The organism is Deltaproteobacteria bacterium, from assembly GCA_015233135.1.
Lineage (GTDB): Bacteria > UBA10199 > UBA10199 > JADFYH01 > JADFYH01 > JADFYH01.
Genome location: JADFYH010000003.1, coordinates 1 through 110,848, shown reverse-complemented (window position 1 = coordinate 110,848; position 110,848 = coordinate 1). Strand labels below are relative to the sequence as shown.

At 44.3% G+C, this 110,848-nt stretch carries 98 protein-coding genes and 4 tRNA genes; 33 read left to right on the top strand and 69 right to left on the bottom strand.

Annotated features, from left to right (window positions below; all coding sequences use genetic code 11):
• Window positions 1–709: 709 nt before the first annotated feature.
• The gene (locus tag HQM15_01845; GenBank protein MBF0491507.1) at window positions 710–1,972 is read right to left on the bottom strand and encodes an NAD(P)/FAD-dependent oxidoreductase; all 1,263 of its coding nucleotides are present in this window, start codon (window positions 1,970–1,972) and stop codon (window positions 710–712) included.
• Window positions 1,973–2,016: 44 nt separating this feature from the next.
• Between HQM15_01845 and HQM15_01840 the strand changes: the two genes are divergently transcribed.
• Window positions 2,017–3,606: an FMN-binding glutamate synthase family protein gene (locus tag HQM15_01840; GenBank protein ID MBF0491506.1), complete on the top strand. Its 1,590-nt coding sequence runs from the start codon at window positions 2,017–2,019 to the stop codon at window positions 3,604–3,606.
• Between the two features lie 87 nt (window positions 3,607–3,693).
• Here HQM15_01840 and HQM15_01835 read toward each other — a convergent pair whose 3' ends face one another.
• On the bottom strand, window positions 3,694–5,256 hold the full coding sequence (locus HQM15_01835; protein ID MBF0491505.1) for a hypothetical protein: 1,563 nt from the start codon (window positions 5,254–5,256) through the stop codon (window positions 3,694–3,696).
• Between the two features lie 100 nt (window positions 5,257–5,356).
• Between HQM15_01835 and HQM15_01830 the strand changes: the two genes are divergently transcribed.
• Both HQM15_01830 and HQM15_01825 read left to right on the top strand, forming a co-directional pair.
• The gene (locus HQM15_01830) at window positions 5,357–6,346 is read left to right on the top strand and encodes a 2-hydroxyacid dehydrogenase (GenBank protein ID MBF0491504.1); all 990 of its coding nucleotides are present in this window, start codon (window positions 5,357–5,359) and stop codon (window positions 6,344–6,346) included.
• A 164-nt stretch (window positions 6,347–6,510) separates the two neighbouring features.
• Window positions 6,511–8,025 carry a S8 family serine peptidase gene (locus HQM15_01825; GenBank protein MBF0491503.1) on the top strand — a complete coding sequence of 505 codons (1,515 nt, stop codon included), beginning with the start codon at window positions 6,511–6,513 and terminating at the stop codon, window positions 8,023–8,025.
• A 114-nt stretch (window positions 8,026–8,139) separates the two neighbouring features.
• Here the strand turns inward: HQM15_01825 and HQM15_01820 are convergent, their stop codons facing one another.
• Genes HQM15_01820 through mutL form a run of 3 tightly spaced genes read right to left on the bottom strand, consistent with a single transcriptional unit; the run spans window position 8,140 to window position 13,695 of the window.
• Window positions 8,140–10,884 (bottom strand): hypothetical protein, encoded by a 2,745-nt coding sequence (locus HQM15_01820; GenBank protein MBF0491502.1) that lies wholly within the window; start codon window positions 10,882–10,884, stop codon window positions 8,140–8,142.
• A 12-nt stretch (window positions 10,885–10,896) separates the two neighbouring features.
• Window positions 10,897–11,829, bottom strand: a complete 933-nt coding sequence (miaA, locus tag HQM15_01815; protein ID MBF0491501.1) for a tRNA (adenosine(37)-N6)-dimethylallyltransferase MiaA — start codon at window positions 11,827–11,829, stop codon at window positions 10,897–10,899.
• Window positions 11,830–11,883: 54 nt separating this feature from the next.
• Window positions 11,884–13,695: a DNA mismatch repair endonuclease MutL gene (gene mutL / locus HQM15_01810; GenBank protein MBF0491500.1), complete on the bottom strand. Its 1,812-nt coding sequence runs from the start codon at window positions 13,693–13,695 to the stop codon at window positions 11,884–11,886.
• 199 nt (window positions 13,696–13,894) lie between these two features.
• Here mutL and HQM15_01805 point away from each other — a divergent pair, with 199 nt between their 5' ends.
• The gene (locus tag HQM15_01805) at window positions 13,895–14,674 is read left to right on the top strand and encodes a phosphatase PAP2 family protein (protein MBF0491499.1); all 780 of its coding nucleotides are present in this window, start codon (window positions 13,895–13,897) and stop codon (window positions 14,672–14,674) included.
• Window positions 14,640–15,233 (top strand): hypothetical protein, encoded by a 594-nt coding sequence (locus tag HQM15_01800; GenBank protein ID MBF0491498.1) that lies wholly within the window; start codon window positions 14,640–14,642, stop codon window positions 15,231–15,233. The genes HQM15_01805 and HQM15_01800 overlap by 35 nt, the downstream gene beginning before the upstream one ends.
• On the opposite strand, the gene HQM15_01795 is transcribed toward HQM15_01800, so the two are convergent.
• Together HQM15_01795 and HQM15_01790 are read right to left on the bottom strand one after the other, a co-directional pair.
• Window positions 15,221–15,547: a hypothetical protein gene (locus HQM15_01795; GenBank protein MBF0491497.1), complete on the bottom strand. Its 327-nt coding sequence runs from the start codon at window positions 15,545–15,547 to the stop codon at window positions 15,221–15,223. The two genes, HQM15_01800 and HQM15_01795, sit on opposite strands and share 13 nt — an antisense overlap.
• Before the next feature lie 12 nt (window positions 15,548–15,559).
• Window positions 15,560–15,916: a hypothetical protein gene (locus HQM15_01790; protein ID MBF0491496.1), complete on the bottom strand. Its 357-nt coding sequence runs from the start codon at window positions 15,914–15,916 to the stop codon at window positions 15,560–15,562.
• Window positions 15,917–16,101: 185 nt separating this feature from the next.
• Between HQM15_01790 and HQM15_01785 the strand changes: the two genes are divergently transcribed.
• The 3 genes from HQM15_01785 to tatC are packed head-to-tail and all read left to right on the top strand — an operon-like array spanning window position 16,102 to window position 20,123.
• On the top strand, window positions 16,102–18,939 hold the full coding sequence (locus HQM15_01785) for a transglycosylase domain-containing protein (GenBank protein MBF0491495.1): 2,838 nt from the start codon (window positions 16,102–16,104) through the stop codon (window positions 18,937–18,939).
• A gap of 58 nt (window positions 18,940–18,997) precedes the next feature.
• The gene (gene tatB / locus HQM15_01780) at window positions 18,998–19,336 is read left to right on the top strand and encodes a twin-arginine translocase subunit TatB (GenBank protein ID MBF0491494.1); all 339 of its coding nucleotides are present in this window, start codon (window positions 18,998–19,000) and stop codon (window positions 19,334–19,336) included.
• A gap of 28 nt (window positions 19,337–19,364) precedes the next feature.
• On the top strand, window positions 19,365–20,123 hold the full coding sequence (tatC, locus tag HQM15_01775) for a twin-arginine translocase subunit TatC (GenBank protein MBF0491493.1): 759 nt from the start codon (window positions 19,365–19,367) through the stop codon (window positions 20,121–20,123).
• 8 nt (window positions 20,124–20,131) lie between these two features.
• Here the strand turns inward: tatC and HQM15_01770 are convergent, their stop codons facing one another.
• The 4 genes from HQM15_01770 to efp all read right to left on the bottom strand — a co-directional run bounded on the left by HQM15_01770 (window position 20,132) and on the right by efp (window position 29,722).
• Window positions 20,132–26,746 carry an FAD-dependent oxidoreductase gene (locus tag HQM15_01770; protein ID MBF0491492.1) on the bottom strand — a complete coding sequence of 2,205 codons (6,615 nt, stop codon included), beginning with the start codon at window positions 26,744–26,746 and terminating at the stop codon, window positions 20,132–20,134.
• 114 nt (window positions 26,747–26,860) lie between these two features.
• Complete coding sequence (locus HQM15_01765; protein MBF0491491.1) at window positions 26,861–28,171, bottom strand: hypothetical protein; 1,311 nt, start codon at window positions 28,169–28,171, stop codon at window positions 26,861–26,863.
• A 4-nt stretch (window positions 28,172–28,175) separates the two neighbouring features.
• A complete protein-coding gene (locus tag HQM15_01760) occupies window positions 28,176–29,159 on the bottom strand; it encodes a DnaJ domain-containing protein (protein ID MBF0491490.1) in 984 nt (327 codons plus the stop codon).
• Window positions 29,159–29,722, bottom strand: coding sequence for an elongation factor P (gene efp / locus HQM15_01755; protein ID MBF0491489.1), 564 nt, complete (start codon window positions 29,720–29,722; stop codon window positions 29,159–29,161). The genes HQM15_01760 and efp overlap by 1 nt, the downstream gene beginning before the upstream one ends.
• Before the next feature lie 60 nt (window positions 29,723–29,782).
• Here efp and mtgA point away from each other — a divergent pair, with 60 nt between their 5' ends.
• Both mtgA and HQM15_01745 read left to right on the top strand, forming a co-directional pair.
• Window positions 29,783–30,511: a monofunctional biosynthetic peptidoglycan transglycosylase gene (mtgA, locus tag HQM15_01750; protein MBF0491488.1), complete on the top strand. Its 729-nt coding sequence runs from the start codon at window positions 29,783–29,785 to the stop codon at window positions 30,509–30,511.
• Between the two features lie 237 nt (window positions 30,512–30,748).
• Window positions 30,749–30,934, top strand: a complete 186-nt coding sequence (locus HQM15_01745; GenBank protein ID MBF0491487.1) for a DUF559 domain-containing protein — start codon at window positions 30,749–30,751, stop codon at window positions 30,932–30,934.
• Between the two features lie 341 nt (window positions 30,935–31,275).
• Here the strand turns inward: HQM15_01745 and HQM15_01740 are convergent, their stop codons facing one another.
• From HQM15_01740 to HQM15_01725, 4 genes are read right to left on the bottom strand one after another with little or no spacing between them, the layout of a single operon-like run.
• Window positions 31,276–32,313 carry a class I SAM-dependent methyltransferase gene (locus tag HQM15_01740; protein MBF0491486.1) on the bottom strand — a complete coding sequence of 346 codons (1,038 nt, stop codon included), beginning with the start codon at window positions 32,311–32,313 and terminating at the stop codon, window positions 31,276–31,278.
• Window positions 32,314–33,822, bottom strand: coding sequence for a uroporphyrinogen-III C-methyltransferase (gene cobA / locus HQM15_01735; protein ID MBF0491485.1), 1,509 nt, complete (start codon window positions 33,820–33,822; stop codon window positions 32,314–32,316).
• A complete protein-coding gene (gene hemC / locus HQM15_01730; GenBank protein ID MBF0491484.1) occupies window positions 33,819–34,724 on the bottom strand; it encodes a hydroxymethylbilane synthase in 906 nt (301 codons plus the stop codon). Before hemC ends, cobA begins: the two co-directional genes overlap by 4 nt.
• Window positions 34,703–35,539, bottom strand: a complete 837-nt coding sequence (locus HQM15_01725; GenBank protein ID MBF0491483.1) for a purine-nucleoside phosphorylase — start codon at window positions 35,537–35,539, stop codon at window positions 34,703–34,705. Before HQM15_01725 ends, hemC begins: the two co-directional genes overlap by 22 nt.
• Window positions 35,540–35,584: 45 nt before the next feature.
• Here HQM15_01725 and HQM15_01720 point away from each other — a divergent pair, with 45 nt between their 5' ends.
• Window positions 35,585–36,742 carry a class I SAM-dependent rRNA methyltransferase gene (locus HQM15_01720; GenBank protein ID MBF0491482.1) on the top strand — a complete coding sequence of 386 codons (1,158 nt, stop codon included), beginning with the start codon at window positions 35,585–35,587 and terminating at the stop codon, window positions 36,740–36,742.
• A 77-nt stretch (window positions 36,743–36,819) separates the two neighbouring features.
• On the opposite strand, the gene HQM15_01715 is transcribed toward HQM15_01720, so the two are convergent.
• The 5 genes from HQM15_01715 to HQM15_01695 form a co-directional block, all read right to left on the bottom strand.
• On the bottom strand, window positions 36,820–37,281 hold the full coding sequence (locus HQM15_01715; protein MBF0491481.1) for a peroxiredoxin: 462 nt from the start codon (window positions 37,279–37,281) through the stop codon (window positions 36,820–36,822).
• Window positions 37,250–39,094: a penicillin-binding protein 2 gene (gene mrdA, locus HQM15_01710; protein ID MBF0491480.1), complete on the bottom strand. Its 1,845-nt coding sequence runs from the start codon at window positions 39,092–39,094 to the stop codon at window positions 37,250–37,252. The genes HQM15_01715 and mrdA overlap by 32 nt, the downstream gene beginning before the upstream one ends.
• The gene (locus HQM15_01705) at window positions 39,084–39,644 is read right to left on the bottom strand and encodes a hypothetical protein (protein MBF0491479.1); all 561 of its coding nucleotides are present in this window, start codon (window positions 39,642–39,644) and stop codon (window positions 39,084–39,086) included. Before HQM15_01705 ends, mrdA begins: the two co-directional genes overlap by 11 nt.
• A gap of 233 nt (window positions 39,645–39,877) precedes the next feature.
• Entirely contained in the window at window positions 39,878–40,660 is a 783-nt protein-coding gene (mreC, locus tag HQM15_01700; GenBank protein ID MBF0491478.1) for a rod shape-determining protein MreC, read from the bottom strand.
• Between the two features lie 116 nt (window positions 40,661–40,776).
• Complete coding sequence (locus HQM15_01695) at window positions 40,777–41,796, bottom strand: rod shape-determining protein (protein ID MBF0491477.1); 1,020 nt, start codon at window positions 41,794–41,796, stop codon at window positions 40,777–40,779.
• A gap of 203 nt (window positions 41,797–41,999) precedes the next feature.
• On the opposite strand from HQM15_01695, the gene HQM15_01690 reads away from it, so the two are divergent.
• The 4 genes from HQM15_01690 to HQM15_01675 are packed head-to-tail and all read left to right on the top strand — an operon-like array spanning window position 42,000 to window position 45,475.
• Window positions 42,000–43,109 (top strand): SurA N-terminal domain-containing protein, encoded by a 1,110-nt coding sequence (locus HQM15_01690; protein ID MBF0491476.1) that lies wholly within the window; start codon window positions 42,000–42,002, stop codon window positions 43,107–43,109.
• Window positions 43,110–44,351: a CCA tRNA nucleotidyltransferase gene (locus HQM15_01685; protein MBF0491475.1), complete on the top strand. Its 1,242-nt coding sequence runs from the start codon at window positions 43,110–43,112 to the stop codon at window positions 44,349–44,351.
• A gap of 18 nt (window positions 44,352–44,369) precedes the next feature.
• A complete protein-coding gene (locus tag HQM15_01680) occupies window positions 44,370–44,879 on the top strand; it encodes a hypothetical protein (GenBank protein ID MBF0491474.1) in 510 nt (169 codons plus the stop codon).
• Window positions 44,876–45,475, top strand: coding sequence for a dephospho-CoA kinase (locus tag HQM15_01675; GenBank protein ID MBF0491473.1), 600 nt, complete (start codon window positions 44,876–44,878; stop codon window positions 45,473–45,475). Before HQM15_01680 ends, HQM15_01675 begins: the two co-directional genes overlap by 4 nt.
• Before the next feature lie 17 nt (window positions 45,476–45,492).
• Here HQM15_01675 and HQM15_01670 read toward each other — a convergent pair whose 3' ends face one another.
• Window positions 45,493–49,455 carry an amino acid adenylation domain-containing protein gene (locus HQM15_01670; protein ID MBF0491472.1) on the bottom strand — a complete coding sequence of 1,321 codons (3,963 nt, stop codon included), beginning with the start codon at window positions 49,453–49,455 and terminating at the stop codon, window positions 45,493–45,495.
• A 188-nt stretch (window positions 49,456–49,643) separates the two neighbouring features.
• On the opposite strand from HQM15_01670, the gene HQM15_01665 reads away from it, so the two are divergent.
• Both HQM15_01665 and HQM15_01660 read left to right on the top strand, forming a co-directional pair.
• Window positions 49,644–51,158, top strand: a complete 1,515-nt coding sequence (locus HQM15_01665) for an ABC-F family ATP-binding cassette domain-containing protein (GenBank protein ID MBF0491471.1) — start codon at window positions 49,644–49,646, stop codon at window positions 51,156–51,158.
• Window positions 51,155–52,057, top strand: a complete 903-nt coding sequence (locus tag HQM15_01660; GenBank protein ID MBF0491470.1) for an RNA pseudouridine synthase — start codon at window positions 51,155–51,157, stop codon at window positions 52,055–52,057. Before HQM15_01665 ends, HQM15_01660 begins: the two co-directional genes overlap by 4 nt.
• Window positions 52,058–52,145: 88 nt before the next feature.
• Here HQM15_01660 and HQM15_01655 read toward each other — a convergent pair whose 3' ends face one another.
• Together HQM15_01655 and pheA are read right to left on the bottom strand one after the other, a co-directional pair.
• A complete protein-coding gene (locus HQM15_01655) occupies window positions 52,146–52,478 on the bottom strand; it encodes an endonuclease domain-containing protein (protein MBF0491469.1) in 333 nt (110 codons plus the stop codon).
• A 127-nt stretch (window positions 52,479–52,605) separates the two neighbouring features.
• Window positions 52,606–53,682 (bottom strand): prephenate dehydratase, encoded by a 1,077-nt coding sequence (pheA, locus tag HQM15_01650; protein MBF0491468.1) that lies wholly within the window; start codon window positions 53,680–53,682, stop codon window positions 52,606–52,608.
• A 77-nt stretch (window positions 53,683–53,759) separates the two neighbouring features.
• On the opposite strand from pheA, the gene HQM15_01645 reads away from it, so the two are divergent.
• Entirely contained in the window at window positions 53,760–54,968 is a 1,209-nt protein-coding gene (locus HQM15_01645; GenBank protein MBF0491467.1) for a thioredoxin domain-containing protein, read from the top strand.
• 24 nt (window positions 54,969–54,992) lie between these two features.
• Here the strand turns inward: HQM15_01645 and HQM15_01640 are convergent, their stop codons facing one another.
• From HQM15_01640 to rpsO, 4 genes are all read right to left on the bottom strand, one after another.
• Window positions 54,993–55,871: a fumarate hydratase gene (locus HQM15_01640; protein ID MBF0491466.1), complete on the bottom strand. Its 879-nt coding sequence runs from the start codon at window positions 55,869–55,871 to the stop codon at window positions 54,993–54,995.
• A 60-nt stretch (window positions 55,872–55,931) separates the two neighbouring features.
• Window positions 55,932–56,381, bottom strand: coding sequence for a dUTP diphosphatase (gene dut / locus HQM15_01635; protein MBF0491465.1), 450 nt, complete (start codon window positions 56,379–56,381; stop codon window positions 55,932–55,934).
• Window positions 56,382–56,509: 128 nt separating this feature from the next.
• Complete coding sequence (gene pnp / locus HQM15_01630; protein MBF0491464.1) at window positions 56,510–58,636, bottom strand: polyribonucleotide nucleotidyltransferase; 2,127 nt, start codon at window positions 58,634–58,636, stop codon at window positions 56,510–56,512.
• 162 nt (window positions 58,637–58,798) lie between these two features.
• On the bottom strand, window positions 58,799–59,065 hold the full coding sequence (gene rpsO / locus HQM15_01625) for a 30S ribosomal protein S15 (protein MBF0491463.1): 267 nt from the start codon (window positions 59,063–59,065) through the stop codon (window positions 58,799–58,801).
• 182 nt (window positions 59,066–59,247) lie between these two features.
• Between rpsO and HQM15_01620 the strand changes: the two genes are divergently transcribed.
• Window positions 59,248–60,480 carry a patatin-like phospholipase family protein gene (locus HQM15_01620; protein ID MBF0491462.1) on the top strand — a complete coding sequence of 411 codons (1,233 nt, stop codon included), beginning with the start codon at window positions 59,248–59,250 and terminating at the stop codon, window positions 60,478–60,480.
• Between the two features lie 54 nt (window positions 60,481–60,534).
• Window positions 60,535–62,139, top strand: coding sequence for an L-aspartate oxidase (gene nadB / locus HQM15_01615; GenBank protein MBF0491461.1), 1,605 nt, complete (start codon window positions 60,535–60,537; stop codon window positions 62,137–62,139).
• On the opposite strand, the gene HQM15_01610 is transcribed toward nadB, so the two are convergent.
• The 7 genes from HQM15_01610 to HQM15_01580 all read right to left on the bottom strand — a co-directional run bounded on the left by HQM15_01610 (window position 62,122) and on the right by HQM15_01580 (window position 71,149).
• A complete protein-coding gene (locus HQM15_01610) occupies window positions 62,122–62,679 on the bottom strand; it encodes a hypothetical protein (GenBank protein MBF0491460.1) in 558 nt (185 codons plus the stop codon). The two genes, nadB and HQM15_01610, sit on opposite strands and share 18 nt — an antisense overlap.
• Before the next feature lie 4 nt (window positions 62,680–62,683).
• Window positions 62,684–63,229: an orotate phosphoribosyltransferase gene (pyrE, locus tag HQM15_01605; protein ID MBF0491459.1), complete on the bottom strand. Its 546-nt coding sequence runs from the start codon at window positions 63,227–63,229 to the stop codon at window positions 62,684–62,686.
• Entirely contained in the window at window positions 63,226–63,972 is a 747-nt protein-coding gene (locus HQM15_01600; protein ID MBF0491458.1) for a tetratricopeptide repeat protein, read from the bottom strand. Before HQM15_01600 ends, pyrE begins: the two co-directional genes overlap by 4 nt.
• Before the next feature lie 4 nt (window positions 63,973–63,976).
• A complete protein-coding gene (locus HQM15_01595) occupies window positions 63,977–65,818 on the bottom strand; it encodes a protein BatD (GenBank protein ID MBF0491457.1) in 1,842 nt (613 codons plus the stop codon).
• 7 nt (window positions 65,819–65,825) lie between these two features.
• Window positions 65,826–67,619: a VWA domain-containing protein gene (locus tag HQM15_01590; GenBank protein ID MBF0491456.1), complete on the bottom strand. Its 1,794-nt coding sequence runs from the start codon at window positions 67,617–67,619 to the stop codon at window positions 65,826–65,828.
• Between the two features lie 150 nt (window positions 67,620–67,769).
• Window positions 67,770–70,118 carry a type II secretion system secretin GspD gene (gspD, locus tag HQM15_01585; GenBank protein ID MBF0491455.1) on the bottom strand — a complete coding sequence of 783 codons (2,349 nt, stop codon included), beginning with the start codon at window positions 70,116–70,118 and terminating at the stop codon, window positions 67,770–67,772.
• Window positions 70,119–70,216: 98 nt separating this feature from the next.
• Window positions 70,217–71,149: a hypothetical protein gene (locus HQM15_01580; GenBank protein MBF0491454.1), complete on the bottom strand. Its 933-nt coding sequence runs from the start codon at window positions 71,147–71,149 to the stop codon at window positions 70,217–70,219.
• A 172-nt stretch (window positions 71,150–71,321) separates the two neighbouring features.
• On the opposite strand from HQM15_01580, the gene HQM15_01575 reads away from it, so the two are divergent.
• From HQM15_01575 to HQM15_01565, 3 genes are all read left to right on the top strand, one after another.
• On the top strand, window positions 71,322–72,575 hold the full coding sequence (locus HQM15_01575; protein ID MBF0491453.1) for a hypothetical protein: 1,254 nt from the start codon (window positions 71,322–71,324) through the stop codon (window positions 72,573–72,575).
• Window positions 72,576–72,586: 11 nt separating this feature from the next.
• Window positions 72,587–73,489: a zinc ABC transporter substrate-binding protein gene (locus HQM15_01570; GenBank protein ID MBF0491452.1), complete on the top strand. Its 903-nt coding sequence runs from the start codon at window positions 72,587–72,589 to the stop codon at window positions 73,487–73,489.
• 119 nt (window positions 73,490–73,608) lie between these two features.
• Window positions 73,609–74,424: a metal ABC transporter permease gene (locus HQM15_01565; protein MBF0491451.1), complete on the top strand. Its 816-nt coding sequence runs from the start codon at window positions 73,609–73,611 to the stop codon at window positions 74,422–74,424.
• On the opposite strand, the gene HQM15_01560 is transcribed toward HQM15_01565, so the two are convergent.
• The 6 genes from HQM15_01560 to queG all read right to left on the bottom strand — a co-directional run bounded on the left by HQM15_01560 (window position 74,421) and on the right by queG (window position 78,430).
• Complete coding sequence (locus HQM15_01560) at window positions 74,421–74,786, bottom strand: response regulator (protein ID MBF0491450.1); 366 nt, start codon at window positions 74,784–74,786, stop codon at window positions 74,421–74,423. The genes HQM15_01565 and HQM15_01560 overlap by 4 nt on opposite strands.
• Window positions 74,787–74,818: 32 nt before the next feature.
• Entirely contained in the window at window positions 74,819–75,235 is a 417-nt protein-coding gene (locus tag HQM15_01555; protein MBF0491449.1) for a type II toxin-antitoxin system VapC family toxin, read from the bottom strand.
• Window positions 75,219–75,443, bottom strand: a complete 225-nt coding sequence (locus tag HQM15_01550; GenBank protein ID MBF0491448.1) for a CopG family transcriptional regulator — start codon at window positions 75,441–75,443, stop codon at window positions 75,219–75,221. Before HQM15_01550 ends, HQM15_01555 begins: the two co-directional genes overlap by 17 nt.
• Window positions 75,444–75,488: 45 nt before the next feature.
• A complete protein-coding gene (mqnE, locus tag HQM15_01545; protein MBF0491447.1) occupies window positions 75,489–76,571 on the bottom strand; it encodes an aminofutalosine synthase MqnE in 1,083 nt (360 codons plus the stop codon).
• 216 nt (window positions 76,572–76,787) lie between these two features.
• A complete protein-coding gene (gene folE / locus HQM15_01540) occupies window positions 76,788–77,363 on the bottom strand; it encodes a GTP cyclohydrolase I FolE (GenBank protein MBF0491446.1) in 576 nt (191 codons plus the stop codon).
• Entirely contained in the window at window positions 77,324–78,430 is a 1,107-nt protein-coding gene (gene queG / locus HQM15_01535) for a tRNA epoxyqueuosine(34) reductase QueG (GenBank protein MBF0491445.1), read from the bottom strand. Before queG ends, folE begins: the two co-directional genes overlap by 40 nt.
• Before the next feature lie 67 nt (window positions 78,431–78,497).
• Here queG and HQM15_01530 point away from each other — a divergent pair, with 67 nt between their 5' ends.
• Complete coding sequence (locus tag HQM15_01530; GenBank protein MBF0491444.1) at window positions 78,498–78,971, top strand: hypothetical protein; 474 nt, start codon at window positions 78,498–78,500, stop codon at window positions 78,969–78,971.
• Here the strand turns inward: HQM15_01530 and HQM15_01525 are convergent.
• The 11 genes from HQM15_01525 to HQM15_01475 form a co-directional block, all read right to left on the bottom strand.
• Window positions 78,968–79,198: a ferredoxin gene (locus tag HQM15_01525; protein ID MBF0491443.1), complete on the bottom strand. Its 231-nt coding sequence runs from the start codon at window positions 79,196–79,198 to the stop codon at window positions 78,968–78,970. The two genes, HQM15_01530 and HQM15_01525, sit on opposite strands and share 4 nt — an antisense overlap.
• A 101-nt stretch (window positions 79,199–79,299) precedes the next feature.
• A complete protein-coding gene (locus HQM15_01520) occupies window positions 79,300–80,151 on the bottom strand; it encodes an ABC transporter substrate-binding protein (protein ID MBF0491442.1) in 852 nt (283 codons plus the stop codon).
• Window positions 80,152–80,219: 68 nt separating this feature from the next.
• Complete coding sequence (clpS, locus tag HQM15_01515) at window positions 80,220–80,573, bottom strand: ATP-dependent Clp protease adapter ClpS (GenBank protein MBF0491441.1); 354 nt, start codon at window positions 80,571–80,573, stop codon at window positions 80,220–80,222.
• A gap of 45 nt (window positions 80,574–80,618) precedes the next feature.
• Entirely contained in the window at window positions 80,619–80,891 is a 273-nt protein-coding gene (locus HQM15_01510; GenBank protein ID MBF0491440.1) for a hypothetical protein, read from the bottom strand.
• Window positions 80,892–80,905: 14 nt separating this feature from the next.
• A complete protein-coding gene (gene hemH / locus HQM15_01505) occupies window positions 80,906–81,886 on the bottom strand; it encodes a ferrochelatase (protein MBF0491439.1) in 981 nt (326 codons plus the stop codon).
• Between the two features lies 1 nt (window position 81,887).
• Window positions 81,888–83,270: an oxygen-independent coproporphyrinogen III oxidase gene (gene hemN, locus HQM15_01500; GenBank protein ID MBF0491438.1), complete on the bottom strand. Its 1,383-nt coding sequence runs from the start codon at window positions 83,268–83,270 to the stop codon at window positions 81,888–81,890.
• Between the two features lie 42 nt (window positions 83,271–83,312).
• Window positions 83,313–83,987, bottom strand: coding sequence for a hypothetical protein (locus tag HQM15_01495; GenBank protein ID MBF0491437.1), 675 nt, complete (start codon window positions 83,985–83,987; stop codon window positions 83,313–83,315).
• 85 nt (window positions 83,988–84,072) lie between these two features.
• The gene (locus tag HQM15_01490; GenBank protein MBF0491436.1) at window positions 84,073–85,185 is read right to left on the bottom strand and encodes a uroporphyrinogen decarboxylase; all 1,113 of its coding nucleotides are present in this window, start codon (window positions 85,183–85,185) and stop codon (window positions 84,073–84,075) included.
• Window positions 85,182–85,928 (bottom strand): hypothetical protein, encoded by a 747-nt coding sequence (locus HQM15_01485; protein ID MBF0491435.1) that lies wholly within the window; start codon window positions 85,926–85,928, stop codon window positions 85,182–85,184. Before HQM15_01485 ends, HQM15_01490 begins: the two co-directional genes overlap by 4 nt.
• A 65-nt stretch (window positions 85,929–85,993) precedes the next feature.
• Window positions 85,994–87,580, bottom strand: a complete 1,587-nt coding sequence (locus tag HQM15_01480) for a hypothetical protein (GenBank protein MBF0491434.1) — start codon at window positions 87,578–87,580, stop codon at window positions 85,994–85,996.
• 81 nt (window positions 87,581–87,661) lie between these two features.
• Complete coding sequence (locus HQM15_01475; protein MBF0491433.1) at window positions 87,662–89,680, bottom strand: APC family permease; 2,019 nt, start codon at window positions 89,678–89,680, stop codon at window positions 87,662–87,664.
• 60 nt (window positions 89,681–89,740) lie between these two features.
• On the opposite strand from HQM15_01475, the gene HQM15_01470 reads away from it, so the two are divergent.
• Together HQM15_01470 and radA are read left to right on the top strand one after the other, a co-directional pair.
• Window positions 89,741–89,974 (top strand): Smr/MutS family protein, encoded by a 234-nt coding sequence (locus tag HQM15_01470; protein MBF0491432.1) that lies wholly within the window; start codon window positions 89,741–89,743, stop codon window positions 89,972–89,974.
• A gap of 6 nt (window positions 89,975–89,980) precedes the next feature.
• The gene (gene radA / locus HQM15_01465) at window positions 89,981–91,348 is read left to right on the top strand and encodes a DNA repair protein RadA (protein MBF0491431.1); all 1,368 of its coding nucleotides are present in this window, start codon (window positions 89,981–89,983) and stop codon (window positions 91,346–91,348) included.
• Window positions 91,349–91,371: 23 nt separating this feature from the next.
• Here radA and nadE read toward each other — a convergent pair whose 3' ends face one another.
• Complete coding sequence (gene nadE, locus HQM15_01460) at window positions 91,372–93,321, bottom strand: NAD(+) synthase (protein ID MBF0491430.1); 1,950 nt, start codon at window positions 93,319–93,321, stop codon at window positions 91,372–91,374.
• A gap of 94 nt (window positions 93,322–93,415) precedes the next feature.
• On the opposite strand from nadE, the gene ubiE reads away from it, so the two are divergent.
• The 3 genes from ubiE to HQM15_01445 are packed head-to-tail and all read left to right on the top strand — an operon-like array spanning window position 93,416 to window position 95,509.
• Window positions 93,416–94,114 (top strand): bifunctional demethylmenaquinone methyltransferase/2-methoxy-6-polyprenyl-1,4-benzoquinol methylase UbiE, encoded by a 699-nt coding sequence (ubiE, locus tag HQM15_01455; protein MBF0491429.1) that lies wholly within the window; start codon window positions 93,416–93,418, stop codon window positions 94,112–94,114.
• Window positions 94,111–94,680, top strand: coding sequence for a UbiX family flavin prenyltransferase (locus tag HQM15_01450; GenBank protein ID MBF0491428.1), 570 nt, complete (start codon window positions 94,111–94,113; stop codon window positions 94,678–94,680). The genes ubiE and HQM15_01450 overlap by 4 nt, the downstream gene beginning before the upstream one ends.
• On the top strand, window positions 94,661–95,509 hold the full coding sequence (locus HQM15_01445) for a UbiA family prenyltransferase (GenBank protein ID MBF0491427.1): 849 nt from the start codon (window positions 94,661–94,663) through the stop codon (window positions 95,507–95,509). The genes HQM15_01450 and HQM15_01445 overlap by 20 nt, the downstream gene beginning before the upstream one ends.
• On the opposite strand, the gene HQM15_01440 is transcribed toward HQM15_01445, so the two are convergent.
• The 3 genes from HQM15_01440 to hpt all read right to left on the bottom strand — a co-directional run bounded on the left by HQM15_01440 (window position 95,506) and on the right by hpt (window position 97,191).
• Window positions 95,506–96,186 (bottom strand): RES family NAD+ phosphorylase, encoded by a 681-nt coding sequence (locus HQM15_01440; protein MBF0491426.1) that lies wholly within the window; start codon window positions 96,184–96,186, stop codon window positions 95,506–95,508. The two genes, HQM15_01445 and HQM15_01440, sit on opposite strands and share 4 nt — an antisense overlap.
• Window position 96,187: 1 nt before the next feature.
• A complete protein-coding gene (locus HQM15_01435; protein ID MBF0491425.1) occupies window positions 96,188–96,580 on the bottom strand; it encodes a DUF2384 domain-containing protein in 393 nt (130 codons plus the stop codon).
• Window positions 96,581–96,660: 80 nt separating this feature from the next.
• Window positions 96,661–97,191: a hypoxanthine phosphoribosyltransferase gene (hpt, locus tag HQM15_01430; GenBank protein MBF0491424.1), complete on the bottom strand. Its 531-nt coding sequence runs from the start codon at window positions 97,189–97,191 to the stop codon at window positions 96,661–96,663.
• Between the two features lie 275 nt (window positions 97,192–97,466).
• Between hpt and HQM15_01425 the strand changes: the two genes are divergently transcribed.
• Together HQM15_01425 and HQM15_01420 are read left to right on the top strand one after the other, a co-directional pair.
• Window positions 97,467–97,538: transfer RNA gene (locus HQM15_01425), tRNA-Cys, on the top strand.
• A gap of 28 nt (window positions 97,539–97,566) precedes the next feature.
• A tRNA-Leu gene (locus HQM15_01420) sits at window positions 97,567–97,652 on the top strand.
• A gap of 65 nt (window positions 97,653–97,717) precedes the next feature.
• On the opposite strand, the gene HQM15_01415 is transcribed toward HQM15_01420, so the two are convergent.
• From HQM15_01415 to HQM15_01355, 13 genes are all read right to left on the bottom strand, one after another.
• Window positions 97,718–97,791 (bottom strand) — tRNA-Pro (locus HQM15_01415).
• Window positions 97,792–98,122: 331 nt separating this feature from the next.
• Entirely contained in the window at window positions 98,123–98,734 is a 612-nt protein-coding gene (gene rdgB, locus HQM15_01410; protein MBF0491423.1) for an RdgB/HAM1 family non-canonical purine NTP pyrophosphatase, read from the bottom strand.
• Window positions 98,727–100,088 carry a replicative DNA helicase gene (dnaB, locus tag HQM15_01405; GenBank protein MBF0491422.1) on the bottom strand — a complete coding sequence of 454 codons (1,362 nt, stop codon included), beginning with the start codon at window positions 100,086–100,088 and terminating at the stop codon, window positions 98,727–98,729. The genes rdgB and dnaB overlap by 8 nt, the downstream gene beginning before the upstream one ends.
• A gap of 19 nt (window positions 100,089–100,107) precedes the next feature.
• Complete coding sequence (locus tag HQM15_01400) at window positions 100,108–100,551, bottom strand: 50S ribosomal protein L9 (GenBank protein ID MBF0491421.1); 444 nt, start codon at window positions 100,549–100,551, stop codon at window positions 100,108–100,110.
• A gap of 38 nt (window positions 100,552–100,589) precedes the next feature.
• Entirely contained in the window at window positions 100,590–101,618 is a 1,029-nt protein-coding gene (locus tag HQM15_01395) for a DUF2232 domain-containing protein (GenBank protein MBF0491420.1), read from the bottom strand.
• A gap of 14 nt (window positions 101,619–101,632) precedes the next feature.
• A complete protein-coding gene (locus HQM15_01390) occupies window positions 101,633–101,938 on the bottom strand; it encodes a 30S ribosomal protein S18 (protein ID MBF0491419.1) in 306 nt (101 codons plus the stop codon).
• A gap of 18 nt (window positions 101,939–101,956) precedes the next feature.
• Window positions 101,957–102,325, bottom strand: a complete 369-nt coding sequence (gene rpsF, locus HQM15_01385) for a 30S ribosomal protein S6 (GenBank protein MBF0491418.1) — start codon at window positions 102,323–102,325, stop codon at window positions 101,957–101,959.
• A 53-nt stretch (window positions 102,326–102,378) separates the two neighbouring features.
• Window positions 102,379–102,939 (bottom strand): aminoacyl-tRNA hydrolase, encoded by a 561-nt coding sequence (locus HQM15_01380; protein ID MBF0491417.1) that lies wholly within the window; start codon window positions 102,937–102,939, stop codon window positions 102,379–102,381.
• Between the two features lie 5 nt (window positions 102,940–102,944).
• Entirely contained in the window at window positions 102,945–103,664 is a 720-nt protein-coding gene (locus HQM15_01375) for a 50S ribosomal protein L25 (protein ID MBF0491416.1), read from the bottom strand.
• A gap of 10 nt (window positions 103,665–103,674) precedes the next feature.
• Window positions 103,675–104,625: a ribose-phosphate pyrophosphokinase gene (locus tag HQM15_01370; GenBank protein MBF0491415.1), complete on the bottom strand. Its 951-nt coding sequence runs from the start codon at window positions 104,623–104,625 to the stop codon at window positions 103,675–103,677.
• Between the two features lie 49 nt (window positions 104,626–104,674).
• Window positions 104,675–104,746, bottom strand: a tRNA-Gln gene (locus HQM15_01365).
• 311 nt (window positions 104,747–105,057) lie between these two features.
• Window positions 105,058–105,438 carry a septation regulator SpoVG gene (spoVG, locus tag HQM15_01360; GenBank protein ID MBF0491414.1) on the bottom strand — a complete coding sequence of 127 codons (381 nt, stop codon included), beginning with the start codon at window positions 105,436–105,438 and terminating at the stop codon, window positions 105,058–105,060.
• Between the two features lie 35 nt (window positions 105,439–105,473).
• Entirely contained in the window at window positions 105,474–106,337 is an 864-nt protein-coding gene (locus HQM15_01355; GenBank protein MBF0491413.1) for a 4-(cytidine 5'-diphospho)-2-C-methyl-D-erythritol kinase, read from the bottom strand.
• Between the two features lie 191 nt (window positions 106,338–106,528).
• Between HQM15_01355 and HQM15_01350 the strand changes: the two genes are divergently transcribed.
• Together HQM15_01350 and ettA are read left to right on the top strand one after the other, a co-directional pair.
• Window positions 106,529–107,449: an alpha/beta hydrolase gene (locus HQM15_01350; GenBank protein ID MBF0491412.1), complete on the top strand. Its 921-nt coding sequence runs from the start codon at window positions 106,529–106,531 to the stop codon at window positions 107,447–107,449.
• Between the two features lie 92 nt (window positions 107,450–107,541).
• The gene (gene ettA / locus HQM15_01345) at window positions 107,542–109,233 is read left to right on the top strand and encodes an energy-dependent translational throttle protein EttA (protein MBF0491411.1); all 1,692 of its coding nucleotides are present in this window, start codon (window positions 107,542–107,544) and stop codon (window positions 109,231–109,233) included.
• Here the strand turns inward: ettA and HQM15_01340 are convergent.
• On the bottom strand, window positions 109,220–110,638 hold the full coding sequence (locus tag HQM15_01340) for a hypothetical protein (GenBank protein MBF0491410.1): 1,419 nt from the start codon (window positions 110,636–110,638) through the stop codon (window positions 109,220–109,222). The genes ettA and HQM15_01340 overlap by 14 nt on opposite strands.
• Window positions 110,639–110,848 lie beyond the last annotated feature (210 nt).

The following is a 110,848-nucleotide window of genomic DNA, read 5'->3' as shown; positions in this document are numbered from 1 at the left end:
GAGAGCAAGAGTTGAACAAGAGCTACGATTTTAAGAAATCAAAATTAGAGAAGAATATGTTTCGAGAGAATACATTCGAGCAAGAAATGAAAGAATCGATACGAGAGTATTTGTGTTAAAAGAAATGATTTCAACGGCAAAGTATTGCTACGACTCACTTTAAATAGCTGATTCAGATATAACAGGGGGAAAGTCACTTGTCCCCTCACCCTGCCCTCTCCCTCAAGGGGAGAGGGTAAATACAGTTCAAAATAATATTTTTAAACAAGAAGCGATTGACTTTAGAAAAGAAGAAGGCAAAGGGAAAAAAATAGAAATCAAGAAACTTCTCGCCTTATCAAAAAAAACTACCCCCAGTAATTAAATGCATCTTTGTGTTTTTTTCTATCTCATTGAGGTTCATTGGAAATCCCCTCTCCCTTGAGGGGCATAGGTATCTACACAAGTGTTCTGATATAGATCTGGACTTGATTTGGAAGCTTCCTCCCCCCTGGAGGGGGAGGATTGAGGAGAGGGGGTATAATAGAAAAGTACATTAAAATCCTTTGTTTTTTAGGGAGTATACCTTTCTATTTATCCCCCTCTCCCTGCCCTCTCCCTCCGGGGGAGAGGGTGAAAATGTTGATCTACGCTGTATTACAGAAGATGTGTAAGATACCTATGCCCTTGAGAGGAAAGGGTGATCTTGGATTCAAATTGAAAACCACTATCACACCCCCTGCCCAGCCACCCATGCGGAGGCCCAGGCCCAATGAAAATTATAGCCCCCTAGCCAACCGGTGACATCAACGACTTCACCAATAAAATAAAGGCCTGGGACTTTTTTACACTCCATCGTCTTGGAAGAAAGTTCGTCGGTGGAAACACCCCCTTTGGTCACCTCGGCCTTGTGGTAACCGACGGTAGAGAGGGGTTTGAGTTTCCAGTGGTGGAAGGCGTAGGCAAGATTTTGGATGTCTTTTGTGGAAAGTGAATCAATTGTTTTAGCGTGAAGATTCTGGCCGGAGTTTACCCCGGACACCGATCCGGGGCCAGAATGACAGAAACGATACTCTACAAATCGCTTTGGTAAAAATTGGGAAAGAAAATTATCCAGCTGCTGTTTGTTCTTTGTTTTGATCTCATTCAAAAGCATTTCTTTAATATTTATTTCAGGCAAAAGATTGATTTCTATTTCCTCTCCGGGGTTCCAATACAAAGAACCTTGCAGCGCTGCAGGGCCACTCAGCCCGGCGTGGGTAATCAGGAGCTTTTCCCTGAAAGATTTTTTCCCTGCAGTTAAAATCACATCCAGCGAAATTCCAGACAGTTTCTGGAGGGCAGAATCTTTCAGCACAAAGCCATCCAGGGCAGCTTTAGGGGCTACGATTTTCAACCCAAATTGTTTGGCGATCTGATAGCCAAAATTAGTGGCACCCATTTTGGGGAGCGAAAGGCCGCCAGTGGCGATAACGAGGGAGTGCGAGTGGAAGGCCCTCCCTTCACCCTGACCCTCTCCCCCAGGAGAGGGGAAAACCGAAACATTAAAAATGCCATTCTTTTTTTTCAGCTCTAAAACCTGTAGCCCTAGCAAAATTTTCACCCCATACTTTTCACATTCAACTTCCAACATCTTCACAATATTCTGTGCCGAATTTTTACAAAAAAGCTGGCCCAAGGTCTTTTCATAATATTCAATCTCGTGTTGTTCGAGGAGCTGGATGAAATCCTGGGGACTAAAACGAGCCAGTGCTGACTTTACAAAATGGGGATTTTCGCTCACATAACATTCAGGCTTCACGCTCAGATTGGTAAAATTACAGCGTCCTCCGCCCGATATTATAATTTTAGATCCTACTTTCTTTTGATGTTCCAGAATACAAACCGAACGTCCGCGCTTTGCCGCTAGGGCCGCACAAAAAAGCCCTGCGGCACCCGCACCAATAATGATCACATCAAAATGAGTTTCAATTTTCGCTTTGGATAAATTCATTTTATAGTTACAATTTACGTTCAACTCATCGAAAGGACTATTTCATGACTGAGATCTGGTCGCGACAGATTTTTTTAAGCCTCTTTCTGATTCTTTTTGGCCTTACAGCCCTGGAAGGATATTATCATCCTCTTTTCTACTCCGCTCTTTTTTTACTCGTCCCCACTTTCCTGCTAGGGCTTTACGACATGCTGCAAAAAGGCCATGCAGTCCTGAGAAATTATCCCCTGTTGGGGCACTTTCGTTACATCCTCGAATCGGTACGCCCGGAAATTCGACAATATTTTATCGATTCCGACACGGATGAAAATCCCTTTAGTCGGGAAATGCGCTCTCTGGTTTATCAACGGGCAAAAGGCCAGCGAGACACCGTCCCTTTTGGAACTCAACTGGATGTCAATGCGCTGGGTTATGAATGGATAGGGCATTCCTTGAATCCAAAAAAAGTGGAGCTGAAAAACGCACGAGTCGTAATCGGCGAATCGAGATGCTCCAAACCGTACTCTGCTTCGTTGTTCAATATCTCAGCCATGAGTTATGGATCACTCAGCCGAAATGCAGTCCTGGCCTTGAATAGCGGCGCAAAGATAGGCGACTTTTATCACAATACCGGCGAAGGAGGTTTAACCCCTTATCATCTGCGCTACAAAGCCGATCTTGTTTGGGAAATTGGAACCAGTTATTTCGGTTGCCGAACCAAAGAGGGGAAATTCTCTCCAGATTTTTTCAAAGAAAAGGCCGCCAAAGAAGAAATCAAAATGATTGAAATCAAACTTTCCCAAGGGGCCAAACCGGGTCATGGAGGGCTGCTTCCCAAAGCCAAACTGACCCAGGAAATTGCGGAGATTAGAGGCGTAGAAATGGGACACGACGTCCATTCTCCTGCGGCACATTCAGCCTTTGCTTCTCCGATCGGCTTACTGGAATTTGTCACCCAACTTCGCGAACTCTCCGGAGGAAAACCTGTGGGTTTCAAATTGTGCCTGGGACATCCCCAAGAATGGTTTGCCATTGTAAAGGCCATGCTTCAAACAAAGCTCGTTCCCGATTTTATTACCGTCGATGGTGGTGAAGGGGGAACTGGCGCTGCTCCGCTGGAGTTTTCCAACTATGTCGGAATGCCTTCCACCGAAGGCCTGGTGCTGGTGCATCAGACTCTTAGAGGGGTGGGCTTAAGAAAAAAAATCAAGATCAACACCTCTTCCAAAGTAGTAACTGCTTTTCACCTGCTTCAAAAACTGGCCTTAGGTGCCGACTTTACTTGTTCAGCCCGGGCCATGATGTTTGCCCTGGGATGTATTCAAGCCTTGAGATGCAATACCAACAATTGCCCCACCGGAGTGGCCTCTCAAAATCCAAAACTCTACGGAGGCCTGGTGATAGACGACAAGGCCAGGCGCGTAGCCAATTTTCACCGTAAAACCATCGAAGGGGTTCTGGAACTTTTGGGGGCAGCGGGATTTTCTTCCCCCTCCGAATTGGGCCCCCAACATATCTTTAGAAGAACCGCCGTGGGAAAGGTACAAAGCCTGGCAGAGATTTATCCCCGGATTGAAGAAAATGCATTTTTGGAAAATGAAATTCCGGCGCAGTGGCAAAAGTTTTGGAAAGAGGCGAGTGCGGAGAGGTTTTGAAATACCTCACCCTGACCCTCTCCTACTTTAGGAGAGGGAAATATGATGCACTCTTCTTTCTTCTCCCTCTCCTAAAGTAGGAGAGGGTCAGGGTGAGGTATTACAATTCTTCTCAATCCACGCCAAGGCCGCTCGCATGCCATCCACCGCAGAGCTGGTAATTCCTCCGGCATATCCTGAGCCCTCGCCGCAAGGATACAGCCCCTTTGTATTCACGCTCTCCAAGGTATTTTCATCTCGAGGAATTCGAATGGGAGAAGAGGTTCGCGATTCCACGGCGTGCAACAAGGCCTCTGGACTGTAAAAGCTACGGCGTTGTTTTTCAAAAGTCAAAAAACCCTCGCGCAGGTAATCGTTCACAAAAGAAGGCAGCAATTGAGAAAGATCAGCGGCCACCACCCCCGAAGGGCAACTGGATTTCTGGTTCAGCCTTCCCAGTTTCCCCTTCAAAAAATCTTCCAGACGTTGCGCGGGGATCTGTCTTCCATTTCCATTTTCTAAAGAGGCCTGATAGGCCTTAGCCTCAATCTCACGTTGAAATCGCAGCATTTTAAAAGGATCTTCACCCTCAATTTTCTCGGTGTTGATGCTGCAGACGATAGCCGAATTGGCCCAGGGAGAATTGCGGTGGGAGTTGCTCATCCCATTTACCACCAAGGTTTCCGCATCGGTCGTACTGGAAAGCACGTAGCCTCCGGGGCACATGCAGAAACTGTAGACACCCACTTTCTCCTGATCCCAATAATGACTCAGTTTGTATTGCGCACTCTCCAGTTCCAGGGCCTCTGCCGATTGACCATATTGCCAACGATTGATTTCTTTTTGCAGATGCTCAATGCGCAATCCCAAGGCAAAGGATTTGGCCTCTATTTTTACCCCTTGATCCCGCAAAGTTTCAAAAAATGCAGTGGCACTGTGACCACAGGCCAGCACGACACCTGCCCCCTTCACTTTTTCTTTGTTGGATAAATGTAAGCCCTGCACTTCCTGATGATGCAGGTCGAGGGCTTCCACACGCGTATTGAAGCGGAGTTGAGCCCCGCGAGCGATCAGATCCTCACACATATTTCGGATGACTTCGCGAATGAGGTTAGAACCCACGTGGGGATTATAGACATACTCGATCTCTGGCGGCGCACCATAAGAAACCAGGGTGCTCATAATGCGAGGAATGAGCGGATTTTTGATTCGCGTGATGAGCTTGCCATCGCTGAAGGTGCCTGCCCCCCCTTCGCCATGACAGACATTGCTGTCGGGGTCCAGAACCCCTTGGCGCCAATAGCGGCTGATCTTGAGCATTCGGGCGTGAGTGCGTTCACCGCGTTCAAACAAGATGGGTTTGATGCCGTGTTCCAAAAAAGTGAAGGCCGCAAATAAACCTGCAGGACCTGATCCTATAATAAGGGGAGGTTCACCCTGGTAATCTAATTTTGGAAAAGGTTCAAAACCGCCTCGGACCTTCTCCCCCTTAAAATAAACTTGCAGGCTAAAAACCCAATAAAGACGCGGTTTAGCGCGAGCATCCAGAGAACGTTTTAAAATACGAATTTCTGAAATGTCTGCTTCAGACACGCTAAAGTGTGCCGCCAGCATGCGTTTTAAGTCCGGATTTTTTTGATAGGGAAGGCGAAGGTTTTGAATCAGCTTCATAAAATCGTATTAGACCTTGAACATTTTTTTGTTCTATATCAAAGCAAAATCATCAATGAGAAGAAATGATTTTCATTGATTTCACGCTGGGAGGGTAAAAATGAAAATCCTCGTTTATGACATCCATAAATTTGAGCGAGCTCTCTTAGAACAAACCTTGGGCAAAAATCACCCAGTTGAGTATGTCGAACTAAAGTTGAACGAACACAGCGTAAATCTTGCCAGAAATTTTCAAGCGGTGATCGTCTTTATTCACGATACGGTAAGCGCCCCTGTGCTTGAGTCTTTAAAACAAAATGGCATTCGCTTTCTGATCACAAGGTCTGCAGGTTTTAATCACATCGATTTGGAAGCCGCAAAACGTTCAGAAATACGCATAGCTAATGTCCCCCACTATTCTCCTTATGCCGTGGCCGAGCATACCCTGGCCTTGATGCTGGCACTCAACCGCAAAATCATTCGTGCCCATCATCGACTCATGGACCTTAATTTTTCCTTAAATGGCCTGGTGGGATTTGACATGCACGGCAAAACCGTCGGTATTGTCGGTCTGGGAAAGATAGGCAAAGTCGTCGCAAAAATTTTGTCCGGTTTTGGATGTAAACTTTTAACTTATGATATCAAACCCGATGAAAACTTTAATAAAACCTATGACATCCTTTTCACTCCTCTCGATGAAATTTACAAACAGGCGGATATTCTCACACTGCATGTCCCCCTGAATTTGCAAACCCGTTACCTCATCAATCAGGAAAGCCTGGTAAAAATGAAAAAAGGGGTCATGCTCATCAACACCAGTCGGGGGGCCTTGATCAACACTCGCGATGCAATCACTGCCCTGAAATCAGGGCAGATCGGATATTTGGGTTTGGATGTGTACGAAGAAGAAAACGAACTTTTCTTTGAAGACCATTCCGAAGATATTCTTCAAGATGATAAAATTGCTCGTCTCATGAGCTTTCCTAATGTTCTCATCACCAGCCATCAAGCCTTTCTCACTCAAGAGGCTCTCGAAAATATTGCAAAAACGACAGCAGAAAATCTGGATTGCTTCGAGAAAAACAAGAAGTGTGAAAATGAATTAACCTGACTTTGCAAATCGGATCCGATCCGCTGCAAAACTTGCTTAAATCTGTTAATACCTGTCCTGTTCACCCACGGCAAAGCTCCTATTTTCTTCGTTTTCCAGCATTCTACTCTTTAAAACAAAGTCCTCTTCGTGTTACTCTTAAAAACGCAAAACAGGAGTTTCACATGAAAAGAATTCTCTCTTTAATTTTAGGCTTTTTTAGCCTTCTTTTTATTCCCGGCAATCTTCAAGCTCAAAGCACTCCACAGAAACAACTGCTCATTCAATTTAATCCAGACCTAGTCCATACTCGTGAAGCCGGAGTTAATGCCTTAAAAATGCTTGCCACTGCAGCCCGGATCAACACTTCGAATATTCAATACATCGACTTCATTCAATACCACCTGCTGACTCTCACCGATCCAGAGGTGAATGCTGCAGAGGCATTGCTGCAACTAAAGCGAGCAGACACCTCGCATCTGATTTTAAACAGCGAAGTAAATGCCGCCGTACAAGCCCATCTCAGTCCTAATGATCCTGGGTTTAGCAGCCAGTGGGCACTTGCGGGCGGCTCTGCCAATATTGGGGCCCTGGCCGCCTGGGATATTAATCACTCTGCCAAAAATGTTCCCATCGCCATTATCGATTCGGGAATTGACCCAAGCAATACAGATGAAATTAGAGACAATCTTACCTATTACTACGATTTTATTTCCAACAGCCCAGTCGAGGTCGATGGTTATACCCATGGCACCAAAGTGTTTGGGATTATCGCCGCAGCAGGCAACAACCAGCATGGCATTGCAGGCCTGGCTTGGGAGGCGCAAGTGATGTCGCTTCGAGTTTTAGATAACGACGGCAATTCTACTATTGCCATCACTTTACCGGCGATTGACGCTGCCATTCAACACCATGCCAAAATCATTAACATCAGCTGGGGTGCCAGTACGGCAGCTCCCTCTAGCGCCTTGGAGCAGGCGTTAAGACAGGCTAGAGATGCGGGAATTCTCGTGGTCTGCAGCGCAGGCAACCTGGGGGGAGACAATGATTTGGACAACAGAAATTATCCCTCCAGTTATAATCTAGACAATATCATTGCCGTTGCCGCCAGTGATAATAGCGATAGCCTTGCCTCATTTGGTAGTTATGGTAGCAATTACGGAGCCCACACGGTCCACCTTGCCGCACCGGGAAAGCACATCTACAGCCTCTCTCGAGGAAGCTATGAATATGGAGATGGAACTTCTTTTGCAGCTCCCTATGTAACCGCTACTGCAGCACTCCTCTGGGGCCTCAAACCCGATTTGACTTATCAGCAAGTCAAGCAGCTCATTTTAGATAACGTGGATGTGATCGCTGCTTTTCAGGGAAAAACCACTACTGGCGGCAGACTAAATGTACAAAAGGCTTTGCAAGCAGCTCGAGGGGTAGCTCCAGCAGCTCCAACCTCATCCCCTACCGTCACCCCCCCTACAAGTACAACGGGGGATGGGCAAAGCCCAGTGGTAGATGGAGCGCAGGTCACCCCTACAAGCGCCCCTCCAGCACCCACTCCAGAACCTGGCTCCAGTGGAGGATCTGGCGGGGGATGCAGTTTGGAGGCAACAGGATCTCATGCAAACAATGTTTATTATCTGATAGGGCTTGTGATTTTTATTTTCATTCAGAGCATTCCCCTCTCCCCTTGCGGGAGAGGGTAGGGTGAGGGGTGTCTCTGATTTCACTCAATATCACCCTCCCTCTAACTCCCTCCCCTCAAGGGAGGGAGGACTTTGATGGAGTTCTCATTCTTAAAATCTGCAGAACTCAAGACTTCATTTAGGCTTTCGCCAAACTGTAATCGCGTTCCCTCGCGGATAGGCCCATTGTTCGGATAAAGTTCCAAGAATGGGAGCAACATTATCCGAAAAGAAGACCTTGTTGAAACCAAGATCCTCCCGGTTGACAGGAAAAGGATAAAACTCCACAAACACCCCGCCCGATTTGAGCAAGGTTCTGAGAGAAGTATGATCTTCACCCTTCTGTGGTGTCATGTTCAAATAATCGATACGATCTATTGCGGCTTCAAATCTTCTGGCACTTTCAGCATTTCTGATATCCATCGATTCAAAACGAATAGTCACCTTGTTTTGCCCAGAAATTCTTTCCAACTCCCTTTGATAGAGCGCATAAATTCTTTTGATATTTTCAGAATAATCGATCAATAGCAAATCGTAGCGGCCTAAGCGGGCATAACGTTCTATGGTTTTCAAATCTTGCCCAACACCCACCAGCATCAAAAGTGGCTTTTGGTTACTGGCAACCTGAGTTTCTCTTGGAATCTTTCGCTCCAATTCTTCTAAACTCACACTCAGGGAGGGACGTCTCAAATTTGCAACGCAGGCCTCGCCAAAATCCCTTTCGACCTGCCTTGGAAACTGCGGAAATAATTGTCGGGCAAAAAAAGTAAAAAATTTATGATAAAGCACAGAGGTAGGCCCCACAAAAAAATCTCCCTCAATTTTTTTGTAGCAATCCCTTTCAAGCAATATTCGCCAATAGCTGCCTTCTATCCTGTCTTGTAGAAGAGGTGCTGCTTCCGCAGCTGGGGCTAATCTGTCCGCCACACCAAACTCTTTTTTTAATTGGCCAATTTTTTGATGCAGAGCCGCTATTTCACTCCACAATATTTCTTTCTCTCCGGGCTCGAAGGCTTTGTAATCGTTTTGAAAATTTTCCTCGTAAGATTCTGCTAAAAAATAAATCACTCGTTCTCTAAACACTCTTAAATGATGTTCCTCGGCCGCCACATCCCCGATCGGATGCGTAAAAATCACATAAGCCATATATTGAGCCATATTTCTCGAGGCCTTTTCCAAGGCTTCAAAATATTCCTTTTCACTATTTCTATATTCTTCAAAAACACTTTCCAGTGCAGCTTCCTCTAAATGCTGCAAACTGCGTTCTGCAAAACCCATTTCTGCCAGCGCACGCAACTCCAGATAATTCACCCACGCCATGCATTCCAGTTCTCCTAGACCTAGCCTTTGAGCTAAAGAATATCCCTGTATCAATAAGAGCAATCGTTTGGGATGGCGCTGATAAAGAGATCCAGGATTCGCACCGCGAGGATAAATATTTTTCAATTCACTCAAGCCCTCATATTGAGACCAATAGACCAGTGGATCTTCTTGCGATAAACCTCTTTGAATGAGTTCAAGCTGTTCGTCTAAAGAAAGGGAATGCGAAACAGCTTGCGCACCTAGTTCCTGTAAATCTTTTAAAGTTTCTCCTACAACATACTCTACCCTGCTTCCAGCGCCCACCCAGACAGGGTTTCCCTTTGCGTGATTTGCAGCTGCCATAAAGCGATGATCGTCCTCACCGCTAAAGTCTTGCCCCACCACTTTTGAAAGTTCTAACGGGAGGACAGTGTCATTCGCCGCCATTTGAACAGGATCTAAAAATAAGGGCATCGCATTATCATTGGCCACTTCAGGGTTTTCAAAAATGTCGTTCCAGGAATTGTTGTGTTGAGAAGTTTCAATTTGTAGATTGATGCGATGCACTCCGTGTCCCCAAAAATCGCCCCCTACTTCGCCTAAGGCATTATTGAGCAAACCCAAGCCTACTAATCCAAAACCTTGTACTTCCAGCCTAAGCATTCTCTTGCACAAAGAGAGTGAGTTGACGAAATATTCCATCGCTACATCAGATGAAAATTTAGTAAAGGCCCAAAGACCTCGCCATAAAAGAGGGGAAGTGGCACGCAAGATTCCAGTAGCCTCCAAATTTGCAGCCCCATAAGCCAATACACTGCAAGCGGTAGAGGCAAGCAAGGCCTCGCCGATTTCTCCGGCCAGTTCTCGTTTAGACAAATGTTGCCCCAAATAAAATTCGTGGCCCAATTGCATGCCCACCTGAAAAAGCGCGTTGGCCGCGCCTCCCAGCACAGCGCCCCAGATTCCATAACGAAGACCCAAACTCGTCGCGCTTAAAGATCCAAAAGTTCCCGCCAGAGAGGCTCCTGCATTAATCAGGGGAAAAGCAAGCTCCCAGCCACTTCGCGCAAACAGAGGAATATTCTGACGTAAAGTTCCCTCTGTTTCATTGAGGGCAGAGGCATATTCGAGTTGTTCTAAAAGGCGTTGGGCCCGGAAATGATAACGGGGATCTTGTGCCAGACTATTGGCCATTTGCCTAATCATCGAAAGGCTAGCATTTGTATTTTGAATTTTTCTAAAGCCCCGAGCTTGCCAATCTTCAGTTCCAAAACTTCGAAGGTGTTGAAGGCTTTGCGATAGGCCCAAACGCAAGCAGGCAAAAGATTCTTGAAAACACTGCATTTGAAAGCCTCCTGTAAAACAATGGAGACCTTCGACGAATAAACTTTTAAGCGAATCCCCCCAGCGAGTTTCTTGATGGAGAAAAACTTCCGCACGCTGAAGCGCTTCTTCTGGATTTTGCCCAAGATTCCTATTCGCTTGAGCTGGGGCTAAACGAGGGCTCGTATGAAGATAAGCGCCCTCTCCCAAAGACCAGCCTCTAGAAGACAAATGGGTTTGTAGGGATAAAACCATAGTGAAACTAACCTATCGACGGCTTTCAAGAAATGTTGCTAAGAAAAAATTAATTTTCTCTAAAATTTCACCCACCGCCTGAGGATGAAACCAGACAATTTCAGGATCAGCCCTAAACCAGGTCATTTGCCGCTTGGCGTAGTGGCGGGTTTCTTTTTGAATTTGCTTAATCGCCTGCTCCAAAGAAATTTTCCCCTCTAAATGCAGGGCTAAAGTTTTATAACCCAAGGCTTGGGTTTTGGAATACAGAAGATCGTAACCTTTAGTTAATAGCCCTTGCACCTCGGTCAACCAACCCGCCTCCAACATTTTTATCACCCGCGCATTGATACGGGCATAAAGCTCTTCCAAAGGCAGACGCAGTCCTATTTTTAAGGTCTCATAGCGCTTCTCTCTGAACTGATGGGCGCTGGAAAGCGCACTGGGCTTCTGTCCGCTCAGATGATGCAACTCCAGGGCGCGAATAATACGCAGGGCATCGTGGGGATGAATTTGCGCTGCACGAAAGGCGTCGATCGTTTGCAATTCCTGATATAAATTTTGCAGTCCTTCTTGTTCTATTCTTTCTTCCAGCGCTTTTCGAAAGCCCACATCCCGCTTGGGGGCCTCCATCAATCCATAAACCAGGGCCTTTAAATACAAACCACTGCCACCACAGATCAGTGGAATCTTATTTTTTGAACGCACCGCTGCAATGGCCTCATCTGCCAGTTTTACGAAAGAAACGGCATCAAACACTTCATTGAAACAAACGACATCCAACAGATGATGGGGAACCCGCTCCTGTTCTTCGGACGAGGGTTTTGCAGTACCAATGTTAAAATCTTTCAACACTGTTTGAGAATCGGCCCCAATAATTTCGGCACCCATTTTTTCAGCGACTTCGAGAGAGAGCGCGGTTTTACCGATGCCGGTAGGACCACAGAGGATGAGGAGTTTTTGCATATTTTAACCTTTACCCCCAGAATTTCTCCCCCTTATTAAGGGGGGTTGGGGGGATTACAGCACCCTCTTAAACCACTTCTCAATCTCCGCATAAGACACCTGCACCATCAGCGGACGCCCGTGGGGACAGTGATAGAGCACCGCTTCGGCATCGAGTTGAGAAATCAGGGCCTGCATTTCTTCCCTCGCCAGCTTATCCCCTGCCCGCACCTGCCGGTGACAGGCCATGGTTGCAAAGAGATGATCCAGCTTTTCTTCCAGCCTTCGACTTTGAGGAAAATTTTTCAGATCTTCCAAAATATTTTCAATCAACTTTTTAACCTCCAGCTTTCCCAAAATTTCTGGCACGGCCTTCACGAGCAGGCAATCTCTACCAAATTCTTCAACCCTCAAACCCAGCTCTTCAAATTTTTCCTGATAAGGGCGAATCAGCTCCAGCTCAGATTCTTTCAGGTTTAGCTGTTCGGGCACCAGAAGATTCTGGCTTTTGAGCTCTCGTTTTTCGTAAGATTTTTTGATCTGTTCATACCCCAAACGCTCGTGGGCGGCGTGTTGATCAATGAGGACGAGATGATGTTCGGACTCGCATAAAATGTAGGTGAGCTTGAGTTGGCCGATGATTTTGAGCGAGGCGAAGGGGAGCACGCCGGCTTTTGCTACTTGCTCCCCCACTCCCCGTCCCAGTCCCCTCTCCCCTTGGGGGAGAGGGTTAGGGTGAGGGGTCAAACACTCGAGTTCACTTTGTGCTTTTCGTTGGGAAGAAAGAGAATCGAAATTTTCTTTTTTCCAATTGGAAACACCCCCCCACCCCCCCTTATTAAGGGGGGATTCAGGGGGGATAAAGGAATCTACTGGCAACTGCTTCTCCACCCACGGCGCCTTCACCAACTCCGCGTGAATTGCCTCCGAAATAAAATGGTGCACAAACTGCGTCTTCACAAAACGCACTTCGCGTTTGGTAGGATGCACATTCACATCCACCTCGGAAGCAGGCAGATTCAGAAATAAAACCACCAGCGGATACTGATGTTGCATCAGTAAATTGCGATAGCCGGTCGATACCGCATGATTCAGTAAACGGTCTTTTACCCAACGCCCATTCACAAACACATACAGGCCGCGCGCCTGTGATTTGGAAAGATTGGGATGCGCAATGTAGCCTTGCAGACTGTAATCGCCCTGTTCCTGCAACAAGGGATAAAATCCGCTAAAAACCTCTTTCCCCCACACCTCGAGCATTCGATCTTGCAGCCCTTTTTGAACATATCGAATTTTTTCTTTATCCTGATGACGTACCACCCATTGCACTTCGGGATGAGCCAAGGCCATCGCGGTGATGAATTCTTCGATATGGTTCCATTCTGTTTCACTCGATTTGAGAAATTTCAGTCGTGCCGGGGTGTTATAAAAAAGTTCGCTGATTTCTATCGTGGTCCCAAAAGGATGCCCCACTTCGCGTTCGTGAATCGATTTACCCCCTTCCAGATAAAGCTCGTAGGCAAAAGAGTTTTCTTCTCGAGAGCGGCTTTGTAAGCAGAATTTTGAGATGGCCGCCAGGGAAGGCAGGGCCTCTCCCCGAAAACCCAGGGTAGAAATAGCAAAAAGATCTTCAAGACTTTTTACTTTGGAGGTTGCATGCCTTTGCAAGGCCAGCCGCATTTCGCTGGGATTCATACCCATGCCATCGTCCTGAACCCGGATGAGCTTCTTCCCCCCCTCTTCCAGAAAAACCTCAATTCGCGTGGCCCCGGCGTCTACACTATTTTCGACCAGTTCTTTGACGACTGACAAAGGCCGCTCGACCACTTCGCCCGCCGCAATTTTTTCGGCTATCTCGGGAGGGAGCTGTATAATTTTGGAAGACATTGGGAATTACTCCACATTCTGTGAACTACTCGTTGTGATAACCCTATCTCCTATTCGCGGACTTCGGCTTGTCTTTTTTCAGATGAAAAAAAAACACGCAATCTTTCTTTTTTAAACTTCTTTTCTAAAGAGTAATGAATCTAACAGTAGTAAAATTATTACTTGTGAAAAGAATTTGGGATGATATCTGTGCGCGCCTATGAAAAAAATTATTTATTTATTCATTGGAATTTTCTCACTCCAACAATTCTTCCCTTGCTTGTTGAAGGCGGAAGAAAGTCAAGATCAAGCTTATGCAGAGCGATCTCAATCAGGCTCCCGTTTCTTTTTTTCGGACCTGCCCAAGCATTTGGCTTATGACATGAAAGAAAGTTTTTGGGGATGGGGAGGATTGGCATTTCTTTTGGGAACGGGCCTTTCGGTGGGCTTGACCAAGACCGATCATAATCTTCAATCCAAATTTCAACCCAATGATTTATTAGGCTCCAAGGCCAATACGGTCCTCAGCACTGCAGGTTCACCCTACGTTTGGGGTGGGGCAAGTTTGGTTGTGACCGCTGTGGGCGCTGGAATTCATGATGAAAAACTTCTCACTACAGGAGAAAGTCTGCTTGAAACTTTTTTTTGGACTCAAAGTTTGAGCCTGGGTTTAAAATACGCGGTGGGAAGGGACAGACCCAATGGGGATTCCCGGGGTTTTCCTTCTGCACATACGAGCGCAAGTTTTGGTTCGGCCGCTGTCTTACAATCAATGTATGGGTATAAGGCGGGGATCCCCGCCTATCTATTTTCAAGTTTGGTGGCAGTCTCTCGCGTAGACTCTTATCATCACTTTTTGTCGGATGTATTAATGGGAGCAACGCTGGGAACCGTCATCGGATATGGAACTGCGAAGTATCATAAAAAACTTCACAACTTCAGCTTAACCCCTCAAATTTCTCCCAATGAATATGGAATGCTCTTCCAAAGCAGTTTTTAAGAAAGAGTTTTTCCGAAAACTTCTTCATCTCCCTGCGCTGTTTTTTCTTCTCTTAGGAAACTTCTATCTCAAGACCTCTGTGGTTTTACTGCTACTGCTTCTCTTGATTTATTCGGCCGAATATCTGATGAGAAGGATTTTTCAAAAGGAAACCCCATTTTTGACGGATCTCATCACAAGACTTCGTCGATCTCCCCAGTTTGATTTTGGCCCCTTTTTTTTGGCCCTCAGCCTTATTTTGCTGCTTCTTTTTCTCCCGATGATTTCGGCCCTGTGTGGAACCCTGCTGATCGTAGTCAGTGATGCCGCGGCCGCGTGGGCGGGCCTGAGCTTTGGAACACATAAGATTTTTTATTCCCAAAAGAAATCTTATGTGGGCTCGTTTACCTTTTTCGTTTCGGCCTTTCTCTGCCTGATTTTTCTCATCGGCTTCTACCCAGCCCTCGCACTTTCTCTCTTTGGATGCCTTCTGGAATCTCTGCCTGTTGGACAGCTTGACAACTTATTGGTCCCCTTAGGGGTGGCCTTATTCCATTGTTTATTATTCTACCAGGCTTGAGGCGCATTTTTTAATCGTTCATAGATGCTCAACGTGGTGGAACTTGTAGGCTTGGCCAGACTGGACTCCGGCAAAGACTCCGCCTGGCTTTCTGCAGGGAGCGAAGCGGGCCGCGTATCAGGAACTGTGGTCGGAAGAGAAGGAAGCTTACTCAAATCGATGGAAGCCGAGGTGGGAGGAAGCACTAAAGGCACAGGTCTATAGGCCTGCTGCTCGGACATTTGTTTTTGATCCGAGCAGTGAATTAAAAAAAAGGCCAAACACAACGCTATGTAAACAAGAGTTTGTTTTGTTTTATATTTTTTACAGTTCATAGAAAAAAATCGTTATGGAGTTGCCGGATGGGGTGGAGTGGGTGTGGTCAGGGTCGGGATAGCTGCCGGGGGAGGAGGAGGGGGTGGGGGTGAAATGTTTGAAGGAACTGAAGAAGGCATGGAACCCGGCACAGCTGGCGTACTGGGGGGCATATTTAAACCAGAAGGAGGGGGCGGTGGAATAACAGGGGCTGCCGGGACAACACTTCCTTGAATTTTAGGAAAATCTTGGGAAACAGGCGCCTTGGTGGGAGCGACAGCTCCTTCAGAATTAATTCCTTCCTCGGGAACCTCTTTCTTTTTACAGGCAGGACTTGTGAATGCGAGGATAGCGCCAAGAGTAAACACAGCAAGAGTCTTTTTAAACATTCAAGCTCTCCTTATCCAGAGGTTGCTTACAAAAAACGGAGTCAAGGCTATCGTTTAAAAAAAATAAGAGTCAAGATTTTTCCTTTTTTTTATCCTTACGCTGCACAAGAGCGCTTGATCTTCCAAAGACACTGTGACAGAGACTTCCACTCTCTTAAAAACAAGGAAAGGATTTTTGTAAATTTATGACGTCTGAAAAACAAAAGCCAAAAAGATCTTTTTTTGTTCGTCTCTCACTTTTTTTCTTCAAGTTTTTTCTACTCCTTTTTATTCTGGGTGTAACCTTCGCCATTGGAGCCTATCAGTTTTTCTCTCGCGATCTTCCTAAAATGGATAGGATTGAAGATTACAATCCTCCCTTGGTCTCTGAAGTATTTGATTCGGAGGGATTTAAAATTGGTGAATTCTGGAGCGAATGCCGTTTTCTCACTCCCATCAAGGAAGTTCCCGACCGCGTGATCAAGGGGTTTTTAGCCAGTGAAGATGAACGTTTTTTTGAACACCATGGATTAGATCCCATGGGAATACTACGTGCGTTCATCACCAACCTTAAGGCAGGTCATGTAGTTCAGGGAGGGTCCACCATTACCCAACAGGTGACCAAGGCCTTGGTTCTCTCACCGGAGAGAACTTATGACCGAAAAATAAAAGAGGCCATTCTGGCCACAAAGATTGAAAGCAAATTTTCGAAGGATCAAATACTGTTCTTATACCTCAACCAGATCTTTTTAGGAAATCGCGCCTATGGAATTGCTGCTGCCGCCCGCAATTATTTTCACAAAACTTTAAAGGAACTCAATGTCGCTGAAGTAGCCATGATTGCAGGGCTCTCAAAATCTCCTTCGGGATTCAATCCGCTGGTAAACCCGGAGCGAGCAAAAACCCGCCAATGGTATGTCATCGACCGCATGCTGGAATTGGGCTTTATTTCCAAGCAGGAGGCCGCGGAGGCAAAAAACTATAAATTGAACCTGTACCGCGCGGGAACTGACAAAGATTTCAATCTGCAATACGCCCCCTATTTTGTAGAACATGTCCGCCGCGCACTGACCGACAAATATGGCAATGATGCCCTCTACAAAAGTGGATGGAAAATCTATACCACAACCAACTTAGACATGCAGAGGGCTGCGCAAAATGCGGTGGATCGTGGGGTGAGAGAAGTCGATCATCGTCACGGATTCCGCGGCGCCTCACAGCACTTGGGAAATGATCTTGAAGCGATCAACCAGTTCAATGAAGCAAACCATATTAAGTTAGTAGAAGCAGCAGGCTTGGGAGATCAGCAAACTCGAAAAAGAGATCAACTGCTTCAACTCAAAACCCCCATTGAAGCAGGAAAATATTACGATGCGGTGATTCTCTCTGGATCCAGGACAAAAGGTTTTGAAGTGATGGTGGGCAATGAAAAAGGAAACATTGTCTCCGAAGGCACAAACTGGGCGGGGGCTGCCGATCAACTCAAGCCAGGGGATGTGGTGCAGGTAAAATTGTACAATAAGCCCGAAGTAAAAAACAAAGACGATCAAAAAGTAAAAGCTGCAAAAAAAGGTGAAGCAAAAAAAGAAATGGTTAAAAGCGAAACCAGAAGCAGTGAAGAAGTTTCCAGCGCCCTTCTTTTTTCTCTCGACCAGGAACCCGATCTGGAAGGCGCACTTTTTTCTTATGAGCCCTACAGCGGCGAAATTAAGGCCATTGTCGGCGGGGTAAGTTATTTAAAGAGTGAATTCAATCGTGCCACCCAGGCCGTTCGTCAACCGGGTTCCTCGGTGAAGCCCCTTATCTATTCTGCCGCATTGGACAAGGGATATACACCCAATACGGTCATCCAGGATTCCCCTTTGATGTTCGAAGAATCCCCCGGAAAATTTTGGACTCCCAAGAATTATGGAGGAGGATATTCGGGGGCCACCACCTTCCGTTCCGCTTTGGTGCATTCCAAGAACGTGGTGACTGTACGTATCACCATGGACATTGGCACCCACTATATCACAGCCTATATGCGTAAATTGGGACTCAGTACTCCCGTTTTCAAATATTACTCGATGGCCTTGGGTGCGAACGATGTTTATCTTTCCGAGATGGCACGGGCTTACGGCACTTTTGCTACCGGTGGCATTTTACCCGACTTGTATTTTGTAAGAAAAATTGTGGACCCAAAAAATAAAATTATCGAAGAGCATAAAGATCCTGGAAAAAAATATATTATTACCTGGGATGAAAGCAAACAGCAGAACGCTGGTGCCGCGCTTTCTACCGTTGATTCTCATTCTGCCAAGGGAGAAGAGGGGCAGGGAAAAGCAAGCATCCCTGAGTCTCAACCTGAAACCCAAACCGCTGAGTCTCAAGCCGAATCGGCCCCGGAATCTCAAAGCAAAGCCAAGACTGCAAAGGCAGAATCAAAATCTAAAACAGAGGATAATAAAATTCCCTGGGACGAAATGCAGTTCAGAGACGATTTGGTAAAAAGCGGGGAAGAAGCCATTAGCAAAGATCAGCTGACTTTAAGTGAGTATGAAAAGAAGATTTTGTATGGTAGTTATATTCCCAAAGATCATGTCATCAGTCCCATCACGGCGGTTACCATGGTCTCCATCATGCAGGATATCGTCAAATCCGGTACGGGTACGGCCGTGCTTCCCTTGGGAAAACCTGCCGCCGGGAAAACCGGGACCACCAATGGTTCCACCGATGCCTGGTTCATTGGCTATACACCCACTTTGGTAGCGGGAGTTTGGGTGGGACACGATGAAAAGATCAAATCGATTGGCCATGGAGAAACGGGAGGCCATGTCTCGGCGCCCATTTGGCTCTATTACATGCAAGAGGCTAGCAAAAAATATCCTACTAAAGATTTCAAGGTCCCCTCCTGGATAGATCTTTCTCAGTATCAAAAACCCTTGGAGGCCGTACAGGGGGATGCTGAATCCGCAGATTTTATGGGAACGGTGCCTGGTGGGGTGAACAGCGGGGCAAAATCTTCCAAAGGGAGTGGCGCAGATTTCTTTTCGAATGACCTTTAAAAAGCAGTTATTGAAGAAGATGACCAATAACTATCAACTATTAAACTGAGAACTACTTATGTTTGGAATGGGCTTTGGTGAAATTTTAGTTGTCTTACTCGTTGCCTTGATCTTCTTGGGGCCGGAGAAAATCCCGGAGACGGCAAGTACTTTGGGGAAGTGGTTCTATGAACTCAGGCGATCTTTGGAAGACGTGAAGAATGCATTCGAAAAAGATTTTAAGGACAAGCCCGCAGAAGATAAAAAAGAGCCTCCTAAAAATGCAAATGTAAATAATGAAAACACTCCCGTCGTCCAACTTAAGCAAATAAATCAGGTAAATGAAGAAAACAAAAAATCTGAGAAAGTCCCCTCTCCCTCGAAAGGAGAGGGTCAGGGAGAGGGTGATAACCTTTGACTCACGCTATGAGTAGTTATCAAACATTATGACAAAGCCTCTTCCGCTAAGCCCCCTTGTTCAACATCTGGCTGAGCTTCGTAAAACGCTCATGCGTGCGGCGGTTTCCATTTTAATTGGAACCTCCATCACCCTTTATTTTTCAAAGGAACTTTTTCATTTTTTAACTCTGCCTCTCGAAAAAGTCTTGCCTCAAAACAGTCATTTTATTGCCACCACCCCTTTTGAATCTTACATGGTCTATCTAAAGACCGCCTTTCTGGCGGGAGTGCTCCTTTCGGCCCCCGTTCTGTTTTTTGAAATCTGGCGTTTCATTTCCCCTGCCCTGCACAAGCATGAAAAAAAATTCATCATTCCCCTCGCCCTGCTTTCTGCCTTCTTCTTTGTAGGAGGGGCCTTGTTTGGATATTTTGTCGTTTTTCCCACGGGGTTTCAGTTTGTGGTTGATATCCTGCAAGACACCCCCGTGCTCTTCATGCCCAAAATCAGCGATTACTTTTCATTCAGCTCCATGTTCCTGCTGGCCTTTGGGCTTACTTTTGAACTGCCTATTTTTATTTTATTACTGGGACGCATAGGACTCATCCAATACAGACATCTTCATAAATTTAGAAAGTATGCGGTCATTTTAATTTTTTTAATTGCCGGAATCCTCACCCCCGGCCCGGACATCCTCTCTCAGTTTATGATGGCAGTTCCTCTTTTGATTCTCTATGAATTGGGGGGGCTTTTTATCTTTTTGTTTGGAAAAAAGAAAAAAACCGAAGAAGAAGAACGGACTCCTTAATTTTTCATCTAACTCAAATGCCATAATCTCCTCGCTACATCCGGAATTGTAAAACCCTCTTCCTCAATTCTCTTCACAAAGGATCGCAGAGAAAATTTTTGCCTCTTACTTTTTGCATTAGTCTCCCCAGACCTCCGCTGAAAAAATAATTGTTCGGCAGGAATCACAAAACGAAAGTGACTCCCTTGATCCACGACACTTTTTACCACCAAGGGGCTCCAACCCATTTGCTGCAACACCGTCATTACAGAACTTAAACCATGGCCGTTAGATCCTTCTACCCTCTGCCTCTCTTCACGAAAAGAATGCTCACCCAATCGATGAAGATTCGCCGCTTCAATACCAATTCCCTGATCACTCACAGTCAGCTGCAAGCCTTCGCCTTCTATCCATTGATTATAGATTTCGGCATCGGAACTTCCTCCGTAACGGCCAACATTGGTTAGAAGATTGGTCAACACGTCGGTCAAGAAGCGAAAAGGAGCCTTCCCTTTTTTAAAGGCAAAACTGGAAAGGCTTACAGTGTCTGACAGATGTATCATCGTAACATCCTGCTGCGACGCATAAACAGAATTGGAAAGCGCACAGGAAAGATCTGTAGACCCTCCTTGTCTTAGGGCCTCCAACACTTGACGGGACTCCTGATCCGCACGAGACACCAAAAGCGCATCGATCACATCCCTCAACTCGCTGATCTTCCTATAAATCTTCAAAGAGCTGTGTGAGGTGCAATGAGCCGTTTTCTCTTGGCCTGCCATCGATAGAAACCAGGCAAGAAAATTATTTTTTTGTCTGTATCGTTCTATGTCTTTCTCACAAATTCGTTTAAAATGTAGCAGTTGCTCTTCTTGAGTTCGAGTCAATTCCAGCCCCTTTTCCAGACCTTCCTGAATTTTAAGCAACTGCCCAATACGGGCTCGATTTGACTTTAACACCTGATCAACTTGCTGGTGAAAATCATCCAGCACCCTTAGATAGAGATCTGGAGGCAAATGAAATTGAAGATCCATTCCTAAGTTGGCCTCCCAAAAATCTCCATCCCAGTCGGGACGCTGCCTTCGAATTTGAGTCTCCACGAGCTGTAGAAATTCCTCAACACTTTGATGGGGGCCCCAGGTAAAATGCTCTTGCAAGGGGCTCCTCTCCTGCCCATCTTCCATAAGTCCTTGTCTGAGCAGTTGTTCATAACGAGCTCTGCTAATTCCAAAAAACTGAGGGGGAGTAAAGGGCAAACTGGCGGTCTCTTTAATTCCCAAGGCAACCAAACACTGTTCGGCCATATTTATACCGGACTGCGCCGCATGATGGGTGCGCAAACCCAGTCCCAGCACATGATTGGCAAAAAAGATTCTTCCCGAATTATACATCCCCAGCGTCAAACGCAGAGCCAATTTGACTATCCCCAAGGCATGCCCTGGCTGAGGGGGGGTGCTAAAAGCATGAGCCACACCTTCTCTGGAAACACTTCCATCCCAGGCCCTGTCTGAAACTTTTATCTGTTCCGTTGGATGTCCGTAAACCAGGCGCTGCAACTCGGCTGCAGAAAGTGTTTGATCACCCTCCAATCCATGAAAGATACTAATTTGCTCCCCCTGATTCGCTTTCCAAAAAGCCCAATGTGCGGAGGCTTCTCCGGATTTTGTGCCAAGATTTTCTGTTGTCTGAAGAGTTGCCTTATGCAGGACGGCCGGCCTTAATCCCGAAAGACGCTCCCAGGGAGCTTCTGTTCCAGCAATCTTGAGGGAGGGCCTTTGATTCTGGTCAGGCTGAAAATGCTCCGGTGCAACAGCAACAATCACGGCATCTAGCATTCGTTTTGCTTGACCCGCTACTTCTACTCTCACTTGATTCCCCTCGTGAACAATTTCACGAACCTTGCTATTCAGAACAAAATGCACTCCCCGCTCCTCGAGAAAAGTTTTCAAGCCTTCTACCAGAGCACTAACGCCTCCCCTCACTTCAAAGCGTCTTTTTAAGCCACGATTTTTTGAAAGATTAAAACACAAGGAAAGTGCCGAAATATTACCAGCGCCCTCTTTGATTCTCAAATGCCCAAGCAGGGCCTCTTTCTGATCTTCGCTCAAAGAAAAAAGAGCACTCACCCATTCCTCCGGCGTTTTTCGATCCAGCGTGTCAAAAGATTCATTTTCCAAACTCCGAGCAGCTTCCTCTCTTAGAGTGGTTAAGGCGCTATAAAAAGTGTCTGCATCCAGAGTACGCCCATCCGAAAGCAAATAGGGAACACGGTCATAATCGTCTGCTTCAATCAATTCGATGCGATGTGCCCGCGCAAAATCCAGCAAGGGATTGGCCTCCACATCATCCAGCAATTGCGCCCCTTCGTTTCGACTTGCAGCCTTCCCCCCCCATTCCTGAGCTTGTGCCTCCAGAATAGTGATGTCTACTGCTTCAGCGCCCTGCTCTACCAAATGCAAAGCCGCAAACAAACCTGCCATTCCACCGCCGAGAATGGCCACCTTCTTTTCGGGTGAAGGTCGGGGTTTTTTCTGAGCAGTCACGAACAAGGCCAGGGCCCCACAGCCAAGGGTGAGCAGAATTTGATGCCATGAAAAATGAGCAACCTCATTGAAATGGATTCCACTCAAAAAACTGAATGGAAGAAGAAACGAACAACGTATCGCTGCTCTCCGTTGAGTCGTATCAGGATCAAGAAAAGAAAGCAGTTCTTGGGCTCTTTTCAAACATGCAATTCCATCTTTTCGATTTTCTAATGGATGAAGTTTATTAATTTGTTTTCGAAGGGTTTCTAAATCGATTCTTAAATCTTTAAAAGAGGCCACACCCTTTTCTTGAACATAGGCAAAGGACCTTTCTATAAAAAGGGCATAACAACTCAAAAAATAATTTCTGTGCCCTTCCGTTTGATTCTTTTTAAGTATCAAGGTTAAAAGCTCAGGAGAAATCATTGAAAAAAATGGAAGAGATAATCCTTTCAAAAAATTGGCATAAAGGGACCTGATGTTTTCCAGATCTTCTTCATTTTTCGTACTTTCCAATAAACAAAAAAACTCATCACAAAGGATTGGATATACAAGCTCATTTATCCCAGTCAGCGAAAACTCGTGATAGTTTTGAAAGATTTCTGCAAATAAAACATGCAAAGACAAAAAACCGACCGAACTAGTAGAGCCCTTACCATGATGATGATAGACATATTCATCCTCTTGTACTTGTTTCAAAAGTTCCATGCATAATTCTGACCGATCGGAAATGGCAGGGAAAAGCTCTGGATAATTTCTTAAAATTTCCTTCCTCAAGCGAGGGAAATCCTGGGGATGCCTTAAAACAAAGGCTAATAAAGTGGGATAAATATCCTCGGCGCGTGAGCGAGTTCTAAGTGTTAAAAACAGGTCGCTGAGCGCTTCAGGTAGATCCTCAGAAAGTTCTTCTACAACTGGAGAAGATTCTGAAGTAAGGGGGGCTGAAGTTTCGGAAACCTGGGAATCGTTTAATAATTGTAGATCTCGGTTGTGACGACTCATTCTTCTTCTGCGTAAAAACGAAACCCCCGCTGCAAGCGCTACTGACACACCCGAGACAGCAATTAAAACTCCTCCCAACAATGGAGAGGAATGGACTTGCTCCAAGAGAGGCTTTGCTTCCGCAAGATTTGTAAAGGTCAATAGCAAACCGATAACAGTAAAAAATGTAAACACTGGGACGTTTTCACAGGCAGGAGATAGCCGGGCTATGGTCAGGGCCAGATTTTTTGCAGCAGCAACGCCCCTGCCACGCAAACCTTCTTCTTCCAACAACTCTTCAAAGCTGCCAAGAACCTTGTGATAAAGATATTTCATCACTCTGGAATCCTCGCCTGAATAATGTTCAACAAAACATCGATAGAGTTTTATTTTTTCATCCGCTCTCAGGGGAAGATCCGAAAGCGTTTCAATGAAGGAACAAAGCGTACTAGCGTTTGATTTTAGGGAAAGAAATCTTATTAAAACAGGAAAAATAGGACGTGAAACAACCAGATCACAGAAAGGAATACAGCGAAGCAGCGTATTAAAAACAAGAGGAGATTCATTTACATTAATATAGGCCTGAATATCTGAATGCTGAAACAAGCGTAAGAAAATTCTCCCCACCTGAGGATGTCTGCAATTAAGTCGGGGTAAAATTTTATGGATTAAAGAAAAAACGGCCTCAATGGTCTTTCTGTTTAATGGCGTGGAAGGCTTCAAGAGCAAATCCAGGCTAGCCAAGGCAAGCAAGGCATTTGCACAATGCGCATCGCTTCTTTGTATCTGTTCCAAAAAAGGAGGATGCTCCATCGAAGAGCTTCTATTTTTTACAGGAGCAGATGCCACGTAGTAAGCAAGGCCTTCTTGAGCCTCCGTCTTCCGCATTTCAGAAAGATCCACGGGTTTTCTCACAGCCATCTGCTGTTCAATGGCCGAAATCAAAATAGGTAAATCCTCAGGCCCTGCTTTTGCTGCAGCTTGCAGCAGTAAATCATATTGGTCTACAGTTCGTCTCCCCCTTTCATTCTGCATCACTCGCACATCAGTCACAAAAGTCTCTAATGCCGCTGCATCAAATATCCTCGTCGTGTCTAATTGCCTTTTCATTTCCTCAAAGCTTTTACGCCCTCGAAATGTTAGCACCACGAGTGGGGCAAAAACCAAAGCCAGCAAACTAGTCCATAGGTGAGCAGATGAAGAAACAGCACCAACTACTGATTCGAGATGAAAAGAGTGCCCTGAAAAAAGGGCGTGAAAATCAAAAGAAGGTAAAACAAAATGCGAAAGCCCTAACATAAAAGCGGGGCTGGCTTGAGGAAGCAGAGCGTTATCCTTCTCCTCTGTTTCCAAACTCTCCTGTGCATCCAATAACCAACGCTGCTGCTCTTGTGGGTCATAACGCCTGAGAAGTTCGAACAGCATCTGGGTTGCCAAGTTTTCTGGCACAGAAGGTGGACAAAGTGAATTCAGGCTTCTCTTCAAATGAAGTCCAATCTTCTGGATGGAGATTTGTGAGCCTGTAGAGAGAAAAAGATTTCGTCCCAGGTACTGAATCATCAAATGCCCCGCTGCTTCTTGTCCCAGGCTACTTTGCGGATCTAAGCCCAGCTTTTGAATAGCTTCATGAATTTCTGCGTGCAGGGAAGCATGAAAATATGGCCTTAAACTTTCAGCACTGCCCCCCACTTGCTGGTAGGCCGAAAGAAAGGCTGTAAAAGAAAGAGCCGCGCGATTATTGGCGAGGCCCTCTACGGTGTCTGGCAAATGGAGCTGTCGGTAGAATCCGCCAAAGGCCTCCAAAAGATGGCTTTGCTGTAAATGCAAATCAAAATGAATCCCCCAATGGCCTGCCTGGTGATGCGCAAGTTCTCCAAATCGGTCCCCAAATATTTCTCCGGCGGCATTATTGACAATTCTGTAAAACCAGCTGGGGTCGAGCGAGATAGCCCTCCCAGGGGATGCGGAAGCGGACCGGTTTAACCCCAGGCGGTTTTGGATGTTTCGATTGCCCCCTAAAAATTTCCATCCTTCATCCAAAAACACTTCCGTCAGCACATCAGCCCAGAATTTAAACTGGTTGCCACAGAGGAGTAAGATTCCGGAGCGGAATTCCCTCATTCCCAACTCATTGAGTTTACCTAACTTGCCCAAACCGCTGGCACCCGAGACCAGCCAGGCCGCTCCGTGCCCCATTAATCCACAGGCGGCTCCCGTGACTCCCGATTGTACAAATTGAAACAGGGATTCCGAAAAGCCAGGGGCCTGGGGATTATGAATATTCCACAGGGTTTGTCCTCCCGTCTGAATCATCCCGTTAACCGCCCCCCCTATCAGGGCAGAAGCAATAGGTCTCTTACAGCAGGCACCGACCCAGCCTCCTCCCAAGGCAGCTACCATGCCTAAGGCCGGGCTCAGGAGTTCTCCTCCATGACGAACCCCTACAAGACTATAGCTCCTTAAAATCTGACCCAGTTCCTGCCTGCCCGCCGCATCGGCAATTTCTTGTCGGAGTTCATTTGAAAGCGCAGGCGATTGCTGAGTTTCACCGACAATGGCCGCTGCTACACTCAGGTAAGCTTCATTCCAATCGGACCGCTGCCCTCGCCTTTCCCAGGCTCTCCAGTTTCCCTGCCCCAACTCTTCTATTCCGCAAGTCCAGTCCCAGAGACGATTCAACAAAGGGCTTAAATGCTCGGCAGACAAACCCAACGAGATATTTTTTACTTCTCCCACAAAACCGGATGATTCTCGAACTAAGGCCCTTGCAAATTCCAAAGACAGCCTTTGACTCTGAACTGCACTTAGATGAGGAGCAGAGGCCTCTCGAAGGTAGTGTTGAAAGGCTAAATGGGCCGGCAAAGAACCCAAAAATACTTCCTGAAGAACGGCGTCGTGCTTATAGGCCTCTTCTTTCAGTAATTCCTGAATCACAGCCTCAAGTCTTTTCTCGGGAGCCTGAGAGCACTCTTGGTTTACGCGACTTAAAAAACTTTCTATCCTGGACGTACGAGCCACTTCACTTAATGCAGGTTCTTGCACAGAATAGGCGGTAGATAAGATTACAGAAGAGGTCTCAAGCAGCTGAGGAATGGAGGACGAGGCCCCCAGTTCTAGAGATAGGCGAATTCGGAAAATCATAAGATAAGCTCCCTAAATTCAAACCCTGCAATTTAGGATAATTTCTCAATATTTTAAGATATGGAGGCTTATCGGGGATTCTCAAAAAAAGTTGTGTGAAAATAATAAAAAAAATTAAGGGAGCATCTGAATCACTAATTGCGGATTCTGGAACGCCTTTAACAAGATGTTTTCCTCCCCTTTTTTAAAGGAAGAAGGAGGAAAAATCTGATTACTTGTAATATGATAGCGCCCTGCTGGCATTTTAGATAAATTCATTTGAAAACCGATCAAGGTTTCTCCTTGTTCATTTTCGGGAGGATCTGCCTTGCTCCAATCATCTCGATAAATCATCTCTGCCTTCACCCCTGCCTTAGTTAAGGCAGGATCCCAGTCGGTTTTTACCAAAATAGTGCCTTGTTTGCCCGAGGCCACCCACCAGGACACTTCCTGGCCATTCAGATTTTTCTCTTCTTCGCTCATTTGACCATCAAAAGTAACCGCCTTGGTCTGAGTATTCGTATAAAACTGGGTGCCTTGAAAACTATGACTAAAATCAAGACCCGAAAAACCAATCGAGTTTTCTGCCAAAGATTTTGGACCATCCAAAGGATTAGACATCTCACTAGGAATCAAGATGTTATAGGGATAAAAGAAAAAATCACTTTCAATTTTAGGTGACACTCGAATAGGTCCTAAACTTTTATAAATGATAAGGCGACGGATTATGCGGATGGGGCCTGCCTTATAACCAATTTTTTTAACGGTGACATTCTCTTCAGTGACGGTAACGTCAAAAAATTTCTTAAGGGCCAGTAGAAAACGCACCTTAAATCGGTCGATGATATTCTGATTAGCTGAAGCGATGGAATTTTTTGGGATCAATTCATTTTGAACCAGCGGATATTTTACATCAAAGCGGCTTTCGTAACCCAAGGCATCCACTTTATCTTCGTTGGGCAGGTAAGAAACGTAATTTTTTTTATCTTCCGCAAAATTGGGCATTTTTTCACTGAAGCAAATATAGCTATAACGCCCTTCCAACTGCACTTCAGCCATCTTGTCGCAAGCCTTGCTAGAAGCCTTCTCACCCATGTCTTGAGCCATCCACAAAATTTCTTCATCGGCCTCTAATTTTAAATTGCCAACACTGGATTCCGTCCGCCTTGAAAAAACTTCTCCCAAGGCCCATTTTCTGTTTTTAGAAGCAGGGGAAGAAGCAGGTCCATCCATTTTTTCGTCAATTTGAAAAGGAATTACCTTCCAACCCTGCTTTTCAAAGCGTAAAACCTTCATTTGGCGAACGTCTTGATTTAAAAACTCAGGAATCTCTGCGCCTTTGAGATGGATAATTTTCAGATTTTGATAGGTATTTTGAGAATAAGAGACACTTGAGAGAAGCAAGAACACCATTCCCGCAAACCCGAAAGCCCATTTTAAACTCATAGCGCTAATGAAACTCTTCGCGCAAACGAAGGGGCTCTGCTGCATCAAAATCTTCGACAAGCTTTTTAGATTTTTCACCCAAAGTTTTGGGGACCACAATTTTGGATACTGCATAAAGATCTCCCTTCACAGCATCCCCCGAAACAATGCCCTTACCCTTTAAACGAAACTTTTGTCCAGAGGAAGTGCCTGCAGGGATTTTCAATTCCCCATAGCCCTCCAAAGTGGGAATACGAACGGCTGCACCTAAACAAGCCTCTTTAATACTCAGTGGCAAATCAAAATAAACATCCCCACCTTCACGTCTGAAATAAGGATGCGGCTTCACCTTGATCTCGATGTACAAATCGCCTGCAGAAGCACCTCTGCCGCCAGGTTCTCCTTTTCCACTTAAACGGATCTTCGAACCCGTATCTACAGCAGGAGGAATCTTGACGTTGATCTTCTCCAGTTTTCCGCCGCGCTGAATCGAAATTTTGGAAGTACTACCCTTCACTGCTTCCAGGAAATCCAGTTCCATCGAATATTGCAAATCCTGACCTTTTCGAACCTCAGAAGTATAATAATCTCTATAATTTTTGGATCTACTCCCTGTCTTTCCAAAACCAAACATATCTCCAAACAAATCATTAAGATCCGGACCCGCACTTTGCGTTCTAGCACCTCCAGTACTCCGCCTGAAAAAATCCGCAAAATCCTCGGCACCGCCCGTCCCTTGAGGACCTCCCGACCAGTTATAACTTCTTGAAGCAGCATCAAAATTGGGATTGGCACCCAATTCCCCGTACAGGTCGTACTGCTTTCGTTTCTTTTCGTCGGAAAGGACTTCGTAAGCCTCGCTGGCCAGCTTGAATTTTTCTTCGGCCGCCTTGTCGTTCTTATTCACATCGGGATGATATTTTTTGGCGAGCTTGCGATAAGCCTTTTTAATCTCATCCTGAGAGGCCGATTTGGAAACGCCTAAGGTATCGTAGAAATTTTTTGCCATTACTTATTTGCCCTCTCCATATATTCCTTGGAGAGGGGATCCACCTTGATCATATCCCCTTCATTAATAAACTGGGGGACTTTTATCATTAAACCGGTTTCCAGTTTTGCGGGCTTATAACTGGAGGTAGCGGATTGGCCTTTGATAGAGGGTTCTGTTTCAACCACTTTCAGCACCATGCTTTTAGGTAAATCAATGCCTATGGGCTTTCCTTCGTAAAATTGAACCTCAATCAGGGTATCGGGAAGTAAGAAATAAACCGAATCGCCCAGCTCATTTTTATTGAGCTGCACTTGTTCATAATTTTCTGTATTCATAAAAAAATAGCTGTCACCTTCCTGATACAGATATTGCATTTTCTGATTGTCCAGGGTGACTTTTTCCACTTTATCGAAAGAGGAAAATCGTTGCTCCAGTTGGGTGCTCGTGCGCAGATTTCGCATCTTCACTTGCATAAAGGCACGCAAATTTCCGGGGGTACGATGAATCGATTCCATGACATAATAAACCTGTCCTTCGAATTCGATAATCATCCCCGGACGGATTTGGTTGGCAGTAAGCATAAAAACTCCTTATTAGGTTGAACTGAAACGGTCTCGCCCCTAGCATGAGAAGCATAAACGATGCAACGATCTCCTCTCAAACCCTACAAAAAAAAGTCGTCCTTCCTCAGAAGGGCGTTTATCCCTGTTTTGTCAATCCTGTTACTCGTTTTTTTGCTTCAAATTTTGCTCCCCGCCCATGAAATTTTTCTCCTCACGGTAAAGAATCCTCAAAGCACAAAATTTATTCAAACCTATCTTAAGGGATGTGAGCATCCCTGTTTTTTTGAGCAAGAATGGGTGAATCTGGATAAAATTTCAAAACATCTTCAAGAAGCCGTGCTCATTGGAGAAGATGACACTTTTTTTGAACACGATGGCATCGACACCGATGCCTTGGAATCCGCCTGGGAGGCCAATCTAAAAAAGAAAAGAATTGTCCGCGGGGGCTCCACCATTACGCAACAATTAGTGAAAAATCTATATCTGGATGCCTCTAAAAATCCTCTCCGAAAAATCAAAGAAATCATTTTGGCCCTTTGGATGGAAAAAGTTTTGGAGAAAAAAAGAATTTTGGAAATTTACCTCAACGTCATCGAGTGGGGCAAAGGCATTTATGGAGCCCAGGCCGCAAGCCATTTTTACTTTAAAAAAGATGCCGAAAACTTGAACAGCGAAGAAGCGGCTTATTTGGCTGCGATTATTCCAAACCCCAAATACTTGTCCGATCCCAAAAGACAAAAACGCGCCCAGAGGCGCAAGGCAATATTATTGAGAAGGATGCAGAGTAGGAGTTTTGAGGAGTTGTGAAACTTAAAGCTCCCAAGGTTTGCACAAAATATTTTTTCTGCATTTTATTAAAGGAGGCTCATCACGAAACTGAGTGGGTAAATTTGAGATATTTAAGGGTAGGGAATATGTACGAGTAGCGGATAAGAAAAGGATTGAGTAGGATGAAGAACTTGTATCACAATCAAGAATTAGAAATAGGCAGAAAGGATTCCCCTCTCCCCTTGGGGGAGAGGGTCTGGGTGAGGGGAGAAATAAATGGGTGTACTTGTTGGCATTTCAAAACTACTCAGAAAGGAAAGTACAAATACAGGAAATGATCTTTGGTACTATTTGAGATCCAGGCGTTTAAAGGGGTTGAAATTTAGAAGACAACCTATTCTTGGAGCTTATATTGTGGATTTCGTATGTTTGGAAAAGCGCATTGTGGTTGAGCTAGGTTGAGTCAGATATTGGAAGCAAGTGAATGAACCCCTCACCCTGCCCTCTCCCTCAAGGGGCATAGGTATCTACACATCTTTTGGTATTGCCCCCTCTTAAGCTAAGAGGGGGTTGGGGGAGTTATGGAAAACCGTGCAAATTACAGTATTTTTGAGTTCAGCAAGATCTTCCATAACCCCTCCTAACCTCCCCTTAGCTTAAGGGGAGGAACAGCAGAGTCAATAAAACCCATAGTTTGCTGAGATGTGTAGATACCTATGCTCAAGGGGAGAGGGGAATAAATGAATGAGCAGTTAAAGTATATTATTTTACCCACTCGATAGCGTGAAGCCCCCCTTATTTTTTTACCCCTTCTGTGCTGAAATCACCGTGGTCGGATATACCGCCGACAAGGCACTGGTCTTGCGAAATTTACAGCCAGCCAGCCATTTTTTAAATTCCTTCACCGTAAATACATCGCCCTGAGTACTTTGCAGAATCATCTTTAAACCGAACAGCAATGCAATCTTGTCACCGGTTCTCAAGTCGTTGGCCACATATTCGGCAATCAGCACCCGGCCTTTGGGTCTTAAGGCCTCGTGACATTTTTTGAAGAGCTTCTTTGAATCTTGCTCGCCCAAATGATGGCAAAGATGTCCGATTAAAATAACATCGTAGTGCTCTTTTTTTAAGGAATATTCCAAGACATCTCCGGCCAGGTAATTGTACTGCTTTTCCACTCTAAATTTTTGCACAAACTCTCGGGTTAGAGGCAAGATGCCTTCAAAATCGAGCGCATCTACCTGACTCTGAGCATCGGCCAAGACAAAGGCCAGGCTCCAGGCAGCAGAACCTGCACCGATATCCAACACTTTTAAATTTTTTAAACTTTTCCCCACACCTAGTTTTTTGCTAATGAAAACAGCCGAGGCATAAGAAGTGCTAAAGATATCCCGGGAAGAATCCTGAATTCCCCTCATGCGTTCCTCGCAGCTTTTCATGTTCAAGGAGGGCCCTTTGCGCAAGGCCTCAAGCAAGGGGTGCCAGTTCTCGAAGTTAAAGGCATAACGAAGTAAAACATCCCCAATATACAGAGCCCCACCTTTTACCAAATATTGTTTGGACTCCGAACTCAATTGATAGACATTTTTTGCCTTGTTTAAAATCTTAAGCGCCACCAAGGCATCCAGTAAAATACGCAGGGAACGCGCGGAAATATTCAAGGCGGGGGCCATGCGTTCTACCGTATTCAATTGATTGGCAATGAATTGAAAGAGATTTAGCTCAATGGCAGCAAGCAAGGCCTGAGTGCCTGCAAAACCAGAGTAGACCTCAAATATCTGTTTGGGTTGTACCTCGAAGAGCTTATTTTTTTCATTCACCTGATTATTTTTTTTGAACATTCAAAAACATCCTATGGCTTTTTCAATAAGGCTTTCAACGCTGGGAATCTCACTTTGAACCACAGAGAGAAAGCCAAAATCCTTGGCGGTCTGAGCAGTGGTAGGGCCGATACAAAGACAGGGCCGTTTCAGCAGCATATTTTTCTGTGCTTCGTTCAAAAGGGCAAATAAATTCTTGATGGCAGAGGCAGACGCAAAGAGTAACAAATCCAATTTTCCAAAGTCCAAACCTTGTTGAAGTTTCTGGACTCCTTCTGAACAGGCTTGGGTTTTATAGGCAAAAACCATTGTGAGAAAAATATTTTCTTGCAAAAGTCTCTCCACAAATTCCTCTCGTCCCTCTTGAGCACGCACAAAAAGCACTTTTCCGTGGATCATCTTCCCCAGAATCATCTCCTGAGCCAGACCAGCAGCAGAGCTGTTTTGAGCTACCCTATCGGCCTTCAAATAAAATTTTTCCAAGGCCAAAGCTGTTTTAGGTCCTACACAGGCGATTTTTATTTTTGGAAAAAGTCGAATGTCTGGATGAAGACTCAAAAAATGCTTCATGAAAAATTCGACACCCTGCGCACTGCTAAACACTAACCATTCAAATTGGGACAGATTTTGACTGACTTGATCCAGATCCTCCCAAGAATCCGGTGCACTAAACTCAAGACTTGGGACTTTATACACCTCTGCTCCCAAGGCAGATAAGCCATCAGACAACTCCGATATTTGAGAGGCAGCCCGAGTCACCAAAATTTTTTTTCCAAACAAGGGAAGTTTTTCATACCAACAAAGTTTGGAACGAAGCTTAACCACTTCTCCAATCACCATCACCACGGGAGGCATCAATTTTATTTGCTGCATTTCATCAGCAACTTTTTCTAAAGTAGAAATATAAGTTTTTTGTCTAGGGGTCGTTCCCCAACGAATGATCGCAACGGGGGTGGATCCACGCATACCGCCCTGTAATAATCGGGCACAATTCCCTTGGAGAGTCTTCACTCCCATCACCAAAACTATAGTTTGCATTTTAGCCAAGGCGGGCCAATCGATGGGATAAGGACTATTCTCCTGGGTGTAGCCTGTGACAAAAGCAAGGGTAGAACTCCAATCCCGATGAGTCAGCGGAATCCCTGCATACGCTGGGGCTGCAATAAGTGAAGAAACTCCGGGGACAATTTCAAAAGGAATATTTTCTTGAGCTAAGCGCTCTGCTTCTTCTCCCCCACGGCCAAACAAAAAAGGGTCTCCTCCTTTTAAACGGATGACGCATTTACCTTCCTGAACTGCTTGAACCAGTTGGTCTTCGATATGAGTTTGGGAAGTCTTGTCACCCAAACCGCGCTTGCCCACATACACGCAATTTGCATGTGGAGGGGCATATTCTAAAATTTCTGGATTCACGAGATTATCGTAGAAAACAAGATCGGCTTTAGAAAGAACCTGAGCCCCTTTTAGAGTCAGCAAACCCTTATCTCCCGGCCCAGCGCCGACGAGGTAGATTTTTCCTTTACGACTCATACTTTAAAAAACTCCTCTGCCCCTTGTGCTTTTAATTCATCAACCAACGCTTGGGCCATCAGCAGAGCTTGAACAAGCTCACCTTCTTTTTCTGCTTCCAGATAACGACTTCCATCCTGGTTTGAGACAAAGGCTTTTAGTGACAAGCCATTGCCTTTTAAAAAAGCATGCGCACCCAAAGGCAATTCACACGAGGCCTCAAAATGCCTCATCAAAAGGCGCTCTGCTTCTACACAAACATGGGTTTGAGGATGATCTAAGACTTGCAGAATATTTTGTAATTCGCGGTCACATTCCCGATATTCCAGACCTATGGCCCCTTGACCGGGTGAGGCAATAAAATCTAGTCTTTGGAAATGAGTTTGAAAAAGGCCCAAACGCTTTAGCCCTGCGGCAGCCAACAAGATGGCATCCAAAGCGCCTTCCTTCAACTTGCGCAGGCGCGTATCAATGTTTCCACGAAGATCTACTACTTTCAAATCGGGACGAAGGCGAAGCAATTGAATTTTTCGGCGTAGCGAGCTGCTGCCCACTTTTGCTGCCGGAGGAAGATTCTCTAACTTGCCTTCATTTCTACAAATTAGGACATCGCTCGCATCTTCCCTTTCTAAAATTACCCCCAGTTTCAATCCCTGAGGAAGCAGCGCCGGAACGTCTTTCATACTGTGCACCGCAAAATCCGCTTTCTTCTGCAGCAAGGCCTCTTCAATTTCTTTGACAAATAAGGCCTTGCCCCCCACCTCCCGCAAAGGCCGATCTAAGATAAGATCGCCGGAAGTTTTCAGGGGAAGGATTTCCACTTTTAAACCGGGATGTTTCTGTTCCAACAAACCTTTTACCAGATTGGCTTGGAACAAAGCCAAGGCGGAAGCTCGTGTCGCTAAAATAATGGAATCTCGCACAAAAAATCCTCCAATAAATGGGCTAGTTTATTTTGGTTTTGCTGCGCCACCTCTAACACCCCCTCATGAGAGAGGGTTGAAACAGAATCGTTGCAAACGTTGCTTATACAAGAAATAGCCGCCACTCGACAAGCAAGATACTTGGCCACCAGCACCTCAGGGATAGTCGACATCCCCACCGCATGGGCACCCCAGGCGCGAAAGGCCTTGATTTCAGCAGGCGTTTCATAGCTGGGGCCATTCAGTCCCAAATAAACTCCAGAATGGAGTTTAATCTTCTGTTGCTGCGCAATTTCAAGAAAGTGTTTTTCCCAGTTTTTATCATACAGCTCGTTCAGGGAGATAAAGCGATCTCTTTCGTACATTTGCCCAATCTCACGCAAGGGATTAAAGCCCATGAAGTTGATGTGATCCGACACGTACATCAAATCTCCTACCTGAAATTTTGGATCCAAGGCCCCTGCTACGTTGGTAAATATAAAATTTTGGATCCCCAACTCGTGATATAGCAAAATGGGGAAACAAAGATTTGGGATGCTAAACCCCTCATAATAATGCAAGCGCCCTTCTGCCACACAAAAGGATTTATCACCCAGTAACACATGATGCAAAAAGGGCTTATGCCCTTTCACCGTGGGTTGTGGAAAAAAAGGAATAGTGGAGAAAGGAATACTTTGAAGAATTTTTGTTTTACCGAGAAATGCAGAAGACAAATTTGAGCCAAAAACGATAATACCCGAGGAGCTTACCCTTAGCTTTTTTTTCAGCCAGGCCGCACTTTTTTGCACTTGATGCACGTATTTTGAAGCTTGCATAACGAGTGTTATGCCTTTAGGAAACTCGCTCTGTCAAAAGCAAATATGATTACCCTCAACTCCAAAGCAGAAAAGCGTCTTCAACAAGGCCATCCCTGGATTTTCAGATCGGATCTGAGTATTCCAGAGAATACCCTGGCTGGAGCAGTCTCCCTGCAGAACACTTCTAAAAAATTCCTGGGGCTGGCGCTATACAGTCCCTACTCTCAAATAGCACTGCGAACGCTGTCTGCTAAAAATCAATCGATCGATCTCAATTTTTTTAAGCAAAGAATCACTCAAGCCTGGGAAAGACGAAAACAGTTAAAGCTCCCCTCGAATGCTTATCGCATCGTCTTTGGCGAATCGGATTTCATCCCCTCTTTTATTTTGGATTTTTACAATGGGGCCCTCAGTTTTCAGATTCTAAGTGCCGGCCTCGAAAGCTGTAGAGGCCTTGTTTTACAGGCCGTGGAAGAGATTTTTCATCCGGAAATTCTGGTGGAACGCAATGATGTTTCCGTGAGACGCCTTGAAAATCTGGAGCAGGCCCAAGGGCTGCTGAAGGGCGAAAAATCTTTTATCGAAATAGAAGAAGGCTCGCTTCGTTTTGAAGTAGATCTGCTGGAAGGCCAAAAAACGGGGGCTTTTTTGGATCAGCGCGACAATCGAATGTTGGCCTCTCTGCTGGCTCAGGGTAAAAAAAAGCTGCTCGACGCTTGCGCCTACAATGGTTGGTTTGCCTGCCACATGGCAAAAAAATCTGCGGGAAAGGTGATCGCGCTGGATCAGAGCGAGAAGGCTCTCCAACAAGTGGAACGGAATGCCAGGCTCAATCAACTGAACAACATCGAAGTGCTCTGCCAGAATGTATTTGATTATTTAAAAGAAGCAGATCAACGAAAAGAAAAATTTGATTTGATCAATTTGGACCCGCCTGCCTTTGTAAAATCAAGCTCCCAGCTGACTCAAGCCCTGAAGGGCTATAAAGAAATCAATCTCAGGGCCATGAAGCTTCTGGAAGCAGAAGGAATTTTAATCACCTCCTCTTGTTCCCATCACCTCAGTGAAAATTTATTTATTGAAGTACTGCAGCAAGCTGCGCGAGATGCAAGGCGTCAAGTACAAATTTTATTTAGAGGCCAGCAAGGCCCAGATCATCCTGCCTTACTGGGTTTTCCAGAATCGAAATACCTCAAGTGTTTTGTCCTGAGGGTGATTTGACAACTCCTCTTGTGTGATTTTCTAGGAGATTGTTAAAGTAGGGATTAATTTTAAAATCTTTGCTTAAAAAAGAAATATTAAAATGAAGCACAAAAATTTTTCACCAACGCCAACAAATCCGCCAACACTTCAGTCGCATGTGTTTTAGGGTCCACCTTCAAATAGGCGCGTGCAATTTTCCCCTGGGGATTAATGAGGTAAGAAATTCGTTTGGTGAACAATAATCCCTTGGCCCCATAATCGCTAATGACCTTTTTGTCAGGATCCGAGATCAACAAAAAGGGCAGCTGATATTTGTTCGCAAATTTCTGATGGCTTTTTACTGTATCCGAACTCACCCCAATCACCACCGCGTGTTTTCGTATTTCCGAGAATTCATCCCGAATACTACAAGCTTCCTTGGTACAACCTGGAGTGTCATCCATGGGATAAAAATAGACAAAGACCCACTTTCCCTTAAACTCTTTCAGACTTCGTTTCTTTCCTTCTTGATCGAGGGCTTCAAAATCAGGGGCGTCTTGATTTTTTTCGAGGCTCATCGGTTTTCTCCTTCCAAACTTGATTGTGATACACTTCAAAATATTTTTTGAGCACCGCTTGGGCAATAGGTGCAGCGGCCGCTCCTCCGTGTCCTCCATGTTCTACGACGACTGCCAACGCAATCTCCGGATTTTCTGCCGGTGCATAGGCCACAAACCAGGCGTGATCTTCCGTTTTACGGGACTTCGCCTTTCGGCCCTGCGTGTCATAATTCACCACCTGGGCAGTTCCAGTCTTACCTCCTATCTCTACTCCTGGCAAAGCGATTCGATGGGCCGTTCCGCCGGGGTCTTGCACCACTCCTTTTAAGGCAGACATCAGCGTTTTATAAATTTCTGCAGGAATTTTCAGACCCTCCTCGTTTTTTTTCACTCCCTCTTTCCCCTCCTCATTTTTCACAAGATGAGGCGTGATTTTTTTTCCACCGGAAGCCACGGTCGCCATCATCAGGGCATTCTGTAAAGGGGTCACCAAATCGTAACCCTGTCCAATCGCCATCGATAAAGTTTCGCTGGGATTCCACTCTTCTTTTTTAACCCGTTTTTTCCATTCGCTACTCGGAATTAAACCACTGCGCTCGTAATCCAAATCGATGCCCGTGAGCTGCCCCAAGCCCAATCGTTTGGCATACTCGGCGATTCTATCCACCCCTAATCGTTCTCCGAGTTTGTAAAAATAGACATCGCACGACGACATCAAGGCATGATAAAAATCCACTTGTCCATGCCCCTTGGCATTCCAACAACTAAAGCGCCTGCCTCCACTCATGTAATAACCCGGACAAGAAAATTTTTCTTGAGGAGATATTTTCCCCTCCATCAAACCGGTCAGGGCTGTGACAATCTTAAAAGTAGAACCGGGAGGATAAGCTGCCTGGAGTGTTCGATTGAGCAAGGGCTTCAATTCATCTTCATTAATTTTTTTCCATTCCTTTGCACTTATATTAGACAAAAGTTGATTGGCATTGAAGGAAGGTTTTGAAACCAGGGCCAAGACATCGCCGCTTTTCAGCTCCAGAAGGGCTAGGGCCCCAGACTGATTTCCAAAAGCAGTGTTTGCAGCCTCTTGTAAATCCCTATCCAAAGTCAGCTGCAAGTTTTTTCCTGGCAACGGATTTTCCAACAAAGATTCCTTGGCCATTCCAAAAGCAAGAGCATTCATCTCTCGTCCAAAGGCATCTACCACAGTTTGTTCTTTTCCATCGACTCCCCTTAAAGTGGCCTCATAAAATTTTTCAAGACCTTGCACTCCTAACCAATCCCCCCCTTCATTTCGAACAAAACCCAGGGGATGAGAAAATAGTTCAGACTGAGGATAAGTGCGTAAAGGCTCAATCTTAAGATCTATCGCTGAAAAATCGGCATATTCATTATTTTTTTGGGCCAAATTTTTAAAGATATTTAATTGGGCGGCTTGATCTGAATTCAAATCCTGCATTAAAAGAAGGGCTTTGTATTTGGGAGTTTTTTTATTTTTTTCCAAAATTTGAGAAAAAATTTCCTGGCTTTGCCCCGTAATTTTCGAAATTTTTTCAAAAAGAGCCTGGGTATCTTTTATTTTTTGCGGGGTTAAAAATAAATTAAACGAGGGACGCGTTGTCGCCAGCACCCTCCCCTTGCAGTCCGTCAAGATACCGCGCTGAGCCAGTAGGGGGGTTTCTTTCAAACTGAAATTTTCAGAAATTTTTTGGTACGCAACCCTCTTAAAAAGCTGCAAATAAAGCAAGCGACTGCACACCATCGCAAAAAACAGGACAATGACAAGACCCATGAAGAATATTTTATTGCGAGGGAACATCCACTCACCAATCATTTTTCAGACCAAAACGCCGTCTAAGTCTGTGCTTACGCAATTTGCGCGCTTTAAGAAGATAGAGTTGGCCTTTTCTAGACCCCAAGGAAAAATAACGTTCTTCAAACAAGGCAGCAGGTTCGTGGATTATCCATAAAAACAAAAGACTGGAAAAAAACAAGTTCAAATAAGCGCCCAAGCGGAACTGTTCCACCGTGATTTGATATTCGGGTGAAAGAAATAAAAAAAGCAACTTCGATAAAAAAACAGCAAGAGAACTAAAAACCGCTTCCATAAAAATTTTTCCACCTTGGGAAAATGAAAGAAAGAGGCGTAAAACGACTAAGGTGAAAAATTCTATGAACACCAAAAAATTAGAAGAGCAAAAGACTGCACGAATAAAAAAAATAAAAATCGCCAACCCAAGTATCTTTTCACGCTCCAAATTGAGCAAGGCATAAGTGAAGACAACAAAAGAAACACCCGGGAAAAAAAGAAGGCGGGCAGTGCTTTGCTGTTCAGCAAAGAAAAGAAAAAGCCAGAAGAGAAAGAGGAGGAAGGGGTTTTTCATATATCCTATACATTCACGTATTCCATGTATTGGCTGTAACACATAAACTTGAGTTCCGCAGATTTTAGTAAGAAGCCACTCTGAAAAGTCCTCTCTCCCTTGAGGGGAGAGAGTCAGAGAGAGGGTGATCCTGAGTGCACTAGAAATACCCCTCACCCTAACCCTCTCCCTCAAGGGGAGAGGGGAAATGCTTTATAGATGGGTACTTGCCAAGAATGAGCAAAAAATGATTCTTAAAATCTGCGGAACTCAAGTTTATAATTTAATCCGATCTCTATACTCCTTCTCAAAACCAGTACCCCATCCAAACTAAAAAAATCCACCGCAGGAATCACCTCCGCATTCAAAAAAGAATTCTTTTCATCGCGCAAAACCTTAGAGATTTTTCCTAGAGGGATGCCTGTCGGAAAAAAACCATCGAGGCCCGAAGTTTGCGCCTCATCCCCTTCTTGAATATCCGACGAATTTTGCAAATATTCCAAACGATTCATCGCGAAGTAGCGATCAAAATCCATCTTTTTATGAAAGCCCTTCATTAAACCTTTCTGCACTTTGTTTTTTAGAGAAGCACTCGCCTGAAAATGAGTGTCGGTGACCAACATTACCACCGAGCTGTCTTCATACACCTCGCTCACTATCCCGACCAAACCTTCGGGAACGATGACCGGATCACCGAGGGCAATCGATTGTTTTTTCCCCACATTGATTCGAAGCGTTTGAATAAGATCGCTGGGGTTGCAAGCCAACACCTTTGCCGGAATTTTTTCATAAGTAGAAAAGAGAGAAAAGTTTTGAATTTTATCCCAATTTTTTTGAGTTTGAAGAATACTTTCTAGCTCCATTAAGCGCAGGGATTTACTTTGTAGCTGATCCTTTAGATTTTTATTTTCCTGACAAATATCACCCCAGCAAAAAAACCAGTTTTTAAGAGAAATAAAATGTTCTGAAAAAAAATGACTGCTTTTCAGGAGAGGATTAAAAATGGAAACCAAAAAACGATTTTGAGTTTTTTCCATGGGGACATAAAAACGAGAAAAAGCTAAAAGGAGGAGGATAAAACAAAAACCCCATTTGATTCGCGAAAAACGACTGAACATGCAGTGTCACCATTCTCTAGGCAATTACAGAAGCCTTAATTGACGGTAATTCCCTTCAGCCGATCCAAATCATTCAAAGCTTTACCACTTCCCAGAACCACTGCAGAGAGAGGGTCATCTGCAATGGTCACAGGCAAACCCGTCTCTTCACGAAGCAAGAGGTCCAGATTTTTCAGTAAAGCACCTCCCCCGGTTAGCACAATTCCCCTGTCTACAATATCGGCGGCAAGTTCTGGCGGTATTTTTTCCAGGGCAATCTTCACAGCTTCTACAATGGCATACACAGGTTCGGCAATGGCTTCCCGAATTTCATCACTGTTAATTTCCATCACTCGAGGAACACCCGCCACCAAATCACGCCCTTTGATTTCCATAGTCTTCATCTCAGCACCAGGATAGGCATTCCCAATAGTAATTTTAACCATTTCTGCCGTTCGTTCACCGATCAGTAAATTATATTTTCTTTTGATGTATTGGATAATGGCCTCATCCATGCGATCTCCAGCCACGCGAACGGATTGTGAAAAGACGATACCCGCCAACGAGATCACGGCCACTTCTGTAGTTCCCCCACCGATATCCACCACCATGTTCCCAGTTGCTTCCGTAATCGGCAAACCTGCGCCAATGGCAGCGGCCATGGGTTCCTCAATAAGATAGACTTCCCGAGCACCTGCACATTCGGCGGATTCTCTTACGGCCCGTTTTTCCACCTCCGTAATTCCAAAGGGAACACAAATAATAATGCGAGGACGTACCAGGGTTTTTCGATTGTGTACTTTGCGGATAAAATAGCGCAACATGGCTTCGGTGATTTCAAAATCGGCAATCACTCCGTCTTTAATGGGCCGGATGGCTTCGATATTGCCAGGAGTTCGACCAATCATTTCTTTGGCCTCTCGCCCCACGGCAATCACTTTTTTGGTACCTTTACTATCTTTCAAAACAGCAACCACAGAGGGTTCCGCGCAAACAATCCCTTTTCCTTTCACATAAACAAGGGTATTGGCCGTACCTAAATCGATGGCTAAATCGTTTGAAAAAAAACCTAAAATTGCATTGAATATCAAAGGATTTTCCCCTTTTACAAATGAATGTTACAAACTAATTTTTCGACCTATCACTCTTCTCTCTCGGGCGTCAAACCTTCATTCGGCTTAAATAAAATATTGCTTTTCATTTCTCGAGTGATAATCATTATCCCCCGTGAAATAAAGAAAATTAACACTTAAATACAAGCTCCATTCAAAAGAACTCTATGCTAGATCATTTAAGAAACCACGCTGCTTCCTGGCTTACTAAAACTTTACTGGGACTCATGTCGATAGGCCTTATCTTCTTTTTTGGCTCTTCGGGCTTACGAAGAGCTGAGGGGATTAAAAACAGTCCTAATATCCTAGCAGAGGTCAATGGAGAAAAAATCACCCAGGGCTTATTTGAGATGAATTATGAGAATCAAATGCGGTTCTACGAACAAATTTTCAAAGGGAATATCTCAGAAGAAATGAAAGAGAAAGCCAAACAGGACACCCTCGACCAACTTCTCCGCATTAAACTGTTTGCCCAGGAGGCAAAAAAAATGGGAGTCCGGGTTTCTAAAAGCGAGCTAATAGAAGCCATCACACAAAATCCCAATTTTAGTAAAGACAATGTCTTTGATAAAAACTTTTATCTCAAACAAGTCAAACCCGGTTTTTTCAAACAAACCCAGGTGGACTATGAAGATTATTTGAATGAAATTTTATTGGCCGAAAAATTTGAAGACCTCAACAGGGATTCGGTAAAGGTTTCGGATGAAGAAGTGAAAGAGGAATACAGTCTTAATAAGACAGAGTTGAATCTGGAAAAATACAGTGTGGATTTAAATAAAATTCAATCTCAGGCTGGCACAGAATCAAACCCAGAAAAAGCTAAAGAGCAAAAAACGAAAGAAATAGAACAGGAAGTCTTTTCGACCCTATCTGAAAGTCAACCCAGCAACCCCAAAGACAAGAAAAAAACACCTTCTGCCATCGAAGTTCTTAAGAAAAAATATGAGCTAAAAGATGAAAGTACGGGTTTTTATTCGCTGAGAGAACGCGCCGCCTTGGTAGGCTCCACTGAAATCAAGGACACAAAAGAGCCCTTGCAGTGTATTGTCCAATTAACCCTGGAAAATCCATGGTGCAGGAAGGCCTATCCGATCGAAAATCAGCTCGTTTTCTTCAAACTCGTGGGACGAAAAGACGCGGATATGGAAAAGTTTGACCAAGAAAAAAGCAAACTGGCAGGCGACTTGCTCAATCGAAAGAAAAATCTTGTTTTAAAACAAATCGCCGACAAACTCCTTCAAAAAGCCAAAACAACAACCAACAGCAATTTAATGTAGATGAAATTTATCGATGCGATCTTTGAACAGGGAGGAGAAGTCTACGAAGTGGGCGGTTCTCTCCGTGATCGGTTTTTAAATATCGAAATCAAAGATCAAGATCTGCTGGTTCGAAAACTTCCTCTTCCCAAGCTGATAAACCTGCTCAAAAAATTCGGCCATGTCGAGTTGGTAGGCAGATCTTTTGGGGTACTCAAATTTAAATGCAAGCAAGATCAAAAGAATTACGACATTGCCCTTCCTCGCACCGAACGCTCTACAGGCCTTGGCCATCGTGATTTTGAAGTCACACAAGATCCTGACCTGGCCATTGAAGAAGACCTCAAACGCCGCGATTTCACGCTCAACGCCATGGCAAAAAATCTCCAAACGGGAGAAATACTCGACCCTTTTGAAGGGAAAAAAGATTTAGAAAATAAAATTTTACGCCAGGTATTTGAGCAATCTTTTGTTGAAGATCCCCTTCGAATGCTGAGAGCTGTGCAATTTGCCACACGTTTTTCTTTGCACATCGAAGAAAAAACTTTTCAATCCATTATTAAAAATGCCCCATTACTCGAAACCATTTCCGCCGAACGGATTGTAGAAGAACTGAAAAAACTTTTTTTAAGTAAGCGGCCTGGGCTGGGCTTCGAGTTGTTTTTAAAAACAGGCCTGTTGCCTTATCTGTTTCCGCACCTTCTCACCTCCCCTTTTATTGCGAGTTGGCCACGGCTTATAAAAAGACTCGATATTCTTGAAAAAAATTTCTATTCGCTTTTTGCAATCCTCTTCATTTTCTCCAAAGATCAATCGGACTTGGAGGCTGCAAGGACCTGGCTCAGCAAATATCCACTCAGCCTCATCGGCATCAATCACAAATCATTTTTAAAACTACTGAAACTCTGGCCTCAGCAAATCACGGATGAAAGCAGCAATTACGACATCCGTCTTTTTATTCATCATTTAGGGAGACCCTTAATCAAGCCCTGGCTGAACTTAAAATTTTCTTTTGACGAAGAACTCTCCCTTCAAAATAAGATTTTAGATATTCTGGATGAAGCCCCTCCTTTAGAAATAAAGGATCTCGCTCTTCAAGGAAGAGATCTCTTAAAATTAGGCTTTGAGCCTGGCCCCAAACTTGGTACAATTTTGCAGGGTCTGCTTCAGCTAGTGTTAAGAGATCCTCATAAAAATAAAACTGAAATTTTACGCAAATACTTAAGGGAGGTAACTGGTCAGCGTCCCTGGAAGGGAGGCTGATCGGTTACAAGAGGTCTCATGAACGAAACACCTAAAGACATCATTCAAAAAGCAATTGTTTTGGAAAGTCAGGGCGATGACTTCAGATCCCGTCAAAACTGGGAGGCCGCCTTCGAGGCCTACCAGGCTTCCGAAGAATTCAATCCTAATAATCCTCAAATTTATGACAAACTGATTGAGATGAAATCGGCGCTTACTCAAGAATGGAAAGAAGCCGATTTTACTCAAACCCTTTCCTGGACCATGAAAAAACAGGAATTGGAAAATCCAAATATTAAAAATTTACATGAAACTTTAAGTGTAGAGTACGGGCAAATCAAACAACTCATCGCCCAACTTTTACTCAGCCCTGAAGAATTTAAAGAACTGCTCCTGCACAAGATTAAGGCCCATGGTGAAAAGGCAGTACTCCCCTTGCTGCATACTTTGCTAGAAATTGATGCCATGGCTCGTGAACAGAATGGAGAGTCACTGCTAGACGCCACACTCCCGCCACCGCCTCCCTTTAGTAGTGGAGAAGAGGAATGAAAGTGATTGCGCTGACTGGTGGAATGGCTTCTGGAAAATCCACGGTCGCTAAGATGTTTGAGGCCTTAGGGGCCCAAATTATTGATGCCGATCGGGTCGTGCATACGATTTACGAAACAGACCTGGAACTCAAAAAAAAAGTAGTCTCCCATTTTGGAACCTCGATTCTAAATTCCAAACAAGAAATTGATAGAAAAAAATTGGGAGGTCTTGTCTTTCAAAATCGGGATAAGCGGGTCTGGTTGGAAGCGCTTATTCATCCCGCCGTTCGAAAACAAATTGCCGAGCAAATTGAAAAAGCAAAAAAACAGAGTATCCCTTTAGTAATTGTAGAAGCTGCTCTGATGGTGGAAGCCGCTTACTATAAACAGTTTGAGGGCTTGATTCTAGTGCGTGCGAAGCCTGAACTTCAGAAACAAAGAGCCAAATTACGAGATCAACTTTCGGATGAAGAAATAGAAAAACGTCTTACGGCCCAAACTTTGGATGAAAAAAAAGCTAAAGTATCCAATTGGATTATTGAAAATTCGGGAGATTTGAAGGCAACGCAAAAACAGGTAAAAAGCTTGTTCCCCGTCTTGTGTTCATTAACTTGAAAAAAAATTAGGATTGTTCACCCCTGCCTCACCGGACTCCCCCCCCAATTCGAATGCGCTGGGAGATTCTCTCCTTTCATCACCAGCGAAAGGGCTTCCAGATTGCTATCTTCTCCTACATAGCTATCGTACAAGACTACCGACCGGGCGCCAATGCTGCTGCGGGCTCCTATTTTTACGGGGCCGATTTTCATTACCCGATCTTCAAACAAATGAGTTTGAGGGCCGCTTTCGTCGTTGAGGGCTGCATCATCGCCAATGTTTACCACATCAAATTCGGTGATATCGGTGGTATTGAGCCAGACGCGTTTTCCCGTTCGAACACCAAACAAACGCAGTACCAATGGTAGCCAGGGGGTCCCCTGCAAATATTCCAGCAAAAAAGGAACGGTTAAGGCTTCGTAGGTAGAGGTAATGGCTTCGCTGCACCACACTTTCCAACTCCATAAGGGAACTTGAGCGGGACGATGTTTTCCAATCAACAACCATTTTAAAATAACAGTCACCAGCAGTGAGGGAATTCCCACGAAAAAAAGATAATAGAGAGGAAACTGATAGATCAATCGCCACCAGCTATCCCCCACCAACAAGTCATGCCCATACGCAATAAAGAGTACGCTGAAACTCATCACCGCGCTGGAGGGAATGAGAATGCGGATCAGCTCCACCAGGCCTCGTGCAAGGCGGCGTTTTTTTGTGGGATGGGTCGTGAGTTCAGGGGGAAAAACTTTACTCTCTTGTCTTCGGGGGAGAGGAATGGCGGGAGATCCAAACCAGTTCTTGGCATCTGAAGATTGCAGCTGTTCTGGAGTGGGAGGCACCGAGAGCACGCCCACCAGCATGTTGTCGGGCAGATGATAACCTTGGGGAATGAGGGCGCTGTTGCCCACAAAGCTGTTATTCCCGATGGAAGTTCTACTCAAGGTTAAACGCTGCCCCCGCACATCATCTTCACCCAGCACCACGACATCGGCCACAAAGGCCCCATTTCCAATTTCTAACAAACGATGCGTCACCTGACTGGCGGTAGAAATTTCGGCATTCTTTCCAATTTTTGCCCCTAGGGCACGATACAAAGTCGACACAAAGACCGTGGCATAAGCAGGATGCAGCACAAACAAAGACAAGGTCATGATTTGATCGGAAAACCATTTTTTCAAATAGGTTCTGCTATAGACAGGATAAGTACCGGGTTGCAGACCATGCTGTAGCAGGCGGGTGAAAAAAATCGCCTCCAGGGCAAAGAGAAGGATGTAGCTCAAACTGAGCAAGGGAGTAAGAACCAAATAGGAAAAATCATAATCGGCTGCGTAGTTATCCAGGGCATTCAAGGCAATAATACTGGGCAGTAAAGGAAGCAGAATAGTGAAAGGAAAAATCAAAAGTAAGAGCAAGTACACCTTGCTATATTTTTTGAGGGTGGCCGGGGAAACCTCCAAAGGCTGAGGCAATTCTTCTGGAGATTTTGTGGTCTGATGAATGGCAGGGCTCCCGCCCCAAACTTCGCGGGTTTTGAGCACCGTGTTGGGACGAAGAAAACTCAGATCTTTCAGCTCCCCCCATTCTTCGATGCGACAGCCTCCCGCAATCACCGCGCTGGTGCCTATATAAGCGTGGTCGGCAATATGGATGGCCCGTAATTTTAAAAGCCCTCCTTCTACCACGGCATTGTTCATGACCGCGCCCGAGCTGATGCTGACGTCTTTTCCTATCGTCACCAAATCTTCTGCCGCAATGGTGAAGGCACTGAGTTGCGCATCCGAAGCAATTTTAACCCCCAGTAGTCGCAAATAGATCGCATAAAGTGGAGTGCCATTGATGTATTCAATAGGCGTCAAGCGCTGCATGGTCTTCACAAACCACCAACGAAAATAGTACCCCCCCCAAAGCGGATAATCCCCTGCCCGCACACGCCCAAGCACCAACCATTTGCTGACAATGGTAAGCGATGAAAAAAAAGGAGGGATAAAACAAAAGGAAAAAAGGGCAGTGACAATGCTCCACAGATGACTCGAAGATTCTTGCAGCACATAATAGTATGCGAGATAAGGCAGAAAAATTTGCACCGCGAACAAGGCAAAAATAAAAAGTAAGGCAACGGATTGCCCCAAGCCACACAGGAGATAGCGCCAGGCAGGCACTTTTTGAAAGTCTTGAACCGCAGACTTTGTTTCGGTCTTGGTCTCCCATTTTTCGACAAGGGCTGCCAAAGGACGATTTAAATAGACATCTCGAATAGAGGCTTGCTCCACTCCCGCTTCATTTCTCATCCGGGAAACAAATCCCGCGGCTAAAAGCGAATGCCCACCCAAGTCGTCAAAAAAATCCTGGCTTAAATCCAAACTTCGATTTGGAAAAACCTTCTGCAACACCGCCACGACGCGCTCTCGCAAAGGGGCATTTTTATCCAGGGGCACTTGTGTCTCTTCGGAAAGGTGCAGCAGCGCCTCCGGGGTCGGAAGAACTTTGCGATCTATCTTTCCACTGGCCAGGCGCGGCAAATCATTCAGTTGCACCAAAAGGCTAGGCAGCATGTAGACCGGCAACTCCTTTGCCAGCAAGTTACGCAGTTCAGTTTCTTCAATTTTTTTCTGATTTTCACTCCTTAAATAAGCCACCAGGTGATCGTTACCCTGTTTGTCTTTTTTAACAGCCACGGCAGCGGCCGAGATGCCAGGGAGCTGATTCAATCGCACTTCGATTTCCCCCAGCTCAATGCGATAGCCTCTGAGTTTGATTTGATCGTCAAAACGGCCTTGAATATAAATATTCTGTTCGGCATCCATCAGCGCCGCATCCCCACTGCGATAAATCACTTCCCCCCGCATCGCTGCCAACAACGCCGGTTTTTTTACGAATTTTTCTCGCGTCAAATCCACGAGATTAATATAACCCTGTCCTACTCCCGGGCCAGAAATGACCAATTCTCCGCGTTGGCCATAAGGGAGCGGATTTAACGCTTCATCGACGATTGCCAAATCATAATTGGGTAAAGGTTGGCCGATGGTGATGGCCTCTCCACTTTTGAGGGCCGCAATTGTTGCAGTGACTGTGGTTTCGGTGGGGCCATAGGTATTAAAAAATTGGAGAGGAGGCTTGCCCCAACGCGCAAGTACCGAAGCAGTGCAGGCCTCGCCTCCTGCATTCACCAAGCGCAAAGAAGGAATATGCTCGTCGATCACCGCCAGTAAGCTGGGCACGGCATGCAGCACCGTGATGTTGTTGTTGCTCAAGACCTCACTCAACTCATCAATAGACTTTGCCATCTCTGCATCGGCCACAAAAAGTGTGGCACCTACTAGATAGCTGATCCAGGTTTCTTCACACCACATGTCAAAAGAAACCGAAAAACCCTGATACACTTTGTCTTCACTTCGAAGCCCCAATACGCTTTGTTCTGCTCGAACCAGATGACAAATTTGACTGTGCGTAATGGGGATTCCTTTGGGCTTTCCCGTGCTCCCCGAGGTGTATAAGACATAGGCCCAATCTTGGAACTGAGGACCAATCTCCCCCTTTGAAAAAGGGGGATGAAGGGGGATTTTAGTATTTTCTGGGCCCATTAAAGGAGGAACAGACAACGTGGGACAGTTAAGCTCCAGAGTTTTTGGACTAAAACACGCCGCAGCCTTTACTTCGGATAATACCGTCACTACCCGCTCAGCCGGCATTTCAAAATCAAGAGGCACATACGCCGCTCCCGATTTAACTATAGCCAAAATAATGACATGCAATTCTAAACCCCGAGGCCACCAAACGCCTACACTAGCTCCTCGGCCAATGCCCTGGCTGGCAAGAGAGGCAGCCACGGCATCGCTCCAGCGATCTAACTCTGCATAGCTGAGAGCCTGGTCTCTGCAGATCAGTGCTGTCTTAGAAAGATGCGTCTTGGCGGAGGCACGAAAAAGTTCGGCCAAGGTTTCGTCTTTTAATAAATCGGGACGAAGAGTGCCAAGAAGGATGCTGGAGTTTGAATTCATGGGAAGTCCGCTCTCTTTTTTTGAGTAAGTTCGACGCACGCTTATACCCTTCACGCTTTTGAGAGCAAAGCAAAAAATTAAATAACTCCTTCCACCCTGTTTTCGCTATTGCCATCAAGCTTAGCGGCGTATATAGGGCAGCCGCATTTCACGTTTCGCCTTATACATTTTACGGACAAGAGTTTCACATGCTGCAAATCAACAAACTGACAAAGACTTACGGCTCCCAAATTCTTTTTGAAGATCTCGACCTTCAACTCAGTCGCGGAGAAAGACTGGGTTTGGTGGGTCGAAATGGCCACGGAAAATCCACGTTATTCAGACTTGTTTTGAAAGAAGAATTGCCGGATGAAGGCAGCATCACCTTTCCCCGCAATTACCGTGTAGGCCATCTTGCCCAGCATCTGAATTTTACCCAACCCACGGTGTTGCTAGAAGGGGCACTGGGATTGCCGGTTGGAGAAGAAGATTGTTACTACAAAGTAGAGGCAATTTTGTTTGGGCTGGGCTTCACCCAAGAAGACATGGATCGCAGCCCTTATGAGTTTTCGGGTGGCTATCAAATTCGTCTCAATCTGGCGAAGCTGTTGGTCTCCGAACCCAATCTTCTGCTTTTGGACGAACCCACGAACTATTTGGATATTGTCTCCGTGCGCTGGATCACCCGCTTTTTGAGAAACTGGAAAGATGAGCTCATCCTCATTTCGCATGACCGTGAATTTATGGACAGCGTCACCACACACACGGCCGCCATTCACCGACAAAAATTAAAAAGAGTCACTGGCCCCACCGAAAAACTTTATACCCAAATTGAGCAAGACGAAGAACTCTACGAAAAAAATCGGGTCAACGAGGGCAAAAAACGAAAAGAAATCGAAACCTTCATCAACCGCTTTCGCGCCCAGGCCTCCAAAGCCGCTTCCGTTCAATCGCGTATTCGACAATTAGAAAAAATGGGCAGCAAAGATGCCCTGCAAAATATCGAAAGCCTCGATTTCGATTTTCATTACGCCCCCTTTGCCGCTAAAACAGTGATGGAGGTGAACGATTTATCTTTTCACTACGAAGCAAAAACTCCGCTCATCCAGAATTTAAGTTTTTCTATAAAAAGTGACGATCGCATTGCCATCATCGGGAAAAATGGAAAAGGGAAATCGACTTTGCTGAATGTGCTGGCTGGTGAATTTCAAGCAACGGGGGGCAGCCTCTATTCGCATCCCGAAATGAAACTGGGCTATTTTGGACAAACCAATATCAATCGCCTCGATCTTAAAACAACCGTGGAAGATGAAATTGGTTCCGTCAACTCCAGCCTCAGTCGCACTCAAGTGCGAGGCATTTGCGGGGTGATGATGTTTGAAGGCGATGCCGCTGAAAAGCGTATTGGCGTGCTTTCCGGAGGCGAACGCAGTCGCGTTTTGTTGGGAAAAATTCTGGCGGCTCCTGCCAATTTGCTCTTTCTGGACGAACCCACCAACCATTTGGACATGCAATCGATTGATGCCCTGGTAGACAGCATTAGCAATTTCAAAGGCGCCATGATGATTGTCACTCACAGCGAAATGATTTTGCGAGCCATCGCCACCAAACTGATTGTCTTTCGTGAAGGAGGAGCCGAACTTTTCTTGGGTAACTACGATGAGTTTTTAGAAAAAATAGGTTGGGAAGAGGAAGAGGGTGGAAAGAAGAAAAGACAAAAATGACAACGGACGCCTACCGCTACAACCCACCAGTTAAGTATTATTCCTTCACCCTTGAAAAAACAATTTCAGGTCGCAACTTGCTGCCTTATCTCTCCCAGCAACTCAATCTTGCTACAGAAAATATTCAAAAAGCACTTTTTCATGGAGGATGTTATCTCAACAAAAAAAGACTGAATGAACAAGATCTCAAACATCCATTTAAAGCAAACTCCGAAATCGAACTTTATCTTTTTTCAAGAGAACCAGAAGCCATTCCTATTTCTTCACAGCATATTTTATTGAAAGAGAATGGCCTTTTGGCCGTGAACAAACCCGCCTGGTTACCCGTACAGGGAAGCCGCGCCAGTACTCGTTTTGGCCTGCAGGAACAAGTTCGTGACTTCACGGGCTTGAAAAATTTAAATGCCCTGCATCGTTTGGATAGGCAAACCAGCGGAATCGTTTTATTCGCCTATGATAAAAAAACCGAAGCTTATTTCATGAAACAATTTCATGATCAGAAGATCAAAAAATCTTACCTGGCCCTCGTCTCCCCCGCAGCGGCAGAAAAAGAATGGATTGTAGAAGGGTACCTTCAGCGCGATTTTCGAAAATTGCCCCTCAATGTTTATCGCCTTTATGAAAAGGAACAAAAAAATTCCCGCTGGAGTAAAACGGAGTTTAAAGTTCTAGAAGCAAACGAAAAAGTGACCTTGATTGAGGCCAGACCTCTCACAGGCCGCACCCACCAAATCCGCGTCCATCTTGCGTCAAAAGGACATCCCATTTTGGGAGATGATTTGTATGGAAGCCCATTGCAATCGACCCGAATACTTTTGCATGCCCACAGGCTTTCTTTTCAGATGGCGGATGGCAAAGAGGTAAGAATTGAAGCTCCGGTGCCTGGGGATTTTAATTAAGACAAACTTTTTCTAGGTGTTACCTAAATTTAAAAGTGGACTTTTAATAATCCCCTCTCCCCCTGGGGGAGAGGGCAGGGTGAGGGGTTCATTCACTTGCTGCTAAAATTTGACTCAACACCCCTTCACGATTTTCATAAAATTCAGAGTTCCAAAAATGTAATACTTGGTATCCTTCTGCTTTCAACCATTCATCTCGTTTCTTACCTTCACTTTGAGCTGCAGCATGTTGCCCACCGTCCAATTCAATAACAATGCGCTTCTCAAGACATATAAAATCTACAATGTATAGACCAAGAGGATGCTGTCTTCTAAATTTCAATCCATTTAATCGCCTTGATCTTAAATAATACCAAAGATCATTTTCTGTATGAGTTGAGTTTTTCCTGAGAGATTTTGAAAGGTCAATCAAAGTACTCATTTTTACCCCTCACCCTACCCTCTCCCCCAAGGGGAGAGGGGAATTCGTTTTCAGTCCACTTTTAAAATTTAAACAAGTCCCACTTTTAATTTTAGGAACTTTCATCTTCAAAATAGCCATTATTCTTCTAAACCTCACTCTTCGGATAAGACCCCAGCACCCGTAAAAAAGAGCAACTCTGTGCCATCGTCTCAATAGCACGCCGCACTTTGGGATCTTCCTGATGCCCATCTAAATCGACAAAAAAGATATACTCCCAGGCACGCCCCTTCAGAGGACGAGATTCTATTTTGGTGAGATTTATTTTTTCTTTTGCAAAGGGGGCCAGCAATTTAAACAGCACCCCCACTTCATCTTTGGTAGAAAACATCAGCGAGGTTTTATCGTGACCCGAAGGCCCGCAGCCTTCTTCTCCGATCACCACAAATCGGGTGAAGTTATTGGGATGATCTTCAATGTTTTTACACAACACCTTTAATTTGTATTTGCTGGCGGCATATTCGGAGGCAATAGCCGCCACCTGTTTTTCTCCGCTCACTATTTCCGCGGCTTTTGCGGTGCTGGCCACATCCACTATTTTCACTTGAGGCAAATGCTTCGTAAGCCACTGCCGGCATTGCGCCAAGGCATGGGGATGAGAATAAACTTTTTTGATTTTACGCAAGTCGCTTTCTTGAGAAAGCAGATTGTGCACAATCGCAATTTTAATTTCACCGCAAATTTTCAGAGGAAAATCTACAAACAAATCGAGCGTGTGATTCACCACCCCCTCGGTGGAATTTTCGATGGGCACAATTCCGTAATTTACTTTTTTCTGCTGAACCGCTTGAAACACCTGGGCAATCGTTTCTTGAGGAACAAATTGCGCCGACAGCCCAAAGCGTTGAATGGCCGCCAAATGCGTGAAGGTGGCCTCGGGCCCCAAAAAAGCCACTTGCAAGGGAGATTCTAAAGCCAGAGAGGCAGACAGGATTTCACGAAAAATACTTAAAATCGCTTCATCTTTATAGGGCCCCGGATTATTTTTTTTGAGTTTCTGAAAGATCTTCGCCTCGCGCTCCGGCACGTGAAAGCGGCTTTGAGCGGCCTTCTTCAGCTGGCCAATTTGCATCACTTTCTCACCACGCTGAGAAAGCAGCTTTAAAAAGGATTGGTCAAGCTGATCGATTTCTTCCCGAAGATGTTTTATTTTCTCTGAACTCATAATTCTCCTTTTTTCATCTTTTCATTTCACAAAAAAACTTGTCTCTTCCAAATCACTTGTGTAGCGTTTTTTTCACTATGAAAACAAAACATCTTTTAATCCTGCTCATCCTCATCCTTGCCGGCCTTGCGGTATCCGGGTACCTGACCGTACGACATTTTGATATCTTAAAGGAAGGGTTTGAACATAAAAGTATTTGCAATATCAACGGCAAATTTGATTGCGATAGCGTCATCATCAGCACTTATTCCAAGCTGGGCCCTTTCCCAGTAAGCGGCCTTGGCCTTCTTTTTTATATCTATGCCCTCCTCGCTATGGCTTATGCCTTTATCAATCGCGAAGAAAGTGCAGCGACGCTTACCTTCCCCTTACTGGGGACTTACCCTGCCCTGGGTTTTTCAATTTATCTGGGATTAGTCTCTTCTTATATCATAAAAAGTTACTGCCTCTTTTGTGTTTCACTGTACTTTATAACTTTTTTGTTTTTTATTTTCATCCATCTTTTCTTTCCAAAACAACCCACACGCCTTAATTTTTTGAAAGATTTTTTTCAAATCGGTAACACGAAACAAAGAGAAACTTTGCGCTCTTCTTTTTTCGGACATTTGGCCTTCTTACTCATTTTCTTTCTCATCACCTTGGCAGCACTCTATGCCAATGAAAAAAAATATACAGAGGATTTGGAAGACTTTGATCACCAGGCCTTCCTGGATTTTCACTACATTGAACCTCAGTACACTTTCGATATCCAAAACCACGCCTCCTGGGGAAATCCGGATGCCCCTATTAAGATTGTGGAATTCAGTGATTTCGAATGCCCTCATTGTAAAAGGGCTGCTGCCACACTTAAACCTTACTTGAGGCAGTATCTGAAAAAAATTCAGTTCATCTACATGAGCTATCCCCTCGATAAAAGCTGCAACCCATACATGCAGCGCGATCTGCATCAAAATGCCTGCACTGCCGCCATGGCGGCTTATTGCGCCCAAGACCAAAACAAATTCTGGGAAATGCATGACAAGATTTTCGAAGAACAAACCCGCTTGAGTTCCGAACGATTCCCAGAATTCGCCAAAGGACTAGGCTTGGATGAAAATAAGTTCAATCAATGCCTGAAATCGAATGAACATTTGGATACAGTTAAAAAGGACATCGAAATGGGAAACCAAGCTCAGGTGAATGGTACCCCGGGGGTATTTGTAAATGGAAGGAAGCTCGAGGATTGGCTGAATCCCATCAAAATCAATCTGTTGATTGAGGAAGAATTGAAGAGGAGTGAAAAGTGATAGTGGATTTTATACGGACAGATCCTAATACAACCACTTCTTGATTTCACCTTCCATCGAAAGTACAAATCCCTGACGACGAAAGGCCCAGCACATATAGGAAATGGTCACAAAAAAGGAGGCCGGAACCCGATTGAGTGCGCTAATTTTGCAAGCCAATAAAGTAGTTTCCCCGCCAAAGCCCATAGGACCTATGCCCAGCTTGTTGGCTTCTTTAACGATTTCTTCTTCAAGCCGTGCTAAGGTTGGATTCAAATTCACATCGGTGATAGGCCGTAAAAATTGTTCCTTTGACCCTGCATAGGCAGTGGATCTATCTCCACCGATAGTCACCCCCAAAACTCCAGGACTGCAACCTTTTCCTTGAGCCTGCGACACCGCATTCAAAATACATTTTTTCACGCCTTCCAAATCACGGTCTGCCTTAAGGGCCTCACAAGGCAAAGAATACTGGGCTCCCACATTCTCACAAGCACCCCCTTTAAGAAGTAGCCTCACCGTAAAATCTTTTCGGGTATTCTGATGAAAGTGAAAACTGGGATTTCCAGGCCCTGTGTTATTTTCTGAAATTTGACCCGTGATAGAATCGACGGAATTTTGCCGAAGATAACCTTTTTTGGTGGCCACAATCACCGCTTTCTTGGCTTCCTGCTCAAAAACCAACTGATCAAAACCGCGAGGGGCCTCAACATAAAAAAGAATGGATCCTGTGTCGTGACAAAGGGGTTTGGATTTTTCCAGGGCCAATTGGATATTCTTTTGGATATTATCCATGGCATGTTGACTGGGACTGCCCTGCATTTCCTTTTGCTGCCCCGACTCCAGAGCTCGCATAACATCAGCGGGAAGTTCGGCGGAGGTTTTTCGAATGAGTTCCAGGAGGTTTTCTTTAAGGTTTTCCATGCCCTTTTGGTAGTGAGAATGATTTCTGAAGTCAAATAATTAGTAACTCACAAATTTCATTTATGAACGAGTTCCAGTCGAACCGAAGCCCCCACTCCCCCGCTCAGAGCTAGGCAATTCGGCCACTTCCTGCCACCCAATTTGTTCATAACGAGAAATAATCATCTGGGCGATGCGCTCGCCTTTTTCAATCAACACTTCTTCAGACCCTAAATTAATCAAGATCACACCAATTTCACCGCGATAATCGCTATCAATGGTGCCTGGAGAATTGAGGCAGGTAATACCTTTCTTAATGGCCAAACCACTGCGAGGCCGAATCTGGGCCTCGTAGCCTGGAGGGAGTGCAATCGCCAAACCGGTGGAAATGAGTTTTCTCTCAAAAGGTTTTAAGACGACAGGATTTTCTATGGCCGCGCAAAGGTCCATTCCTGCTGACCCTGCAGTCATGTACTTCGGCATTTGCTGAGACAATTCGGGCTTTAGATGTTGGAGAGGGATTTGAATCATACAAATTCCCCCTCTTAGGGTAAGAGGGGGTCAGGGGGCGTTACGAACAATTGGATACAATTGAATCATAACCCCTCCTAACCTCCCCTTAGCTTAAGGGGAGGAAAGAAGACTAAAAGATTAGCTGACTACCTTGGCATCCGAATAGGAACAATATCTGCTACCAATCCCACCGCTTCTTTCAGCGAAAGCTTAATTTTCCCATCCCGATCAATCCCAATACATTTCACCACCACTTCATCGCCCTCTTTTAAAATATCGGTCACGCGTTCTACACGGCGATCTGCGAGTTGAGAAATATGCACCAATCCATCGGTCCCCGGAAGGATTTCGACAAAGGCGCCAAAATCCATGATTTTTTGCACGCGCCCCAGGTAGGTCTTTCCTTCTTCAGGATCGGCCACGATGAATTGAATGATTTGTTTGGCCTTGGCCAAGGCCTCACCATCGCTGGAATAGATATTGATTAAGCCCTCATCATTCACATCAATTTTTGCGCCGGTTTCTTCAATAATCCATCGGATGACCTTTCCACCCGTGCCAATTACTTCTCGAATTCTGTCTTTGGGAATTTTTAGGGTTTCCACACGGGGGGCATAAGGGGAAAGCTCTTTTCGATGGGTCGTTAAGGCCTCATCCATTTTACTTAAAATATGCAAACGCCCTACCCGCGCCTGTTCCAAGGCTTGTTTCAACAAGTCATGGGTGAGGCCCTGAATTTTGATATCCATCTGAATGGCAGTAATTCCCTGGGTAGTCCCTGCCACTTTAAAATCCATATCTCCCAAATGGTCTTCGTCTCCCAAGATATCGGACAAAATAGCGGTCTTGCCTTCTTCTTGAATTAGTCCCATCGCAATGCCGGCCACCGGGGCCTTGATTTGAATTCCCGCATCCATCAAAGAAAGAGACGCGCCGCAAACCGTAGCCATTGAGCTGGAACCATTGGATTCTAAAATCTCTGCAACAATACGAATTGTATAAGGAAAGTCTCCTTTTGGCATCACCTTTCGAATCGCGCGTTCTGCCAGGGCACCATGGCCAATTTCGCGTCGTCCGGGCGAACGCATATTTCTCACCTCACCCACTGAAAAAGGAGGAAAATTATAATGCAGCATGAAGTTTTTATGCCCATTAAACATCAAGGTATCAATAATTTGCAGATCGTCTTCGGTTCCCAAGGTAGTGGCCACAATTGCTTGAGTTTCACCTCGGGTAAACAAGGCGGATCCATGGGCACGGGGAAGCAGGCCGGCCTCACAGATAATGGGACGAATCTGTTGAAGATTTCTCCCATCTACTCGAAGATTATCTTTTAAAATCATTTCTCGAACCAGAGTACGTTTTAAGTCTTCAAAAACAGCCTTTACTTCGGCTTTTTTGGTCTCTTCGTCTTCAGCCCCTTCGGTGACAATGGCTTTGATCGTTTCAGCTTTTACTTCATCCATCGATTGATAGCGTTTTTGTTTTTCAGGAATACGAATCGCCACAGCCAGTTTTTGTTCGGCAAGTTGTTTGACTTGATCAATTAAAGGCTGATTTACTTCGGGAAGCACCACTTCCATCTTGGCTTTTGCGGCTCTGGAAGCCAGTTCCACTTGAACTTGCAGCAAAGGCTGCATGGCTTGATGGGCTTTCAGGATAGCCTCGATCATCACTTCTTCGCTCACTTCATCTCCGCCACCTTCCACCATCACAATGGCATCTTTCGTAGCCGCTACAATCATTTCAAGCTCAGACTTTTCGAGTTGCGCAGCGCTGGGATTTAAAACCCAATCGCCATTAATGCGGCCAATGCGACATCCGGCAATAGGCCCCTGAAAAGGAGCTCCCGTCAGCATGAGAGCTGCAGAGGCACCCACCATGGCCAAAACATCAGGATCATTTTCCGGATCGGCCGATAAAACGAGGGCCGTCACTTGAACATCATTTTGGAAATGATCTGGAAACAGAGGCCGAATGGGTCTATCGATAAAACGGGAAGTAAGGACTTCTTTTTCGGTAGGCCGACCTTCACGCTTAAAAAATCCGCCGGGGATTTTTCCAGCAGCATAGGTTTTTTCAACATAATCGACAGTGAGAGGGAAAAAATCGATTCCCACACGGGCTTTTGTGGCCACCACAGCGGTGACTAGAACAATGGTATCTCCACAACGAACCGTCACTGAGCCCCCTGCCTGCTTGGCAAGTTTTCCGGTTTCAATGTGGATGGTTTTATTTCCGAGTTGAGCAGAAACACTTTGAATATTAAACATGAGAGAGACTCCTTTAGTAGGATCAGGATTGATCCAAGTGAAAAAATACCCCAAAGCGTCTTTCTCAGAAAACTGATAATTCAAGGAATTGTCTTTCAGGGAAAGAAAATTACTCAAATTATCAGCAAAAAAAAGACAATAACTTTGGGGTTAGATGAAAATTTATTTACGTAAATTCAAACTCTCGAGAAGTTGTGCATATTGAGGATGATCTTTACGCTTCACATAATCCAGCAAGCGCCGGCGTTGGCCGACGAGCTGCAAAAGACCTCTTCGAGAAGAATGGTCTTTTTTATGACTTTTGAAATGCTCGGTTAAGGAATTAATCCGCTCGGTCAGGAGGGCGATTTGTACACGAGGCGAACCGGTATCAGCATCGTGTTGTTTGAATTTACTGATCACTTCTTTCTTTTGACTCTCCAATAGCATGGAAAAACCTCATAATGATAAATTGGTTATTAAAAGCCAAAATCCTGTAACACAGACTTATTTTCTTTGTAAAGCTTTGATTTAAGACATTTATTTAAGCCAGATTTAACAAGCTTAAGCATCTTTCTCACTCCCAGCTTAATTTCTAGCACTCCCTTCATTTCCCCTATACAATTGGACTGATGGCTTCAAAAAACAACAAACTAGGCCTGGTTTTATCGGGAGGTGGGGCGCGAGGCGCATATGAAGCCGGGGTGCTTCACTATGTGAGAACCATGCTTCCCAGCAAAAGCCGCAATCGGAATTTTGACATTCAATCCGGCTCATCCGTAGGCGCCATCAATACCTGTTTTATGGTGGCCACCGCTCATGACCTGAATTTCCAAGCCAAAAAAATGTGGGAGCTTTGGGAAAACATTCGGGAAGAAAACATCTACAAACGAAATTTTAAGGCCTTATTGGAATTTCTTTCCAAAGGATCCAAACAAATTTTTTTCAAATTTCTCAGAGGGCTCAATCAAGAGTCTCCTCATTTCCCGGGTTTTTTAGATACAAGCCCTTTTCTCCCTTTTATCAGCAATGTCATGGATTGGCCCCAGATTTCCAAAAATATCCAAAAAGGTTTTGTACAAGCCATAGCCATTGTTGCCACCAACGTCTTTACTGGTAGGACAGAACTCTTCATCGAAAAAAACTCAAAGCTCAGTTACTACGGCGACTACACCTCGCATTTCACCACCATTCAACCGGTCCATGCACTTGCTTCTGCGGCAATACCCATCGTGTTCCCCTCCATACTGATCAACGGCATTGCCTATACCGATGGAGGACTCCGTTTAAATACTCCTATTTCTCCTGCCATTCATTTAGGGGCAGATTCCATCCTGGTCATCGGCCTCAATCATCGCGCACGCGCGGGTGAAGAGATCCCTTTTCATGGGGTAAAAGGACAGCCTCCTGCCCTAGGACAAATTTTAGGTAGAGTTTTGAACTCGGTCTTTTTGGACAAGATCCAATACGATTTGGAGCAATTGGAGCGCATCAATCGCATTGTCGAATGGGCAGAGCTGCTTTATGGCAAAAATTTTTTGGACGACTTGAATAAAATGTTGGTGGAAAAAAATATCCACGGAGACATTGCCGATCGCGGAGTGAAGAAACTAAAGCTACTCCGCATCCGTCCCTCGGAAGATATTGGGGAGATGTTTATTGAGTGCTTTCAAAAAAGCAAAGATCACCACTTTGGGTCATTTGAAAAATTTCTGATTCGAGTATTGGATATTGATCCTTCCAGCGGAAACGACTTTCTTTCTTATATCGGATTTATTCCTGAATACCTGCAAAAGCTTTTGGCCCTGGGCTTTGAGGATGCAAAAACAAAACACAATGAGTTGAAAGAATTTTTGGAAGATTAAATTCTTCCAATTTTATTTTGACGAAGTCCTTCTTTTCCTCTTATCCAACTCCGCATGTCCCAGCAAACTGACTTTCTCATTTTAGGTTCGGGGATCGCCGGACTCAGCTATGCCCTCGAGGTCGCTGATTTTGGCCGTGTACTCATCCTGACCAAAAAAGACTCTGCCGAATCTAATACCAACTATGCCCAAGGGGGAATTGCCAGCGTCTGGGATCCTGAAGACAGCTTCAGCGCCCATATTCAAGATACGCTGATCGCGGGGGCCGGACTTTGTGACGAAAAAATTGTTCGAATGGTGGTAGAAGAAGGCCCAGAACGTGTGAAGCATCTGATCGATTTGGGAGTTCAATTTTCCAAAAAAGAAAAAGACAAAATCGATTTGGGAAAAGAAGGTGGACATTCCGCAAGACGTATTCTGCATCAGGGAGATATCACCGGAAAAGAAATTGAACGCGCCTTGCTTGAACGTGTCAAAGCACATCCTCACATCACAATTTTAGAACATCATGTGGCGATTGACTTGATCACCACAAAAAAATTAATTCCTGCAAGCCAAAAAAATCAGGTGATTGGAGCCTACGCGCTGAATCGTCTCACGGGTGAAGTCATCACCCTCTCCTGTAAAACCTGTTTACTCGCGACGGGCGGTGCCGGAAAAGTTTATCTTTATACTTCCAATCCCGACATTGCCACCGGCGATGGAATTGCCATGGCCTGGCGCGCGGGGGCCACTGTTTCCAATCTGGAATTTGTGCAATTTCATCCCACCTGCTTATTTCATCCCCAGGCAAAGTCATTTTTAATTTCGGAAGCGCTGCGAGGAGAAGGCGCAATCTTGCGCACTCAAAAGGGTGATCGTTTTATGACCCGTTATCATCCTCAGGCGGAACTTGCCCCTCGGGATATTGTTGCCAGGGCGATTGATGCTGAGCTGAAAAAGGGCGGAGAAGATTTCGTCTATCTGGATATTTCGCATCAAAACGCTGATTTTCTTAAAAAACGATTTCCCAGTATTTACGAGCGCTGTTTGAGTTTTGGATTTGATCTTACGAAAGGCCCCATCCCCGTGGTCCCTGCCGCCCATTATTTTTGCGGAGGCGTTCAAACCAATGAATACGCCCAAACCGAGGTAAAGGGCCTGTATGCCTGTGGAGAAGTGGCTTGCACAGGTTTGCATGGAGCCAATCGTTTGGCCTCTAACTCTCTTCTTGAAGCCGTGGTCTTTGCGAAGCGAGCTGCGACCGACAGCGTAAGATATGCACAGGAAATTGATCTTCCTCCTTCCTCTTTACTCCCTATTTGGAATTCTGGGCAGGCAACAGATTCCGACGAGGCTGTGGTCATCACACAAAACTGGGATGAGATCCGACGAACCCTGTGGAACTACGTAGGGATTGTGAGAAGCACAAAACGCCTGCTGCGCGCACAAAGCCGCATTGAATTTTTAAGAGAAGAAGTAAGAGAATATTATTGGAATTTTAAGATTACGGCAGACTTGATTGAATTACGAAATCTGGTTTTGGTGGCCGAACTCGTGGTTCGCTGTGCGCTGCAAAGACAGGAGAGTCGTGGATTGCATTATACTTTGGATTATCCAGATTTTTCAGATCGAACTCAGAATAGCTTAATAAAGCAAGAGTCAATTCTTCCAGACTAATTCTTTTTCCCCCTTAATCCCATAAAGGCTCAACTTCAATTCGCTGCTTGAATCAGACACAGGAAACCGAACCCGATACATTTTTACCCAAGGTGCCAGATAGGGATAAAGGCTTTCTTCGAGAGGAGTGGGTTTTACTTTGATAATTTCGCTGGGTTTTAAATGAGACTCCGCTGCCTCAAGACGCAGCTGCCAAAGGCTTTCGGGAGCATCCAGATCGTTCCATTTTTTATTGTAGGTGTAAAAAAAGACGAGGAACTCGGTGTATTGATGTTCGATTTTTTCAGACTTTGTCTCACGAGCCTTAAGATCGGCCGCTGAATCTTTATAATGCTGCGCCAGATATTTATCCTGGGCCTCGCGCAACTCGGGGCTCATCCACAAAACTTCCCAGCGATAAAGGGCATGGAAGTTTTCGGGGCTGTATTGTTCCCCCACACGATGATATTTTTTGAGAGCTTTTTCGTAAGAGAGTTCCTTTGCAAAAAGGATATGGCTTGAACAAATAAGGAGGAGGATGAGGATTATTTTTTTAATCATAAAATTATGAAAGCAATTCCGTCTTCGTAAACAAAGACAACAAGCGATAGCCTTTTGCTTCAATCGCCTCCCGTCCTCCTTCTTCACGATCGACAATCGTAGCCATTAAACTCACAAAATATCCGGCTTCTTCCACTCTTTCAGCGGCTTTCAATATGGATCCACCTGAGGTCACCACGTCTTCCACTAAAGCCACTTGCATCCCTAGCTTTAAATTTTTGTCCCCTTCTATCCATTTTGCAGTACCGTGTTTCTTGGGTTCTTTACGAATAATAAAAGCGGGCAGCGGGGAATTTTTTAGATAAGAAATCAAACTCACCGCACTCACAATAGGATCCGCCCCTAAAGTAGGACCCCCCACGGCCTGAATCCGACGACCTGATTTTTGAAAGAGATCAAAAAAACATTCTCCAATCAAAAAAGCACCTTCTGCAGAAAGGGCAGTTTGTTTTCCATCAAAATAAAAATTAGAAAGCCGTCCCGAAGCAAGTTTTACTTCGCGTTGTTCATAAGAATTCTGAAGGAGGATTTGTTTTAATTGAGGTCTCATATATTTCCAATCGTCTCTTTTTTCATCCAACCTTTTTTCCCATCCACCCATTGCACTTTATAAAAACCATTTTGCTCTTCTGAAATTTTTATTTTTGCCCCTTCATGAAGTTCGAACAGGCGGACCGATTGTTCCGTAGGTTCTGAAAAAACACCTTGGTTTGAAGCAAACAAGACCCCATAGCGAAGTAGTTTTTCTTCAATTAACTTTAGGGAAAAAGAAGAAAGACTCAACAGGTTCACAAAAACAAGAAACAACAGACACAAAAATTGCATGCGAGATTTAAAATAGAGTCGCGAAATAAGCAAAGCAAACAGCAAGGCGTAAGCCCCTAGGGTGAAAAAGAGGCCTTCTTTCAAAGAAAGCAAAGCATTCCAAAAAAAAGCATAGGACAAAATTTTATTGAGGAGTGGCTCTTCAATTTTATCAATCAGGCGTTCGCGGATATAATTATAATTGGCCGATAAATCCCTATCCCGAGGACTTAACCGGAGAGCCTTTTCGTAATAGTAAATGGCTTCTCCCACTTTTCCCTGGCGATAAAAGGTGTTTCCCAAATTAAAAAATAAGCCCCCCGAAAGAATCCCCTGCTTTTCAAGTTCCTGATAGAGCGTTTCCGCCTTTTGAAAATCGCGGGCCAAATAAGCTTCATTGGCTGTTTTAAAAGTTTGCACTGGAGTTTGAGCACAGACATTGTTGGTAAAAAAAAGTAAAACGGAAATTAGAAATATTTTTTTGAACATAAATTTATTTCAACCCCCTCTCCAACGCCTTCAACAACTTGATCGCTTTCAAAGGCCACTCTTTTTTCCACAACTCCTTATTTGGAACGGCCCCAAAACTTGTAGCTTCCAACTCTTTCAGAAAAACAATGGTCTCAGTTAGTAAGTCCGGTCTTATTTTTTTATCTTTCAAAATTTGTTCAATTTCTTGAGGAGTGAGAGAAACCCCCATGCGTTGGAGTTTATCTCCCAAAAACTCTTTCATTATTTTTGAAACCAGGTCGGCAAAGATTGCTGCATTATCCAGCGCAATCTGTTTTATCTTTTGTTGTGCTTTCGAAAAGGCCTTTTTCTTTCTCAAATAACTTTCATTTTGCTGTAGCCAAGTTTTGCGCTTATTCAGCAGGTGAAGAATCCAGGTGACCAGAGGGATGGCTAAAAACAAACTCAGGCCTGCATACAAGGACGCATTAGAAAGCAGAGAATCAACCCGAAGTTCCTGATGGATGCTGGCAATATCTTCTGCCAACAAGTTGGGCGACTCCGGTTTTGAAATGAAATTTTGCTTTTGAACAGGGTTGCCCTGAGAAGTGCTACCCGGCACTACCGACAAAGTATAAGCAGGGCTTTGCAAGTTCTCGTATTGCCCCGTTTTAGGATTAAATACACTTAAGTTTATTTCAGGAATTTGAATTTTTCCTGCAGCCTCCGGAACCAGGGCAAATTTAAAAACTTTTTTCCCACTGAGACCGGAAACTGTACGATTCAATTCCAAATCAGCTTTATCCGGATAAATTTTTAAATTGGGTAAATTTTCAAATCCTTCAATTTTTGCCTCTTTCAAATTTCCCTGTCCCGAGAGAGTAAGTGTGAGGGTGGCTGTTTCTCCCACAGTTAAATCTTGTTTTGAAAGTTCAGACTTTAATGCAAAACTTCCGACTAAGCCTTTAAAATCGGCAGGAGCATTGGGGGGTAATTCCTTCACATCCACACTAAGGGCTGGCGCCCTAAATACACGAGGCCTATAAGCCCCCCCCCCTGCCCTTAGATTAAAAAATGGATCGTTAAAAAAACCAGGAAGATTCAAAGGCTCTTCCACTTGAGCCTTCACACTGGTTTCACCGATTTCCAGTTTTCCACTTTTAGAGGGAAAGAGGGCATATTTAAATTGATAAACTAAATATTCTTTTCCCCCCAACACTTCTTTTGATTTCCCCTCTTTTAGCAAATTTTCGCTCCAAAAATCATGAAAGTCTGGGAACTCAGGCAAGACTTCACGCAAATTGCGGCTGGTATAAAGTTTAAAATTATAAATCAGCTGCTCACCCACATAAGGATTGGTCTTATCGAGCTTGGCTTCAATGAACACCTCCTTATAATCGCCCGCTGGTGTAGCAGCCTCATCTGGTGGAGAATTAGGCGCATTATTAGGCAGGGGGGGGCGAGCTGGCTTACTCCCCCCATTTACTACCGTTACACTAATAGGACCGGTCGGATAATCAACCCCTTCTACAGAAACCGTAATGGGTCCAATCTCGAATTTGCCTTCTTTCACAGGGGCCAAAATGTAGGTGTATTCCTTCTCCATAGAAATCCGACCATTAATCATTTCAACATGAGTAGAAAAACTTTGGTTAAGAACCTGAAAATTCCCCTTGGAGGGCATGCGAGGGTCTGAAGAAACCGAGCCCCCTTTTACTTTCACCGTCAGCACCAGTTGATCATCCAGGGCAATAGTGGGTTTATCGACTGTCGCTTCAACTACCACCTGAGCATAGCTAGGAGTATTTGCCAGCAAACAGCAGCCAGCAGCTAGTAGAATAAAAAAGAGTCGGGCTATAAAAATTTTATTTTTTTTAATAAACATGAAAATACTACCAATCTTTCTCCACCCGTCTTTCACGTCCCAGTTTTTTTTCAATCTGATTTTTTAAAACCTGTCTTTGATTTTCTTCAATAGCCCCTAGCCACATTTCGGCCTCTTGGGTATTTTTATTTCCTTTTTGCGCCTCTTGCAGAGCTGAGCCTTTTTCGGACTGATTTTTTTTTGCCTGCGCGTTCTGCTCCTTGGAGTTTTGAGGACTTGAATTTTGATTCTTCTGAGCTTCCTGATCCGCGTTTTCCTGTTTTTCAGATTGAGATTGCCCCTGCTGCGGATTCTGGTTTTGTTTTTGTTTCTGATCTTGATTCTGCTTTTGATCTTGATTCTGTTTCTGGTCTTGAGATGAATTCTGTGACGGATCCTGATTTTTATTTTCTGAGTTTTGGGAATCCTTTTGTTGATCTTTTTGCTGATCTTTGGAATTCTTTGGCGAGTTTTGTTGACCTCCTGCCTGCTGCTTTTGTTTTTCCTGCAACTTGCGTTTGACAAATTCCAGATTCAGTTTTGTCTCTTCATCCTTTGCATCCAGCTCCAAGGCTTTTTCATAGGCCGTAATGGATTTTTCCAGCTCTCCCATTTTATAAAGCGAATTTCCAAGATTGTACAAAGACTTTACTTTAAGCTCCGCCGCTCCATTCTGAGCCGCTTTCACAAAACTCTCCGCAGCGGATTCATACCGCTTTTGCTGGTAGTAACTATTCCCAAGATTATAGGCATTGATTGCATCTTTGGGGTCTTCCACCACATTCGTTTGATAATGTTTGAGGGCTTCCTCATAATTTTTCTTTTGATAATTTTGAGCTCCCTGCAATTCTTCTAAACTCTTGAAGGAAAAAGCGAGCGATGGCCTGGAATTTAAAAATAAAAGCAGAAAGAGAAACAAGGCCCCTACTTTTTTAAAATCTGTCCATAAAAATTCGAGCAAGAGAAATAAAAATGCAAAGGCCAAAGGCCACTGATAGCGGTGTTCAAACACTTTTTTCTTACTGGCCTTAAATTCAGAGGAACTCAAAGCACCTTTCAGGCCTTTCACGTACAAGACATTGAGATCCTCGTCACCCGTCACCGAACGTACATATTCCCCTCCACTCGAAAGGGCCAGTTCGCTTAATGCATTTTCTTCCAATTTAGAAACCACCACATTACCTGCCTCATCGCGCTTAAAGCCCCCCTCTCCTTTCGCTAAAGGAATGGGAGCTCCCTGTGTAGTTCCAACACCCAGGACATAGAGCGGAATTTGATTTTGCTTCAACTCATTCATCTCTTTTTCTAAGGCCTGGCCATGATCCTCTCCGTCCGTTATCAGTAATATTGCCTTGGAAGTTTTTGTATCTTTAAAACTTTGACGTGCCAAACGAAGGGCCTCTGCCAAATTAGTTCCCTGTATGGAAATAAGATCGGTGGATAAGTCTTCTATAAATTGTTCAATGGCCTGGTAGTCTAAAGTGAGAGGGCAAAGGACCACTGCCTTTCCCGCAAAAACAATAAGACCAATACGATCCCCTTGAGAAAGTCGGAGTAAATCGTGAACTTTTCGTTTGAGTTGTTCCAGACGATTGGGTTTTAAATCTTCAGCCAACATTGAGTTAGAAACATCCGCTACAACAAAAAGATCTACGCCCTTCCGAGTCACCTCTTCAAAATGATAACCCCATTGAGGCCCCGTCAAACTTAAGAATAAAAAGAAAAAAACCAGGCACAACAGAGCCTGTTTGATTAATTTTCGGTACACTGAAAAATGAGGCAAGAGCTGTGGCAGAGATTGGACATGAGCAAAGTTTTGCAAACTTTTTTTTCTTTTTTTTAAAAGGAAAAAAAAGAATATTGCCAGCAAGGGAAATAATAAGAAGACGATAAAATAGAACGGATGGGCAAATTGCATAAAAACAAAAAAGGCGCCCAAAACTTGGACGCCTTTTTTCAATTCATTGACTCATTAATCAATACTTTTTGCTTTCACTTTCTTATTTTTTTTCACTTTTGGCTTGGGAGTTTCGGTCGCTGCAGCAGGCTCTACTGCTGCAGGCTCACCTACCGCATTTTTTTGATCCAAACTGCTTTGGTTCCCGTATTTGCTTTGATAATCGTAGTGCAAAAGTTGAATGTCTTTTTTAAACTCCAGCAACTCGGATGCATGAGAGCGGATGGATTCACGAATCATTTTCTGTTGGGAAGCCCCATAATTCTGCTCCACAAACATGTTTCGTTCCTCCACTTTTTTCTGCAAAATCTTCAAAAAGTCGGCCGTATCTCGAATAATGAAAGGCCTTAAGAAAATGAGAATATTGGTTTTTGATTTGGTTTTCGTCTTGCTCTTGAACAGATTTCCAAGAATTGGAATATCCCCAAGGAAAGGGACCTTCGATTCTCCCACGTTCAATTTATCATCAATCAAGCCCCCAATCACAATGGTTTGCTCATCTTTTGAAACCACCACGGTCTCAACAGAACGCTTGGTGGTCGAAGGACCAATGCTGGTCCGAACGGCATCCGAAGCGCCTGGAACTACAGCGGTCACCTCCTGTTTCACCTTCATTTTAACCATTTCGCCTTCGTTCACCTGAGGTGTAATTTTTAGGGTAATACCCACATTTTGTCGGGTCACATTGAAAGAGGTATTTCCACCACTGGTTACAGTGGTTCCCGTTGGGAAAGGTTCTTCACCCCCGACGATGATGGAGGCTTCCTCGTTATCGAGGGTCAGTAAATTGGGAGTAGAAAGAATATTAACATTGGTATCATTTTGCATTGCCGTCATAAGAGCCCCAAAGGCGGGCATACTCACAGGGGTCGTCGTTCCATCGGGATTGGGCCGGTTAAAGGTAACGGTATCTTTACTGATAACCCCCGCCGCACCTGCACTCGACAAGGCGGCAGGCAGGCCGCTAGTCATCCCACCTAAAAGAGAACCAAAGCCCACGGTTCCGCTAGGCCCCAGACCAAATAAGTCTCCACCCTGCGCATTGAACCCAATGGTTCGATCTTTCTTGATGTTCAATTCCATGATGATGACTTCTACATAAACCTGGCGCCTCGGAATATCGAGTTTATTGATGACTTCTTCCACCAGGGTTTCGTAATCTTTTTGAGTGGCGGTAATGAGCAAAGAATTAGTGGACTCATCCGCTGCCACTTTCACGCCTCCCTCAAACTCAGCCACTGTGGGAACTGCGGCTCCACCTTTGCCAGGAGCACCCGCTGCAGCCGCGGCGGCGGTCTTACCCGCTCCACTGGTTAAAGCGGTCAAAACATCGGCCATTTTCTTTGCTTCCGCATTTTTTAGATAGTGAACATGCACTTTGCCTTGAGAACCATCCAAAGGTTTGTCTAATAGAGACATCAGATCCCGAATTTTTGCTAAGGCACGCTTGGAAGCCAGCAAAATCACCGAATTCGTGCGTTCATCGGGAATGACCTTGGAAATAAAGGGGACATCATCGAGTTCAACGCCTTTTCCCCCTCCCGTCCTCTTGGTTGCTTGCTGATCGACATAAAGCTTTTGAATTTTATCCGCGACATCTTTTGCCGAGGCATTTTTTACTGTATAAATTTCTACCAGTTGCTCAGGGCCTTGGGTGTCCATCTCACGAATAATTTTTAGCAGGCGATCAATGTTGGTGCCTGTATCTGTCACAATCAGCGTATTGGTAGAAGGATAGGCAAATAAATTACCTTCTTTGGAAATAAGGGGTTTTACGGCAGAAGCAATATCCAAGGCACTCACATTCTTCATGGTAATCAGACGTGTAATAAAGCTGTCCGTAATAGGAGAATCGTCTTTGTAAATAGGAAGAGGCGTTGTGAGCGCATCTTTTAGAGGAATGATTTTGAGCAGACCGGAGGGACCAGAAACCACAGTAAATCCCAAAACCTCCAGGGCAGAAATAAAGGCCTGGTAAGCTTCATCAATGGTCATTTTCTTTTCGGAAAGAATGGTGACCTTCCCTTTCACTTTATCATCAATCAAAAAGTTTTTTCCGGCGGCCTTGCTGATCTGCTTGATAATCTCGCGAATATCCGTGTCCACCGCATTCAGGTACAAGCCCTCTCCATCGCTTTCAACTTTATTGATGGTTTTTGGAGGAGCAGAAGAAGTGGGAGTAGATTTAGTCAAATCTTCATACTTTGCGGAGGGCTTCGCCGCCTGAGGGCTGGGTGTTTGTGGAGCTTGGACGGAGGTTGTTGCAGCAGTTCCCCCTGTTGAGGTTTGCGCTCCCACAAAAGGTGCAAACACCAGTGAAGTTGAAACAAAGAAAGCCAAAGAAAGGCTTAGAATATTCCTCATGCGTCACTCCTCATAATTGTAGTTATAAAAAACAAAACTGCTTGGGAAAACCCGACCCTAAACCAACGAAAACATTTTATAAAGCAAAATAAAGCGCCTTAGCGAATTTCATATTCAAAAGATTGCTTCACAGCATTTCGTTCCAAATCGATGGAAATACTTTTTTCGGACTTCAGCATCGTCAAGAGCTGGGGCAAATTTGTAATATTCATTTCCACCCCATTCGCCCGATTGAGCACGTCATTTCTTTGGAGACCTAATTTACTGAACAAGCTCCCGGCATTTACCGAAAGCACTTTCAACCCCTGACTTTTATTGTTCACCAGATTGGGAGCAACACGAATTTCAGTCATCAATTTATCGGGATTATTAACCGCATCCTCTACGGCGGCCTTATCCACTGTAAATTTATTGGGGGTTTGTTGTGCCACGCTTCCCTTCGCGCCAGGAGTCGAAGGGATATTCCCTACGTTCCCTGCAGAGGCCTTTGGCATTCCCCCCTTAGAACTCACGTTTTCCAACTCAACAAATTCCAGACGATTGCTGTTCACAAACTCGATTCTATCTGAAAGAATTTTGGTAATTTTTACACCCGGGGCAAATTGTTTGTCATCTTCCACGGTATAAACATCCGTCCCCCCTCTATCCGCCTGGACAGTGGCAGTAGAACGCTTGTCCGTTCCAGACCCCACTGAAAAAGTGGAGAGTAATTTCACATTCAGACTAGTACGGGTGGCAGGCCCATCTAAATTCACTTGTTGTAAAACAGTTCCTTCAGCTGGCATCGTGGCAGGGAGAGGTGCATCTTTGGAGTCAAAGAGGTTACGATCTAAAATTACTTTATAGGCCTCAAAACCAGGTAGAACCTTGCTGCTTTGAGCAGGAGCTGAAACTGCGGTAAAAGAAAATTTCCTTTCAACAATAAGATGGTCCCCCAAATAGGTATTCACTATCTTGGCAACAAAAAAAGCCGACAGGGCGGTTAGAAACAAATAGGCAATCCAGATATATTTTTTGATGAGTATTCCCACTGGACGAAAAGCTTACTGAATTTTTTTAAATGTGTGCAAGGATAATTTTATCAGCCCCCCTCCAACAAATCCCTTCTTTCAACAATTCAAATAGCCATCAAAAAGCTTGATTCCTGCAAGCTACTTCTATAGTCTCGCCCCTCTTGCGGTAATACTGCAAGTGAGGAACCTTATGATAAAGCTCAAACTGCTCGGTCTGGGGATAATTTTTTGTTGTTCCTTTTTTGCCAGCGCCAATATCTGGGCAGAATCTACCCACGAACTGCAAAAGCAGATGAAAGCCCTTCAAAAAACGGTTGAAGAATTAAAGATAATTATTCAAAAACAAAATGAACGCATAGACCAATTGACGGGAGAAAAACAAAAAACAAAGGTAAAAATAGAAACGATTACCCCCTCTGGCAACAAGGAAGAAACCCGATCTCTGGGAATGTGGAAATATCCTGTCTCTAGCCCGGCTGCTAAAATGCTGCCCGACATCAGCCTAATTGGCGTTTTTTCAGGGGCTTATTTTCAGAATGACCCTGCCGAAAGCGGACACGATCCCCATCGCACAGGATTCAACCTTCAGGAAATTGAAGTGGGGATTCAATCCATCATTGACCCCTACGTTCGTGGCGATATTTTTCTCTCCTTTCACGAAGATGGCGTAGAACTGGAGGAAGGCTATATTACCACACTTGCGGGACTTCCCAAAGGTCTGCAAATTCGTGCAGGGAAATACAAGGTGGGATTTGGCAGACAAAATCAAAAGCATTTGGAGACCTGGTCTTTCATCAACAACAATCTCCCTGATAAATATTTCTTTGGGGGAGATGGCTTCAACGAACTAGGTACGGAAGTCAGCTACCTTCTTCCCACACCCTTTTTTCTGCAGGCCCAGTTCTCTTTTAACCAGGGAACCAATGCAGGGAATTTTGATGGGACTCGCAAAGAGGATTTTGCCTATACCGGCAGACTCTCCACTTCTGCCAATATCACAGATAATCTTACGGCACTGGCAGGAATTTCTGCCGCCTTTGGCTACAATGATACAGGCCTCGGAAATACGACGAATCTTTATGGGGGCGACTTTTTACTGAAATGGAAACCTTCCAAAGATAAAGGCATCGAGTGGCAAAGCGAATATATATTCCGACGCAAAGAAGTCCCTGGGGCTTTTGAAAACGAAGGAGGACTCTCTTCTTACCTACTTGGAAACTGGAGTCCACGCTGGGGAGCGGGGTTGAGAGCGGAGTATTTAGGACTTCCGGCTGAAACCGAAAAAACTTTTCGCATGTCCCCCATGCTTACTTTTAGACCCAGCGAATTTTTTCGTTTAAAAGCCCAATATGATCTCACAAAAAATATTGGAGACAATGTTGAACACGCGGCCATGCTACAGATGATTTTCAACATGGGACCGCATGGAGCGCATAATTTTTAAGGAATGGTATTATGAAAAAAATTATTCTCTTTCTCTTTTGCATTTTATTTTTCTCAAGCCCCAGTTTCGCCAAACTCAAGGTAGTCACCACTACGCCAGACTTAGCCAACCTCGCCCAGGAAGTTGGGAAAGAGTTCATCGAAGTCAAAAGCATTGCCCGCGGGGATCAGGATTATCATTTCCTGGAACCCAAACCGAGCTACATCGTACAAGCTAGTCAAGCAGATCTGTTGATCTCTGTAGGCCTGGAATTGGAGGTAGGCTGGTTGCCCGTATTGCTGACTCAGTCGAGAAATCCAAAAATCCAGACCTCGGAAAAAGGTTTTTTAGACGCCTCACAAAATATCCCTGTGATGGAAATCCCAACTGCCCGAGTAGATCGGTCTATGGGAGATGTTCACCCACTAGGAAATCCCCACTATTGGCTGAATCCCAACAATGGAATTTTGATTGCCCAAGCCATTGCCCAACGCCTGTCCGAATTGGATTCGGCCCATGCCTCGGACTACAATCAAAATTTCCTCAATTTCAAAAACCAACTCTCCGCAAAAATTGCAAATTGGCAAAAACAGCTCGCCAACCTGAAAGGCAAAAAGATTATCACCCAGCATAAAAGTTTTTCCTACTTTACCGATTGGACCGGCTTGCAGGTGAGTGGCTTTGTGGAACCCAAACCAGGCATTCCCCCTAACCCCGGGCATTTGCTGGAATTAATCGCTTTGATTCAAAAAGAAAAAGTGCCGCTGATTGTCACAGAAAATTATTACGACACCAAAGCCGCACAGGAACTCAGCCAGAAGACAGGCTCCAAATTGCTGATTTTACCCACTTCGGTGGGGGGTGAAGCAAATATTAAAAATTATTCCGATTTGTTTGAGAATTTGATTAGTAAAATTAATGAGGCCCTAAAATAAATTCTCCTATAATCCCCCCTCTTAAGCTAAGAGGGGGTTAGGGGGAGTTATGGCCAATTGGATATAAAGTGACCATAACCCCTCCTGACCTCCCCTTAGCTTAAGGGGAGGAAATTAATATGACCACCCTCTCCTTCCTCCTCCCCGCATTTCTAGCCTGCCTCATACTCACAGGCATTCACACCTATCTAGGCATCCACGTGGTCACACGCGGAGTCATCTTTGTCGACATTGCCTTGGCTCAAATCGCGGCGCTAGGGATGACCCTCGCTTTTTTTCTGGGTTATGAACCCGATAGCCAAAGCGCTTATTTTTTTGGACTGGGATTTACCTGCTTGGGCGCCCTTTTTTTTGCTTTTTTTCGAAACAAAAAAATTCCTCAAGAGGCCTTCATAGGAATTTCTTTCGCCGTGGCTTCCGCCCTGGGAATTTTAATTGCCGACAAAAGCCCGCATGGCTCCGAACACCTCAAATATATTTTATCGGGAAATATTTTATGGGTGAGTTGGCCGCAGTTAATTAAAACAGGAATCATCTATTCGGTTTTGGGGATCATTCACTTCAAAGTTCGAAAAAAACTTTTACTCGTTTCAGAAAACCCCGAAGAAGCCAGGCGCCAAGGTTTGAAACTGAAGTATTGGGATTTGTTTTTCTATCTCTCTTTCGGACTGGTCATCACCAGCTCCGTACAGATGGCCGGCATTCTGCAGGTATTTTCATTTTTGATTGTACCGGCCTGTTGCAGTGTTTTGTTTTATGACAAACTCCTGTCGCGCTTGATATTAGGTTGGATGATTGGAGTATTCACGAGCTTGATTGGAATTTATCTTTCTTATAAAATCGATCTACCCACAGGACCAGCCATCGTGGCCTGCTTTGGCGGGGTTTTGATTTTGTGCTTGGTCCTTCAAAGATTGAGGGAAAAAGCAGATTAGCTCAATAAGTTTTTCACCTTAGCAATCAAATCCACTTTCTCATAAGGCTTCAAAATAAAATCCTGAGCTCCCAGCTTTTTCACTTCTTCCGCCAAATCATTTTGTTGAACACCACTGATAACTATAATCGGAATTTTCTTCGTCGCCTCTTTTGAGCGCAAGGCCTTCAATACGCTTTGTCCCGTACCCGCAGGCATTTGAACATCCAGCAAAATCAGATCTGGCCGCTGCTTGTGCGCTGCCTCGATGGTGCGCACCCCTTCGTAAGCAGCAAGGGTTTCGTAGCCCTCAAATTCCAACATGTCTCGAAGCAGCTGCACCAAATCAGTATCGTCATCGGCGACCAGGATTTTCTTTTTCATAAGTTCCCCTCAATATATTTTTTTCACTAAAATTAAAGGTAAATTGCCAGAGGAATACCGGTTAATCCCAGGTGTCTATCAGTAGACCAACACTCCACATTTTTTTCTGATTTCATCACCCACAGACCGCAAGCATCCACCAGAGTGAGATTTTGATCAGAAAATTTTTTGATAAAAACTTTAGCCTGTTGAAGTTCTTTTGTTCCCACCGTTAAAATATGCAGAGGCTTCAAATCTTCGATGAAATTTAAAAATTGTAAGGCACGCTGATGATCATAACGTTTCAAAAACCAGGCATGAGTTTCGGAAATTACCAAAGAAGTAGTAATCAAAAAAACTGGGTCCGAAAAAAGACTGTAAAATAAAGAGTGGTAAGTATCTGAGCGATCCAAAAAAGAGATAAAAGCAGAGCTGTCGACATAAGCCTTTTGACTAGTCTTTTTGGCCATAAATTAGATCATCAATTTGTTGACTGGAAAGAGGATTGCCAGACTCCACAAAACCTGCATAACGCATCCAGGGTTTTTCTTTAGAAACAGGCAATAACGGCTGAATGGCTCGTCTAAGAAATTCAGCTAACGAAACACCCAAACGATCGGATTCTTTTTTCGCTAGAGCATACTCTTTTTCGTTAAAACTAACCTGAGTTCTAATCATGATAACAGAATGTAGAATAATGTTATCATGGTCAAGAGGAAAAAACTAAGCCACCTTCTGAATCACCTTATACAAAGTATCCCGCTCTACAGGATCTCTCCCTGCTTCGCGGATTAGCTTCCGGATAGTCTCGACGGACAAAGCCTCCGGCGTCTTTGCGCCGGCCATGTGGACGATACGTTCCTGGGTCACCGTTCCATCCAAATCGTCTGCCCCGAAAGAAAGTGCAAGTTGCGCCATTTTGAGGCCGCTCATGATCCAGTAGGTTTTGATGTGATCAAAATTGTCGAGGTAGATTCGGCTGACTGCGATTTGTTTCAGGTCCATCAGCCCTGTCGGCTCGGGGATATGAGCCATAGGAGTATCGAAAGGAATAAAACTGAGAGGAATGAAGGTTTGGAAACCACCGGTTTCATCCTGAAGTTCACGCAATTTTCTGAGGTGATCCACTCGGTCTTCGTCGCTCTCAATGTGTCCGTACAACATCGTAGCATTGCTGCGGATGCCCAGCTTGTGGGCTCTGCGATGGATTTCCAGCCAACGCCTTCCCTCAATTTTGTTTGGACAAATTTCTTTACGCGTCTTTTCTGCAAAAATTTCTGCCCCACCACCCGGGATAGAATCGAGTCCTGCGGCCATCAAACGTCTTAAGGTTTCTTCCACACTGAGCTTGCTGACTTTGGCAAAGTAATCAATTTCGACGGCGGTAAAGGCCTTCAAATGAAGATTAGGGACAACCCTTTTAATTTCTCGCAGCAAATTTTCATAATAATCAATTTTATAATCGGGATGTAAACCGCCCACCATATGCAACTCGGTAGCCCCTACGCCAGCCGCTTCTGCGGCTATTTTCTTCATTTCATCCAAAGAGAGCAGATAAGATTTTGTGGAAGATTTAGGCTGCCCAAATTCGCAAAATTTACATTCCACATAACAGACATTGGAATAGTTGATGTGGCGATTGATGTTGTAATAAGTGGCATTCCCGTTTTTACGCTCTCGCACAATGTTGGCGATTTCACCCAGACCAATGAGGTCGTTGGAGCGATAGAGGATCAGACAATCATCGTCACTGATGCGGGTGTTGCTGAGGATTTTGTTTTTGATGTCTTGTAGATTTTTTTTCATATTATTTAACTTGAGTTCCGCAGATTTTAAGAATCATTTTTTGCTCATTCTTGGCAAGTACCCATCTATAAAGCATTTCCCCTCTCCCCTTGAGGGAGAGGGTCAGGGTGAGGGGTATTTCTAGTGCACTCAGGATCACCCTCTCTCTGACTCTCTCCCCTCAAGGGAGAGAGGACTTTTCAGAGTGGCTTCTTACTAAAATCTGCGGAACTCAAGTTATTTTATCAAATGCATAAACTCTTGCCGGGTCGCCAGCTTGGATTCAAAGGCTCCCAGCATCGCAGAGGTCACTGCTTTTGCACCCCGCTTTTGAACCCCTCGCATTTGCATACACAAATGTTCGGCTTCAATCACCACGGCCACCCCCAACGGTTTGAGTTCTCGTTGTAAATTTTCTGCAATTTGTGTCGTCAAGCGTTCTTGAACCTGCAGCCTTCGCGCAAACACCTCCACCAGGCGTGCTACTTTGGATAAGCCGATGATTTTATCCCGTGGGATATAACCCACATGCACATGCCCCCAAAAGGGAAGCAGGTGATGTTCGCACAGGGTATAAAGCGCAATATCTTTCACCAAAATAATTTCGGAATATTTTTCGGTAAATTTGGCGGCATGAATAATTTCTTTGGGATCTTCTTGATAACCTTTAGTAAGAAATTGTAACGATTTTGCAACGCGAAGAGGAGTTTTTTGAAGCCCCTCACGATCGGGGTCTTCTCCTAATTCTTGGAGCAGTTGACGCACTAAAGAAGCTATTTTTTCAGAATTTGGCATATCTCCTCCCTTACCCATAAATCCGTTTCCTTTTGAAGAGTTTTTTCCAGTTCTTTTTGGATCTCTAAATCTGCATATTGTCCCAAGGCCCAGACCGCATGACCTCGAATGAGGGCTTCTTCATCTTGCAAGGCTTGGATAAGCAGCGGGACCGATTCCCTTTTCTTTAGATTTCCCAACACCACACAGACATTTCTTAAAAAACCCCGACGTTTTGGACGCAGCATGGGCAACTCTTTAAAATATTTTTTGAAGGCCTGTGCATCTAACTTTAAATAAAAATGTAGTTCCTCCACTGAGGCAGATCTTAAAAAATCTAAGGGTAATTTTGCCTTGCGGTTCCAAGGGCACACCTCCTGGCAATCGTCACAACCAAATACATGAGCACCGATTTGCGGCCGTAATTCGCGAGGGATGGGACCTTTGAGTTCGATGGTCAGATAAGAAATGCAAAGACGTGCATCCACCATATAAGGTGCCACAATGGCGCGGGTGGGACAGATATCGATGCAGGCTTGACAGTTTCCACAATGATCGGAAACAGGCCCTGCAAGAGAATCAGAAGGCAGGTCTGTCAAAATAGAAGCCAAGAAAAAATAAGAGCCCTGTTTGGGATGGATTAAATTACTATGCTTTCCTATCCAGCCTAGTCCGGCTTGAGAGGCCCAATGCTTCTCCATTACCTGCCCCGTGTCGACATAGGATCTAAATTGAGCCTGAGGAAAATATTGTTCTAACTGCTTTTGAAGCAAATTTAATTTTTTTTGAAGGATAAGATGATAATCTTCTTGCCAGGCATAACGCGAAATAAAAGGGCTTTCAATTTTACCCTTTAACTGCTTTTTTTTAGAATAACCCCAACTTAAGCAAAGGATGCTTTTCGCTCCAGGTAAAATTTTTTCGGGGTCTTCCCGTTTTTCAAGTCCCCGTTCCAAATAAGACATTTCCCCTTGATACGAGGCCTCGAGCCACTGTTTAAAACGTTTGGCAGCCTGAGAGTTTTTTTCAAGAGGGGCCCAGGCCACTTGGGAAAAACCAAGTTCAAAGGCAAGGGCTTCAATTTTGAGGGAGATTTCTTGACCCATGGTTTAGTCATCAGTAGGCAGTTAACAGTTGTCAGCATTGCGAACTTAGGATTAATTCACTCACGTAATGAAAGAAATTATTAAGTTAGTTTTATTTTTTATTCTCACTCTTGTTATAGGAAGCTGCTCGGCAGAAAGTAAGCCTAAGATCATTCGAGGCGTCGTGAACATTACACCCGCCTACGCCAACAAAGGTGGGCCCTCCGACACCCTTTACATTTTTGTCTTTAAGGCCTTAAAAAAAGAGGGGCCCGAAAGTGCCCCTGAATCTCATCCAGCCTATTTGAGGGAAACTCCCCCTCTGGTAATTAAAAAGATAAGCCCCGTGCTGTTTCCAGTAAAGTTTGAAATAAGCGAGCAAGACGTACTGTTCCCAGAGAATCAGTTTAAAGACCAAATAAATGTGGTGGCTCGGCTTTCGCGAAGTGGGAGCCCCCTTGCAAAAAAAGGGGACCTCGAGGGCGTTTATAAAAAGAACCCTGCGAAGGTAGGGGATCAAAATCTCGAAATCCTCATCAATCAAGAAGCCAGTTTGAATTAAGCGTCGCTTCCGATAGCCTCTACAGGGCAAGCCTCCAAGGCCTCCTGGCAAAGCTTCTCCTGCTCTGGAGTTGTGGGCTGTTTGTAAACAAAAGAAAAACCCTTGTCATCGTTACGTTTAAAATTATCAGGCGCCGTTTCTCGGCAAAGGTTGCAATCGATACACTGACTATCGACATAAAATTTTCCTTGGGGTTGTCCTTCTACTTTGTCATTTTTATCAGCCATGACTCATCTCCTGTAAATAATAGGGGTTTCGTAAATTTCAAGCGCGTAGCGCTATAGAGTAACATCTCATTTTTTGCAAGACCCTCGTCTAAAAAAAATGTCTAATCCACAAACTCAAGCTTCACCTTTGGGATTAATCCCGCTTGATGAGCTTCCGCGAAAAAAACCTCCAAAGCCTTGCGCCCTCTTTCACCATAATCAACCGTCAACTCATTCACATACATTCCAATAAAACGATCGGCAAGATTCAAATCGAGGCCACGCCCAAACTGCAGGGCATATTCCACCGCTTCTTGGCGATGTTCCAAACTCAGTTGTATGCTCTTTTTTAATAGGCGGGAAAGATCTTTCATGGCGGCCTCGCCCAAATCGCGACGAACCACATTAGCACCCAGGGGAAGTGGAAGTTGGTGTTTTTCAAACCACCATTTTCCCACATCGACGTACAAACTTAAACCTTCTTTTTGATAAGTCAACTGCCCTTCATGGATGATCAAACCCGCATCATACCTGCCTTCGGCAACCAGGCGAGGAATTTCATCAAAGGCTTCGACCGAAACGTCCAAAATCCCCCCTGTACCCCCCCAATACAATTGTAGCGCCAAATAGGCCGAAGTTTTTTTACCGGGAATGGCAATTTTCATCTCGGAAAGTTTTTTTGATAAATTTTTCTGAGGGCAAATCAGCATAGGTCCATAGTTGTCCCCCATGCTGCAACCGCTGGAAAGCAGGGCGTATTTGTCAGAGACATAAGGAAAGGCATAAAAAGAAATGGCCGTCACCTCGTATTGTCCTTCCATGGCCCTTTCATTCAAGGTCTGGATGTCAGAAAGAATATGCGCAAAACGATAGGGGGAAGTGTCGAATTTATTTTTAGCCAAGGCCCAAAACATAAAGGCATCGTCGGGATCGGGACTGTGGGCAAGATGAATCAGTCTTTGGTTATTTTCCATATCCGGCGGGGTTAGCAAGCGGCTTTTATCTTGTCAAAAGATTAACGACAAAGAAATTTTTGTTCAATTCAGACAACAGCTTCCATTACACACTCCAAAGGATAATCGCTCTTCTGAGCAAGCTGTTTCACTTGAGCTACTTTGGTTCGAGCAACATCATAACTGAATACGCCACAAATCCCCCTGCCTTTCTGATGTACATCCATCATCAAACGGGTGGCTTCTTCTATATTTTTATGGAATACAGTTCGAATGAGCCAAACAACAAACTCCATAGGGGTAAAATCATCATTGAGTAAAATCACACAATACATTTTAGGTTTGGAGACCCGAATTTCTTCCTCAATGGCCACCTCCGAATCATAATCGGATTCCCAATCGCCAGGATTTTTTGGAATGTCTGGTAAGTTTTTCTCCGGCATGCTGGCCCTCTAGTAATTTAGCCCAAAAATTCAACCCAAAAGGCCTTATCTCTTTTTCATTCGATAATACAAAGCCAGATAGGTAACTCCAGAAAACATAATAAGATTGAGGATTGAAAAAACTCTAAACACCTCATCCACAGATCTTAGCCCTGCAGGTAGCATAAAAAGCAAACAAAAGAAAACACCTAAAACCCAGGCCAAGCTTAGATCATCGGAAGATTTGCGCTGGATCAAACGCAGCATGAGAGGAATATTAAAAATAGGAAGAGCAATGGAAGCCAACAGCCCTAGTTGATCAAGCAGGGGGATCCTCATAAGTTAAACCTGTCCTAAATTGTTAAGGCAGTGACTCTATCCTTCAAACACTCTATAAACTTTTCCTGAGTATTCAAGGCCGGCATCAGCTCGTATTGTGTTCCACCCCACTCTTTTGCCATGTCTCCATACAATTTTTTCAACTCATATAAAGTTTCGGAGTGATCGGAAACAAAACTGATGGGAATGGCGAGGATATATTTCTTGCCCTGCTCTAATATCAGTTTTTCTAAAGTTCGGACGGTCTTGGGTTCCAACCATTTTAATGGCCCTACCTTACTTTGATAAGAAAGGCTGTGAGAGTTGGGAAGATTCAATTCTCGCAAAACCAATTCTTTTGATTTCAAAATTTGGTCTTCGTAAGGATCTCCCGCCTTTATTTCTTTTACAGGCACCCCATGGGCACTAAACAGAAGATGCACCTGGCTTCGCACAGCTTCTGGAAAGCGCCCTAAGCCTTCTCGTATCCTAGCGGCCGAGGATTGGATATAAAGAGGATGATCGTGATAATCTTTCACCCATTTTTCTTCCTCAAATTTCATCTTCATTTTTTTACATTGGAGTTCCCATTCACGTTCGCTAGATCGGGTAGTCGTATAGGAATAGTGAGGATAAAGAGGCAGCAGGATGACTTTTTGAATTCCTTCACGCCTTAAAATACTCAAGGCATTTTGGGTGAGCGGATACCAATAGCGCATGGCAACAACGACTTTGAATTGTGTGTGAGGTCCTTTGTTCAATCTCCTTTCCAACTCCCTCGCCTGATCCAACGTCAAATCGATAATCGGAGATTTCCCCCCCATGTACTCAAAATACGGACTACTTTTTTTTGCACGTCGAGAAGATATAAATCTGGCTAGAGGCTTGCGAACTAAAGAAGCCAAAGGAAAAGTAAAAATATTGGGATCTAAAAAAAGATTATATAAAAAAGGTTGAACGGCCGCTAAATTGTGAGGACCACCAAGATTAAAAAGAACCACGCCAATTTTTTGCATCTTACACTGTCCTGGAAAACACAGGTTTTTCTTTCATCATCTCACCCAGGTAAGCATCAAAAACCATCACAATGTTTCGAATCAGCAAGCGCCCCATTCCTTCAACGAAAATCTTTTTATCTTTTCGGATCACAAAACCATCGTTGATAAATTCAGCAAGTTTGGGAAGACTTTCGGCGAAATAATTTTCAAAAGAAATGTTAAACTCTTTCTCAATTTCTTTTTCATCCAGCTCAAAATCACACATCAAAGTCATGATCACTTTTTTTCGGATGTGATCGTCTCGGTTCATGCGATAACCCACAGAGGTCGCAAAATGACCTTCCGAGATGGCCTGATAATATTCAGGCAATGTCTTTGCATTTTGCGCATAGACCTCATTCAATTGACTAATCGCGCTCATACCCATCGCATAGACTTCGGTTCCAGCCTTGGTAGAATAGCCCTGAAAATTGCGGAAGAGAGTTTTGTTTTTTTGCGCAATCGCCAGTTCATCTGTGGGTTTTGCAAAGTGGTCCATTCCAATATATTGATACCCCGCGGCTTGCAGTTTTTCGATGGTCATTTTGAGAATCATTAATTTTTGATCGGGCGTAGGAAGATCTTCGGCCTTGATAAGATTCATGTGCTTCTTCAACCAGGGCACATGCGCATAATTAAAAATGGCCAAACGATCGGGATTGATTTCAATAATTTTATCGAGCGTTTTTTCAAAGCCCTGCAAGGTCTGAAAGGGCAATCCATAAATAAGATCCAGATTAATACTGTGAAATCCCAGTTCCCTACCCCAGTCTACTGCAGCACGAGTAACACTCTCCGGCTGTAGACGGTTCACTGCTTTCTGTACCCTCTCTTCGAAATCTTGGACACCCATGGACAAACGATTAAAGCCGGCTTCTTTAAGTGCCACAATGTGATCCCGTGTGAGATCGCGTGGATCAATCTCAGAACTGGCTTCCAGTTCTTTTTGATCAAAATTAAAATGGTTTTGAATGAGTGAACCTAAATGACGAATTTCGTCGGGATTAAGATAAGTAGGCGTTCCCCCGCCCCAATGCAATTGATAGACAGGGCGATTTTTAGAGACATGTTTTGTGACGAGTTGAATTTCTTTTTCGAGGTAAGTGAGATAATCGGCAATCTTTTGACGCTCATGCGTCACCATCATGGTGCAACCACAAAAGTAACAGAGGGTGTCACAAAAGGGGATGTGAAAATAGAGAGAGAGTGGCCCCTGATTTTTTTTATTGCTTTGCCGAAGCTCCTCTTCAAATTGCGCCGGGCCAAAATCTTTGGAAAACTTGGGAGCCGTAGGATAGCTGGTATAACGCGGCCCGGGCTTGTCGTAACGCTTGAGAACCTCAAGATTAATTTTGGAAATCATTCGTTCCCTATTATTTTTAAATAAGAATTGGCCCATTCGGCTCTAATGCAACATCCACCGCAGCAAGGGATTGCCTAAATATCGATGCAATCCTAGCCCAGTTAATAATTGCCCAGAAATTGCTCCAGCCACAAATGAGCCTAAGGGTGCAACAACTTCATGTTGTCCTAAAAGTGGACTATAATAGGGCAGCAGTTTAAAGCCACTGTCCACTCTTGTAATTCTAAAATAACTATAAATAGCACAAGTCGCCAAAATATTAGTCACTGCATGACCCAGGGATAATGTGGCAAGAGAGACCGCATGATCTTGCCAAGACATGGGCAGATCTTTTGTTTCAGAATAATGATCATAAAAGGCTAAACCCACCAGTACTCCCAGGGCACCCAAACCTGAGATCACCCTCTGTACGGGTGCCCCTTCCAGAACGCCTATGTGACAAATACTACCCAGGGTATATCCTGCTAAATGGCCCCATTGAGTTGAAAAAACATTTTCTCTTGGTTGTAACCTGCTTGTAAACAAATTCCACGCTTGATCTTTTTGCGAAGGGTCTAAATGAGTAAAACTATCCAAATATCTAAAATATTCATCCCTTTCGAGCATCTGCTCGGTTCCTGGATTTGCAAAAGGGCCACTATTTGCCCGCCATGCCTGATGCAAAAGAGCAGAATCAACACCATTACCAACATCATGCAAACAAATACTGTCTGGCATAAAAGTCTCCTTTTTTAACACCTACTTTTTTTCTCTCGACAACTCTCACTACTATTTTCGGCAGTGCGTCAAAAAAGTTGCTAATTTATTTTGAACTTATTTCTTTTACACACTTCACCAAATATTTTGCATTTTCGGGAGAAACGTCCGGTGTAATTCCATGCCCCAAATTAAAGATATAAGCCTGTTTGGAATTAAGCTGCGATAATACCTGGGCCACTTCTTCTCGAATCACTTTGGGAGGAGATAATAATACGGTCGGATCCAAATTCCCTTGAATAGCAATTTTCTTCCCCAAAATTTTTCGGGCCCAGGATAAATCGACGGTCCAATCAAGACTGATTCCATTGGCGCCACAGCTCTTTATTTTTTCGAGGTACTGCCCTGTGCCTTTCGCAAAGAAAATGATGGGGATCATGTCTGACGACGAAACACGCTTATTTTTAATCCCCGCAATCACCTCTTCTACATAGGCTAGAGAAAACTCCAAAAAATCAGGGGCAGAAAGCACACCCCCCCAGGAATCAAAAATCTGTACGGCCTGAACACCCGACTCAATTTGGTAGTTCAGCAAATCAATAACCGCACGAGTGACTTTTTGGAGTAATTGATGCGCCAGTTTTTTATTTTCGTAGAGAAGTTTTTTTACCTGTTTGAAATCTTTGGTTCCCTGCCCTTCCACCATGTACGCCATCAAAGTGAAGGGAGATCCGGCAAAACCAATAAGAGGAATTGCCTCCTCCTTATACTCCCCCCTCCCTCGAGGGGATGGGGTGTGGGGGCGGGTGATATTTCTTTCATCCAACTGCTTCCGTACTAATCGAATTGCCTTCCCTAAATAATCGTAGGCTTTTTCGGGTTTAGGAATACTCAGCTTTTTAAGATCAGTCGAGCTTTGGATAAGCGGAAACAAACGTGGCCCCATTTTTTCTTCGATAGTTAGTCCCTGTCCCATTGCTTCGGGGACAATAAGAATATCCGAGAAAATAATGGCTGCATCCACACCCAAATAGTCGACAGGCTGCAAAGTGACTTCTGCCGCAAGTTCTGGGGTTTTGCATAATCCCAAAAAAGTGGTTTTGGATCGAATGGCACGATACTCCGGCAGATAGCGCCCTGCCTGACGCATAATCCAAACGGGTGCACGAGAGGTTTTTTGTCCAAGACAGGCTTGGAGGAAGAGGCTATTTGGGTTCATAAAATTGGATTTCCTGTATTTTTAAAATGCTCCAACATCTTTCGCGGATCATCCGTTATAAGACCTTCCACTCCACTTTCCACAAGAGCCCTGGCTTCGTCTACTTCATTCACCGTCCACACCCAAATTTTTTTATTTTTCTTTTTCAGTTTTTCCAAGAGCTTTTTATCCGCAAGCACACGAGAGGGATGATAGGAATAAGGCTGAAACAGAAAGTCAAAAGCTGCCCGTGTGGAAAAGGGATCTTGTCTTTCGTAGAACAAATAACCACGTTTAATCTGCGGAGCAATCTGCCTCATGCGACGAAGGGCAAAAATATTGAAGGAGGAGACCAGCATATTTTCTTGCATCTTAAAATCCTGTATCAGACGAAATAATTTTTGCTCGCGACCCTCCGCAAAAATATTTTCTCCTTTAATTTCCACATTGATCCAAAAATCTCTGCCTAAAAGATCAAACACTTCAGCCAAAGTGGGAATTTTTTCTCCCTGGCCAAAATCAATTTGTTTCAATTCTTTGAGAGTATGCCCAGAAATTTTTCCACTATGGGAAGTGAGCAGCGACAAGTCTTCATTGTGAGTCACCACCAAATGGCCATCAGCGCTGACTAAAATATCCAATTCTACACCCTGAGCCCCCATTTTTTTTGCGAGATCAAAAGCCGCTAAGGTATTCTCAGGTGCTTTAAGACGCGCACCGCGGTGGGCAATGATAAGGGGATGTGTGGAAGACTTAAGATTCACGCCAAGCTAAAGAGCAAAATTCAACCATTTGGGCAAAGTTTTTTTTTGAATCAAAAAAAAGTGGATCAATCTTCTTCAATTAAACCTAATTGGTGTGCACCAAAGTACAATGCGCCAAATACTGCAGCAGCACCTAAAGCGTAAATGGCTCCCACTTTTACACCTCTGGAAGCATAAGTTAAAAGTGATTTATAGAAAGCTCTATTAATTACAAACTGAGAACTTCTTTCACAGATAGGAATATATCTTCCAAGAAAATTGTAGCCCTGAACCAAGGGAATACTTCTCCCAAAGTGAACGAGGGTTTCTGCTACTTGTGCATTACGTTCAACTCTTCTTAAGTTTATTAAATTGCTCAAAGTGAGGGCGCCACTTACTTGTGTCATTACAGCCGATTGTCTTGCCACTTCTGCTGCAACCGCTGCCAATTGCTTACTCGCCGCTGTAAGCAACCAGGCAGTGCAAAAAACAGAAGAGGCGGCTGAAGTTGCTTTGTTTTCTACGCTCCTATATTCAAGGGGGGCATAAAATCCAGTATAGTAACGAAACCAGCCTCGAGTAAATTGATACAAGCCATAGGCTGCAGCAGCAGTAATTGCAGCACCAAGAAGCATATTTCCTGCCCCACCCCCAAATGCGCGAGGGATATCCCTGACAAACATCCTGCCAAAAAAACCTATAATTGATTTTTGTTCAAAGTTGAAAGGATGCCTAAGAGTATGCCACATCCACCCTCTACTAGTACCATCTAACAGAGCGACCCCGAAAATAAAGGGACGTGTAAAACCAAAATATCTATCATAAGTTGCCGCTTCATTACGCCGACGAATAATTTCAATATTGTTTTGAATACTTGCTCTGTTTGAATTGGCTGAATTTGAGCTCAGTTGATGAATGGCTCTGTCATTGCGGGGTCTAAAGACAAGCACACCTATTTCACTTGCCGTGTAATTGTGTGTAAACAGGTTCCAAATCAAACCTTCTCCGCCTGCAATACCTGCCACACCGCCAACGGCACCGGCTAGCGCCGGAAATAGATTTCCGATGATAAATACTTTTCTGAAAGTTTCCCATCCCGCATAACTCGCACTCCACAAATGCGCCCCACCCCGCGTCACATTCCATCTCAGAAAATTGGTCACAGAATTCCAGTGGGGTCTCTCTCTCCATTCCGCATTTTCAGTATCTGTAAATCTTCTTTCGCCTGTTAACAAACGAGGATCAATATGCCCATCCATAAACCAAGCGGATGGAGTAGAATTAATTCCAGAGATTTCTTCTTCACTAAAAGTATTGTAATCCTCAAAAACATGTCGAATACCCTCCGTCAAAGAAAGAGGGTGAGTGGAAGTATTTTGAGAAATGGCCAAACTTTGATGTCTTTGCCTTAAAATTTCGGGATTCGCGAAGTAATTGAGGATTTTGAGTCCTTCTTCACTATTAATGGCATAACGCCGATCTCCAAAAGAAACTGAATAAGAGTCTTGTGCATCTAGTTTACCATCATGATTAACATCTATGGCTTGAAGCTGATGAACAGATTCAAATTGTTCTGGAAGGTCCGAGCGATTTATCAATGGATCATGAACCCCAACCAATTGATGAGAAACCACCGAAAATTCATAGCTATTTTGAGTATCGGATGCAATCATACTTATTTATCTCCTTGGTACCCAATCCTTTCGGCAAATCCTCTAAAAAGTTGCTAAGATTTTTTATTTTTTTTTACCTCACTAAATTTCATAAACAAACTCTCTCCCTGGCCAGATGGCTCGAAAACGAATCGAACGGTTTTCTGCCCCCCCCACCACACCCCAGGCCAGTGCAAGACATTCCATCTGGGCTTCCACGGTCATTTTGCCTGAAAGTCCTACAACCACTTCTTCCACCTCTAAATCATAAGCGGTTTTTGCAATGGCGTAATAGGGATCTTTGGCAGGCACCAGAAGGGGCAACACTTTCTTTCCACTTTTTTCGGCAAGATTGACAATTTGGGTGAGCAGACTTTGTTCTTCGGGAAACAGTTCACGAAGCTCTGCTTCCATTTGGTAGGGTTTTTCAATTTTTGCCGCCATCACGACACAATCGCTGGTTAGGGAATCCAACTCTGAAAGCAAAAGCTGAACATGATAGAGATTGTTGGGATCTCGTGCGGCAATCAATAGGCGTCTTTCTTTCTTCAAACTACAACTTTCAGGGCTAATCGATTCTTGAAAACTAAGGTTCACCTGCTCCTGAAATTCCACACCGTTTAAACTTTCAACTTTTAAATGAACAATTTTTCCATGAGTTTTTTCGGAAATCGTAAACAGTATAAAAAAAGCGGCTGTAAAGAGTAAGCCCCATTGTGTGGCCAAGGGCTTGCTAAACAGATTTACAATCGCCAAAGCCAACAAAGCTAAAAATATAAAAAATAAACCTACGGGCAATTCAATTTTACCCAAGCGAAGATTGAAGGGAACTCTCCATTCTCTAGGACTGGGATCTTGAAAGCGAAGCATCAGCATGGCCAAGGCCTTTAAGGTAAAACTCCAAATGACTCCAAAGGCATAGGCTTCTCCCAGAGAATAAATATCGCCTCGACAGGCAACCAGGGTAAAAAGTTGCAAAAACAAAATCATGTAAAGCAAACGGTAGTTCGTTCCATAACGCTGATGCGGTTTTCGAAACCAGTCGGAAAGCACTCCATCTTCGGAAACACGGCACAGCACTCCATTGCAGCCCACCATAGAAGTATTCACGGCGCCTGATAATAGCAAAAATCCTACAAACACCACAGCACCATGGAGCAGCATCCGGATGGACAGAGGGCCCACCACGTGCATCGCCAAACCGCCGAGCAAGTTCTCAGAATATTCCGATATCCGCAAATCATGGGGGATGATCATCACGGCACAAAAAGTGAGAATGGCGGTAAACACAAAGGCAAAGCTGCCGATGAGAATGGCCGTCTTTTTTAAATTTTTTAATTTGGGGGCCTCTACTTCGCGATAAACCTGGGCCAAAGATTCTTCTCCACTCATCGCTAACAAGGAATGCCCTAAGCCTATCAGCACCGCCACCCAGGTGAGAGTTTTTAATTTGTCAAAATGGGCCAGCCAGCCCATGGAATCTTCGGAAAGCTTGACATGTAAGGAAGGAAGTGCCGGATGCTGGACCCCTATCGTCCAAAGAGAAAAAATGAGAAGAATAAGCCCCACCACACAGGTGACGAGAAAAATCTTCAGGGCTTTGTCACTGGATTCCTCTATTCCAATAATATTTTTTCGCCAAAAATAGAGCAAAATACTTCCGGCAACCAGCACGGAACCGAGCACATAAGGAACATGATAGGAAAGATGAAAATATTGAAAAAGTTCGTTGATATAACTGACCAAATACTGCCCCGCAGAAACCGCACTGATCGGTCCCGTCAGTATGTAATCGAACACCAAAGCCGAAACGGCAAACTTGGCCAAGGTACCTCCCATCGCCTCTTTGACAACTTTATAAACTCCCCCTCGCACAAACATGGAACAGGACTCTACATAAACCATACGCACGAGATTGGCAAAAAGCATGATGGCCAAAATGAACCAGGGTGCGGCTTCTCCGATAGCCTTCTCAGCAATCCCTCCGGCATAAAAGGCAGAAGAACCCAAATCGCAAAGCACAATAGCCCCGGCTCTCCAGAAAGAAATAAAAGAAAGCATGGCGGTAGTGACTAAAATAACTTTAGTTTTGGGTGTTGCACTCACATTGGGATTTGGCATAGATCCCCGTAGCTATAGTAGGAAATTATTTTTGGCAAATTGAATGTGTAAACCCATTTTATGAATACAGAAATCGACCTCCATGGACTTCGCTTGCACGAAGCCGAAATGGTAGTGATGAAATTTTTGGATCAACTTTATTGCCAGGAGGAAGGCAGCGGACGCATTATTCACGGTTTTGGAGTGATTGCCGAAAAATTACCGCAGTGGTTAAAAAATTATCCCTATGTAAAACGCTTCGAACGGGCACCTTTTAATTTGGGGGTAACTCTGGTGTTTATGGATATTATCTAAGAAAATATGGCTAAAACTCAAACAATTTATTCCTGCCAAAACTGCGGTTATCAAACACCCAAATGGTTGGGCAAATGTCCCGATTGCAACAAGTGGAACAGCTTTGCCGAAGAAACAAAAAGTACTAATACCCCCACCGCCTCGCGTTACAGTGACCCTGCCTTTTTCACGATTAGCAGCGAGGTGAAATCTATCGATGAAGTACAAATGGAAAACATCGCACGATTTAGTTCCGGTAATTCGGAGTTGGATCGCTTGCTGGGTGGCGGGATAGTCCCTAGTTCTCTGGTTTTGCTGGGAGGTGATCCCGGCATAGGAAAATCCACTCTGGTTTTGCAGACCGTGGGTCACGTCGCCAAAACAGACCCCGTGCTTTATATCTCGGGTGAAGAATCAGCCTCGCAGATTAAAATGCGCGCCGAGCGTTTGGGGATTCACTCCAAAAATCTTTTTGTGTGTTCCGAAAACAACCTGCGCAAGGCCTTAGAGTTTGTCGAAAAAATTAAACCCAAACTTTTGATTGTCGATTCCATTCAAACCATTTTTCTACCCGAACACGAATCGGCCCCCGGCTCTCTCACTCAAGTGCGAGAGTGTGCAGGAAAACTGCTCTATCTCACCAAATCAAAAACTTTATCAACTTGGATCATCGGTCACATGACGAAAGAAGGCATGATCGCCGGACCCAAAGTTTTAGAGCATCTGGTGGATACCGTTTTGTATTTTGAAGGAGACAAAGGCCAGGCCTACCGTTTGCTACGTGCGAACAAAAACCGTTTTGGATCCACCAATGAAGTGGGCGTCTTTGAGATGACTTCAGCTGGTTTGCTGCCCATCGACAATCCCTCAGCGCTCTTTCTTTCCGGAAGCTCCGAGAAAACTCCGGGCTCGGTAATTGTCTCAAGTCTGGAAGGTTCACGACCTTTTTTGGTGGAAGTTCAAGTGCTAGTTTCCAGTTCAAATTTGGCCATGCCTCGCAGGGTTTCCCTGGGTGTGGATGGAAATCGCCTCGCTCTACTCATCGCTATTTTAGAAAAAAATTTAGGCTACAGCATCGGCGGACAAGATGTTTTTTTGAACGTAGTTGGGGGGCTGAAACTCAGCGAACCCAGCAGCGACCTTGGAATCCTGGCCGCTCTCCTCTCTTCGTTTCGCAATCATGCACTACCGCAAGAATCGGTTTACATAGGTGAAGTGGGCCTTGGCGGAGAAATACGCCCTGCCCCACAATTGGAACTGCGACTCGCAGAGATTGAGCGTTTGGGATTTAAGCAGGTTTATATTTCAGAAAAAAATACAAAGATTAAAAAATCTTCCAAGATGGAAATTAAGACCTTGAAAACAGTGGGACAGCTGGCAGATTTACTATTTTAGCTCATTAAGGAAATACACCGAGTCTATTTTAAGTTCTCCAATTCATTTTTAAAACCGGAAGATAAAATGGGAAATCGACACCAGGTTTTGGGGTCCAGACTTTCGTCATCCAGATGAAAAGACAGCGCATAGCGTTCACGCTTCCATTGACTTTTACACCACAAATCGAAGAAGCGCCGGGTCCAATTCTTAAGCTGCTTCTTCTCGTAAGCTGGAAATTTTTGCTGCACCTGATTTAAACATTCTTGGGGCGAATGTTTATCGCGAATGGCCAAGGTCTCCAGGGCATCCAACACCACATAAGGCATTAAATCGCCCTCGTCACTTTGATGTTCGGAAAGTGGCTTTAATTCAGCACTAGGGGGCAGTTGATTAATCAGAGCAAGCTCAGGAATGGCTTGCAGATTTTCAGGACCTTGGGTCTCAAACCATTTGAGCCAGGATCTCAAAAAAGTTTTATTCACTCCAGCAATGGGACTCACACTTCCACAGGTATCGCCATCCATAGTCGTATAACCGACGGCCACTTCTGAACGATTACTCGTCGACAATAGCAGCGCATTTTTGAGATTGGCCAGCAACCAGACCGCCGGACCACGCGCGCGAGCCTGAATGTTTTGCAATGCCAGAGGATCGGACTTCCAATTCAATTTTACATCCAAAGCCTTGTTCAACGTATTCACATAAAAAGAAACGCCTTCATCAATATTCCATTCATAAAAAGATAGGCCTAAAACTTGGGCCAATTTTGAGGCAGCAACTTCGGTGTGTTCCGAATTGTTAACGGTTTTTTGATAGACGCAATGCACCCAATCTTTAGAAGAAGTATTTTTATTAAACTGGGGAAGTTTTTTTAAAAACTGTTCTATTCCTAATTCCGTCTGAGCCTCTTGTAAGGCATATTTGGCGAGCATGGCACAGACAGCAGAATCCACTCCCCCGCTCAAAGAGATCACGAAACCTTGCAACTTGCTTTTTCGAAGATAATCGAAGAGGGCCAGACAGAGCACACGAAAGAATTCTTCTTCTTTAATGAATTTGGAGTTTTCCCAGTGTTCCCATTGATGCCCTTCGTTATTCCCGTCAAAGCGGGCATCCGTTTTTAATCCAAAATCAATCCCAACTCGAATGACATTCTCCACTTCAGCAGGATCCACCGGACCACGCATCCCTCTATTCTTCTCCAAATCAATTTCAGCAAAACTCAACTCATAATCCTGAAATGAAAATCGTCTCCCCTGAGCGACAATCTTTCCCTCCGAGGCAATCAAAGCTCCTCCATCAAAAATCAGCCGGCCAGCTTCATTGCCTAACAAGTTTGAATAAACATAAGCCAGACCATATTGAGCCGAGGCCTCCAGAACCAATTTTTTTCGTGTTTCAAATTTACCAAAAGCAAAATGACTGGCACTAGGATTGAACACGATATCCACTTCACGCTTGACCAAATGATGCAGCACACGATTTTTCACCCAGGCTTCCTCGCAGATTTCAAAACCTAATTTAAAAAATCCAAAATCAAAAACCAGATCACCCATTGGAATTTCAAAATCTTGAATTTCTAAAAAAGACCTTTTGCCAATAGGCCAGGCCTTGAACCAACGCCCTTCATAGTATACTCCCTCACTGGCCAGATATTTTTTGGGGAGGATTCCCAAAATTTTTCCATTTCCAAAAAATACCGTCGCATTGTATTGCTCACCCTCGAAGAACAGTGGAAGCCCCGCGTTGACTAAAATATTCTGAGTATGAGGAAGAATTTTTTCCAACATTTGCCAGGACTTTTCATACACCCAGGAAGATAAAAACATGTCTTCGCAACCATATCCGCTGACACACAACTCCGGCAGACAAAGCAAGACAGCGCCTGAAGCTTTTGCACTTTTGATACTTCCAATAATATTTTTAAAATTATTTTCCCAATCCAGTGGGGTTTGATTGAGTACAGCAGACGCTAAATAAATTTTATTCATAGAGACATTTCATAGACTCGATGATGAATCACTTGTCAACATCAACAAAACAAGCCCTTGCCTCCCTCTCAATTATCTGCTGAATATCAAGAATATGAGCAGCAAGACCCAAACCATTCAAGACATGTTCACGCGCATTGCGCCCACCTATGATTTACTGAATCGCACCTTAAGCGCCCGCATTGACGTTCGCTGGCGAAAAAAAGCCATTGCCTATCTTCCTGAAAAAGAAAATCTAAAAATACTCGATTTGTGCGCGGGCACTCTCGATTTAAGCTTGGAAATCTTGAAAAGGTTTCCAAACGCTCAAATTACAGCCCTCGATTTTTCGGCAAAAATGTTGGAACTCGGTGAAAAAAAAATTCCTGCAGATAAAAAATCTCAGGTCAAGATTGTGGTAGGCGATGCCATGGATTTGCAGCAAAACCCCGAAAGTTTTGACGCCGTCCTTTGCGGCTTCGGCATGCGCAATGTGGTGGATAATGCCCAGTCACTCAAAGAAATTTATCAAGTGCTTAAACCCGGTGGACGCGTTATCATCCTGGAATTTTTCAAACCCAACACCCTGCCTGCCAAGATTTTCAATGCCACCTTTGCAAAATTTATTTTGCCTCGTGTGGGCGCTCTTCTTTCCAAAGACAAGGAGGCTTATCAATATCTCTTTAATTCTATTCAAGCCTATAGTTCTCTCGAAGATTTTTTAAAATTGCTGGAACAGAAAAATTTTAAAAATATTCAAAGCAAAAATCTGACCGGTCATATTGCAAGTATTGCAGTAGGAGAGAAACGATGAAACTCGTCATCGCCATCAGCGGCGCTTCTGGCACCATTTACGCCAAACAGCTTCTGGATTTTCTCAGAAACACAATTCATGAAGTTGAAGTGCTTGCGTCAGACAATGCCAAAATTGTCTGGGCCGACGAATTGGAAAGCAAACTGAGTGACATTCCTTTCAAGCTTTTCAGCAACCGCGATTTTAAAGCCCATTTTGCCAGCGGCTCGGCAAAGTATGATCAAATGGTCATTATCCCCTGCAGCATGGGGACCTTGGCCCGAATCGCCAATGGAATTTCGGATGATCTCATCAGCCGTGCTGCCGATGTTTTTTTAAAGGAAAAAAGGAAACTCATTGTAGTGCCACGAGAGACACCGTTCAACTTGATCCACATTGAGAACATGAAGAAACTTGCGCTCGCCGGAGCCACGATTGTTCCGGCCATTCCCTCTTTTTATTCCAAACCTCAAACCGTCTTGGATGTGGTCAATACAGTGGTTTCCCGAGTATTGGATCAAATGGGAATCGAAAATGAACTCATGAAACGTTACGAAGGAAAAACAAGTGCCTCTTCAAAAGATTAAAAACATTCTCGAGCTCATTAAATTTTCTCACAGCATTTTTGCCATGCCCTTTGCATTGGGCTCGATGTTGCTTGCCTCTCAAGGCGCTCCTAGTATGGTCAGCTTTTTTCGCATTGTTTTGGCGGTTTTTTTTGCCCGAACAGCAGCCATGGCCTTTAATCGCCTGGCGGATGCAGAAATTGATACAAACAATCCCAGAACAAAGACCAGAGAAATTCCGAAAGGAATAGTTTCAAAACAATACACCTGGATGCTGGTGGCGTTTTCATCATTGGGATTTATTTTTGTTTCTTACCTCTTGGGAAAGCTTTGTTTTTGGCTTTCTCCCCTGGTTTTATTTATATTGTTTTTTTATTCTTACACCAAACGCTTTACACATTATGCGCAACTCTTTTTGGGACTTTCCCTCGGGATTTCTCCCATCGGGGCATGGATTGCCATCACCAACAATTTATCTGCAACACCGCTCTCTCTGGGATTTGGAGTATTACTCTGGGTAGCGGGTTTTGACATTTTGTATGCCGCGCAGGACTATGAATTTGACAAAGAAAGTGATCTGCATTCTTTGGTCGTGAAACTAGGCATTGAAGAAGCGTTCACTCTTGCCCGGTGGATGCATCTCTTTGCTTTTTTATTTTTTATTCAAACTGGATTAATCGCCGCACTTCATTGGGAATATTATGTAGGGCTGATGATCATGGCACTATTGTTTATTCGTCAACATAGTCTGGTAAGCCCTAAGGATTTATCAAAAATCGACGCCGCTTTTTTTCAGACCAATGGTTTAATTAGTTTGTTGTTTTTAGTATCTGTTTATTTTGGGATTTAAATCTCTTTTATCTCCAAAACCTGACTAATACACTTTCCATCCCAGTGATAAAGAAGATGCTTGTCAATCTGACAATGGCTAATTCGTTGTGGATTAAACACCGCCGCGCATTCGCGATGCTCTAAATCTCTTACACTAGGATAAAGTAAGGCATCGGAATTTTTAGCTTTGAGATGTTTTGCAAGCCTCTGTGAAGCTTGATAGCTCTCATTATCTAAAACTGTTTTGGCGGTGCTTCCCGGGTTTCGAATATCATGGAACAATCCCTTGATTGTGGCCGTAATCACTCGCATTTCTATATTCATTGCTTTTTCCAAAGTAGCTCTCATAAAATTTTCACGATGGTACTTCGTCTCTGCTATGGCAGTTTGAATAAATTTTGCAGCGTAATACACCCCCCAACTTCCATCACTAAAACGACTGCCTAAAGGGTTGAGGTGGATAAATGGCGCTAAAATATAAGTGCGATTTTCTTGTTCAGGAATTTTAGATTCTTCAAAATATTTTATTTCTTGTTTGGCATGTCGCAACCTGTCGTTCGTCATGGCTTCAATTTCAAACAAGGCTTCCCAATCTTCAGGTGAAGAAATTTTTTCAAAGGGGTGAATGGTAGGATATCGGCTGGCAATGATACGAAAACTCGACTTCCATAAAATGCGAGAGAGAGGAATATTCATTTTAACCCCTCTGAGCATCCAGATATTGACGGACAACGTATAAATCAGCCACGCGACCCGAAAGCATACGCTGTAAAGCAGACCTTCCTCCAAAAATAGTTGCGTTGTTGGGCTTTTTAATCCAGGCATCTGCAGCTTCTGCATTGGGAAGTAAAAGATGCAAGTCTTTGTAAATTCCAAAAATGTAGGAAATTCGTTCTAGAGTATCCTCGCTTAAAGTCCCGTTTTTTTCTTTTTTGAATTTGTAGAAAGTAGAATCTGCAGAAATACCCAGCAGTTTTTTTTGCTCTAGCGTGCTCAGATTCCAAGCCTTCTCAACGATATTGAAAAAGGCCTTAAGGGCAGGCCCAGCCAATTGGGGGTCTGTTTTTGATTTGGCCAATGCCTGCAACATAACAACTCCATATATACATCTTTTTTAAGAAATACTCTATATATGGAATATGGTCAAGTCTCTTATTTAGGGCTTATTTTTCACCCATTTTCTATTTCTTCCACATTTCCCACATAAGGCAGTTCGCGGTAATAACCATCCAAATCCAATCCATATCCCACCAGATATTTTTGGGGGACATGAAAGCCCAAATAACGAATTTGAGCGGAGATATCCGGCTTTAAATTCTTGTCGAGCAGGCAACAAATATTTAAACTTTTTGGTCTTTTTGTTTTCAGATGATCGATCAAAAAGCCAAGCGATTTCCCAGTGTCCAATACGTCTTCCACCAATAAAACCTCCTGATTTTCAATGGGCTGAGTCATGTCAAATTCCAAGCGTAAGGCCCCACTTTTCCCCTGCGAGTTATAGCTCGAAACCCTTAAAAAATCGCAACGCAAGGGCAAGTCAATTTGACGTACCAAGTCGGCCATAAAAACAAAGGCTCCCTTTAAAACTCCAATAACAACAAGCTCTTTTCCCTGATAATCCTGACTAATTTGTTGGGCTAACCGGGCAATTCGCTGTTGAAGCTGCTCCTGAGTGAAGAGCACACTAATATTATGTTTCAATTTGACACGATTTGATGGCATGCTGTAAGGCTAGTCCGCTCTAATTTGAGAGGTCAACTGATCTTTGAACCGTTTGAGTACCTAAGAAAAATTTTCAGAAATTCTTTTAGACAAGGCGCCCGACGCAGACTGAGGGCTAAGGAGGAGCAACGCAGTATAAAATAATTTATGGAAGTTTTTACTCATCGCATCCACCAAGCGATGGGGGTAGTCAGGGGGAGAGCAAGATCTTCCCCTGACTTTAGAGAGCCTTGGCTTTGCCAAGGCGAACGAATGGCTCGGTAGCCAAGTGGTAAGGCAGAGGTCTGCAAAACCTTTATACGTGGGTTCAATTCCCACCCGAGCCTTGGATCTTTTTCAAAGAAAGATCGGGTTGCCCGAGTGGTGGAACTGGTAGACACACAGGACTTAAAATCCTGTGATTGGAAACGATCGTGCCGGTTCGATTCCGGCCTCGGGCACTAGACAAAAAAAAGCGCCTAGAATTATTTTTCTAAGCGCTTGACATTACTAGAGATTAACCTAATCGGGGAGACAGGATTTGAACCTGCGGCCTCCAGCTCCCAAAGCTGGCACTCTACCAGTCTGAGTTACTCCCCGGACCCACTGGCAGCTCACCACGCCGGAGCAGAAAATTCAATGGAAATATCTGTGTTCAGTGGATTGTTTCTTTGCGAGGGGAGTACTCCTTCTGTTTTTCACAGATATCCTTTAAATAATGCTGATAATTTTTAGGAATCCAATCCAACGGAGCCACTTGATCCATTATGGTGGACCCCCTGGAATGAGCTAAGAGGCCCTGGCAGTGCATGCTCCTTATTATTGATACTTCATTTTTTGAGAATATGCGGTTCATAAATAATCCCCCTTCCTAGGGCGTATACGTTCTATGACGCCTTGTGTCAATAGGGATAACAAACGGGAATACATCCTAAAAATAGGTTTCTAGAAGGTATCGTTTCAATCTTAAAAAGGCTATTGCTCTGTGAGAAAGCTTGTTTTTCTCTTCAGCACTCAGCTGTGCAAACGTTTTGTTCAAGGAAGGAAAATAAAATAAGGGGTCGTAGCCAAAACCATTTTCTCCGACAGGGACTTCAATTATTTCACCTTGGACCTGCCCCTCAAATACTTTTTGAATATTTTTTTGAAGGTCCACCCAAGCAAGCGCACAAATAAAAGAAGATTTTTTATTTATATTTTTCATTGGACTAGACAAATATTCTTTAAGCACTTTTTTCAAGTTTTCTGCATCACTCGCTCCTTCGCCAGCATAGCGGGCAGAGTAAATCCCTGGGCGGCCTTCCAGGGCATCTACACTAAAACCACTATCATCAGCCACGGTAACAAAGCCCGTTTGTTGGGCAATAGCATGGGCCTTAAGCAAGGCATTCTCCCGAAAGCTGAAACCTGTCTCTTCCGCCACTTGAATATGGGAAAACTCTTTTAAGCAGACCCATTCAATAGGTAGACTTTCCAAGATCTTGGTAATTTCTTTAAGCTTGTGCAAATTTTGGGTGGCTAAAACGACTTTAAGCTTATCCATATTGAGGCATATTGTCGGGTATAGCGGCTAAATTTTCAAAGCGGGTATAATGGCTAAGGAAAGCGAGTCTCACCATACCGATGGGGCCGTTCCTTTGTTTTCCAATAATGATTTCAGCAACCCCTTTATCCACGCTATTCTTATTGTAGACTTCGTCTCGATAAATAAAGGCAATCACGTCGGCATCTTGTTCAATAGCCCCCGATTCACGCAAATCGGAAAGTTGAGGACGTCGGTCAGCACGGTTCTCAACACTACGATTCAACTGCGAAAGCGCAATCACTGGCACACTCAGTTCTTTGGCGAGGGCCTTTAGAGATCTGGAAATTTCTGAAATTTCCCGTTCACGACTATCCGAATGTTGGGCCGCACGCATCAGTTGCAAATAGTCGACCACAATCAAACCTAAATTATTTTCTTTTTTTAAACGGCGGGCCTTGGCTCGCATTTCCAAAATGGACAAGGCTGGGGTATCATCAATAAACATGGGTGCACGAGAAAGTTTATCGGCAGCTTTGGTAAGACGGGTCCAATCGTCATGATTTAAAAAACCACCCCGAAGTTTAGAACCGTCCACTTTTCCTAAACCGCACAGCATGCGCTGAACCAGTTGTTCTTTACTCATTTCCAAGGAAAAAACTGCGGTACAGACACCGTGGTCACAAGAAGCATTCTCAACCATATTTAAGGCAAGAGCCGTTTTCCCCATGGAAGGACGACCAGCGACAATAATAAGATCAGAGGATTGAAGTCCACAAGTCAGCCGATCCAGATCTCGAAAGCCGGTGGGCGTTCCGGTGAGTAAGCCTTTTTTTTCATGTAGACTTTCGATGTCTTTAAAGGATTGTTTGACAATGTCTTTGACGGGATAAAAAGATTGATGGGATCTTTTTTCGGAGACACGAAAAATAATTTGTTCGGCGTTGTCTAAAAAAGAATCAATGTTATCGATGGAATCGTAACCTTGGCTGATGATTTCTGTGGCCGCATGAATAAGCCCTCGCAACACAGCCTTCTCTTTGATGATACGCGCATAACTGACAATATTTGCCGAAGAAGGAAGTAAATCGACCAGAGAAGACAAGTAAGTATAGCCCCCTATTTCCTCTAGGGCTCCCGAACGCTTCAACTCATTGGCCACCACTAACAAATCGGTGGGCTCCCCTTTTTCGAAAAGGGTAACCATGGCATGAAAAATTTTACGATGAGATTCCCGGTAAAAATCATCCGGGATGATGAACTCAAGCACCTTACCCAAGGCATCCGGATCAATTAGAATGCCCGCTAAGACAGACTGCTCCGCCTCATGATTATGAGGGGGTGTTTTGTAAGGGTCTGAATTGGAAGGATGCAAAGCACGGCCTCCGGCCTCTTTACTTTTTCACGACTTGAACTTTTATTTTTGCACTCACATCACCTACCAAACGAACCGACACCTCAAAATCTCCCAGACGTTTTATGGGCTCGGCAATATGGATCAAGCGCCTGTCCACTTGAATTCCTTGGGCTAATAATGCCTCTGCAATTTCATGGCTAGTCACTGAACCAAAGAGTTTGCCCTCTTCTCCCGCTTCTTTGGCAACACTCACTGACAAAGCTTCGATTTTAGCCTTGTATCCTTCGGCCTCTTTCACTCGCTTCGCTTGCTGACCTGCAATCACTTTTTTGTGATGTTCCATTTCAACAATATTTTTTGGATTAGCAATCACTGCCTTCTTTTGAGGAAGCAGAAAATTTCTGCCGTATCCTTCACGAACCTTTACGATGTCACCCGCTTTGCCTAAATTATAAATATCCTCTTGTAAAATCAGCTGCATAAAATCCTCCAATATATCCTCTCATTCACCCAGAGGCATTATGCCTTGGGTAAAACTGCATTCAATTTTCTAAAATCAAACCAGGCATCTAGGATGCCCATTAAAGAAATCAACAAAAGCAGGGGTTGAAATACTAAAAACAAACTCAAATATCCCAAAACTATCACCCAAGTCTCTAAAGCAAAACGCCTCAAATAAAGATGCAACACCGCGAGGCCCTGGAAAAAAAAGGCAAAGGTAAAAAAAACAAAAAAATTAACCAAAACAGCTTCAACTTCAAAACCCCCCAAGAGATAAGAATTACCCAAGTACAAAGCAAAAGTAGCGATAAAAAACCAAACCCAGGTAAAAGGCAAAACCATAAGTTCGAAAGGCTGGACTTTTACTTCAAACAAGTGACGAAATAATCCCTTACTGAGAGAATCATTCAAGGCCACCATAAGCATCAAGAAACAAAATAAAAAACCCGGGGAAACTAAAACCAAGGTCTGCAACAGTAAATCTCGATTTGACTTTAAAAACAAAACCTCTTCCCCTTCAAACTGTTTGGGCATCTGCAAAACCAAATCAAAACTCTTTCCCAGGTAATTTTTCATCAAGGCAACAAGTTCGAAAAAATTTCCTTTCGAAAGAAAAATTGTAAGGCCTACAAGAAGAACAAAAGAAAAGGCCGCAACTTTCAGGACTAAATGAAACCATTTTTGAGGAAACTGGCTTTGATACGCGAGCATCAAACCCGTAGCCATCAAAACCATCCAATAATAAAACATCCCCCAGGCAACACCTTTTATTCCGAAAAAATCGTAATAAGCAAAACCTGGTGTCCATGAAAGAGAACTAAAAACCTTGCGTAGTATTTCTGGAGAAATGCCCAATTTGAAAACCAGGCCAAAGATTAAGACAAACTCCAGCAACAGCATCGCCGAAAACAGAAAGCTCTTCAGTAAGGAAAAACGCTTAGAAATGTAAAAGAGCAGCAGCGGTGTTAAATAAACAAACACACCACTAAAAAAAAGAAACAGTACAATCAAATTACAAAGCGCTAAATTTAGCCCGCGTTCTCGCATGGACCTCCAAACTTCTAGCGTTGAGTGGAAGTGAAGGGCACTAAGGCCATCACCCGAGCCCGTTTAACTGCCGTAGTCAAATGACGCTGATGAAGCGCACAGTTTCCCGAAATGCGACGAGGAATAATTCGCCCTCTTTCCGAAATAAAAAAGGACAACATTTTGCCATTCTTAAAATCAAGTTTAAACTCTTTATCACCACAATAACGGCAACTTTTTCTTCGAACAAATTTTCTTCGGGTGTCATTGTTAGCGGAATAATTATCGTTTCTATCATTTCTATCGTTTCTGTCATTCCTGTCATGTCTATCGTAGCTCATAGATTCTCCTTTTCTCGCTTAGGCGACGTTACGGTCATATTCATCATAGGTGCTGAGTACCGGGACAAGGGGATTTTTCACCCTTTCCTCGACATTCGCTTCATCGGAAAGTTTTACAGTAATGAATTTTAAAACACTGTCTTCGTATTTTAAAATACGTTCTATTTCAGCCACCAAGCCCCCCTCACCGGCATAGTTGATCCACACGTAAACTCCCTGGTCCTGTTTTTGAACAGGATACGCAAGGCGTCTTTTACCCAAGTTAAAGGTTTGAAAAAGTTGCCCCTTAAAATTTTTGATAATTTCGCCAAGGCGGGTATTGAAGGTTTCTACTTTTTCGGGAGTAGAATCGTATTGAAGCAGAAAGAGGGTTTCATATTCTTTCATTAAGATCTCCTTTTGGACCAAAGGGCTTCCGTATTTACGAAAACCAAGGTGAATTAAGAATGGCAAAACTTTAGGGCGGCCTCTATACCAACTGATATCCAAAGATCAAGGCCTTTAAAGAACTTCTTCTTGATTTTTTCAATTTCCTCAAGCTCATATTTAGTAAAACGCTCGAGGACATACGAAACAACCTGCTCACTTCGTTGCGGCCTGCCTATTCCCACCCGAAAGCGTGAAATTTCCTGAGTCCCCAAACAACATTGTACCGAATCTACCCCACGATGCCCTGCAGGTCGGCCTTTACGGACTAATTTCAGGACAGCAGGTTCCAAATCGAGCTCATCGTGCACCAAAATAAGATTGGAAAGATCTAGTTTGTAAAACTGCACGATCTCCAAAACTGCCTCTCCACTCAAATTCATATAAGTCTGGGGAAGCGCAAACAAACAGCGCTGGCCCTCGATCTGGGCCTCTGCAATAAGCGACTTAAAGGATTTTTTAGCAAAAGAAAAAGACTTTTCTTGGGCGTAGGCCTCAAGCAAATCAAACCCAATATTATGCCGCGTTCCCTGATAATTCGTCCCTGGATTGCCCAATCCCACAATGAGCTTCATATTTGCTACTTCTTATCACCCTTGGCTTCTGCTTTTTTGGCTTCAGGCTTTTTAGCCTCCACTTTTTTGGCATCAGGCTTCTTAGCCTCTTCCCCTTCAGCAGGCTTCTTGGCTGTAAGCACTTCGGGCTCAGCTGCTTGGGCTACAGCGGCCACAACCACTTCTTCTTTAGGAGCAACGATAGAAATAAGGGTATAATTCACATCGTGGGGGATCTCTATCCCCTCGCTTAATTTTAGGTCGTTCACGTGAACAGAGCTTCCAACTTTTAGAGAAGTAACATCGACGGGAATGCTTTTTGGGATAGCCGTAGGCAGACAAATGACAGGGACTTCTCGGCGGATAATTTCCAAGATCCCCCCTTCTTTGACGCCTTCAGCCTTACCCACCACTTCGATTACCACATCCACGCGAATTTTTTTATTCAGGTCAATTTTCAGGAAATCGAGATGTGTATATTCACGGGTGAGGACATCTGCCTGGTAATCTTTTATCATGGCCATGAGGGCCTCATGACCCTGAATTTTGATATTGATCAGTGTATTTTGCCCAGTGGAACTGGAAGCCAAAGCGGTCTTGAATTCTTTAGGATCCACTTGTACCAGAATATTTTCAAAACCCTTCCCGTAAATCACCCCGGGAATTTTCCCGGCGGCCCTCACTCGCCTTGCGACACCTTTTCCACCTGCTTTTCGGGCCTCTACAGTTAATTGAACTTGATCCATAAAAACTCCTTTAGACAAATAATGATGAAACAGAATCTCCAGTGTTAATTCGGCGCATCGCCTCGGCCAGAAGCTTAGAGACCGACAAAACGCGGATCTTAGAACAACGTTTTGCTTCTTCTGTCAAGGGGATGGTGTTTGTGACCACCAATTCATGAAGCACCGAGTTTTGAATTCTTTCCAGGGCTTTTCCCGAAAGGATGGGATGTGCGATACATGCCGAAACGATTTTCGCCCCACGTTCTTTGATGGCTTCTGCCGCTTGTGTAAGGGTGCCAGCCGTATCCACCATGTCATCCACAATAATGGCTGTTTTACCCTCCACCTCTCCAACCACATGCATGACTTCACTCACGTTGGGTGAAGTACGGCGCTTGTCAATAAGGGCCATTCCTACCCCCAAACGCTTCGCATAGGCACGTGCGCGTTCCGCCCCACCCGCATCGGGAGAAACAATCACCAAATCCCCTTTATAATTTTCCTTGATGTGCTCGAGTAAAACAGGGGTTGCAAAAAGATGATCGAAGGGAATGTCAAAAAAACCTTGAATTTGTCCGGCATGCAAATCGGTAGCAAGAATTCGATGCGCACCCGCAGCAGTTAAAAGATCTGCAACCAGTTTTGCAGTAATGGGAGTCCTGGGTTGAACTTTACGATCCTGCCTGGCATATCCATAATAAGGAATGACGGCCGTAATACGTTCTGCCGAGGCCCGCTTAAGGGCATCGATCATAATCAATAATTCCATCAAATTTTCATTGACTGGATTACAAGTGGACTGGATGACAAAGATATCTTTTCCCCGCACATTTTGACCAATCTCCACCCAGACCTCGGCGTCCGAAAAGCGCTTTACTTGGGCTACACCCAAGGAAATGCCCAGATGCGAAACGATTTCCTCGGCTAAAGGGCGATTCGCATTTCCGGAAAAAACTTGAATATTTTGAACAGGAAAAGTCATAGTGATCATTAGCTGCAGTTAATTATCAAAAATCCTCTAGGCAATGGAATTGGGGCGCCAGGATTCGAACCTGGGAATGCTGGAATCAAAATCCAGTGACTTACCACTTGTCGACGCCCCAAAAAATACAATTAAAAATTAAGAATTTTGAATGAAGAATTGTGGTACCTTAATTCTTAATTTTTAATTCTCAATTCTTAACTTGAGTTCCGCAGATTTTTAGATGTAAATTTCGCTATTTCCAATAAATACTGATTTAACAAGTATTTCCCCTCTCCCTTGAGGGGAGAGGGTTAGGGTGAGGGTGACTTTTGATGCAAACGACATCAGCGACCACCCTCCCTCTAGCTCCCTCCCCTCAAGGGAGGGAGGACTTTTGAGACAAATCATTCTTAAAATCTGCGGAACTCAAGTTCTTAATTAATGTATCCCTCAATCATCGGGTGCTGAATAATCGCTAGGTTTTACTTGGTCGGGTGTTTTAGACTCTACATTCGGTGCACTGAGTAAAGATTGGAGCGGCGCATTAGCCTCAACAGGCGGGGCTTCTGCAGATCCAGTTTGACTCTCTTTTTCATAGGCCTCTAAAACAATTTTTTCTAGTACAGCCCTAAAATCATTATTCAACGGATGAGCAATATCCTTGAAGCTTCCATCCTTCCTTTTTTTGGAAGGCATGGCCACAAACAATCCCGTATTACCCGAGATTACTTTCAAATCCCTGACCACAAAACAATCATCAAAGGTAACGGTGGCGTAAGCCTTCAACTTGTCTTCATTCATTGGGAAAACGCGAACTTCTGTAATCTCCATAAAAATAAAACCAACCCTTTCGCAGCAACAATCGATCAGCAATAATTTTCCACTCGAAACACCTTCCACTTCTTGTCAGAACGACCTTCTATTTTTGAAATGGCTTTATCGGCACTTGCCTTGTCGGGGTAAATTCCAAAAACCGTAGGACCCGAACCCGTCATTTGACTAGCAATTGCCCCTTGATCTACCAATAGCTTTTTGATTTCAGAAATCACTGGAAATTCTTTAATAGTGACCTTCTCTAAATCGTTGTTCAAGAATTTGACAACATCTTTTTTTGTATTGAATACCAAGGGCAATTCCTCGGGTTTAGAGGTCGGTGGATTTCCCGTAGAATTCAAGGCCAAATTTTTGTAAGCCCACTGTGTGGAAACAGGAACACCCGGGTTTACCAACACCAAAGACATTTTTGGAATTTTATTAATTTTTCTCAGTTTGTCCCCAATACCACTAGCAATGGCAGGACCCTCAAAAATAAAAAAGGGCACATCCGCGCCAATTTTTGCACCAATAATCATCAATTTTTCTTTGGGCAATTTTAACTTCAAGAGTTGATTGATTCCCAGAATAACAGCAGCTGCATTGGATGAACCACCGCCCATCCCAGAGGCAATGGGAATGCGTTTATTGATTTTAATCTCCACACCCACATTTCGAGATGAATAAGCCAGAATTTCCTTTGCAGCCCGGTAAGCCACATTGCCCTCGGAAGTGGGAAGAGTGGGATCGTCACTGGTAATAACAATCCCTCGCTCGATGACTTTAATTTCGATTTCGTCCTCCAAATTAATTCGGTCCATCAACATGAGCAGTTCGTGATAACCGTCGGATCGTTTGGAGAGAACGTCTAGCCTAAAATTAAGCTTGGCAGGTGACCTTAAGGTGATGGATTGCATAGTAATATTTTCCCCCTTGAGTATTAAGAATGGGCAGGGCTTATACTTTTTAGCTAAGCTCATGTCAATACTGGTTTTTTATGTTGAAATGATTTTCATTGCAGTGTTATGTGGCGAGCCTATTAGAAATCTTCGCACGGGGGAAGACATGAGAATGTTTTCCACGCGCTCGACCAAGGGAATGAGGGCCTATGAAAATGATCACCCGCGCCAAGACCACGAAGAACAGGGCAAAACTCTCTCAACTCGTTCATCTGAAGGAAGGAGAGGTTAAAAGCTTTGACGGAACCCATATCCACTACAAGTCCCTGGGCCATGGATTACCCATCGTGTGCTGCAATGGCTTGGGAGTCCCAAGCTTCTTTTTTAAATACCTGGAAAACTTCTTTAAGCATACCCATCAAGTGGTTGTTTGGGATTATCGCGGACATGGCGAATCGGAAACTCCAAAAAAATTAGCCAACACCTCCATCAATTCTTTGGTGGAAGACTGCAAGGCTGTTTTAGATCACCTGGAAATCAAAAAAGCCGTCTTGGTAGGCTTTAGCATGGGAACTCAAGTCATATTGGAGATGTATCGAAAGTACCCCCGCTACATTTTGGGTCTTATTCCTCTCATGGGCACTTACGGCAAACCCATGGACACGCTCTACAACAGCCCTTTTTCCAAATATATTTTTGAAGTAGTCACCTTCTTTGCCACCTTATTTCCCAAGCAAGGCAGCGTGGTGAGCCGTTTCCTTCTCAAAAACCCCTTCTGGTATCAATTGGGAGGAATTTTAAAAATGATCGACACCGGCATGGCTAACAAAGAAGATGCCCGGGTTTATATCGATCACATTCTGGGCCTGGATCCCATCTTCTTTACGGATCTCGTCAAAAATATTCAAGAACACTCCACGGAAGATATTCTCAAAAAAATTAAACCCCCTACCCTTGTTGTTGGCGCAGAAAACGATCAATTTACCCCCGTATGGATTGCAAAAAAAATGCATCGCACTATTCCAAACTCGGAACTTTTTATCATTAAAAAAGGCACTCACGCCGCCATTGTCGAGCAACCCGAATTAATCAATCTACGCATCGAAAAATTTTTGAGAGAAAGAATTTAACCCTTCTTGTCATCCCTGCAAAGGCAGGGATCCAGTTGATTTACACGAGATTCCAGCCTCCGCTGGAATGACAAACTAAAAACAGAGGCCCCATGTCCGAAGCACAACCCGAAAAAATAATATTTTCCATGTCCCATGTCGGAAAAGTAGTTCCTCCCAAGCGAGAAATTTTAAAAGATATTTCCCTTTCTTTTTTCTATGGCGCAAAAATTGGCGTACTCGGTTTGAATGGTGCTGGGAAAAGCAGCCTGTTAAAGATTATCGCAGGAGTCGACAAAGACTGCCTGGGAGAGGTGCATTATTCCAAGGGTTATTCGGTGGGCTTTCTTCAGCAAGAGCCCGATCTCGACCCCAACAAAACGGCGAAGGAGTGTGTACAGGAAGGGGTGCAGGAAATTGTTAATTTACTGAAAGAGTTTGAGGACATCAACAATAGCTTTGCGAATCCCATGAGCGACGACGAAATGAACAAGCTCATCGAACGCCAGGCCGCGGTGCAAGACAAGCTCGACACCAGCAACGCCTGGGAACTGGATGCCCGCCTCAACCTGGCCATGGCGGCACTCAACTGTCCAGCGGATGAGGCAAAGATTTCTACGCTTTCCGGAGGAGAGAAACGCCGCGTAGCCTTGTGTCGCCTGCTTCTGCAGGAGCCTGACATTTTATTATTGGACGAACCCACCAATCATTTGGATGCCGAATCGGTGTTCTGGCTGGAACGCCATCTTCAACAATACAAAGGCACTGTCATTGCGGTTACCCACGATCGCTATTTTTTGGATAATGTCGCCGGCTGGATTTTGGAGCTCGACCGTGGCCACGGAATTCCCTGGAAAGGCAATTATTCTTCCTGGCTGGCGCAAAAGGAAGAACGCCTGAGAGTAGAACAAAAGGCAGATGACAAACGCCAGAAAACTCTGGCCCGCGAATTGGAATGGATTCGGCAAAGCCCCTCCGCCCGCCGTGCCAAAAGCAAGGCCCGCATCAGCAATTACGAAATGATGCTGAAGGCAGATAACGAAAAACGCACAGAAGATCTGGAAATTTATATTCCCGCAGGACCTCGCTTGGGTGAGGTGGTGATCGAAGCCAACAACATCAGCAAGGCCTTCGGTGAAAATCTGCTTTACGAAAATTTGAGTTTTAAACTTCCCCAAGGTGGAATCGTGGGAATCATCGGCCCGAATGGGGCCGGAAAAACCACCCTTTTTAAAATGATTTTAGGTGAAGAAAAACCCGACAGTGGCACTTTTAAAATAGGCGAAACAGTGAAGCTCGCTTATTCGAATCAAAACCGCTTCGATTTAAAAGACAGCCGCAGTGTGTATGATGTAGTCTCAGGAGGTCACGAAACCATTAAGCTGGGGGTCAAAGATGTAAACGCCCGCAACTACATAGCCCGCTTCAATTTCACGGGGTCGGATCAGCAAAAAGCCATTAATGTACTCTCCGGAGGAGAACGCAATCGCGTACAGCTCGCTATTACTTTAAAAGAAGGCGCAAACGTGCTGTTGTTGGATGAACCCACCAACGATTTGGATGTCAACACCCTCCGCGCCCTGGAAGTGGCTCTCGAAAACTTCGCCGGTTGCACCGTGGTCATCAGCCATGACCGCTGGTTTTTAGATCGCATCGCCACGCACATCCTCGCCTTCGAAGGAAATTCGCAAGTGGTGTGGTTTGATGGCAATTTTTCGGAATACGAAGAAGACCGACACATCCGCCTAGGATCTGCGGCGGATAAAGTGGAGCGATTTAAGTATAAAAAATTTAAGAAGGCCTAGCCAAAGTCGTGACTCTCCTCAGTGCGATTTCGATTTCTTCAATGCCTCTTTCAATCTCTAGGTCTATCCATCTAGCATGAGCCGAAACATCTTCGAACCAAGTAGCATGACGAGAGAGATCCTCTATTATCATTATCGGGGGCCGGCGCGCCCTAATCCGTGGAGGGGAAGGAAAATTTGCTGTTTCCGTTCCAAACTCTTCATCAAATACTCTTTGAACTCTATCAAGAGCCAATAAAGGCTGGTAGGGGTTTTCTTCCTGATGAGCTCTCACAATCGATAAAAAATGTTCGAAAAACACCTCAGACTCACCTTGAATATCAGGATAATAATCCGTCAGTGTAAAAAAGATGTGTTCAAAAAGATCTGCATAATTGCATGACCTAGAATGGCTTAAGTCGAGAGCAAGCCGATCTATAAATTCAGCGACTTGTTCTTGCGAACAATCTTGGAGTAAATGAACAGAAAAAAGATTATGTGTTTTGAAAATTCTACGAAGCAATTCAACAGAGTTTTTAAGTGAAGAATTTCTCCTTAAAACCTGATTCAAGACAGTATCCAAATATTGTTCAACTTCAAGAGGGTCTGCTCTCCGAAACTCTTTGCTGCTCGTAGTGATTTCCCGTGCTTCAACTCTTGTCTTTCCTTCTACTACTCTAGTTCTGGGACCACTCTCCTCTTTGCTAAGAGCTGGCGCAGTAGATGCAAACACGCCCAGGGGAGCTAGACCCCACTCCGCCGCCCGATTTCCCAAATGCATCGCCCCACCTTCCAATATCTGCCTTACTGAAACATGCGCAGCAAAAGTATCATGGGTGGGATGCACTAAATTCTCTAAAGCCACCCGAGTAGCGGATGAAAAACAGAAATTAATCCCCCCAAAAAGAAAATCAGCAAAGAGGCGTAAAGGCAGGGGTGAAACTTGTTTGAGAAGATGATGACTGAGCAGAGAACCCGGACGCATCAGAGCAAAGTCTGTTGCCGTGCGAACAGTATCTAGAATATTGCAACCGTGTCCCATCAACCAGTTAAAAACCACCGCATTGCCAAAATAATTGCTGCCCCCTGCTACAAGACGCAAGGCCAGCAGACTCATTGCACGAGATTGGAAGAGTTGTCTTAAAGCCACTCTTTCAAATTCTACTCCGGTTCGCGAATCCCCCAAAACTCTTAGACCTGTGGAGAGAACTCCCCTTGAACACAAGCGCCCCGCTGCACCCGCAAGCACCCCAGCCGCGAAGTTGGCAAGCAAAGTCATAGCAAACTCGGAGGTCGCACAATGTTGAAGGGCTTCTCTGGCTTCGTGCGTGAAACCCTCGCAAGCATCACTGAGGTGATGATCTAAAAAAATTTGAGCAGTTTGAGCAAAAGAGAGGTCTCTTGAATTTGAAATGGGGGCAGACATTAGTGTAGCTCCTGTTTAATAGAACAATTGGACTCTATTGGTCTCGGCAGAAGCTCAGAAAAGTTGCTAAGAAAATGATTAGAGGATGCATTTAATTACTGGGGGTAAAAAAGAGCAAAAAGTAAGGAAAGTTTAATTTTGCTTAGAGATAAAAAGAAGGCGAGGATTTCTTGGTTTGAAAAGGACAAGAAAGGAGCCTCGCCTATGATC

What these genes read in the sequence shown, in the direction of transcription:
- HQM15_01400 (MBF0491421.1), bottom strand. Translation starts at nt 100,551, where the DNA reads ATGCAGCTGATTTTACAAGAGGATATTTATAATTTAGGCAAAGCGGGT.
- HQM15_01495 (MBF0491437.1), bottom strand. Translation starts at nt 83,987, where the DNA reads ATGCCAGACAGTATTTGTTTGCATGATGTTGGTAATGGTGTTGATTCT.
- nadE (MBF0491430.1), bottom strand. Translation starts at nt 93,321, where the DNA reads ATGAATAAAATTTATTTAGCGTCTGCTGTACTCAATCAAACCCCACTG.
- pnp (MBF0491464.1), bottom strand. Translation starts at nt 58,636, where the DNA reads ATGTTTAATATTCAAAGTGTTTCTGCTCAACTCGGAAATAAAACCATC.
- HQM15_01715 (MBF0491481.1), bottom strand. Translation starts at nt 37,281, where the DNA reads ATGAGCCTCGAAAAAAATCAAGACGCCCCTGATTTTGAAGCCCTCGAT.
- cobA (MBF0491485.1), bottom strand. Translation starts at nt 33,822, where the DNA reads ATGAGTCGTAAAGGAAAAATCTACCTCGTCGGCGCTGGGCCGGGAGAT.
- HQM15_01550 (MBF0491448.1), bottom strand. Translation starts at nt 75,443, where the DNA reads ATGATTAGAACTCAGGTTAGTTTTAACGAAAAAGAGTATGCTCTAGCG.
- HQM15_01740 (MBF0491486.1), bottom strand. Translation starts at nt 32,313, where the DNA reads ATGTTCAAAAAAAATAATCAGGTGAATGAAAAAAATAAGCTCTTCGAG.
- tatB (MBF0491494.1), top strand. Translation starts at nt 18,998, where the DNA reads ATGTTTGGAATGGGCTTTGGTGAAATTTTAGTTGTCTTACTCGTTGCC.
- HQM15_01480 (MBF0491434.1), bottom strand. Translation starts at nt 87,580, where the DNA reads ATGATTGCATCCGATACTCAAAATAGCTATGAATTTTCGGTGGTTTCT.
- efp (MBF0491489.1), bottom strand. Translation starts at nt 29,722, where the DNA reads ATGCTTACTGCCAACCAAATCCGTCCGGGGATGATTATCGAATTCGAA.
- HQM15_01765 (MBF0491491.1), bottom strand. Translation starts at nt 28,171, where the DNA reads ATGAGTTTAAAATGGGCTTTCGGGTTTGCGGGAATGGTGTTCTTGCTT.
- HQM15_01785 (MBF0491495.1), top strand. Translation starts at nt 16,102, where the DNA reads ATGACGTCTGAAAAACAAAAGCCAAAAAGATCTTTTTTTGTTCGTCTC.
- nadB (MBF0491461.1), top strand. Translation starts at nt 60,535, where the DNA reads ATGTCCCAGCAAACTGACTTTCTCATTTTAGGTTCGGGGATCGCCGGA.
- pheA (MBF0491468.1), bottom strand. Translation starts at nt 53,682, where the DNA reads ATGAGTTCAGAGAAAATAAAACATCTTCGGGAAGAAATCGATCAGCTT.
- HQM15_01690 (MBF0491476.1), top strand. Translation starts at nt 42,000, where the DNA reads ATGCTAGATCATTTAAGAAACCACGCTGCTTCCTGGCTTACTAAAACT.
- HQM15_01470 (MBF0491432.1), top strand. Translation starts at nt 89,741, where the DNA reads ATGAATACAGAAATCGACCTCCATGGACTTCGCTTGCACGAAGCCGAA.
- HQM15_01675 (MBF0491473.1), top strand. Translation starts at nt 44,876, where the DNA reads ATGAAAGTGATTGCGCTGACTGGTGGAATGGCTTCTGGAAAATCCACG.
- HQM15_01390 (MBF0491419.1), bottom strand. Translation starts at nt 101,938, where the DNA reads ATGAGCTACGATAGACATGACAGGAATGACAGAAACGATAGAAATGAT.
- HQM15_01835 (MBF0491505.1), bottom strand. Translation starts at nt 5,256, where the DNA reads ATGAAGCTGATTCAAAACCTTCGCCTTCCCTATCAAAAAAATCCGGAC.
- HQM15_01720 (MBF0491482.1), top strand. Translation starts at nt 35,585, where the DNA reads ATGATTACCCTCAACTCCAAAGCAGAAAAGCGTCTTCAACAAGGCCAT.
- HQM15_01830 (MBF0491504.1), top strand. Translation starts at nt 5,357, where the DNA reads ATGAAAATCCTCGTTTATGACATCCATAAATTTGAGCGAGCTCTCTTA.
- tatC (MBF0491493.1), top strand. Translation starts at nt 19,365, where the DNA reads ATGACAAAGCCTCTTCCGCTAAGCCCCCTTGTTCAACATCTGGCTGAG.
- queG (MBF0491445.1), bottom strand. Translation starts at nt 78,430, where the DNA reads ATGGGTCAAGAAATCTCCCTCAAAATTGAAGCCCTTGCCTTTGAACTT.
- ettA (MBF0491411.1), top strand. Translation starts at nt 107,542, where the DNA reads ATGTCCGAAGCACAACCCGAAAAAATAATATTTTCCATGTCCCATGTC.
- rpsO (MBF0491463.1), bottom strand. Translation starts at nt 59,065, where the DNA reads ATGCTATTGGAGAGTCAAAAGAAAGAAGTGATCAGTAAATTCAAACAA.
- HQM15_01670 (MBF0491472.1), bottom strand. Translation starts at nt 49,455, where the DNA reads ATGAATTCAAACTCCAGCATCCTTCTTGGCACTCTTCGTCCCGATTTA.
- HQM15_01645 (MBF0491467.1), top strand. Translation starts at nt 53,760, where the DNA reads ATGAAAACAAAACATCTTTTAATCCTGCTCATCCTCATCCTTGCCGGC.
- mutL (MBF0491500.1), bottom strand. Translation starts at nt 13,695, where the DNA reads ATGTCTTCCAAAATTATACAGCTCCCTCCCGAGATAGCCGAAAAAATT.
- mtgA (MBF0491488.1), top strand. Translation starts at nt 29,783, where the DNA reads ATGCAACGATCTCCTCTCAAACCCTACAAAAAAAAGTCGTCCTTCCTC.
- HQM15_01520 (MBF0491442.1), bottom strand. Translation starts at nt 80,151, where the DNA reads ATGGAAAATAACCAAAGACTGATTCATCTTGCCCACAGTCCCGATCCC.
- HQM15_01685 (MBF0491475.1), top strand. Translation starts at nt 43,110, where the DNA reads ATGAAATTTATCGATGCGATCTTTGAACAGGGAGGAGAAGTCTACGAA.
- clpS (MBF0491441.1), bottom strand. Translation starts at nt 80,573, where the DNA reads ATGCCGGAGAAAAACTTACCAGACATTCCAAAAAATCCTGGCGATTGG.
- gspD (MBF0491455.1), bottom strand. Translation starts at nt 70,118, where the DNA reads ATGAGGAATATTCTAAGCCTTTCTTTGGCTTTCTTTGTTTCAACTTCA.
- hemH (MBF0491439.1), bottom strand. Translation starts at nt 81,886, where the DNA reads ATGCAAAAAATTGGCGTGGTTCTTTTTAATCTTGGTGGTCCTCACAAT.
- HQM15_01790 (MBF0491496.1), bottom strand. Translation starts at nt 15,916, where the DNA reads ATGTTTAAAAAGACTCTTGCTGTGTTTACTCTTGGCGCTATCCTCGCA.
- HQM15_01595 (MBF0491457.1), bottom strand. Translation starts at nt 65,818, where the DNA reads ATGTTTATTAAAAAAAATAAAATTTTTATAGCCCGACTCTTTTTTATT.
- HQM15_01620 (MBF0491462.1), top strand. Translation starts at nt 59,248, where the DNA reads ATGGCTTCAAAAAACAACAAACTAGGCCTGGTTTTATCGGGAGGTGGG.
- HQM15_01655 (MBF0491469.1), bottom strand. Translation starts at nt 52,478, where the DNA reads ATGAGTACTTTGATTGACCTTTCAAAATCTCTCAGGAAAAACTCAACT.
- HQM15_01705 (MBF0491479.1), bottom strand. Translation starts at nt 39,644, where the DNA reads ATGAAAAACCCCTTCCTCCTCTTTCTCTTCTGGCTTTTTCTTTTCTTT.
- HQM15_01560 (MBF0491450.1), bottom strand. Translation starts at nt 74,786, where the DNA reads ATGAAAAAGAAAATCCTGGTCGCCGATGACGATACTGATTTGGTGCAG.
- mrdA (MBF0491480.1), bottom strand. Translation starts at nt 39,094, where the DNA reads ATGATTGGTGAGTGGATGTTCCCTCGCAATAAAATATTCTTCATGGGT.
- HQM15_01660 (MBF0491470.1), top strand. Translation starts at nt 51,155, where the DNA reads ATGACAACGGACGCCTACCGCTACAACCCACCAGTTAAGTATTATTCC.
- mqnE (MBF0491447.1), bottom strand. Translation starts at nt 76,571, where the DNA reads ATGAAAAAAAATCTACAAGACATCAAAAACAAAATCCTCAGCAACACC.
- HQM15_01475 (MBF0491433.1), bottom strand. Translation starts at nt 89,680, where the DNA reads ATGCCAAATCCCAATGTGAGTGCAACACCCAAAACTAAAGTTATTTTA.
- HQM15_01825 (MBF0491503.1), top strand. Translation starts at nt 6,511, where the DNA reads ATGAAAAGAATTCTCTCTTTAATTTTAGGCTTTTTTAGCCTTCTTTTT.
- HQM15_01795 (MBF0491497.1), bottom strand. Translation starts at nt 15,547, where the DNA reads ATGAACTGTAAAAAATATAAAACAAAACAAACTCTTGTTTACATAGCG.
- HQM15_01760 (MBF0491490.1), bottom strand. Translation starts at nt 29,159, where the DNA reads ATGGCAAAAAATTTCTACGATACCTTAGGCGTTTCCAAATCGGCCTCT.
- ubiE (MBF0491429.1), top strand. Translation starts at nt 93,416, where the DNA reads ATGAGCAGCAAGACCCAAACCATTCAAGACATGTTCACGCGCATTGCG.
- HQM15_01680 (MBF0491474.1), top strand. Translation starts at nt 44,370, where the DNA reads ATGAACGAAACACCTAAAGACATCATTCAAAAAGCAATTGTTTTGGAA.
- HQM15_01745 (MBF0491487.1), top strand. Translation starts at nt 30,749, where the DNA reads ATGGGTGTACTTGTTGGCATTTCAAAACTACTCAGAAAGGAAAGTACA.
- dut (MBF0491465.1), bottom strand. Translation starts at nt 56,381, where the DNA reads ATGATTCAAATCCCTCTCCAACATCTAAAGCCCGAATTGTCTCAGCAA.
- HQM15_01380 (MBF0491417.1), bottom strand. Translation starts at nt 102,939, where the DNA reads ATGAAGCTCATTGTGGGATTGGGCAATCCAGGGACGAATTATCAGGGA.
- HQM15_01510 (MBF0491440.1), bottom strand. Translation starts at nt 80,891, where the DNA reads ATGAGGATCCCCCTGCTTGATCAACTAGGGCTGTTGGCTTCCATTGCT.
- rdgB (MBF0491423.1), bottom strand. Translation starts at nt 98,734, where the DNA reads ATGGATAAGCTTAAAGTCGTTTTAGCCACCCAAAATTTGCACAAGCTT.
- HQM15_01770 (MBF0491492.1), bottom strand. Translation starts at nt 26,746, where the DNA reads ATGATTTTCCGAATTCGCCTATCTCTAGAACTGGGGGCCTCGTCCTCC.
- HQM15_01490 (MBF0491436.1), bottom strand. Translation starts at nt 85,185, where the DNA reads ATGAACCCAAATAGCCTCTTCCTCCAAGCCTGTCTTGGACAAAAAACC.
- HQM15_01350 (MBF0491412.1), top strand. Translation starts at nt 106,529, where the DNA reads ATGAAAATGATCACCCGCGCCAAGACCACGAAGAACAGGGCAAAACTC.
- HQM15_01840 (MBF0491506.1), top strand. Translation starts at nt 2,017, where the DNA reads ATGACTGAGATCTGGTCGCGACAGATTTTTTTAAGCCTCTTTCTGATT.
- HQM15_01355 (MBF0491413.1), bottom strand. Translation starts at nt 106,337, where the DNA reads ATGCAATCCATCACCTTAAGGTCACCTGCCAAGCTTAATTTTAGGCTA.
- HQM15_01800 (MBF0491498.1), top strand. Translation starts at nt 14,640, where the DNA reads ATGAATATGGAATGCTCTTCCAAAGCAGTTTTTAAGAAAGAGTTTTTC.
- spoVG (MBF0491414.1), bottom strand. Translation starts at nt 105,438, where the DNA reads ATGGAGATTACAGAAGTTCGCGTTTTCCCAATGAATGAAGACAAGTTG.
- HQM15_01440 (MBF0491426.1), bottom strand. Translation starts at nt 96,186, where the DNA reads ATGAATATTCCTCTCTCTCGCATTTTATGGAAGTCGAGTTTTCGTATC.
- HQM15_01525 (MBF0491443.1), bottom strand. Translation starts at nt 79,198, where the DNA reads ATGGCTGATAAAAATGACAAAGTAGAAGGACAACCCCAAGGAAAATTT.
- rpsF (MBF0491418.1), bottom strand. Translation starts at nt 102,325, where the DNA reads ATGAAAGAATATGAAACCCTCTTTCTGCTTCAATACGATTCTACTCCC.
- pyrE (MBF0491459.1), bottom strand. Translation starts at nt 63,229, where the DNA reads ATGAGACCTCAATTAAAACAAATCCTCCTTCAGAATTCTTATGAACAA.
- folE (MBF0491446.1), bottom strand. Translation starts at nt 77,363, where the DNA reads ATGGGTAAGGGAGGAGATATGCCAAATTCTGAAAAAATAGCTTCTTTA.
- HQM15_01575 (MBF0491453.1), top strand. Translation starts at nt 71,322, where the DNA reads ATGATAAAGCTCAAACTGCTCGGTCTGGGGATAATTTTTTGTTGTTCC.
- HQM15_01665 (MBF0491471.1), top strand. Translation starts at nt 49,644, where the DNA reads ATGCTGCAAATCAACAAACTGACAAAGACTTACGGCTCCCAAATTCTT.
- HQM15_01845 (MBF0491507.1), bottom strand. Translation starts at nt 1,972, where the DNA reads ATGAATTTATCCAAAGCGAAAATTGAAACTCATTTTGATGTGATCATT.
- mreC (MBF0491478.1), bottom strand. Translation starts at nt 40,660, where the DNA reads ATGGAAAAAACTCAAAATCGTTTTTTGGTTTCCATTTTTAATCCTCTC.
- hemN (MBF0491438.1), bottom strand. Translation starts at nt 83,270, where the DNA reads ATGATTTCCAAAATTAATCTTGAGGTTCTCAAGCGTTACGACAAGCCC.
- HQM15_01530 (MBF0491444.1), top strand. Translation starts at nt 78,498, where the DNA reads ATGAAAGAAATTATTAAGTTAGTTTTATTTTTTATTCTCACTCTTGTT.
- HQM15_01395 (MBF0491420.1), bottom strand. Translation starts at nt 101,618, where the DNA reads ATGCGAGAACGCGGGCTAAATTTAGCGCTTTGTAATTTGATTGTACTG.
- HQM15_01820 (MBF0491502.1), bottom strand. Translation starts at nt 10,884, where the DNA reads ATGGTTTTATCCCTACAAACCCATTTGTCTTCTAGAGGCTGGTCTTTG.
- HQM15_01555 (MBF0491449.1), bottom strand. Translation starts at nt 75,235, where the DNA reads ATGGCCAAAAAGACTAGTCAAAAGGCTTATGTCGACAGCTCTGCTTTT.
- HQM15_01570 (MBF0491452.1), top strand. Translation starts at nt 72,587, where the DNA reads ATGAAAAAAATTATTCTCTTTCTCTTTTGCATTTTATTTTTCTCAAGC.
- radA (MBF0491431.1), top strand. Translation starts at nt 89,981, where the DNA reads ATGGCTAAAACTCAAACAATTTATTCCTGCCAAAACTGCGGTTATCAA.
- HQM15_01435 (MBF0491425.1), bottom strand. Translation starts at nt 96,580, where the DNA reads ATGTTGCAGGCATTGGCCAAATCAAAAACAGACCCCCAATTGGCTGGG.
- HQM15_01640 (MBF0491466.1), bottom strand. Translation starts at nt 55,871, where the DNA reads ATGGAAAACCTTAAAGAAAACCTCCTGGAACTCATTCGAAAAACCTCC.
- HQM15_01340 (MBF0491410.1), bottom strand. Translation starts at nt 110,638, where the DNA reads ATGTCTGCCCCCATTTCAAATTCAAGAGACCTCTCTTTTGCTCAAACT.
- HQM15_01370 (MBF0491415.1), bottom strand. Translation starts at nt 104,625, where the DNA reads ATGACTTTTCCTGTTCAAAATATTCAAGTTTTTTCCGGAAATGCGAAT.
- HQM15_01600 (MBF0491458.1), bottom strand. Translation starts at nt 63,972, where the DNA reads ATGTTCAAAAAAATATTTCTAATTTCCGTTTTACTTTTTTTTACCAAC.
- HQM15_01375 (MBF0491416.1), bottom strand. Translation starts at nt 103,664, where the DNA reads ATGGATCAAGTTCAATTAACTGTAGAGGCCCGAAAAGCAGGTGGAAAA.
- HQM15_01725 (MBF0491483.1), bottom strand. Translation starts at nt 35,539, where the DNA reads ATGCAAGCTTCAAAATACGTGCATCAAGTGCAAAAAAGTGCGGCCTGG.
- HQM15_01610 (MBF0491460.1), bottom strand. Translation starts at nt 62,679, where the DNA reads ATGATTAAAAAAATAATCCTCATCCTCCTCCTTATTTGTTCAAGCCAT.
- HQM15_01450 (MBF0491428.1), top strand. Translation starts at nt 94,111, where the DNA reads ATGAAACTCGTCATCGCCATCAGCGGCGCTTCTGGCACCATTTACGCC.
- miaA (MBF0491501.1), bottom strand. Translation starts at nt 11,829, where the DNA reads ATGCAAAAACTCCTCATCCTCTGTGGTCCTACCGGCATCGGTAAAACC.
- HQM15_01805 (MBF0491499.1), top strand. Translation starts at nt 13,895, where the DNA reads ATGAAAAAAATTATTTATTTATTCATTGGAATTTTCTCACTCCAACAA.
- HQM15_01565 (MBF0491451.1), top strand. Translation starts at nt 73,609, where the DNA reads ATGACCACCCTCTCCTTCCTCCTCCCCGCATTTCTAGCCTGCCTCATA.